The sequence below is a fragment of the bacterium genome (assembly GCA_040755755.1).
GTDB lineage: Bacteria > SZUA-182 > SZUA-182 > DTGQ01 > DTGQ01 > DTGQ01.
The window spans coordinates 115,343-208,990 of the sequence record JBFLZW010000030.1 but is presented as its reverse complement, the minus strand read 5'-3'; the positions used below and the strand labels follow the sequence as shown (position 1 = coordinate 208,990).

Annotated in this window: 80 protein-coding genes and 1 pseudogene (1 of these 81 running past the window's edge); 20 read left to right on the top strand and 61 right to left on the bottom strand. The window is 51.1% G+C overall.

From position 1 onward, the window contains the following. Nucleotides 1-84 precede the first annotated feature (84 nt). The 12 genes from AB1611_10275 (at nucleotide 85) to AB1611_10220 (ending at nucleotide 9,097) form a co-directional block, all read left to right on the top strand. Nucleotides 85-462 carry an AvaI/BsoBI family type II restriction endonuclease gene (locus tag AB1611_10275; protein ID MEW6379978.1) on the top strand — a complete coding sequence of 126 codons (378 nt, stop codon included), beginning with the start codon at nucleotides 85-87 and terminating at the stop codon, nucleotides 460-462. Next, a complete protein-coding gene (locus tag AB1611_10270; GenBank protein ID MEW6379977.1) occupies nucleotides 437-955 on the top strand; it encodes an AvaI/BsoBI family type II restriction endonuclease in 519 nt (172 codons plus the stop codon). The genes AB1611_10275 and AB1611_10270 overlap by 26 nt, the downstream gene beginning before the upstream one ends. Before the next feature lie 278 nt (nucleotides 956-1,233). Further along, entirely contained in the window at nucleotides 1,234-2,532 is a 1,299-nt protein-coding gene (locus AB1611_10265) for a radical SAM protein (protein ID MEW6379976.1), read from the top strand. A gap of 16 nt (nucleotides 2,533-2,548) precedes the next feature. Beyond that, a complete protein-coding gene (locus AB1611_10260) occupies nucleotides 2,549-3,700 on the top strand; it encodes a beta-ketoacyl-ACP synthase III (protein MEW6379975.1) in 1,152 nt (383 codons plus the stop codon). Nucleotides 3,701-3,726: 26 nt separating this feature from the next. After that, complete coding sequence (locus AB1611_10255; protein MEW6379974.1) at nucleotides 3,727-4,134, top strand: hypothetical protein; 408 nt, start codon at nucleotides 3,727-3,729, stop codon at nucleotides 4,132-4,134. Nucleotides 4,135-4,153: 19 nt separating this feature from the next. Further along, a complete protein-coding gene (locus AB1611_10250; protein ID MEW6379973.1) occupies nucleotides 4,154-4,585 on the top strand; it encodes a PIN domain protein in 432 nt (143 codons plus the stop codon). Further along, nucleotides 4,582-4,794 carry a hypothetical protein gene (locus AB1611_10245; protein MEW6379972.1) on the top strand — a complete coding sequence of 71 codons (213 nt, stop codon included), beginning with the start codon at nucleotides 4,582-4,584 and terminating at the stop codon, nucleotides 4,792-4,794. Before AB1611_10250 ends, AB1611_10245 begins: the two co-directional genes overlap by 4 nt. Before the next feature lie 159 nt (nucleotides 4,795-4,953). Next, nucleotides 4,954-5,991: a BtrH N-terminal domain-containing protein gene (locus tag AB1611_10240; GenBank protein ID MEW6379971.1), complete on the top strand. Its 1,038-nt coding sequence runs from the start codon at nucleotides 4,954-4,956 to the stop codon at nucleotides 5,989-5,991. Continuing rightward, nucleotides 5,984-6,742: an ABC transporter ATP-binding protein gene (locus AB1611_10235; GenBank protein MEW6379970.1), complete on the top strand. Its 759-nt coding sequence runs from the start codon at nucleotides 5,984-5,986 to the stop codon at nucleotides 6,740-6,742. The genes AB1611_10240 and AB1611_10235 overlap by 8 nt, the downstream gene beginning before the upstream one ends. A 6-nt stretch (nucleotides 6,743-6,748) precedes the next feature. Then, complete coding sequence (locus AB1611_10230; protein ID MEW6379969.1) at nucleotides 6,749-8,077, top strand: ABC transporter permease; 1,329 nt, start codon at nucleotides 6,749-6,751, stop codon at nucleotides 8,075-8,077. Nucleotides 8,078-8,189: 112 nt separating this feature from the next. Next, the gene (locus AB1611_10225) at nucleotides 8,190-8,450 is read left to right on the top strand and encodes a phosphopantetheine-binding protein (GenBank protein MEW6379968.1); all 261 of its coding nucleotides are present in this window, start codon (nucleotides 8,190-8,192) and stop codon (nucleotides 8,448-8,450) included. 179 nt (nucleotides 8,451-8,629) lie between these two features. Beyond that, entirely contained in the window at nucleotides 8,630-9,097 is a 468-nt protein-coding gene (locus AB1611_10220; protein MEW6379967.1) for a hypothetical protein, read from the top strand. Here the strand turns inward: AB1611_10220 and AB1611_10215 are convergent. From AB1611_10215 to fabG, 20 genes are all read right to left on the bottom strand, one after another. Further along, nucleotides 9,081-10,031 (bottom strand): lysophospholipid acyltransferase family protein, encoded by a 951-nt coding sequence (locus AB1611_10215; protein ID MEW6379966.1) that lies wholly within the window; start codon nucleotides 10,029-10,031, stop codon nucleotides 9,081-9,083. The two genes, AB1611_10220 and AB1611_10215, sit on opposite strands and share 17 nt — an antisense overlap. Continuing rightward, nucleotides 10,000-11,238: a DUF2062 domain-containing protein gene (locus AB1611_10210; protein ID MEW6379965.1), complete on the bottom strand. Its 1,239-nt coding sequence runs from the start codon at nucleotides 11,236-11,238 to the stop codon at nucleotides 10,000-10,002. The genes AB1611_10215 and AB1611_10210 overlap by 32 nt, the downstream gene beginning before the upstream one ends. Continuing rightward, nucleotides 11,228-12,595, bottom strand: a complete 1,368-nt coding sequence (locus tag AB1611_10205; GenBank protein MEW6379964.1) for a lipid biosynthesis B12-binding/radical SAM protein — start codon at nucleotides 12,593-12,595, stop codon at nucleotides 11,228-11,230. The genes AB1611_10210 and AB1611_10205 overlap by 11 nt, the downstream gene beginning before the upstream one ends. Next, a complete protein-coding gene (locus AB1611_10200; protein ID MEW6379963.1) occupies nucleotides 12,592-13,869 on the bottom strand; it encodes a radical SAM protein in 1,278 nt (425 codons plus the stop codon). The genes AB1611_10205 and AB1611_10200 overlap by 4 nt, the downstream gene beginning before the upstream one ends. A gap of 31 nt (nucleotides 13,870-13,900) precedes the next feature. Further along, complete coding sequence (locus AB1611_10195; protein MEW6379962.1) at nucleotides 13,901-14,638, bottom strand: hypothetical protein; 738 nt, start codon at nucleotides 14,636-14,638, stop codon at nucleotides 13,901-13,903. Nucleotides 14,639-14,879: 241 nt separating this feature from the next. Next, the gene (locus tag AB1611_10190; GenBank protein MEW6379961.1) at nucleotides 14,880-15,392 is read right to left on the bottom strand and encodes a hypothetical protein; all 513 of its coding nucleotides are present in this window, start codon (nucleotides 15,390-15,392) and stop codon (nucleotides 14,880-14,882) included. Further along, on the bottom strand, nucleotides 15,393-16,658 hold the full coding sequence (locus AB1611_10185) for an AAA family ATPase (GenBank protein ID MEW6379960.1): 1,266 nt from the start codon (nucleotides 16,656-16,658) through the stop codon (nucleotides 15,393-15,395). Nucleotides 16,659-16,709: 51 nt separating this feature from the next. Next, on the bottom strand, nucleotides 16,710-17,843 hold the full coding sequence (locus AB1611_10180) for a beta-ketoacyl-[acyl-carrier-protein] synthase family protein (protein MEW6379959.1): 1,134 nt from the start codon (nucleotides 17,841-17,843) through the stop codon (nucleotides 16,710-16,712). Continuing rightward, the gene (locus AB1611_10175) at nucleotides 17,831-18,313 is read right to left on the bottom strand and encodes an acyl-CoA thioesterase (GenBank protein ID MEW6379958.1); all 483 of its coding nucleotides are present in this window, start codon (nucleotides 18,311-18,313) and stop codon (nucleotides 17,831-17,833) included. Before AB1611_10175 ends, AB1611_10180 begins: the two co-directional genes overlap by 13 nt. After that, nucleotides 18,298-18,705, bottom strand: coding sequence for a hypothetical protein (locus tag AB1611_10170; GenBank protein ID MEW6379957.1), 408 nt, complete (start codon nucleotides 18,703-18,705; stop codon nucleotides 18,298-18,300). Before AB1611_10170 ends, AB1611_10175 begins: the two co-directional genes overlap by 16 nt. Then, nucleotides 18,702-19,340 (bottom strand): DUF3261 domain-containing protein, encoded by a 639-nt coding sequence (locus tag AB1611_10165; protein MEW6379956.1) that lies wholly within the window; start codon nucleotides 19,338-19,340, stop codon nucleotides 18,702-18,704. The genes AB1611_10170 and AB1611_10165 overlap by 4 nt, the downstream gene beginning before the upstream one ends. Nucleotides 19,341-19,360: 20 nt before the next feature. Further along, nucleotides 19,361-21,772: a hypothetical protein gene (locus AB1611_10160; GenBank protein ID MEW6379955.1), complete on the bottom strand. Its 2,412-nt coding sequence runs from the start codon at nucleotides 21,770-21,772 to the stop codon at nucleotides 19,361-19,363. Between the two features lies 1 nt (nucleotide 21,773). Continuing rightward, a complete protein-coding gene (locus tag AB1611_10155; GenBank protein ID MEW6379954.1) occupies nucleotides 21,774-22,436 on the bottom strand; it encodes an outer membrane lipoprotein carrier protein LolA in 663 nt (220 codons plus the stop codon). Then, nucleotides 22,433-23,923, bottom strand: coding sequence for a radical SAM protein (locus AB1611_10150; protein MEW6379953.1), 1,491 nt, complete (start codon nucleotides 23,921-23,923; stop codon nucleotides 22,433-22,435). Before AB1611_10150 ends, AB1611_10155 begins: the two co-directional genes overlap by 4 nt. 2 nt (nucleotides 23,924-23,925) lie before the next feature. Next, nucleotides 23,926-25,233, bottom strand: a complete 1,308-nt coding sequence (locus AB1611_10145) for an AMP-binding protein (GenBank protein MEW6379952.1) — start codon at nucleotides 25,231-25,233, stop codon at nucleotides 23,926-23,928. Continuing rightward, nucleotides 25,233-25,931 carry a lysophospholipid acyltransferase family protein gene (locus tag AB1611_10140; GenBank protein ID MEW6379951.1) on the bottom strand — a complete coding sequence of 233 codons (699 nt, stop codon included), beginning with the start codon at nucleotides 25,929-25,931 and terminating at the stop codon, nucleotides 25,233-25,235. The genes AB1611_10145 and AB1611_10140 overlap by 1 nt, the downstream gene beginning before the upstream one ends. A gap of 89 nt (nucleotides 25,932-26,020) precedes the next feature. Continuing rightward, on the bottom strand, nucleotides 26,021-26,272 hold the full coding sequence (locus AB1611_10135; GenBank protein ID MEW6379950.1) for a phosphopantetheine-binding protein: 252 nt from the start codon (nucleotides 26,270-26,272) through the stop codon (nucleotides 26,021-26,023). A 21-nt stretch (nucleotides 26,273-26,293) separates the two neighbouring features. After that, on the bottom strand, nucleotides 26,294-27,529 hold the full coding sequence (locus tag AB1611_10130; protein MEW6379949.1) for a beta-ketoacyl synthase N-terminal-like domain-containing protein: 1,236 nt from the start codon (nucleotides 27,527-27,529) through the stop codon (nucleotides 26,294-26,296). Next, the gene (locus AB1611_10125; protein MEW6379948.1) at nucleotides 27,520-29,034 is read right to left on the bottom strand and encodes an NAD(P)-binding protein; all 1,515 of its coding nucleotides are present in this window, start codon (nucleotides 29,032-29,034) and stop codon (nucleotides 27,520-27,522) included. Before AB1611_10125 ends, AB1611_10130 begins: the two co-directional genes overlap by 10 nt. Then, nucleotides 29,035-29,772 carry a 3-oxoacyl-ACP reductase FabG gene (fabG, locus tag AB1611_10120; GenBank protein ID MEW6379947.1) on the bottom strand — a complete coding sequence of 246 codons (738 nt, stop codon included), beginning with the start codon at nucleotides 29,770-29,772 and terminating at the stop codon, nucleotides 29,035-29,037. A 105-nt stretch (nucleotides 29,773-29,877) separates the two neighbouring features. On the opposite strand from fabG, the gene AB1611_10115 reads away from it, so the two are divergent. Further along, nucleotides 29,878-30,072, top strand: a complete 195-nt coding sequence (locus AB1611_10115; protein ID MEW6379946.1) for a hypothetical protein — start codon at nucleotides 29,878-29,880, stop codon at nucleotides 30,070-30,072. A 57-nt stretch (nucleotides 30,073-30,129) separates the two neighbouring features. Here the strand turns inward: AB1611_10115 and AB1611_10110 are convergent. Continuing rightward, a pseudogene (locus AB1611_10110) lies at nucleotides 30,130-30,216 on the bottom strand (alpha/beta hydrolase). 224 nt (nucleotides 30,217-30,440) lie between these two features. Between AB1611_10110 and AB1611_10105 the strand changes: the two are divergent. Beyond that, complete coding sequence (locus AB1611_10105; protein MEW6379945.1) at nucleotides 30,441-30,986, top strand: TMEM165/GDT1 family protein; 546 nt, start codon at nucleotides 30,441-30,443, stop codon at nucleotides 30,984-30,986. Between the two features lie 249 nt (nucleotides 30,987-31,235). Here the strand turns inward: AB1611_10105 and AB1611_10100 are convergent, their stop codons facing one another. The 14 genes from AB1611_10100 to AB1611_10035 form a co-directional block, all read right to left on the bottom strand. After that, a complete protein-coding gene (locus AB1611_10100; GenBank protein ID MEW6379944.1) occupies nucleotides 31,236-31,529 on the bottom strand; it encodes a type II toxin-antitoxin system RelE/ParE family toxin in 294 nt (97 codons plus the stop codon). Next, nucleotides 31,526-31,735, bottom strand: coding sequence for an addiction module protein (locus tag AB1611_10095; GenBank protein ID MEW6379943.1), 210 nt, complete (start codon nucleotides 31,733-31,735; stop codon nucleotides 31,526-31,528). The genes AB1611_10100 and AB1611_10095 overlap by 4 nt, the downstream gene beginning before the upstream one ends. Nucleotides 31,736-32,464: 729 nt before the next feature. After that, nucleotides 32,465-33,337 carry a phosphate ABC transporter ATP-binding protein PstB gene (gene pstB / locus AB1611_10090; protein MEW6379942.1) on the bottom strand — a complete coding sequence of 291 codons (873 nt, stop codon included), beginning with the start codon at nucleotides 33,335-33,337 and terminating at the stop codon, nucleotides 32,465-32,467. Beyond that, the gene (pstA, locus tag AB1611_10085) at nucleotides 33,334-34,179 is read right to left on the bottom strand and encodes a phosphate ABC transporter permease PstA (protein MEW6379941.1); all 846 of its coding nucleotides are present in this window, start codon (nucleotides 34,177-34,179) and stop codon (nucleotides 33,334-33,336) included. The genes pstB and pstA overlap by 4 nt, the downstream gene beginning before the upstream one ends. Next, the gene (pstC, locus tag AB1611_10080; GenBank protein ID MEW6379940.1) at nucleotides 34,176-35,162 is read right to left on the bottom strand and encodes a phosphate ABC transporter permease subunit PstC; all 987 of its coding nucleotides are present in this window, start codon (nucleotides 35,160-35,162) and stop codon (nucleotides 34,176-34,178) included. The genes pstA and pstC overlap by 4 nt, the downstream gene beginning before the upstream one ends. A 46-nt stretch (nucleotides 35,163-35,208) precedes the next feature. Then, nucleotides 35,209-36,258 carry a phosphate ABC transporter substrate-binding protein PstS gene (gene pstS / locus AB1611_10075; GenBank protein MEW6379939.1) on the bottom strand — a complete coding sequence of 350 codons (1,050 nt, stop codon included), beginning with the start codon at nucleotides 36,256-36,258 and terminating at the stop codon, nucleotides 35,209-35,211. A gap of 205 nt (nucleotides 36,259-36,463) precedes the next feature. Then, entirely contained in the window at nucleotides 36,464-38,035 is a 1,572-nt protein-coding gene (locus AB1611_10070; protein MEW6379938.1) for a HAMP domain-containing sensor histidine kinase, read from the bottom strand. 4 nt (nucleotides 38,036-38,039) lie between these two features. Further along, nucleotides 38,040-38,444: a response regulator gene (locus tag AB1611_10065; GenBank protein ID MEW6379937.1), complete on the bottom strand. Its 405-nt coding sequence runs from the start codon at nucleotides 38,442-38,444 to the stop codon at nucleotides 38,040-38,042. A gap of 251 nt (nucleotides 38,445-38,695) precedes the next feature. Then, entirely contained in the window at nucleotides 38,696-39,502 is an 807-nt protein-coding gene (locus AB1611_10060; GenBank protein MEW6379936.1) for an FAD/NAD(P)-binding protein, read from the bottom strand. A gap of 41 nt (nucleotides 39,503-39,543) precedes the next feature. Continuing rightward, nucleotides 39,544-40,593, bottom strand: a complete 1,050-nt coding sequence (locus AB1611_10055; GenBank protein MEW6379935.1) for a 4Fe-4S dicluster domain-containing protein — start codon at nucleotides 40,591-40,593, stop codon at nucleotides 39,544-39,546. Between the two features lie 13 nt (nucleotides 40,594-40,606). Then, nucleotides 40,607-41,431 (bottom strand): 4Fe-4S binding protein, encoded by an 825-nt coding sequence (locus AB1611_10050; protein ID MEW6379934.1) that lies wholly within the window; start codon nucleotides 41,429-41,431, stop codon nucleotides 40,607-40,609. Continuing rightward, nucleotides 41,428-41,916, bottom strand: a complete 489-nt coding sequence (locus AB1611_10045; GenBank protein ID MEW6379933.1) for a hydrogenase iron-sulfur subunit — start codon at nucleotides 41,914-41,916, stop codon at nucleotides 41,428-41,430. The genes AB1611_10050 and AB1611_10045 overlap by 4 nt, the downstream gene beginning before the upstream one ends. Nucleotides 41,917-41,960: 44 nt before the next feature. Further along, nucleotides 41,961-43,937, bottom strand: coding sequence for a CoB--CoM heterodisulfide reductase iron-sulfur subunit A family protein (locus tag AB1611_10040; protein ID MEW6379932.1), 1,977 nt, complete (start codon nucleotides 43,935-43,937; stop codon nucleotides 41,961-41,963). 194 nt (nucleotides 43,938-44,131) lie between these two features. Next, nucleotides 44,132-44,557: a hypothetical protein gene (locus AB1611_10035; GenBank protein ID MEW6379931.1), complete on the bottom strand. Its 426-nt coding sequence runs from the start codon at nucleotides 44,555-44,557 to the stop codon at nucleotides 44,132-44,134. A gap of 805 nt (nucleotides 44,558-45,362) precedes the next feature. Here AB1611_10035 and AB1611_10030 point away from each other — a divergent pair. The 3 genes from AB1611_10030 to AB1611_10020 all read left to right on the top strand — a co-directional run bounded on the left by AB1611_10030 (nucleotide 45,363) and on the right by AB1611_10020 (nucleotide 47,782). Continuing rightward, entirely contained in the window at nucleotides 45,363-45,953 is a 591-nt protein-coding gene (locus AB1611_10030; GenBank protein MEW6379930.1) for a hypothetical protein, read from the top strand. A gap of 201 nt (nucleotides 45,954-46,154) precedes the next feature. Continuing rightward, a complete protein-coding gene (locus AB1611_10025; protein ID MEW6379929.1) occupies nucleotides 46,155-47,102 on the top strand; it encodes a pentapeptide repeat-containing protein in 948 nt (315 codons plus the stop codon). 8 nt (nucleotides 47,103-47,110) lie between these two features. Next, nucleotides 47,111-47,782, top strand: coding sequence for a DUF1614 domain-containing protein (locus AB1611_10020; protein ID MEW6379928.1), 672 nt, complete (start codon nucleotides 47,111-47,113; stop codon nucleotides 47,780-47,782). 4 nt (nucleotides 47,783-47,786) lie between these two features. On the opposite strand, the gene AB1611_10015 is transcribed toward AB1611_10020, so the two are convergent. The 20 genes from AB1611_10015 to purE all read right to left on the bottom strand — a co-directional run bounded on the left by AB1611_10015 (nucleotide 47,787) and on the right by purE (nucleotide 76,549). Continuing rightward, nucleotides 47,787-51,077, bottom strand: coding sequence for a sigma 54-interacting transcriptional regulator (locus AB1611_10015; protein MEW6379927.1), 3,291 nt, complete (start codon nucleotides 51,075-51,077; stop codon nucleotides 47,787-47,789). Between the two features lie 220 nt (nucleotides 51,078-51,297). After that, a complete protein-coding gene (locus AB1611_10010; GenBank protein ID MEW6379926.1) occupies nucleotides 51,298-52,065 on the bottom strand; it encodes an ABC transporter permease in 768 nt (255 codons plus the stop codon). Between the two features lie 74 nt (nucleotides 52,066-52,139). Then, nucleotides 52,140-53,057 carry an ABC transporter ATP-binding protein gene (locus AB1611_10005; protein ID MEW6379925.1) on the bottom strand — a complete coding sequence of 306 codons (918 nt, stop codon included), beginning with the start codon at nucleotides 53,055-53,057 and terminating at the stop codon, nucleotides 52,140-52,142. Between the two features lie 144 nt (nucleotides 53,058-53,201). Next, nucleotides 53,202-53,435, bottom strand: a complete 234-nt coding sequence (locus AB1611_10000; GenBank protein ID MEW6379924.1) for a hypothetical protein — start codon at nucleotides 53,433-53,435, stop codon at nucleotides 53,202-53,204. Nucleotides 53,436-53,618: 183 nt separating this feature from the next. Then, nucleotides 53,619-58,823 carry an Ig-like domain-containing protein gene (locus AB1611_09995; GenBank protein MEW6379923.1) on the bottom strand — a complete coding sequence of 1,735 codons (5,205 nt, stop codon included), beginning with the start codon at nucleotides 58,821-58,823 and terminating at the stop codon, nucleotides 53,619-53,621. A gap of 57 nt (nucleotides 58,824-58,880) precedes the next feature. Then, nucleotides 58,881-59,519 carry a hypothetical protein gene (locus AB1611_09990; GenBank protein ID MEW6379922.1) on the bottom strand — a complete coding sequence of 213 codons (639 nt, stop codon included), beginning with the start codon at nucleotides 59,517-59,519 and terminating at the stop codon, nucleotides 58,881-58,883. A 113-nt stretch (nucleotides 59,520-59,632) separates the two neighbouring features. Then, the gene (locus AB1611_09985) at nucleotides 59,633-60,490 is read right to left on the bottom strand and encodes a FlgO family outer membrane protein (protein MEW6379921.1); all 858 of its coding nucleotides are present in this window, start codon (nucleotides 60,488-60,490) and stop codon (nucleotides 59,633-59,635) included. A 113-nt stretch (nucleotides 60,491-60,603) separates the two neighbouring features. After that, entirely contained in the window at nucleotides 60,604-61,194 is a 591-nt protein-coding gene (locus AB1611_09980; protein MEW6379920.1) for a hypothetical protein, read from the bottom strand. Between the two features lie 88 nt (nucleotides 61,195-61,282). Next, complete coding sequence (ettA, locus tag AB1611_09975) at nucleotides 61,283-62,971, bottom strand: energy-dependent translational throttle protein EttA (protein MEW6379919.1); 1,689 nt, start codon at nucleotides 62,969-62,971, stop codon at nucleotides 61,283-61,285. A gap of 920 nt (nucleotides 62,972-63,891) precedes the next feature. Further along, entirely contained in the window at nucleotides 63,892-65,913 is a 2,022-nt protein-coding gene (locus AB1611_09970; protein ID MEW6379918.1) for a BsuPI-related putative proteinase inhibitor, read from the bottom strand. A 430-nt stretch (nucleotides 65,914-66,343) separates the two neighbouring features. Next, entirely contained in the window at nucleotides 66,344-66,613 is a 270-nt protein-coding gene (locus AB1611_09965; protein MEW6379917.1) for a PIN domain-containing protein, read from the bottom strand. A gap of 111 nt (nucleotides 66,614-66,724) precedes the next feature. Continuing rightward, nucleotides 66,725-66,964, bottom strand: a complete 240-nt coding sequence (locus AB1611_09960; protein MEW6379916.1) for a hypothetical protein — start codon at nucleotides 66,962-66,964, stop codon at nucleotides 66,725-66,727. A gap of 154 nt (nucleotides 66,965-67,118) precedes the next feature. Further along, complete coding sequence (locus AB1611_09955; protein MEW6379915.1) at nucleotides 67,119-68,708, bottom strand: nucleoside hydrolase; 1,590 nt, start codon at nucleotides 68,706-68,708, stop codon at nucleotides 67,119-67,121. A 30-nt stretch (nucleotides 68,709-68,738) separates the two neighbouring features. Further along, nucleotides 68,739-70,712, bottom strand: coding sequence for a TonB-dependent receptor plug domain-containing protein (locus AB1611_09950; GenBank protein ID MEW6379914.1), 1,974 nt, complete (start codon nucleotides 70,710-70,712; stop codon nucleotides 68,739-68,741). A gap of 491 nt (nucleotides 70,713-71,203) precedes the next feature. Next, nucleotides 71,204-71,782: a hypothetical protein gene (locus tag AB1611_09945; protein MEW6379913.1), complete on the bottom strand. Its 579-nt coding sequence runs from the start codon at nucleotides 71,780-71,782 to the stop codon at nucleotides 71,204-71,206. Between the two features lie 481 nt (nucleotides 71,783-72,263). Then, the gene (locus AB1611_09940) at nucleotides 72,264-73,529 is read right to left on the bottom strand and encodes an HD domain-containing phosphohydrolase (protein MEW6379912.1); all 1,266 of its coding nucleotides are present in this window, start codon (nucleotides 73,527-73,529) and stop codon (nucleotides 72,264-72,266) included. Nucleotides 73,530-73,674: 145 nt separating this feature from the next. After that, on the bottom strand, nucleotides 73,675-73,851 hold the full coding sequence (locus tag AB1611_09935) for a hypothetical protein (GenBank protein ID MEW6379911.1): 177 nt from the start codon (nucleotides 73,849-73,851) through the stop codon (nucleotides 73,675-73,677). 65 nt (nucleotides 73,852-73,916) lie between these two features. Further along, nucleotides 73,917-75,356, bottom strand: coding sequence for a hypothetical protein (locus AB1611_09930; GenBank protein MEW6379910.1), 1,440 nt, complete (start codon nucleotides 75,354-75,356; stop codon nucleotides 73,917-73,919). After that, nucleotides 75,292-76,071, bottom strand: a complete 780-nt coding sequence (locus tag AB1611_09925; protein ID MEW6379909.1) for an L-threonylcarbamoyladenylate synthase — start codon at nucleotides 76,069-76,071, stop codon at nucleotides 75,292-75,294. Before AB1611_09925 ends, AB1611_09930 begins: the two co-directional genes overlap by 65 nt. Then, the gene (purE, locus tag AB1611_09920; protein MEW6379908.1) at nucleotides 76,025-76,549 is read right to left on the bottom strand and encodes a 5-(carboxyamino)imidazole ribonucleotide mutase; all 525 of its coding nucleotides are present in this window, start codon (nucleotides 76,547-76,549) and stop codon (nucleotides 76,025-76,027) included. Before purE ends, AB1611_09925 begins: the two co-directional genes overlap by 47 nt. A 538-nt stretch (nucleotides 76,550-77,087) precedes the next feature. Here purE and AB1611_09915 point away from each other — a divergent pair. From AB1611_09915 to AB1611_09905, 3 genes are read left to right on the top strand one after another with little or no spacing between them, the layout of a single operon-like run. Further along, on the top strand, nucleotides 77,088-79,514 hold the full coding sequence (locus AB1611_09915; GenBank protein ID MEW6379907.1) for a CheR family methyltransferase: 2,427 nt from the start codon (nucleotides 77,088-77,090) through the stop codon (nucleotides 79,512-79,514). 45 nt (nucleotides 79,515-79,559) lie between these two features. Then, nucleotides 79,560-80,015 carry a response regulator gene (locus AB1611_09910; protein ID MEW6379906.1) on the top strand — a complete coding sequence of 152 codons (456 nt, stop codon included), beginning with the start codon at nucleotides 79,560-79,562 and terminating at the stop codon, nucleotides 80,013-80,015. Then, entirely contained in the window at nucleotides 80,015-82,681 is a 2,667-nt protein-coding gene (locus AB1611_09905) for a response regulator (protein ID MEW6379905.1), read from the top strand. The genes AB1611_09910 and AB1611_09905 overlap by 1 nt, the downstream gene beginning before the upstream one ends. Here the strand turns inward: AB1611_09905 and AB1611_09900 are convergent. The 6 genes from AB1611_09900 to AB1611_09875 form a co-directional block, all read right to left on the bottom strand. Continuing rightward, on the bottom strand, nucleotides 82,661-84,046 hold the full coding sequence (locus tag AB1611_09900; GenBank protein MEW6379904.1) for a hypothetical protein: 1,386 nt from the start codon (nucleotides 84,044-84,046) through the stop codon (nucleotides 82,661-82,663). The genes AB1611_09905 and AB1611_09900 overlap by 21 nt on opposite strands. 351 nt (nucleotides 84,047-84,397) lie before the next feature. Continuing rightward, entirely contained in the window at nucleotides 84,398-84,742 is a 345-nt protein-coding gene (locus AB1611_09895; GenBank protein MEW6379903.1) for a helix-turn-helix transcriptional regulator, read from the bottom strand. After that, on the bottom strand, nucleotides 84,699-84,893 hold the full coding sequence (locus AB1611_09890; GenBank protein MEW6379902.1) for a hypothetical protein: 195 nt from the start codon (nucleotides 84,891-84,893) through the stop codon (nucleotides 84,699-84,701). The genes AB1611_09895 and AB1611_09890 overlap by 44 nt, the downstream gene beginning before the upstream one ends. 144 nt (nucleotides 84,894-85,037) lie before the next feature. Further along, nucleotides 85,038-86,255, bottom strand: a complete 1,218-nt coding sequence (locus AB1611_09885; protein MEW6379901.1) for a choice-of-anchor U domain-containing protein — start codon at nucleotides 86,253-86,255, stop codon at nucleotides 85,038-85,040. Then, the gene (locus AB1611_09880; GenBank protein ID MEW6379900.1) at nucleotides 86,198-92,842 is read right to left on the bottom strand and encodes a hypothetical protein; all 6,645 of its coding nucleotides are present in this window, start codon (nucleotides 92,840-92,842) and stop codon (nucleotides 86,198-86,200) included. The genes AB1611_09885 and AB1611_09880 overlap by 58 nt, the downstream gene beginning before the upstream one ends. Before the next feature lie 35 nt (nucleotides 92,843-92,877). Further along, nucleotides 92,878-93,648: the final stretch of a hypothetical protein gene (locus AB1611_09875; protein ID MEW6379899.1), read on the bottom strand. 852 nt of this gene lie beyond the right edge of the window; the window shows 771 of its 1,623 coding nt (coding positions 853-1,623); the start codon falls outside the window, past its right edge; it ends in the stop codon at nucleotides 92,878-92,880.

Sequence of the window (93,648 nt, the reverse complement as noted above, 5' to 3'; positions counted from 1 at the left end):
TATATGTTCTCATATTGTCGCTCATGATATACTCCTTTTTAATTATTTTTTCAATTACTTAGAGTATATCATGAGCGACAGCTAATGTGTTCTCAATCTATTTCTAAAAATGTGTCCGGTAGTGAGAAGGTTATTGCTTCAAAAGTAAGAAAAGCTAAAGATCTATTGGAATTAAATGAGATACAAAATTCATTACTTACCGCTGCTGGGATGTCAGAAAAAGCAAAGAATCATCTACAAGAAGAAGATAAAAAAGAGGCGATAATTGGATTAATCGAGAATTTTCTTGAACCATCTGGAAAATCTTTCGTAGATGAGTTGGTTTATCGATTTCTGCTCACAAGAGGCGATGCACTCGGCGGTATCATGAGGAATCTTGCCGGTGCGGTGGGTGAATGGAAATTCACAAGAATACTTATATCAACGCTCTCTGTAGCTGGGAGGGGAATTTACCTATTTTGATTCAAAAAGCAAAACTTGGCTAGCGCCTGATAATAATGAGCCAGATATAGAAAAACAGCTTAAGGGATTACATTGGATATCAAATGGGCGGGATCGTATCTTAATATATAACTTGACCGTGCCAATAGTTGAGAAAAATGTTGACCTGTGTCTTTTTGATTGTCTCCCAGATGAAATGACTTTCGGAAGAGATGCTAATTCGGCACACTGTAACCCAGAAAAATATCTTGCTCTCGGGGAATTAAAAGGTGGCATAGACCCGGCAGGCGCTGATGAACATTGGAAAACTGCAAATTCTGCTTTGCAAAGAATTAGAACTGCTTTTTCTAAAAGGAATTGTAAGCCGTATACTTTTTTTATTGGTGCAGCAATCGAAAGTGCGATGGCTAAAGAAATATTTGACCAATTAGAAAGTCATACTCTAACAAACGGTGCAAATTTAACCAATGAAGTCCAAGTCGTATCATTGTGTAATTGGTTAATTAATATTTGAGAATTAATGTGTCCCAGTTAGACTGACTCAACTGAAAACCGCTATGACCAGGAAGTTGAGCAGCAAATAGGGAAAGGCAATCCTGCCCCCGTGCTCATTTACACCCTCATATACTGCCACTTACCTCCTTTCTTATGTTTGAGGGAGGCGATCAAATCACCTGTTTTCCATCATTGACACAAGAGCTTAGTTCTTATATTATTACCTCAACCTGCTCACCCGATGAGCAGCGGCAGGCATCAGTTCTCCATAACAGATTTCAAGGCAGGTTTCTTTTGATGAAAATTCTCCTCGTTAATCCGCCGAATTGCGGGCGGAGTGCTCCCCAGGAAAAATTTGGATTTCCGGCAACTCAGCGGATATTTCGCGGTGAGCCATTGGCTCTGGAAGCGCTGGCGGGAAATCTCGATGAACATGAGACTCAAATCCTCGACCTGAAAGTCCAGGGAGAGAGCCTGGCTGATACTATGCTTGATTTTAATCCCGATCTGGTCGGTTTTACCAGCCTGACCTGTGAGGCCAGGACCGTTCTGCGCCTTTGCCGGGAAATCAGGGAACTGAAAAAGGATACAACCCTTGTCGTCGGCGGTGTTCACGCCAGTAATGATCCCGGTTTCTTTAACCATCCGGCTGTTGATTATATTGTCATGGGGCTGGGAAAGGCCAGTTTTCGAGAGCTTGTTGCAGCCGTTGAAAAGGGGGATTACCCGGCCGACATAGCCGGGGTTGCCAAAACCAATCCATCAGGCAGGCTTTCCTGGATTCCCCGCGACTTTCGGAAAGAGGATATCGTGGAATCCCGTGCACCCCGCTATGACCTGGTTGACAGGTACCGTGACCAGTATCTGGTTCCTTTTCCCCGGCTGCAGATGGGCTTTGTGGCCACGGCTTTTGGCTGCCCGAATTCCTGCTCCTTCTGCTCCATTGCCAATCTGACAGGAAAACGGTATCTTACCTGTTCTCCCGATTGTGTAATCAGAGATATTAAGCTTCTCGGCACCACTCCGGTCATTCGCCTGGTCGATGCCAACACGTTTGGCGATGTGAAAAGGGCACACGAGCTTGGCCATGCTCTTCTTGAGGCCGACCTCCAGAAGCATTTCATGATCGATGCCTGTGCCGATACCGTGGTGAATCATCGGGAGCTTTTTCACCTCTGGAAAAATGCCGGTCTGCGCGCAGTTATCGTTGGTTTTGAGGAGATTAACAACACCCTTCTGGCAAAATGGGGCAAGAAAAATACCGCTGACATCGTCCGGGAAGCAATCAGCATACTCCATGACCTGGAAATATCCATAATCGGGGATTTTATTATCTCTCCGGACTATAATGAAAAAGACTTTCAGACCCTGGCCCGCTTTATCGAGGAAAATACCATTCAGCTCCCGGTATTTACCGTACTCACCCCGCTGCCGGGCACACCTTTATATCAATCCATGAAGGATAAAATCGTTATTCACGATTTAGACTACTATACTTTGACCAATGCAGTGACACCAACCAGACTTCCTGAGAAGGAATTTTATCAATCTTTGACTGAACTGGCCATGCGATTTCACTCCAGGGCAACGGTATGAAGGGAATTCTGTAAATATGGAAGTTTACATAACTGATCTTGCTGCTTTTCTGCCGAACGAGCCTGTTACCAATGATGAGATAGAGTCGATTATGGGAAGGGCTTCAGGTATCTCGTCTCGCATACGGCGTACCGTTCTTCGCAACAACGGTATAAAAACCCGCTACTATGCCATTGACCGCCGATCGGGAGAGATCACGCATACCAATGCACAAATGACAGCCGAAGCAGTGCGAAGGCTCAGGCCCTCCGCTCACTTTTCCCTGCATGACATCGAGTGCTTATGCTGCGGCACCTCCACTCCTGACCAACTCATGCCGGGACATGCCTCCATGGTTCATGGAGAATTAGGGAATCCCCCCTGTGAAGTGGTCAGCACTTCGGGTATCTGCATTTCCGGTATGACAGCCATGAAATTCGGCTTTGCCAGCATAGCTGCCGGGATGAGCAGAAATGCCGTGACCACAGGCTCGGAAGCAGCCTCCACCCTTTTTCGCATGCAGCGGCACCCAAACCCCGGCACCACCAGCCCGGAAACCACCCCGGAAGACAGCCCTATCCTCGGCTTCAACGCAGAGTTTTTAAAATGGATGCTCTCCGATGGGGCCGGGGCAGCGTTCCTGGAGTCCAGACCGGCAGATAACCGGCTATCGCTGCGCATTGACTGGATCGAGCAGGTATCATTTGCCAATGAGCTGGAGACCTGTATGTATGCCGGTGCCGTAAAACATGAAAATGGTATACTCCAAGGCTGGCGAGGATTCGATTCCCTGCAGGAAGCGATGGATAATAACTGTTTTGCCATTCATCAGGATGTAAAGCTTTTAAACCGGGAAATCGTCAAGACAGCAGTGGATCGTACCGTGCCCATCATCATCCGGAAACATAATCTTTCCGCATCGGATGTAGACTGGTTCCTGCCTCACTATTCATCTGAGTTCTTCAAGAACGACTTTTACCTTCGGCTGAAGAGTATCGGCTTTGAAATCCCCCTGGAGAAATGGTTCACCAACCTTCACACCAAGGGGAATACCGGGGCTGCCTCCATCTACATTATTCTCGATGAGCTTTTCCATTCACAAAAAATACAAAAAGGTCAGAAGCTCCTGTGCTTCATACCCGAAAGCGGACGATTTTCTATTTGTTATATGCTCTTAACCGCTGTATGATGAAAGTAACTGCAGGGGGGTAATTCATGCGAAAAGAAGATGTTCCCCAGGATAAGAGCCTGCTTGGTCCCTGGCATGAAGTCAGCTATGCTGTTGACAAGGATGGAAAATACGTTCAAGTACCCAGTGCAGGGTGGGAGCCTGCCAATATCGCCAATAAACTGGCCTGGCAGAAAATCCGGCAGGAAGCGGAAGAGGTCAGGAAGCAGGTAGAGAGAGGTGATGTGAGTCCCCTGGCCATGCATATGGTTCGACACCAAATGGACATTGACCTTCTCTCTCAATACACCCATATCCCCAAACGGAAAATAAAGCAGCATCTCAGCCCGGAAGGATTCAGGAAGCTGAGCAGCCGGGAAATGAAACTTTACGCGGATGTTTTTGATATTCCGATAGAAGATCTCGGCAAAGTTCAGCGAGTTACCTGGAGGTAGCCAGGCTGGAGGAAGGCAAATGAGAATCTATCTTGATAATTGCTGCAATCGGCCATTTGACGATCAGTCTCAAATCAGAATACGGCTTGAGTCAGAGGCAAAATTGAAGATTCAGGAAGAAATCCGTTCAGGGCATTTCCAGTTGGCTTGGTCATACATTCTGGATTACGAGAATGGGAAGAATCCATATCAGGAGCGGAAAGATCGGATTAATGGCTGGAGGAAATACGCCCTTGTGGATATTCAAGAAAGCCCGGAATTGATTGGAACCGCTAATTTCCTGAAAAAGAAAGGGCTTCAAAAGATTGATTGTTTACATGTCTCTTGTGCCATTATCGCCAAATGCGATTATTTCCTGACCACTGATGATAAGATCTTGCGCTGTGCAATGCATATAGATGATATTAGAGTCAATGATCCGATCGGCTTCATAAAGGAGGCTTTATCATGATGACCGATACAGAAATCAGAATGAAAGGGCTAAAAGTTCTGGCAGAACATCTTGGTGATGTTGAAGCAGAGAGATTCATAGCCCTTATTCAGAGGGAACCTTTTGATTATACAAAGTGGCGTCAAGGTCTCGATGAAGACTTATCCATAGAAGAAATCAGCAAGAAAGCCATGTCTCTGAGAATGAAAGACACCGAACAGGGCTCTTAGTACACGACGCGGGAATTACCCGGCCGGTTTGGTTCAACGACGCCCCTTCACCCCAGCTCTCTCCCCCCACAGGGGGGATAGGGAGTGAATGGGCGGCTTTAACCGGCCGCGTATTTAATGTGCCGTGTACTTAGGTGGAAAGAAAAGGGGCAAACATTATTGACCATAAATTTTCATCACTTACAGAGCGCTCATTGTGAAACGGGAGTTACGGCCAACCTGTTGCAGCATAGCGGCCTTGATATTGACGAGCCGCTGGCTTTTGGAATCGGCGCGGGACTGTTTTTTGCCTACCTGCCTTTTATCAGGCTTGACGGCATTCCTCTGACTACCTTCCGGGTGATGCCCGGATCGATCTTTAACCGGGTTGCCAGCATGCTCAAGGTCAGGGTCCGGGTGCGCCGCTTTCGCAATCAGGAAAAAGCCATGACAGCGCTCGATCAGGCCCTGGAAGAGAACATTCCGGTTGGTTTACAGGTAGGAGTATATTGGCTGCCTTTTTTCCCGGATGCGCTCCGGTTCCACTTTAATGGGCATAACATTATTGTCTATGGCAAAGAGAAGGGGGAATATCTGATCAGTGATCCGACGCTCGACCATCCAGTTACCATTTCTCCCCGCTCTCTGCAAAAAGCCCGGTTTGCCAGGGGTGCCTTCGCTCCCCAGGGGAAGATGTACTACATAACCGGCTGCTCAACCCAGCCTCATCATATCGCCAGGGCAGTTGTCAAAGGGATCCGCAGGACCTGCTTTATGATGCTGATGTCCCCTCCCCCTTTGGGCGGTGTGTACGGCATACGGTATCTGGCCAGACAAATACCCTCCTGGCCTGAGAAACTCGGAGACAGAAAGGCCATTCTGTATCTGGCCCAGGTCATTCGGATGCAGGAGGAAATCGGTACGGGTGGGGCCGGGTTTCGTTTTATCTTCGGAGCCTTTCTCCAGAAAGCCGCTGATGTTCTCCCGGCACAAGCCGAATTCCTGCTGAAAATGTCAGGAGAAATGACAGAAACAGGGGACAGGTGGAGGGAATTTGCGCTCCTGGCCTCAAGGATTTGCAAGGAGCGGGCCGGAAAAAACGATACTCTGACTGTTGCTTCGGACATTCTGCTCGATTGCGCTGACCGTGAAAAGGCGATCTTCCAGGAGCTGAGAAAGAACATTACCACCCGGTTACTGAAAAACCATCATGGATGACGCCAACAAACCGATCATAACTGTCGATAGCCTGAGCAAAAGGTACCCCTCTCAAAGCTCTCCGGTTTTGGACAGTATCTGCCTGTCGATTCACCAAGGTGAATCTCTTGGGTTACTGGGGCCGAATGGTGCAGGAAAAACAACGCTTATTTCCATTTTATGTGGAATATTGAAGCCTGACCAGGGAAGGGTGGATATTTTCGGCAGAAATATCCTGCGTCATGCCAAACAGATAAAAAAGCGGCTCGGTCTGGTGACCCAGGATATCGCCCTGTATGAGGAACTCACGGCCAGGGAAAATCTGAAACTGTTCGGGTACCTGTATGGTTTGCAGGGAAAAGAGCTGAAGAAGAGAATTGATACCTGCCTGGACATTACGGGGCTGGGGAAAAAGGCTGATTGCCGGGTTTGTACCTTTTCCGGAGGGATGAAGCGGCTTACCAACTTAACCATCGGCATGATTCATGAGCCGGATATTATTATCCTGGACGAGCCGACCCTCGGCATCGATACCCAGTCGAGGTATCGCATCCTCGAAATCCTGTCCTCCGTTAACCGGAGTGGAGTAACCATGATTTATACTACGCATTACATCGAAGAAGTCAGACAATTATGCTCGCGAATAGCCATTATCGATCAGGGCCGGATCCTGGATCAGGGTACCCCTTATGAATTACTTCACCGGGACGCGGGATATGAGAACCTCGAACAGTTGTTTCTGCATTTAACCGGCAGGAAATTGAGAGACTAAAGAATCATGCTGAAACTTTTGTCCATCGCCAGGAAGGATATCCTCCTTTTACTGAGAGACAAAGCCGGCCTGGCAGTGCTCTTTCTCATGCCTACCGCTCTGGTGCTGGTTATTTCGCTCGTACATGACACCGCCCTGAAAGCGACCCAAAACCCGACTCTCAAACTCCTCCTGGTGAATCAGGACACAGGGTCCCTCAGCGAAACAATCGAGGAAAGACTCCGCCAGTCAGGAAGTTTTCAGGTCCATACTCATGGTGGAAGTCGGATACCCACGCTGGAGGAGGCAAAACGAGCCCTCGCCCGCGGCGATTTCAAAGTGTGTATCTTTATCCCGCAGGGTACTTCCCGCAGCTTCGATACCCTGGCCGGAAAACTCATGAGCAGCCTTGTCCCGGCTGGCACCTATCCGCCGGGCCTTTCTCCACCGCAGCCGCAGATCTCATTGGACAAATTGCGGGAACAGGCCCTGGCCAGAGTACAGGTCATGCTGGACCCCGCCCTCCCTGAGCTGTTCAGAGAGACGATCATGAATGCCCTGAGCCGCAGCATAATCATGACCGAGATGGAAACTATTCTGAACAGCCTGTCCAGCACCAGCGGATCGGGCGCAGGCACGTTAGTCAACCGGCTTTCTGCATCCAGTTTCTCGAAATATGACGGGATTCTGGTTGAAATCAAGGAGGAGTTTATATTTGATCCGAAAAAAGGCATGCTGCCGACCTCAACCCAGCAGAATGTACCGGCCTGGACCATGTTTGCCATGTTTTTTATCGTTGTCCCCTTGTCCGGCTATCTTATCAACGAGCGGCAGCAGGGTATCCTGAAGAGGATAATGGTCGCTCCGGTCAGCTACTTTACGGTCTTACTGGCCAAGGTGATTGTATACCTGCTGGTATGCCTGTCCCAGTTTTTGCTGATGCTGTTTGTGGGATTCAAGATACTTCCCCTTTTCGGCTCCCCGAAACTGGAAATCGGCAGCAACTATCCGGCCCTGATGCTGGTGGCTACGGCTGCCGCTCTTGCAGCCATAGGTTTCGGGCTGGCAATCGGGACGATCATGCGAAGCCAGCAGCAGGCATCAACCTTCGGCGCGGTTATCATCATTATTGCCGCTGCCCTGGGCGGAGTCATGGTGCCGGTATACGCAATGCCGGAGTTCATGCAAAAACTGAGCACCATCTCACCCCTGGCCTGGGGCCTGAATGCTTTCCTTGATGTCTTCCTCCGGCACGGCAGCCTGACCTCCGTGCTGCCCAACGTCGGGCGGCTTCTCGGCTTTTTTGTCGTTACTATAGTAATATCCTTCGGCTATTACATATGGCAGCGGGAGTGACGTGGTCAGTAGTCAGTGGCGCAAGGCATTATCCTGTGCAGTGGCTAAAACATAGCAGGCGAATGCAGGGTGGGCTTGGGCTCCACCGAATACCATAATTATTGGAACCATTATGAGACTAGAAGACAAACTGAAAGAATTGATAGTGTCAGAACTTCAGATTAAAAATATCCAACCGGAAGAATTGGATGACAACACGCCTATTTTTGGCGAGGGCCTGGGGCTCGATTCTCTTGATGCCGTCGAATTAGCTGCAATCCTGAAAAAAAATTATCACCTGGAAATCAAGAACAGGAACGTAGCCAGGGAAGTCTTTGTTTCAGTAAAAACAATAGCTGACTATATCAGAGAGCATCAGGAAAAGAGCAATTAGTCGGAACACCAGATAGAGAAAATTGCAGGCAGATTCGGCATGGCGAAATTTTTGCTTGACAGGGAAATAAATAGGCTATAATTTTTATAAGAAGCGTTAAATACATACATAACTATCAAAATTTACCGGGAAGATTTAAATAAATACCTGGAAGAAATGACTATAAAGGCGGCCACAAGATGAGCATAGAGGTGATGGAATTATTCAATATCTTCTCAAAGGCCTTCAGCAAAGAAGAGGCTCAGACTATAGTAAAAGATATTGAAACCTTAATAAGTGACCATAGACGGGAGCTGTCAACAAAAGAGGATCTGAAAGAGATTGAGCTTAAATTGACTGCACATATACTGTCGACAAAAGAGGATCTGAAAGAGACTGAGCTTAAATTGACTGCACATATAAAAGAAGTAGAACTTAAGTTGAACAAGGAAATAGAATCACTCAGGCTGGAGTTAAGCAAGGAAATAGAATCACTCAGGCTGGAGTTAAGCAAGGAAATAGAATCGGTCAGACTGGAAATAGAATCGGTCAGGTTGGAAGTGGAAAGAGCAAAATCCAGCACAATTAAATGGATTGTCGGTTGGGTTGCCGGTCTTTTGATTGCCTATACAGGAGCAATTTTCACTATACTTACACTTTTAAGGTAGTCAGCCCCGGATCGATGCTGTCATATCTCTTCCGCCAGATATCGTGGAATAAAAAGCATTGGTAGGGGTAGCGGTTTACATAGGTCTCAAGGATGGTGGCATAGTGCTGTACCCAGGTCTGCAATTGCCGGGACTTGTTCTGGCCGCTCTCATACCGGGGATAGAGCACGTTCGATACATCGATGACATACGTATTATCATCTGTTTTCACGGATAATAAAACCACGATGGGGCATTCAACGGCAGCCGCGATACTGAAGGCACCGTAGGGGAACCCTGCACTCTCCTCCAGAAAGGAAACATCGATCGTCCTGGATCCATAGCTTCGATCGCCCATGATCGATACGATATGGCCCTGCTTCAGGACATCGATGACCTTGACAACGCCCCCAAGGTCCTGCTCAGGAGAAATGATTTTCAGGTGCCCGGCTTCCCTGCCGATATGGAGAAAATTTTTCACTGCCTGATTATCTTCCGGACGCATGAGAAGGTAAACTTCTTTCTTCAGCTCTCCCAGAGCGGTCATAGCCAGTTGCCAGTTACCAACATGGGCTGTCAGCAAAATTATTCCCTGCCGGGATCCGCGAACCAAAGATACAAAATCATCGTATCCCTGCAACCGGATATCAAACTCCTTCTCTTTGGCTAGAATAGCATAAAGATCAATGAGTTGCTTGCCCTGGCTTACAAACAGCCGATAGGTATGGAGGTACTTTTTGAAAAAGCCGCAGTCAGGGAATTTTCTTTTTACATAGGCCCGGGAAGCGGAGACGGCTGATGTATCAAAAATCAGGTAATACAGGCAGACCACATATAAGAGGCCATAGGCCCCGTGGAGCCCGAAAAGGTGCAGGAGGGCCTTGAAGAACCAGAAGCCGAGTGTGTTTCCCCTTTTTCTGGCTTCAATTTTCCGGGACGGTTTTTCCTGGTCCATACGAGGAGGCTTTCCTTTGGAGCGCGGTGGCAATGATGAATACCACCAAGCCCACGATGACTGCTGCAACCGGAGCGATAATGAGAGACCCCAATACCCATTCCCAGAGCCGCGCGGCCAACTGGCCGAAGATTACCTGCGGGGAAATATCGGTCAGCCAATGACCATAGCGCAGGTAATATCCCAGTTCGATACAGGCCGCGGGTATAAAGGGAGGCATGGCCAGGTGCTGGATATTTATGGCCATTATCTTATTCAAATGGAGCCGGACAGATACATAGATAATCAGGGGGGTGTGAAGTGAAACAAGCGGCAGGACAGCTAAAAACATCCCGACTGCGGCGGACACTGCCAGTCCGGCAGGAGTCGCGTTTTCCTTGAGCAGCATTTTGAGCATTTTTATTGGATGAAGGAGCATCCCGATCTCGAAGCGTTTTTCCCCGGCAGTAACGAGTTTCCGGTCAGGGACCGGCAGGAGCCTTCTGGCAACCAGCCGGGCATGCATCCAGGAGATACGGAGATTGTCCACCAGTGGTCGAAAGCTTGAAACCCGCATATGGGGCTCAGGGTACCAGACATCGATATCAACCGGAACAAGGCGTAACCCGGCCCAGACTGCCTTGGCCAGGATCTCGGTTTCAAAATCGTAATGGGCCCCTTTCAGGGCCAGTCTGGTGAGGGGCCGCACCGGGTAGGCACGAAATCCGCTCTGGCAGTCGTCACACGAAATACCGGTCTCAAGACGCAGCCAGAAATTGGCCACCTTTCTCCCAAAGCGGCTCGTGCGGGGGATGTGCTCTCCATCCGTCAGCGAGCCCGACGTCCGGGGGAGAAATTTTCTGCATCCTATCACCACCACCCCTTCATCATCCTGGAGCAGGGGGATAAACCTTTCGATATCCCGGGGGTAATGCTGACCATCCGCATCAATGGTAATCATGAATCGCCCCCCCTGAGAATCGATATACTTCAAGGCAGTCAGGATCGCTTCCCCCTTGCCCCGGTTTTTTTCGTGTCTGAGCACGGTAATGTCACTGCCGCTCAATAAGGAGGAAACATCGACGTCCGTACTGCCATCATCGACCACCACGATCCGCGATAGATAGGAGCGACAGTCCAGGGCTATGCGTTTGACCGTATCTTTATTATTGAATACGGGGATAACACACCAGATATGTTCTGTTGAAAGAGCGGCTTTATTTTCCATGTCTCCTTCGGTATGTCCGGTCCTTACCCGGAATCAGCATATCCCAGAGCGATCCGACATGACCCATTTGATGAAGGAAATGTACCGTGGCGTCAAGGGAGTCAGGAGGAAAGATGCAGTGCCGGAGGCCGGAAAAAGCACGGGTCAGGGTCTCTTCCAGCCACTTTCTCTCGATCCCCGGAGCAAGGTAATAGAGCGGTTCGAGCAGGTTCTGCCCGGCAGCGAGCAAACCCTCCCTGCGGGCTCTATCGGCAAGCGCCGTATCAGGAAGGATGCGGATGCCCATGAAAATAAAGGAAACCGTCCCTTGCAGGCTCTTGATGTTCTCGATCCCTTCCCTGACTGTCTCTTTGGTTTCACCGGGACAGCCGAACATGAAGTAGTGGGCGGTAGCTACCCCGTGCCGGGCAAACAGATCGTTGCAGGCTACAATGTCGTTAAATAAGAAGGACTTGCCAAGCATTCGCAGGGTAGTGTCCGAAGCCGCGTCAGCTCCGATTTCCGCTGCCCTGAGCCCGGTCTGTTTCATCAGGGCTACATCCTCCTCATCCATCCCCTTCGGGGTAAAAAAGGCGGTCCAGGGAATAGAAACCCTTCTTTTCTCCATCTCCCGGATCACCGAAAGGTAATGTTTCTGGGGATCATTAAAGGCCGAATCAGTGAAGAAGATGTACCGGATCTTATGCTCATTTATCAAGGTCTGGATATCGTCTACCACTGCCTTCGGATCACGGCAGCGGATCACCGATCCCTCCAGGAAAGGATACGAGCAGTACACACATTTGTGTGAGCATCCCCGTTTCGTCTGGACACCAGCCATGGAGCCGCTCTGAGAGTAAAATCCCATAAGACCGGAATCGTAATCGGCGGAAGGGATATCTTCTCCCCGCAGGCTGGACGGGGACCGTAAAAGCCGATCCTTGGGGTATATCCCCTGAGCGATTTTATTCACGAAATCAACTGCCAGGGATTCCCCTTCGCCGATAATCCCATAATCTGCGCCTGCTTCAGAGAGAATCTCCTGCGGCAGAAGGGAAAAACCTGCGCCTCCAAGCAGGATGGGGGCATCGGTCTGCTGGCGGATGCTGTGGACAATGCCCTTGACAATGCTGATGTACCTTTGTTCATGCAGAAGATTTACATTATCGATATTGCGGATCGATATGCCGATGAGATCAGGAGAATAATCACCTATGGCATTGGCCAGGGCATCCAGTGACTGGCCATTCTGGAGAAAGTCGAACTGGCGCACCCCATGCCCGGCCTTCCTGAGAGCTGCCGCGATCATGCTCAATCCGAGAGGATAGACAGGATAGGGTGTTTCGGCAACATTCGATGAAACAAGCAGTATCTTCATGATCTTGCGTTTTCCCTCCCGGATGAAGACCACGAGCGATTGGAGCTCAACGGGACCCGCTTATAGGTTCCATCGAGTTTTTCTTTTTCGATGACCTTCAGGAATAATTTCGCCATCTGCATTTCCTGGCTTACGTTGCTGTAAAAAGTCTCCCAGGCATATTCATACATGCGCTGGAGTGAGCTGATGCTCATTCTGGCCGGTTGAAAGACGACCTCCCCGGTAGTGTACCGGCTCCAGTCATTGTGGAGTATCCTGTTTTCCCTTGCTAACTGATCCCTGATCGGAGTATGGGGAAAGGGAGTAAGAATAGTGAATTCGGCCAGGTCCAGATTGATCTCGAGGAGAAAATCCACCAGACGCTTAATGGAATCTTCGTCATGGGAATCCAGCCCCAGGATAATCGTTCCCTCGACTCCGATCCCGCGCTCTTTCAATCGCTGGACTCTCCGGCGAATGTGGTCCGAGGTATCCACAATGGCCTGATACACATACCAGCAGCCAGCCTGTACGGCCAGATCCAGGATTTCATCGTCGTCCTTGATCGGGTGAGATATCCATTTCTTCCGCAAGGGTGCAATGGCCTTGAACAGGGCCTTTTCCCATTCGTCATCCTGGGCCAGCGAATTATCAACAAAGAACAAACGGTTGTTATCGATACTTTCTAATTCCCTGACCACGGCCTCAAGAGGGCGCGGCCTGAATTTCCGGCCACCCAGATACGGCGTGCAGCAGGGAAAGCAATTAAACCGGCATCCCCGCGAGGCATGTACCAGGTCAACCATCTGGATGCCCCGGAAATTATACCGCTCCCGTTTCAGAATATCGCGCCGGGCAGTTCCTATCAATGCCGTATCAGGGTGATCCGAGAGAAAATCATACACCTTTTTCAACTCGCCGCGACGGAAATCTTCAATCACCTGGTTAAAATGACCCTCTGCCTCACCTAAGAAGACAGCATCGGCATGGGAGATTGCTTCCTCGGAATGAAGCATGGCAGCAATGCCGCCAAAGATAACCGGCCTGCCCTGCGCACGGTACCAGTCAGCTATCTCGAAAGCGCGGGGGATCTGACAGGTCAGCATGACAGACAGGGCTATCAGGTCTGCATCGTTATCGGTGTAATCCAGGGGTTCCACATGTTCGTCACAAAAGGAAATCTCTATGTCATCACTCACTGCCGCCGCCAGACACACCGGCCCATGAGGCGGTAAATTAAACTCCGTCTGGTTGCTTAATTTTGGCCATTTCGGATAAATCAGCTTTATTTTCACTCTGTTCCTACCTGCCGTTATAGTATAGATTTCATGAGCGGGAAAGCCACCGTGCTCTATCTATTACTTGATTTATATTGGTTGTTTTTTCTACTATATCCTTGATGTTCTCAAATCCGAACCCCCTTCTCATCGGATCCGCTTCTTTTGGCTGCATACAAAAACAGACAGCCTCTTCTTCATCCGCCGCTACTGCCAGCATCCCTGAAACTCCTTCACTGCAGAGCATGTGCCCTGCACACGACAGCAGCGAAGAGATATCCTGGCGCTGAAAGCCCAGGTACAATACCGGCCCCTGACAGCCAAAATAGATTGCTGCTTCAGCTAACGGGCTTGAGGAGAGGGTATAGAGAAAGAGATTTCCCCGTGCCAATGTCCTGCCTGATTCTACGTAATCCTGGAAATAGCTGATGTTCGATTCCAGGGAGCCCCGCTCATTGGTCCCGACAATGCCCATGTCCTGCTTCCGATCTTCGGAATAGACCAATCCGGCATCATGCAGAGCCAGGGCTATGGCACAGCACGTCATTTTGGAAACCGCGTCGAATCTGCCAAAATATTTTACCGGATACAAAAATATGCCCTCATTCGACAACTGGCCGTGTATCGATTTCATTGGAGGGAGCGTCCGGCTTATATTTTGGGCCACGCAGCCGTATTCTTTCGCTGTAATCCAGCCGATACCGGGAATGTCAATCATGACTGCTCGTTCGCCGATTCTTCTTCGTCTTGTATAGGAGCATCCATTATCCCCCTTGAGGAAAGACATCCACTCTTCTCCCTCCCCCTTGAGGGGGGATGCTGGGTGGGGGTGATGGTTGTTACCGTCCTCCTCTCGATCGAGAGAAATGGGGGATATTTTACCTGTTTATGTTAACTCTATTTTCAACCTCTTGCCTAAAGCCAATGCAACCTTTTCGAGAGTTTGAATTAATTGTTTTTTCCCTTATATAAAAACCCCTGGTATCCATGATTAATACGCACCCACCCACACTGCATCCCTCTCTCCCTCACCGTTTTTGCCTTCGTCGAGGAACCATAGCTTTTGCTATCGGCTGATATGCCTTAAGCCCCTTGTCCCCAGTCAGGATTTCTACTTCATACCCACTTTGGGCATAGTATTCCGCCACATCTTTTATTGTAACGTCCCCAAGAGAAAGTTTTTGGGCAGCCAGATCAGGCCAAGTATTCGCCAGCTCTTTAAGCTTATCAGAAGTCCAAAGTGCGGCTTGATCGGAAAACGCCGCCCAGGGAGATTTCTGGTCTGCACTTTTGCTCATGAGATCGGCCAGCACTACCCCGCACTCTCTGCGGTTATGCTTTGCCCGACTGATATGGTTGCCGGTTTCGATAATAGTTGCCAGCGGCAAAACAAAAATCGAATGGTTCTGGTTTTCATCGTCGATTTTTTTCTCAACACGATCCCAATCCCATTGGTCTTCATCAGGTCCACAAGATTCCATACCCGGCACCCGCAGCCAGACGCAAAGAACGCTGGTATCGATAATCAGCACTTTTTTCATTCACCTGCCCCTTCTTCCTGCGCTTTTCAGGGCAGCCTCGATCTTACCTTCCGTGGTGAGTCTACCGATAGTACCTGAAGCCATTAATTTTGGAAGTTGCTCGATTTCTTCCAGCAGGGTGAATGTGCTGGCACCGGTAGACATATCGCGGTGAGCTACCGTAATAAACGGCACCATACGGTTGCCCAACGCATCCAGCAGTGCCGGGTTATGCGTGGTTACAATAACATCGATGTTTCGCTGATTCCCCAGCTCTTGAAGCATTTTCACCAGGATATGGGCACGCGACGGATGCAGTCCGTTATCTACTTCCTCTACGACCAGCAAGCTATTTTCTTCACGAGTCAGCAAAGCAGTGATGATAGCCAGATAGCGCAATGTCCCGTCGGACATGCCCCTGGCGTCAACAGTATCTTGTTCTCTGGAACCCGGCCATCCTTCCTCACAATAAAGCATGGCGTCGGTCTCAAATTTGCCGACAGGTTCTGTCCAGACCCGTTTGATATCCCGCTCAGGCATTTGTTTCAGGTAGCTGGTCAGGATGACTTCCACTTCTTCCTTCCGCTCTTTCGGGAGGGCCGCAAGTACACCGGCAATGTTTGCGCCATCAGACTTGAGCTTGTCGGAAAAGGGCGAGTAGTTGCGCATGTGACTCGGAATGGGATCTAAAATGAAGATGCGCTGAAAATTTTCCTGAACCAGTCGTGCTCCTTCAGACACCTCTTTGCGAAAGCTCTGTGTTTCCATCTGGCTGAGAATGCTATAAGCCCGGTTCAGATCGATCCGCTTTCCTCTCCCCTGTTTTCCAGAAGAAAAGTAGGTTGGAATGGCCGCAGCGGAAGTGTCTTCCAGGTTTGTGTAATAGAGTTTCTGTTCAATTGGTGTTGAGCTGTAAGGTCTATATTTCATTCGCACGAGCGACTCGCTTGCCAACTCTGCACGCACGCTATTGGCGGCAATCTTGATCGTGTACCGGTATTCGATTGTTTCTTGCCTTGGGTCTTGAACCAGAACTTCCAGACCAAAACTTGTTTCCGGTTTTCTAACCACCCACTCAATGCCACCTCGAATATTGGACAATTCGGTATCTCCAGCGATTGTCGCCGTAATGGAGCGGCCAAAGGCTATCCGCTGAAGAAACAGAAGAGCGTCAAGGGCATTGGATTTTCCGCTTGCGTTAGCCCCGATAATGACAGTGAGCGGATCGATGTGAAGTGTTGCGTCTTCGAAGCTTTTCCAGTTTATTAACCTCAGTTCCTTAATCATGGTTACTCCATGTTACTCCATTCTTACTCCGTTAATTTATATCACTTCACATTATACTTTAAGCACCAGGGCGGCATTCAAGCCTCCGAATCCGGAGTTGGTGGAAACCGTTACCTGCCCGTTGAACGGCTGCGGCTGCGGGGAAACCCAGCCTTTGGCTTCTTCATCGACGCAGCGCATATTTACCGTAGGGGGGATAACCTTTTCCTGCAAGGACCGAAATGCGACAATCGCTTCCACCAGACCTGCGGCTCCCAGGGTATGTCCTGTTCCGCCTTTGATGGAGTAAGTCGGAATGGCCTGATTTGTAAAAATCCTTTTGAAGGCTTTCATCTCCATAGCGTCATTATACACCGTTCCCGTACCATGTGCAGCTATGGATCCCACACTATCGTCAGGGAGCCCGGCTGACCGGAGGGCTTTTTCAACAGCCAGGGCCAGCCCGCGGCCATCCCGCGAAGGTCCGGTCATATGGTTGGCATCACTGGTCAATCCCCAACCGGCGATTTCTCCGATAACCGGCCGGTTTTCCCGCATGGCCCGCTCTTCGCTCATCAGTAAGATAAATCCGGCTGCCTCACCGAGGCTCAAGCCTCCTCTGTTTTGGTCAAAGGGCCGGGCCATGTCTTTGTCCAGGGCCATCAGGGTGGAGAACCCGGCCATGACAAACTCACTCACACTGTCACAGGCCACAACGAGCAGGCAATCATCCACACCATCCCGGATCTGGGAGGCTGCCCGGGCAATGGCGGTACTCGACGAAACACAGGCTGCCGAAATGATTATTCCCGGTCTGGCTGATCCGGCCAATTGCACCACTTTACCGAGCAGGCAATCCAAACGGCTCTCCCCGGCCGATGCCCTTCCCTCGATAACCGACCGTTCCAGAAAGTCTATCTCTCCGGTGGTGGTTGCCAGTATCACCAGAGCGTCCGCAGGAATAAGGCCGGATGCCTTTCTCAGAAGAGGAGTCAGCATCTGCATTACCAGTGATTCATCCGGGCTTATTACCTTCAGGCCCGGTATGGTGGCTGCTTTGCCGGTCAATAAGTGCCCGGTGGAAAAGCGTTCCAGGGGCCGGATGGCGGTCTTGCCGGACAAAAGCCCCTGCCAGCAGGCTTCAATGCCCCATCCGTAGGGAGTGACCAGATCACTGGCCACGGCCAGTGCTTTCAGGTGAGGCATGCAAATTCTCCTGCCTGCCATCGTCTGCGGAACCGCTCAAGAAGGTCCGGGGAAATGAGATACGGCTCCTGGCTGACGCTGTCGATAAACATCTGGACGGTATAGCCGCTTGCAGCGACGCTCCCCTCCTGTTTGATCAGCGAGTATTCAGTATTCAGCCGGGCACCTTCGCTCCACAGGTACGAGGCCACGATGGTAAATTCCTCATCGAGGTACAGGGGGCGGTGATAATCGATATGCAATTGCACAATCGGGGCCCGGATGTTTGCCTCATAGAAATCCTGATAGGAAAGGCCGCAGCGCCTGCCAAGCTCAGCCGATCCTTCCTCGAAGTACACCGGGTATCTCCCGTGCCAGCTTATCCCCATAACGTCAACCTCGCTGAACCTCACCCGTCTTTTCAGGCGAAACACCAGAGGGTCAGGTGCTCCGGCAACACGCTCGAAATAGCATTTCATTCTGCGATGCATGAGCCCCCCTCCTCAGGAGAAATAACTACTTTCAGATGCAGCTCGGCAACTTTTTTCCCTTCACTCTCTACCAGGGCCTTTATCAGGGTTTCCCGGCTGCCACCGCTCTTACATTCCCGGCAGGTAAAGACCACTTCCTGGCCGCAGGTAACGGGAGAAAAAAACTTTGCCAGAACGATTTCCTTCAGAGCAACCTTTTTCCTTTTCCAGGTCTTGAGAATCAGCAGGGTTGCCTGAATTTTGCATACACCCGGAAGAATGGGCTTTCCGGGAAAGTGGCCCTGAAAACCGATGAACTCCGGCGGAAACGAAAAATGCGCTTCAATAACGCCTTCGGAGCCCTCCCGCAGGCCAAACATGCTGTGTTCAATTTCATCGCTCAGTCTATTCACGACCGGATTTCCTTTAATCGGAGAGTTAACCGATAATGATAGTGATGATTGTTAAGAATAATGCCGGTTGGATGGAATTTCCCGTCTTTTTGCTGGTATTCATAATAGGAAATACTCCACAGGCGATTATTCTCCTGATAACAATTCTTTTCAACCAGCAGGTTATCGGCCCCGGCAAAAACATACTCCAGAGTGCCTTCTGTACCCGGCTGCCGGAAGATGATCCGGTATTTCTTTTTTCGCACCCTGGCTTCGGGAGAGGGAAGGCGGTCAAAATATATCCTCCTGATATCGTCGGCTACGGCCTGAGCAAAGTTCCCGTGACGGGCAAACTCTTCGAGAGCAAACCTGCACTCGACCCCCTGACTGTCACCGGCAAGCTCAAAGAGTTTTACGCCCAGAGGATTGATACCGGCCACGGTGAAGGCGTTCTTTTGACTATCGATATCCGTATACCCGATTGCAGAAAAGGTGTATTGACCATAGGTGAAAACGATGGTGTTGACAAGCTGAAACTTTTCCGGAATCAGCCGGGAAAACTGTTCCCGGACTGCCCGGGGATCGAGCCCTTTAACCGGCAGGCACAACGCCGGTTGAAAAGGAGTCCGGGCGCAGCCGCCCACGAGCAATCCCATAAAGAATACCATGATAATTATCAGAGGCCGCATACTGGCAAAGGTTCCCTTTCCACTTTAATCCATTGGGCATACAGGGCAGGGACAATCATCATCGAGGAGATGAATCCTGGGAACACCCCTGCCGTCAGGGTCAATCCGATTGAAAACAGGACCGGATGCCGGGCAAATAGCAATACTGCGGTACCAACCAGCGTGGTGATCGCCGACAATGATATCGCTGTCCGGGTTCCGGTATTTAATCGATACTTGCACGCATAGACCATGAATATGCCATAATCGCTGGTCAGGCCAGCCACGATCATGGCAGCCATGATATTGGCCGCATTCAAGGGTAAACGCATAAGCGGCATGATGCCGAGAGCCACCGCAATACCCGTGACCGAGGGAAGAAGGGCCAGGATGGACAGCCGGATGCTTTTCAGCAGAAGAAGGGTTATGGCCGCAACCAATACGGCAGCAATGCCCGATAAATAAACGGTTTCGGAAAAGACCGACCGGGAAAGCGCCTGGGAAAGATTTTTCCGGGACACGACAAAGGTTCCCGGATAACGGCTGCATATGGCCTTGAGCGATGAGAGATAGTGATCTTTATCCGGGAAAAAGGACAATACCCTGAAGCCATCCTTGCCTTCCTTTCCTTCCATGATAAAACGATCTCTTAATCGCTGCAAGGGGGTAAAATCCCCCACAATCGCTCCTGTATACAGGCTCTCGAAGAAGGGAGAAAAGGCATCCTTCGAGAAATGATACTTCTGGCCGTATTCGGAAAGAAGATTTCTCAATTTTTCTTCCCTTCCCTGTTTCCAGAAACGGACCCATCGGTTTGCATTCTCCTGCCGGGTTTTTCTCGATGGCCAGAGCAAAGCCAGGCTTGAAATATTATCTTCGCCTATCCGGCCCGCTGCCTGGTGATAGACCTGCTCGTTCCGCTCCAGGGCTTCTTCCAGATTTTCCCCCGGCACGACCAGAACCGCCGGGGCATCCTTTCCTCCCCAGATATGATGAAATTTCTCCTCAGTCTGGGAAATCTTCCGATCACTTCCATCGAACTGTCTGATGTCGGCATCGAAGGTCAATCGCGAGCAGAGAAGGAGAGCGGCAATGATCATTACTCCCCCGAAAAGAATTTTCCGGGTATCCGATATGGCCACCTGCCGGATAGGAGAGCTCCTTCTGACTGCGGCTAACAGCCTGCTGTCATGGTGAGCGCAAAGGAGATGCGGCAAGATAAAGAAAGACCCCAGGATGCACAGGGTGATGCTGATAATCGAGAAAGCGGCCAACTGATAATACCCCTGAACATGGGAGAAGAAGAAGGCGATAAAAATGGCCACCGTGGTCAGTGCCCCGGTGAGTACCGGCCCGGCTATCTTTTTAACAATAGCCGCAGAGTTGTCGCCGGTGCGAATAACCGCTGTATACACATAAATGCCATAATCTATGACAAACCCGACAACAACTCCTCCCATGCCGATGACTAAATAGGAGAGCTTATCGAATATCATCGACGACAGGCTGGTAGCGACAAGAACAGCGGCCATGGGCAGTACAAAGACAGCAATCGCTCTGATATCCTGGAACAGGAGCAGGAATAAGAGCACAAAAGCGACCGAGGCTATAATGGTCATGATGCGAACATCTCTTTTCAGGACATCTTCATTACTTATGGAGTGAAGGTGCCCGGCCACGATGTCTGCGAAGACAAAGTCGGGCAAAGACTTCAGGCGGTCAAGCAGGAAGGCGTGCAATTTCCGGGAACCGAATCCGTCGGTAAGGACTACCGGAGTTTTCAGGATGAGCAGGGCATGCCTTCCATCCTTGCTGATAAAGTGCCCGTCTTCGAGATTGACTTCATATCCCAGGCTGGTATAAAGGGTGCGGAGATTGCCCAGTACCCTGGCCTTTATCCCCAAAGGATCCGAGCGGATGAAGGGCACCATGAAGCTGCTGGCAGGGGTTAAAAGGTGCTGAAAATCCCTGGCCAGGCTGTCTTTGACTCCCTGGGGGGTTAGCAACCGATCGATGCGGCAGAGGTCTTTTTGACTGGCCAACTGGGGAAAACCTGTCAGCAGGGTATCGATCTCACTAAGCATCTCGGTTTCCGACACTCCGGTCATCACCTCGGTCACCAGGGGGGACCTGAGAGAAGCGGCTAATTGATCGACGGCCTGAATGAGCTCCTTCGTCGAATGGCCGGAAGACTTTATGCCTAATGAGATGAAAACCTTGTCTGAAAGATCGGATTCTCTGAAAAACCGGATGGAGCGAACAACTTCCTCATCTGCCGGAAGCATGGATTCCACATTGTTGTCAAAGGAAATGGATCTCAGGCCAAGGGCCGAGGCAAGGATGATTACCCCTATCAATCCAGGAAACAGATATTTCCTTCTCTGTATCCGGGGAGAAGGTGAGAGAGAGCCGTCAGACACCCTATTTCACCTCCCAGGCCCTGGCATCGATGGGAATATTGAGCTGAGTATCGGTAAAGGTAAGGAGGGTGCCATCTCCATTCTTTTCCTGGATGGAGATTGTTTGAATGTAGCGCTCATCCTTATCGAAGGTAACGGTGACACTGGTAATGGCTTTACTGGCCAGGGCATCTTTGCGGGGATCGAACTTCAGGCAAACCGGATCATGATTCAGGACCCTCACCTCGTAGTGCTCAAGCAGTGAAGTATAGGTACCGGAAAACCATTCCTGCAACTGCCGGGTGACAATTTGATATCCGGGATTCTTCGCCAGGGATATGTGCTGGACCTTCCCGCTCTCTTCATCCCATTGAGTTACTGCGCCGCCTTTTATGAGCAGGGAATAGCGGACCGGATCTTTGACATGCCAGGCGAAAAGATCAGGCTTTTGCAGAAAAATAGTTCCTTTCAGGATGAGCTTGCGATCGAAAACCGCGAGATTTTTCTCCTGAGTGAAACTGGTCCTGAGTGTTTTTATGCCGGACATTTTCCCTTCCAGCCTTTTCAGGATCGTAACGATTTGCGGCGTATCCGGACGACCGGCTTCCTGCATTGCCGGTTCACTGAGGCGGCATATTCCGAACAGTAAAAACCATACCATGAACACTATTGCCTGTTGTTTCAAGCAACTGCCTCCTGACTGGTATTTTGCCAGACCTTTATCTCCCCTCGTGCCAGCACCTGACCGCCCCGCACCACGGTGCCCTGTACCAGCCCAAAATCACCATACTGGACAGACTGGGTTACCATCACGGTCAGGGTATCGCCGACACAGGCACTCCCCAGAATCTCCAGATTTCTGGCTCCCAGCAGAAATCCATCGGGCGGCGATTGAGATGTGCCAAGGTATTTGAATCCCTTTTGAGCTGCAACGGCCTGGGCCATCATTTCAAGATAGAGGGTCTGGTCGATCATGCCGTTTTCATCGACCCCGGGCATATCTTCCCGGATAGTTACCGAAACTTCCGCTGTCCGCTCGCCCAATTTGAGCAGGGAATCGATGACCCGCATCGGTTCTTTCTGCGGGATAATCTCATGGGCCGATATCGGCAGGGTAACGATTTCATCCTGACGGTCGGCGTTCTTCCAGCATAAGGGGTCCGAGGCCAGATAATCTCCGGTCAATTGATAGGCCGCCCCCCGGCAGCCGTAGCAGCTCTCGAGTTTTTCGCACCTGCGGCAGGGGCCTTTGATGGTGTGACGGAAGTTTTTGAGGTCCCGGACAACCTCACTCCCCTGCAAGATATCGGAAAGCCTGTGCTCCCGGATATTGCCGATAGGAATACCCACCCCGACACAGGGCATTACATCCCCCTGCGAATTGACCAGGCAGGAAAACCGGTGCCGCAGGCACTTGTTGCCGACCAGAGGAGGCTGAGGGTCCCAGCACTGGCCATATTGACGGCGGTCGATGTCGGCGATCTGCTGAAATACGTCAAACACTTTTTTTGAATCGACCGCTAACCATGCATTCTGTCTGGCATTGCCCTGGGGAGTAATCATTTCAAAATAGGGAATAATGTTTTGATTTCGCAGCCACTGCCACATACCTGCCAGATCATCGATATTCTGCCGGCAGATAATGGTGCTGACTGCCAGAGGAGCTTTTTCGGAGGGGTAGCCTGCCTGTTTCAAATGCAAAAACGCAGTCTGGATGATTTTGTAGGCTCCCTTTTTCCCGGCCAGCATATCCTGGGTCTTTTCATCATGAGTATTCATCTTGAGGACCACCATGACCTGATGGTTGAACAAATACCCGGCCACGGCAGCCGTGATCTGAAAGCCGTTGGTAAACATCTCGATATCGAGACCCTGCTGCCGGATAAAGGCAATTACTTCGAGAATGTGGGGATAGACCATCGGCTCGCCGCCGAGGATAACGATTTTTCTGGCTCCAAGGTCTTTGGCCTGGAGAATAACATCCCGGATTTCTTCTTCCGTCAGTTCATGTTCGAACACAGAGCTTTCCGGCTGGTAGCAATACGAGCAGCGAAAATTGCAGCGCAGGCTGAATTCGATCTCCAGAGAAAGGAGCCGGTCAGCTCTTACTGCCTCTTCGATTTCTTCCCGGCTGAATTCAAAGTTACGAATCTTGCTTGGGCAGGTTTGCATGGTTACTTCATCCCCTGTCGTTTATCCCGGAACCGGATCGGTTTCCTCGATTTCGGGTTGAACACCTGTTGCCGTACCGCTTCCGGAGAATCGATCACCACCGACGGTTTCACCCGCAGCCGTGCCTGAAGCCGGTCCTGAATAACCTCAGCCGTACATGAGGCGTCGTTGACCGCCGCATAAATGGTTATGGTGTCAGACAGATTGCTCTCGCGGCTGACGACAAGATAATATTCACCGACCGCCTCGATTTCGTCCAGGGCTGAATATACTGCCTGGGGATAAAGGGTGGTCCCGCGGATCTTCATCATCTGTTTCTTTCTCCCCAGGATCGGACCCAGGCGGGGAGAGTTTTTTCCGCAGGAGCAGGGTTTATCGATCAGGAAGCTTACATCTCCGGTTTTAAACCGTACCAGCGGCATTCCTTCAACCGCCAGCGGAGTTATCACTACCTCCCCGATAGTTCCGGCAGGGACTGCCCTGCCCGCTTCATCGACGATTTCAAGAACCGCCAGGTCCGGATGAAGATGCCCTCCCTGCCGGGCACTGCATTCGCAGAATGTGGTCACCACTTCCGAAGAAGCGTAGGTGGAAAAGCATTGAGCCTGCCAGATTTTTTCCAAATCTTCCCCGATCTTCAATAACTTGAGATATTTATCCCGTAACGGCTCACCGATGCATATCAGTTTGGATACCCTGAGTTGACCAGGATCGACTCCCCTTTCCTGCACATAGAGGCCCAGTTTCTTGAGAAAGGTCGGGACTCCAACGATAATTGTAGGATTCATTCTCCTGATGATTTCCCAGTGACTTTCCACACTATTCTGGCCACTCCTGATTGCTGCCGCCCCGACACTGCGCACCCCCAGGAAATACGCCAGACCAGCCACAAAACACCGGTCTATGGTACAGGTCAGCAGCACCACATCATCCCTGGTCATTCCACATCCCTGGAAGGAGATTTCCTCATTGTAAGCAAGCCGCCTGAGATCATGCTCCGTGTACATTACCAGAGTCGGGCTGCCGGTTGTTCCGGAGGACAGGACAATATCGACGATTTTATCCGGGGCAACTGCGCACAGGTCATGGTTATATTTTTCGATCTCGGATTTATCCGTGAAGGGAAGCCGGGATATCAGGTCGAGGGTTATCTTTTCAAAATCAAGGTCAATATCTTGTAACACCCTTCGATAATACGGGGAATGCTCACGGCAATAAACAAGATGTTTTCGCAACCGGCCCTCCTGCACCTCTCGTATCGCTTCCGGGCTGGAAAACGAAATTTCCCGATACCGGGACAGCTCTGTCATTATCTATTTCCCTCCATACCAGCCAGTTCCCGGGCAATAATGTCCCGCACCATGTTTTTTAACTTAAACGAGGTTAAATCTTTGTATTTTTCCCAGGGCAGGGCTGGTAATTTATGCATCCTGATTATTCCCGGATGAAGTATGAGAGAGCCCCGATGGGGCTTGTCTTCGTTTCCGGAAATACATATTGGCACAATCGGGCACCGGGCTTCGAGAGCGACCCGGAACACTGAGCTGTGAAACGGCCTCATGACGCTGCTCCCGGAACGGGTTCCTTCAGGAAAGGCAATGATGGAAACTCCCTGGTTGAGGAGATCGATCGATTTGCGGGAAAATTCCTCAAACGACATCTCTCTGATGCTGAGATAGCCAGCCAGCCGGGCAAATGTCCCCAAAACCGGTATCCGAAACGGCCAGATGTTTACCACCTGGACACATTCGTAGGGCAAACAGGCCATTAAAAAGGCATCCGAAGCGGACCGATGGTTGCAGACGAAAAGATACGGTCCCTCAGGATCGGCTTTTCCATAATCCCGGTACCGGACCCGGGCAAAAGGAAAGGGAAAGACCTTGATGATAATAAAACCATACCAACTGATAGCACGGCGTAACTGTCTCATGATGCCGCGGTGTGACATGAATACCGAAAGAAGAGCAAGATACAGGATGAAAAGCGGTATAACCGTTGCCGAAAACACGAGAAACGCTCCATAAAAAAAGGTGTTTAACAGTATAACGCTGAGGCCATCCATGGACTACCCCTCTCAAGGTCCGGGAACTATGTTCTTCAACGGTCAATAACTATATTTTTGGCAAACTGATGAATATCTTCCAGGGTCCGGATTTCTCTCATCCGCTCATCATTGTGTATTTTTATCTTGAACTTGTTTTGCAGAGCCACAACCAAATCTACAATATCAAGGCTATCCAGCCCCAGATCCTGAAAAATATTCACCTGGGGCTGGAGCTTTTCCGGCGCTATTTCAAACGACTCGATAAATACCTCGTTTACCTTGGTGATTATTTCTTGCTCAGTCATAGATATCCTTTTTGCTGCTGGTTATTCAGAGGGCACTTTTTTACAGATCAAGGCAGCATTGATCCCCCCAAAGGCAAAGCAATTCTTGAGCAGGACGCGGATCTCCCGGTTCAGGCATTCCTGTACATGAAAAATCCCCTCGCATTCCGGACTGACCGTTTCCAGATTGTGCGTAGGATAAATCCTGCCTTTCTTCATCATGATCAGGGAGGCGATCAGTTCGATCGATCCTGACGCCCCCAGGGTATGTCCAAAGTAGCCCTTCAGACTGCTTACCGGTACGGAATTTCCGAAAACCTCCCTGATCGCCTCGGCCTCTTCTTTATCTCCCTGGATGGTTGCCGTGGCATGGGCATTGATATAGTCAACATCCTGTGGGGTGAGAGAGGCGTCTTGTAAGGCCTCACTCATACACGAGACGATTGCTTCCTTATAGGACTGGCTGACATTGATTCCATTTCCACTGGTGTTATAGCCGATGATTTCAGCGTATATCCTGGCACCTCTTTGCCGTGCGCGTTCATATTCCTCCAGAAGGAGCATGCCGCTTCCTTCACCGCAGACAAGGCCGTCACGTTTGCTGTCAAAGGGCCGGGGAGTTTGATGAGGAGCATGGTTATACCGGGCCGAAGTTGCAACCAGGACATCGAAAGAGCCGGTTACCGTAGGATGGAGCTCCTCCGCACCGCCGCACACCATGGCTTCCTGTCTTCCCAGCCTGATCAGGTCGTAACCCGCTCCCAGGGCCTGCAGGGCGGATGCGCAGGCTGCCGAAGTGGCGGTAACATACCCATGAATTCCCAGATATCGGGATACATTCATGGTCGCTGTGTGGGAAACACATTGAAAAAACTGGGTCGACTTTAACTGAGTCAGATCTTTGTTCGGCAATATTATTTCAAATGCCTCGTTCAGGCTCTCGGCGCTTCCCATAGTCGAGCCGATGATGCAGCCGATCCGTCCCGATGATAAGCTCTCCTGTGGTATCCCGGCATCAGCGATTGCCTGCTGGCTGGCCTGTACGGCAAAAATGCTCATCCTGCCCATCAGCCGCCGGTACTGCCGCGGGATTTCCTTCTCATTTTTCAACTCACAAGGTGCCCCCACCAGACAGCGCAGGCCGTTATACCGGTCCCATCCCTCCATGGAGCGAACAGCGCTTTTCCCCTGTTCGATTCCCTCGATAAGAGAGGGAACGTCCTGGCCTAACCCGCAGACTGCACCAACTCCTGTTATGACTACTCGCTTCAATTGCATAATCTCTGTTCGATAAACCGGGTGAATGTTTCTTTGCCAACTATGCCCCGGCCCATGATAAACGATGACATCATTGCCCCTACCAATCCGGGTAACAGGGCGCTCTGACCGGCAACGTAGATGTTGCGAAGGTGAAGCCTTCCAAAAAGGTTATACTGTCCGACTTTTTGCTTTATGCCATAAGCTGACCCCTCGGGTGAATGCAGATAATCCCGGTAGGTCAAAATCGAAGCCGCATCCATCACCTGAAGGGAGTTTTTGAATTCCGGATAGAATTTATGGATGCGCTCGGTTATACTCTCAATTCGCTGCTGTTTGTATTTTTGGTAATCCGCAGGCCTTTTGCCGGTTTGTGAATCTTTCCAGGCAACTGCATGTTCGAAAAAAGATGGTTCGAAGGCACTTACCAGCCGGTAGGTTTTCCCGTTGACTGCCTCCAGATACTTCATGATAATCAACGAAGGCGTGCCGGAATATTCCGGATCGAGCATCTGATTCAAATCCCCGGATGGGAGAAGAGTAACAATCGAGGGCTGGAAATTATCTTTGTTTTCACCTTCAGGACCCTCAGCCTGGAGGACCCCGAAGAGCGAAAAAAATCCGGCTGACGATTCAAAGGCCGATATCCGGTCAATAAAGGCTTTGCTCAAATATTTCCGGGGCAGTATCTTGAGTATCTCCGTGGGGTGGATAGTCAGAATACACCGGCTGCAGGTTATTTCTTCTCCCGTGTTCAGAACGAACCGCTGAACGGAATTATTTTTGATATCGACCATTTCGCTCAGGTATCTGTTATTCATAATGTCAACATCATAGCGGGCAAACTGTTTCTCAAAGGCTTGAATAAAGGCATCTCCGCCCCCCTCAACCCGGGCCATCGATTCATATTGATTCAGACATATCCTGCTGTGATTGGCAAAAGAGACCTCCTGCGGTTTCACGCCGTAGCACAGACAATACGCCGATAACACGCCTTTTAAGGATTGATTGTCAGTTAACTGGTTCAGGACCTGATCAAGGCTGATGAAATCTTCGTCGAGCATATCCGGGGACAGGGAAATCCTGCTTAAATCAGTAGTAACAGTTTGCCTGCAAACCTTCTGTACCAGAGCGAAATACCGGTCAATTGCCGGGCATTCGTCAGGGAAGTATCCTTTTAACTTACTTTGCAGATTCTGTATTCCAGCCGGCATCTCGTATGAATTTTGTTCCGCTTCAAAAACGAGCTGATTGGCTTTCTCATGGAGGAGGAATACAGGGTGGATATCTTCCTCGATTTCGAGGACCGAAAGCATCTGGCGAAGGATCCCATTGTCGGAAAGCCCTCCGGTAAAATGAAATCCTATGTCAAACGGGATACCCTGTTTGTAAAACCTGGCCATCGCTCCGCCAAGGTGAGGATTTTTTTCCAGGAGCAGGACCTTGTGTCCATTCATGGCCAGAAGGAGAGCAATGGTCATACCGCTTACCCCACTGCCAACGACGAGGTCATCATAGCGCTCCATCTAAATAGCCAGCCCCCCGTTGATGCCGATAACCTGACCATGAATGTACATATGCTCTTCGGTGCATAAAAAGTTAACGACCGAGGCCACATCTTCCGGAGTCCCGAACCGCTGTAATGGAATGAGGGGGATTACTTTGTCTTTGGGGATTTCCCTGGTCATATCCGTTTCAATCATTCCCGGAGAAACGACATTGACCAGGATATTTTTCTTTCCGACTTCTCTGGCCAGGGCCTTGACTGCACCGATCAGTCCGGCTTTGGAAGCGGAATAATTCACCTGACCTGCCTGCCCGATCTGCCCGGAGACCGAAGATATAACCACAATGCGTCCCTGCTTCTCACGCAGCATGGGAAAGAGCACCAGGTGCATGATATTATAGAACCCGTCAAGATTAGTGGAAAGAACCGTGTCCCACTCCTCTTTTGTCATCCACATAAAAAGATTATCCCGGGCAACACCGACATTATATACCACCACCGAGGGAGCATGCGCTTCCACTTTTTCTCCCAGAGCGGCTTTTGTCTCATCGTAATTAGCGACATCGAAGGAAAACAGATCACAGAGCCTGCCTGCCTGTTCCACTTCTGCCCTGACTGTCTGCGCAGCTTCATGATTCTCCCGGTAAGCGAGCCAGATATCAAAGCTCGACCGGGCCAGCCGTAATGCTATCGCCCGCCCTATTCCACGGCTCCCGCCAATCACTAAAGCGACCTTGCTGCGATAATCTTCCGTCATTCTTTGTTTTTCCTAAATTTGGGGAATGCAATAACTTTCAGAGTTTCATCGAGGAATCGCAAAAATAATAATCCAGATTTGCGTAAATAACAAGTGTTATTTTGCTTGAAAATTCACCACCGGGATTTTAACCAATTAGACCGTACCATGCAGTTCTTCTTCGAGAACCTGGTAAAAATCATCCTTTGCCTGCCGTTCGATCCAGGGCTCATGCCCGCAGACCCGTCTATGACCGGATCACAGACATCGGCCTTTGATGCCAATGAGCCGAGCCTGGCAAGTAAGGTATTTTTATCGTGAGCTGCCGGGTCATCCAGAATGCGGATGATGGATGTATATTCCGCTCTGTCCTCCTCCCGGAGCCATCTCTCCTCGTGCACCCGGACCGCCGTGAATGACGGCAACAGAATAGGGAGGATTACCATATTTTCTAAGGTTTGTCATTTCTGATCCGGGATTTTTCAATTTGCCACCTCGAATTCTCTTGATAACTGCATATGAATCCTTTATCCTTCCTAAAAGGAATGGCACTTACATAAGCCAAGCTTATAATAGAGAGAGGACACAAAGCGCACAGGGAAAAACGATCTCCCGCACCGCAAGAAAGGCTTTAGCCTAACAGCCTACAGTCTCAACAACCTGATTACTATCATACTCTCGAGGGAATTATGATCAAGGATTTTTTAGTTCCTTTCCTGACGATTGGAATAGCAGAGCTGGGTGATAAAACCCAACTGGCTATCTTTTGTCTGGCATCGAACACCAGGAAGTATTTTCAACTGCTGTCTGGTGTATTACTGGCCTTTTGTATAGCTGACGGTATGGCCATTATCTTCGGCAACTTCCTGCTTCGCCTTGTTCCCATTGATTATATCAAAATCATCTCCGGGGCCGTATTTATCCTGTTTGGCATCCTGACTCTTGCAGGCAGGAAAGAAGAGGAATCGGAGTGCAGGCTCAAAAATCCTTTTTTATCGGGATTCGGTATCGTGCTGCTCTCCGAAATGGGAGACAAGACCCAGATCGCTTCCGGCCTGTTTGCCACAAAGTTCAATCCCTTCATGGTGTTTCTTGGCGTCATAACCGCTCTGGCTGTTTTATCCCTTATGGCCATATACCTGGGTAAATATCTCCTGAGCAAACTGGACAAGAGAATAATCTCTACGGCTGCCGGTGTATTGTTCATCCTGATAGGAGTATATTGCTTTTTCTGAGTAACTACTTAGGCTTAGAGGGGCAAGATGCCAGGCACAAAGTTACCTTTGTCCTGTTTGTTCTCTTTTTTGTGAGGATTTTTCTCCCTTCCTATCGGGACGCCAATTTAGGAATTGCTCTGTATCTTACTCATGAACTCCCGATATATCCCTTCAAAACAAATGCAGGGTAGGGCTTATGCCCTAATAAAATATCACACGTGTCTGTTGACCGATTTTATTTGGTCCTGGATTTACCGCGCTGCGACCTTAACCCTTTTGGTCAACCCAGTAATCAGGCTTTCTGTGCTGATGAGCAATAGCAATAATCAGTATATGATCTTCTTCAATAGAATAAAGTATCTTGTATGGAAACTTGTGCATTAAACATTTCCGGACTTCGCCACATTCAACCGACCAAGCTGTTGGAAATTGGTTTATTCTTAATATTGAAGCGTTAACTTCTTCTTTAAACTTTTTCCCCAAGCCTTCATATTCAAGTTCATAATATGCAACAGCATCCAAAAGTTCGGCTTTTGCAAGTTCTGTGAATATAATTTTCATTTCTCTTCACGAAAAATCTCTTCCATTGGAATCCCTTTTAATCTACCATTCCTATAAGCACTTAACCTTTTTTCAGCCTCGATAGCCCATATTTCATCAATATTTTTATTCGGCTCATCTAAGCTCCTTAATAAGCCCTCAATAATGGCAAGCTTCTCATGGGGTTTAAGCTGGATTGCCTTTTCCAATATTTCCTTACTGCTCATGATTAATTCCCTTTTCAGATTTAACGGATACCGTTTAATCCTGGACATGCATTATCCAATTCGAAGAAAAATTTGAATTTTTTATTGTTTTCATGGTTTTCATAACAACGAGTTTAATGGACTGGTTAAGAAAGGTCAAGGATTATTTTTGAAGACGGAGTTTTCTCTTTATTTCTCCCTTTGTCTTCCCGAAAAGTTAGGGTCATATCTGGTCTTGATTTGTAATGTCTTCTGCATGCGCCCACAAGTGTTGATATTTCCCGTCATTCCTGCAAAGGCAGGAATGACGGCATTGATGCCGCTTTAACTGGGTACTTACACTTGTAGACTTATCCGGACTTATGCGATTTGAAGAAAGGGGGAACAAAGCAGTTAGTATCTGTCATCCTGATTTCTTATCTGTTTCAGAATAAAAAAAGAGAGTAATTACCCGGTATGGCTGACCGTCTGATATGATGAAGTTTGGTGAGTAAGAGTAACAAATTATTTCAAGGAGATAAGACCATGAACGCTGTTATACAGACATTATTGCTGGGATCCTTATTTGGATGGTTGATTATTACTGTTCCTCTGCCGATTGTTACCGGGATTATTCTTGACTGTCACAAGGTTCATAATTAAGGTGATAAGTTGCAGGTCAAATTACAGGCTGTCTTTTCTATTTTCTGCAACCCCGGCGTCTATAGAAACTAAAGTAAAAATTGAAAATTTTAACGTTATCGATCACCCTTAACCGAAACGGCCGGTTATATAATCCTCGGTCTGCTTGTTGGAGGGGTTGGTAAAAATGTGGGTAGTAGGCCCGAACTCCACAACCCTCCCTCCATAGAAAAAGGCCGTAAAGTCAGAGACGCGGGCCGCCTGCTGCATATTATGGGTGACAATGACGATGGTATATATCGACTTTATCGTCTCAATCAGTTCTTCGATCTTGGCCGTGGCCACCGGATCGATAGCGGAGGTGGGCTCATCCATGAGCAGCACCTCCGGTTCAATGGCTATGGCCCTGGCAATACACAGCCGCTGCTGCTGTCCTCCTGAGAGGGCGGTCCCCGGACGGTGCAGCTTGTCTTTGACTTCCTCCCATAAGGCCGCACGCCTCAGGGCTGTTTCTACGTGTTCGGCCAGCTCACTCTTGGCCAGCTTATAGTGCAGCTTAAGGCCATAGGCGACATTTTCAAAAATGCTCATCGGAAATGGCGTCGGCTTTTGAAAGATCATTCCCACTTTCCTGCGCAGTTCTATAACATCCACCGAGGGCAGGAGGATATTCTCTCCATCCAGCAGGACCTCGCCGGTGGCCCGCTGGTCCCGGTAGAGCTCGAATATCCGGTTAAATACCCTGATATGCGTAGACTTTCCGCACCCCGACGGGCCAATGATGGCCGTTACCTTATTTGGAGCAATGTCCAGGCTGTTGTCCCTCAGAGCCTGATGGTTGCCATAGTAGAAGTTCAGGTTGCGGGTCGATATCTTGGGCTGAATAATCTGAGAAGCTGCCGCTATATATGAGCTGCTGCCGTCCGGATATTTATCGCCCGGTGATCTGGTGTACTGATATGCTGAAAATTTCCGGGGTTCGCCGTTTACGGCTGCATTCATTTCTTTACCTCTTTGAGAGCAAAACGGGCAACTACGGTTAAAGCCAAAACAGCGATCATAATCAGCAGGGAGGCTCCCCAGGCTATTTCCTGCCAGTCGGGATAGGGGGACATGGCATAATTGAATATGGTCACCGTAAGGTTAGCCGTGGGCTGATTGAGAGAACCGGGCCAGTAGGGGCTGTTGAGGGCCGTAAACAGGAGAGGCGCTGTCTCTCCGCTCACCCGTGCGATGGCCAGAAGGACACCGGTAATAAGACCTGTTTTAGCCGCCCGGAATACTACCCCCAGTGTTGCCTTCCACCGGGGAGACCCAAGGGCCAGGGCTGATTCGCGTAAAGCGTTGGGAACGAGCCTCAGCATGTCCTCGGTGGTTCTGGCGACAATGGGCAGCATGATGATGGCCAATGCGGCTGCTCCGGCAAATCCTGAGAAATGGTGCCAGGGGAGAACCAGCAGGGTGTAGGCGAAAAGCCCCACGATAATGGATGGAATGCCCATCATGACATTGCTGGTAAATCGTACTGCTGCACCGAGGCGGGTGCTCTGGCCGAATTCGGCCAGGTAAACTCCGGCTAACAGGCCGGTCGGGACTCCGGCCAGGGTAGCCAGGAGGGTAATCATCGAGGTCCCCAGGATGGCATTGGCCACGCCTCCGCCTCGTAAGCCAGGCGGAGTGGGCAGCCGGGTAAAAAAGGACCAGTTCAGCGAAGCCGAGCCCCGTTTAATGACCTCGTAGAGTATCCAGGCCAGGATAGCTATGCCCAGCAATGCGGCCAGGCTCGACATGATTTTGACGCCAAGGTCAGCCAGTTTCCGGGGTGTCGCCGATCGGATGATCACAGGCCGCCACCTCCCAGACTTTTGCCAATTCTCTTCAGCCAGAGCTGGGCCACGATCTGGATCAGGATAGTAATGACAAACAGCACCAGGCCCAGCTTCACCAGGGCGCTCAGATAGAGCGGCTCGGACGCTTCGGCAAACTCATTGGCCAGGGTCGAGGCGATGCTGTTACCGGCTGCAAAGAGGGATTTTGAAATGGTGTGGTCATTGCCGATAACGAAGGTGACAGCCATAGTCTCCCCAATGGCCCGGCCAAGTCCCAGAAATGTGGCTCCCAAAAGGCCGCGCAGCCCATAGCTGATCGTTACCTTGTGGGTGACTTCCCAGTTAGTCGATCCCAGACCGTAGGCGGATTCCTTTAATACCGGCGGCACCATCCGAAAAACATCCCTGGCCACAGCGCTGATAAAGGGAAGGATCATCAGCGCCAGGATAATTCCAGCCGTGAGCATCCCTATGCCCATAGGCGGCCCTTGAAAAAAGGGTAAAAATCCCAGGGTTTTATTCAAAGCGGGCTGGACATGGTCAGCCATGAAGGGTGCAAAGACAAACAGCCCCCACATGCCAAAAATTATGCTGGGAATGGCCGCCAGAAGCTCAATGCCGTATCCTGCCACCCGTCCAAGTGCCGGGGGGGCCAGCTCCACGAGGAATATGGCGATCGCCAGGCTGAGGGGAACGGCCAGGATCAGGGCAATGGCGGTGGAAACAAGGGTCCCGTAAATACTGCTTGCTGCCCCAAACTCCTGGGTGACCGGATTCCAGGCTTGAGAAACGAGAAACCTGAATCCGAACCTACGTATAGCCAGTTGAGAATTGCTGAGTAAGGCCCAGAATATGCCGACCATCAGGGCCAGAACCACCAGGGCGCACAAGGCGGTCAGGTAGCGGAAAAGCCCATCCGCCTTCTTCTGGATGTTCTGGTGACTGATCGGCTTCATTGCTTTGTTGACCTGTTGAACCATAAAATAGATTCCGGACACAAGTCAGTTATCAGTTTGTACTGACCACTGACCACTGACCACTCCCTTACGGCCAGACAGGCTGACCTGCGGCCTTCATTTCTTTGCTCCATGCTGATTTCACAAGTTTAACCACATTCTGGGGCATCGGCACATATTGGAGGTCTTTTGCTTCTTTCGTTCCATTCTGGAAGCACCAGTCAAAAAACTTGAGCATGGCCCTGGCCTTTTCTGCCTGTGACTGATTGCGGTGAACGAGGATAAAGGATGCTCCGGTAATCGGCCAACTGTTTTCACCGGCCTGGTCGGTCAGGACCAGATAGAAGCCGGGAGCATGCTCCCAGTCGGCGTTGGCTGCGGCAGCCTGGAAAGTCTCGATCGTTGGCTCAACGAATTTGCCTGCCTTGTTCTTCAATAGTACGTGATTCATCCTGCTCTCCAGAGCATAGGCAAATTCGACGTAGCCAATCGATCCGTCGATGCGCTGCACATAAGCGGCCACACCTTCATTCCCCTTGCCACCCACGCCGACAGGCCAGGCAACAGCCTTGTCGGTTCCGACTTTTTCATGCCATTGCGCCGAAACTTTATCCAGGTAATTGGTAAAAATCCAGGTTGTCCCCGATCCATCCGCCCTGTGTACCACGGTAATGGCTTTATCGGGAAGTTTCAGGCCGGGATTGACCTGCTTGACAGCCTCGTCATTCCACCTGGTTATCGTGCCCAGGAAGATGCCACTTAAAAGCTGGGGGGTGAGCTTCAACTCTCCTGCCTTGATCCCTTTGATATTGACAACCGGCACTACCCCTCCCATGATCATGGGGAATTGGATCAGGCCGCCTGCATCCAGCTCTTCTTTCTTCAGTGGGGCATCCGAAGCGCCAAAGTCCACGGTTTTGGCCTTGATCTGTGCTATGCCGCCCCCGGAACCGATGGATTGATAGTTGAGTTTCTGGCCGCTCATTTGCTCATACTTGTGTGCCAATTGAGAGTAAATAGGATAGGGAAACGATGCTCCCGCCCCGTTGATGGTCAACGATTCAACCCGGGGTGCAAAGCCGCTGATCAAGAGAAGCACCGATACCAGAAAACTCCCTAAGCAGGCCCTGATTTTCATGGTATTCATTCTTTTCCATCTCCTTGGGTTATGACTTTTCTCTTTTTCTGAATTTACGCTCCGATTGTTAGCGTTTTGTTAGAGAATAGTTAGAATTCTGTTACGATCACGGATACAGAGAGATATCTCACCAAACCTTTCGGTTAACTAAAATAATGATAATCATTGATCATTAATTGACTGTTAAATTTGTGTAAGAATTTTGCTAGGACCGACATCTCGGCAAAGTGATAAAGAAGCTCGTTCCCTCTCCTTTTTCGCTCTCAACCCGGATCTCTCCCTTGTGGAGATCGATAATCTGTTTGACAATGGATAACCCCAAACCTGATCCTTGCTTTTTCTGCCTTTTGGCGCTTCTGCCTCGAAAGAGAAAATCAAAGATCAGGGGAAGCTCCTCCGCCGGGATCCCGGGACCATAGTCTCTGACAACCAATTGAATGTGATGATTGAGACTCTGACTGCTGATCCAGATCGTGCTTCTCAGCGGACTGTACTTTATGGCATTGTCGAGCAGATTGGTCAGCGCGCGCACCAGCGATTCCTCATCTCCCGGAACAGACAACGGAGTAGTGGTATCTTCCTGGACCTGGATGGAAATCTTCCTGGCACTCGCCAGATGTGATACCAAATCCGTTGCTTTCCGGATCACGTCGGAAATGTTCACTTCTTTCATTTCCCTGCAACTTTCCGTTATCAGGGAGAAATCCAGAAGGTTTTTGACCAGAGTTATCTGATCCTTTATCCTGGCCTCTATCCGCTGAAGCATCTCTCTTTCCTTATCCGGATCGTTTTTCAGATACCCATCCAGAACAACCCGCAGGCAGCTTTCGATGGCAGCCAGGGGTGTATGGAGATCGTGAGCTACCGCCATCATCATCTCCGATTTTCTCCGATCGCTTTCCTCCAGTCTTTGATTGGCTGTTTCCAATTCCTGGTTGGCTTGTGCCAATCGGGAGGCAGCCAATTTGACCTGGTCTTCAACCTCCCGGGTGGCTGCCTGTAATTGTGAAGTCATAAGGTTAAAAGCCCGAGCCAGATCCTCAATCTCGTCTCCGGTATCAAGGCAAACCTGATGATCCAGGTTCCCGTACGTAATCATGGCTGTCTCCCTGGCCAGTTTACGGATGGGAATAATCACCAGATGCCGGATCAGAAGGCCTGCGGTTATGGAGATCAGGATAAGGGTACATATCAGGAACAGCACCATTCTGATATGGCTGCCTCTCATGAAGGCATGAATCCTGGACAGAGAAATAGTGATGCCCAACACTCCGATAATCTTTTTTTGACTTCCATGACATCGATAGCAGGGCTTTTCGTTGTAAATGGGATTCATGATGCCGATAGCCTCGCTCCCGTACGCGGGTTGGAATATCCGGTAATCTTTCATGGACCGGGAGGATGGGAGTTGACTATTTCCCCGGTGGCATTCAATGCAACCTTCAGACTTTTTATCGATAAGCATGCCGATTTCATAGGTATTAGAGGCAACTTTTACCCTCCCGTCCTTGATGATCCTTATCCTGATTATCTTATCGTGATTGACGATATCACCTATCCTCTGCTGAAGGTCAGCCCTCCTGTTCAGCAGCATATCGTGCCTGATGCCCCTTATGACAATGTCGCTCAACTGGTATGCCTCATCTCTGATTAACAGAACCAGATGACGGTAATCTTCCTTGCTGTGAAGGTAAAAGAAACCCATCAGGGCCAGTATGATTACCATGCCGATCCCGGGGATCATTTTACCTTCCAGACATTTGCTGATCTGTTTCATTTTTTTACCTGTCTTTCAGCCACTTATGCACCAATTCAAGTAGCCGTGAAGGATCCGCCGGTTTATCTATCAATTCATCTGCCGGCAGATAATTACCATCCGTATCAGGGGAAAACCGGAACTTGCTGGATTGATGTATAGCCGTGATCATGATGATTGGAACATTGCCGACATTCGGGTAACTTCTGATTTTATGGCCTACGTAAAACCCCTCATCCCTTCTTTCCATAGAGATGTCGAGAATAACCAGATCAGGGAGAACCTTCAGAAATTTGAAAATACCCTGCTGCCCGCTGTAAGCGGTGAACACCTTATAAGAATTTGCTTCCAGCGCAATTCTATTGGCTTCCACCCAATCCGCATCGTCATCGATAATCAATACGCTTTTGGAATCTTCCATCGTATTCATTTTCACTCCTCCCAGAGTGTTAGTATCTGTCATAAGCCGGTGCTGGCAGCAAGCTATCCCCCTCACCCCACCCTCTTCCCCAGAGGGGTTGGAGGGGGAGAGGGATGGAGTGCGAGGGACTTTGCAGCCATTTGCGTGCTATTTGGTATTTCTCCCGCAGAGACGCGGAGTCGCAGAGAATGACTAAAAATGACATACTCTGCGCCTTTGCGTCTCTGCGGGAAATCATTCTTCCATGTCTCGTTGTACTACTAAAATTCATTGGGAAATTCACCAATCTGAGCGTAAGTAAAAACAGGCCCATCCTGGCAGACATAATGTTTCCCGATATTGCATCGTCCGCATTTTCCCAGACCGCACCGTATCTTCATTTCAAGCGTGGTTATAATCCGCTCAGGAGAAAATCCCAGGCTGATCAGACCTTCAATGACAAATTTAATCATGACCGGAGGACCACAGGTGATAACCCAGGATTTTTCCGGCAATAAGTCGATCTCCCTCATGATCATGGGCACAAAGCCGACCCGTCCATCCCACCCAGGCTCTTCCCCTCCAGGGTCTACTGTCCTGATAAGATTGATATCCCTTCTTGATTCCCATTCCCTGAGCTCCCGTTTATAGACCAGATCAGCTACCCGCTCGGCTCCGTATAAGATGGTGATCTTGCCGAAAGACTCCCGGAAATCCAGGCAGTTCCAGATTAAAGACCTGAGCGGGACAATGCCGATCCCGCTACCGATCAGAATGAGATTTTTCCCCGTCAATTCGGGAAGCGGGAACCCGTTTCCATACGGGCCACGGAAACCGATCCGGTCTCCGACTCCGAGTTTATGGAAAGCTTCGGCAACCTTGCTTGCCCTTCTGACACTGCACTCGAGATAGCCCTCCCAGGTGGGAGAGGATGCAAGATAAAAGGTGGATTCCCCTTCCCCGAAAACGGAATACTTGCCAAATTGTCCTGCCTTGAATGAAAAGTGGCGGCGTATCTTCCGCTCCTGGAAGATAAGCCGGAAAGTTTTCACATCCGGGGTTTCAACAATAATATCTTCAATAGCCATAATATGTGGCTGGTAAATACTTTCCATGATTCCATAACCTTTCAAAACTGATGAGACTGCCGGGAGATTGACACTAAAACCTCGACCAGGTCGATTCCCACTGGACAGAGGCTGCGGCAGCGGCCGCAGCCCACACAAGCCAATTGTTGATACCGGTCAAAAGAATATTTGAACTTGTGCATAATTCTTTGCCGAAATCTTCGGTCCTGCGTAGGCCGGGGCTGATGCGTGGGCGTTTGAGTAAAATGGCTGAAGGAACAGGAGTCCCAGACTCTCTTTCTCAAGCCCTGGAAACTGTTATCCTGATAGGTAGACTCATCAGTGAAGTCAAAACAATGACACGTGGGACAAAGAAACGAGCAGGCACCGCAGCCGATGCACCTGGCTGCTGTCTTTGTCCAGAGAGGGTTCTCGAAATTATTATCCAGCCATTTCTTGATGACCCGCAGGTCGAACATCTTATCCTCTCCGAGATAAAACACCATCTCCCTCGTTTGAGCTGATAGGGCCCTGGGCAGGTCTTCCGGTTCCTGAAAAAAATGTGAAAAATACGAAAAGAAATCTTCACCCTTCGGGCTGACGATGTCCACGAGAAACCGCTCGTCCCGAAGATCGGTCAGCATGATATCCATGTTCAGGCTTGCCGTGGGATTGATGCCGACAGAGGTACAAAAGCAGTCCTTGCCCGGTTTCCAACAGGGCTGGCCGATCACCAGCGTATTATCCCGAAGAGCAGTGTAGTGAACATCTATGCCCTTTTCACTAAAGACCCGGTCCATGATTGCCAGAGCTGCGGCGTCACAGGGCCGGACTCCCAGGATGATTCTTGGACCATGATGGTTTGCAGGCTCGGACAGGAGCGTTTCCCTTCCTGTCTGCTGGAATCGAAAAAGACCATCGGCAGGAGGCAGAAAGAATTCCTTGGGAGACCTGGCCGTATTGGAATCCGGCCATCCGATCTCCTCATAGGCAGATATCCGCTGAAAGGCCGAGACAGCTTCACCCTGAACAGGGGCCACAATTTCAAACACGGTTAAAAGGTCGCGCATGAGCTTTTTTAAACTATTGCGGGTAATGAGTTTCGTGGTCATCGATCGAGTGTCCTTATTTTGTCTGAAAGAGGTCTTTTGCTATCCGGGCCATCTTGTGGTATAAAAGGTTTAAGGGCAGTCCCATAGGGCAGACCCTTTCGCATTCCCCGCAGTCGGTGCATCTGTCTGACAGGTGAAGGGCTCTGATGATATGAAAAGCGAGGTTTCCCGATAAAGAGCCTTTTTCAATCCATTGCGGGCTGCTGCTATCTCCAATGCATCTTTCACAGTAGCACAAGGGGCAGATGTTCCGGCAGGCATAGCATCGAACGCACCGACCGAACTGATCTTTCCAGAAATGCCATCTCTCAGGAGTGCTCATCCTGTCCAGTCGATCGATTTTCTCCTGCAGGGAGCCGGAACCTTCCAACGGCTCCTGCTCCGGTTCCCTGGACCGCTCTTGAGGCGAAGAAATTAAAATGTCGCAGATGTGAGGGGTATGTAACTGACAGGAATAACATTTCTCCGCATTTCGGTACGGGCTGTTTCCGACTACTCCCTGGCAGGTCAAGCCGATGATGAGCACGTTATTTCTTTTGATCTGGTTCTCCTGAACGAGAACACAGATCGATTTGACATCGCATCCCTTGGCCACAAGAGCGACCCTGCGATGCACCTTCACCTCTTTCCTGAGCAGATAGGCAGAAAGGTTATGGACACAGTGATCATTCCAGACGAGGGATTTTGCCTCATCCGGTTTCGAAATGAAGAGCGGTGTAACTATACGCTGAAGCGATTCATCATTAGTCCTTCGGAAATATTCGCCATATCCGATAACGAGGGAAACCTCATTCTGATCGAGCAGCTCCTGCGCTTTTTCCTGCAATAACCTGTTCATGACCGGTTTCCTCCTCTGGAGCGGATATCCGGAAGAGGCCCTGCTTCCCGCACTTGGCTCACTACCCGGTCGATCAGTCCGGGCAATTGTACTCCTGCATCTGACAAGTCCCAGGGAAAATGGATTCTCCGGCCATCAAGGCCGCAAAATTCCAGCAATTTTTGAAAGACCGCGAATCTTTTTCGGGCATGATAATTTCCCAGGGCATGGTGACAGGCTCCCGGGGAACAAGCGGAGACAAGAACACCATCCGCTCCTTTCTCAAAGCATTTCAGCAGGAAGATCGGGTCCACCCGCCCGGAACAGGGGACCCGAATAACCTCGATACGGTTGTCTGAAAGCAGGCGGCTCATGCCTGCCGGATTATCACCGATAGATGCACACCGGTTGCAGAGAAAGGCAACCACTCTCGGCTGCCAGTTTTTCTTCTCGAGCGTTTCGCTCCTGCTGGTAACATGGCTGGTAACATGGCTGGGGATAGACATGTTATTTCTCCTTTTTTAAGATTATCCGTATTCTTTCTCTCTAATCACCTCAAACCCAGGGCATTGATCTGGGCATATATCTGCTGGTCGTTAAATCCCTCAAACTCGATACTATGTGACCGGCACTCGGCAGCACAGGTGCCGCATCCCCGGCACTTGTTCGTGTTTACTGATGAAACTATCTTTACGACATCCCCTCTCCGGTTTTTCAATCCCTTGATTTCGATAGCGTTGTAGGTGCAGACCTTTTGACAGAGGAGGCAGCCGGTGCAGGTATTTTCATTAACTCTGGCTACGCTGGGGTCCTGAAAAAGGTCTTTGCTTCCGAACAACCCCAGCACCTTGGCTGCCGCCGCTCCTGCCTGGGCCACGGTCTCGGGGATATCTTTGGGTGCCTGGCAGGCTCCGGCCAGATAGATACCCATACTATTGGTTTCAATGGGTCGAAGCCCTGGATGGGCCTCTGAAAGAAAGTGGTGGAGGTCGTAGGCGATCCCTAATTTCCGCGCCAGATTTTCCACTCCCGAAGATGCAGTGACAGCCGCAGCCAAAACCACCAAATCTGCCTCGATCTCCACCTGCTCTCCGATCATGGCATCCACTCCGCTGACCACAAGACAGCCATCACGAAGAAATACCCTGGACACCCGGCCCCGGATATAGACCGTCTTATACTCCTCAATGGCCTTTCGCACATATTCATGGTAATTGTTGCCCGCAGCACGAATATCCACATGAAATACATAAGCCCGGCCATCGGGACACTGATGCCGGAAGAGCATGGCCTGTTTGGCTGTATAGGTACAGCATATCCTCGAACAGTAAGGTATTCCGTGGGAAGCATCCATCGAGCCGACACACTGGATAAAGACCACACTGCCGGGGATCCTGCCATCCGAGGGTCTGCGCAATAGACCGCGGGTCGGGCCGGAGGCACTCATCAGCCGTTCGAATTGAAGAGAAGTGATAACGTCGGGGTATTGCCCGCCTCCATATTCTGCATATACCTCCCTGGCCATCAGGTCATAGCCTGTAGCCACCACTATCGCTCCCGCCTCTTCAGAGATAATTTCATCCTTCTGCCGGTAGTCAATGGCACCGGTCGGGCAAACTTCCTGGCAAAGGCTGCATGTGCCTTCCTGAAACCGAAGGCAATTTTCCCGGTCAATGATCGCTGTGTTCGGTACAGCATAAGGAAAAGGGAGATAAACAGCCGGTCGGAAGGAGAGCCCTTCGTTAAATTCACTCTTCACGGAAACGGGGCATTTCTGCTGGCATATTCCGCAGCCAGTGCATTTACTGGCATCTACAAAGCGGGCTTTTTTTCTGATTCTGGCAGTAAAATTCCCGGCATACCCTTCCAGCGACTCCAGTTCCGCATAGGGATAGAGTGTTATATTCGGATTCTGTACCACTTCAGCCGCATACGGGGTCATGATGCAGGGAGAGGAGCCCAGAGGAGGAAATATTTCAGCCAGTTGGGCCACATGCCCGCCGATCGAAGGCTTCTTTTCCACCAGGACCACTTCATAACCGCAAGCCGCAATATCGAGGGATGCCTGGATACCGGCGATGCCAGCGCCAATGACCAGAGCCCTCCTGGTAACAGGGAGTTTAACCTGATCAAGGGGACGATTCCATTTCACCCGCTCCACCATCATCCTGACCAGGTTTTTAGCCCTGGCTGTAGCTTCTGACCGGTCTTTATATACCCGGGAGCAATGCTCCTGTACATTGGCTATTTCCAGGAGATAGGGGTTTAGTCCTCCGCCGGTCACAGCCCTGCGGAACGTCACCTGATGCATCCCGGGCGAGCATGCGGCCACCACCACTCCGTCGAGACGCTGCTCACGGATGGTCTTCACAATCAATTTTTGCCCCGATTCGGAACACAGGTATTGATGATCAATAACCTTGACCACCCCAGGCAGCATGGCCCCGTATCGGGATACCTCACGAATATCCACCTGTTCGGCGATACTCGATCCACACCAGCAAACAAATACTCCAATCCGCGACATTAATCCAACTCCTTATCTCTCTCCCACTCGTAACTGCAAAGACAAAGGCAAATGCAAAGGACACCACAGAGACACTAAAGACACAGAGGGAAGCCCAGAGGAAAAACCTCTATGGTGCTTCGACCACGGCGCGGGATAGCGCCTTGCGCCACTGACCATTGGCCACTGGCCACTGATGACTGGTTATGGGAATTCTAAATTCTGAGGATTGAAAGGCTAGAAGTACGGAGGATAGCGCAAATTTGCCTGGATTTGTTAATAAATGTAATGAATCGGTTTTTCCCCTGGAGGTAGAGGATAGCATCTCCTTTCTGAGTGGTATCCTCATATCGAGGGCCGCTCTCTTCACCAAGGTAGTGTTTTTTAATTTCGGCAGCGTAGCCGCTGACTATCATGATCCGGGGGTGGGCCGCTTCCTTTTTCGTAGGGAGGTAGGGCACCGATTCCAGCATCTTGATTATTGCTCTCAATCTTTCAGCATTGATACCACTGTCTGACAGGTTCCTTGTGGGCAACATACGGGGAACATCCAGAATTTCATCAGGAATAGTACACGTACAAATGATAAATTCCGGGATGTCAAGGATCAGCAAGAGCAGAAAAATTAGTGCGGTTATCATTATTTTCAACCTAACGGAAATCACCTCAAAGACTCCTCTCTCGCTAACCATCAGTTCAAAACACCTCATTTCCTCTGGATAATAAAAGATAGCATTCCAGATGCCAGCATAAAAAAAAATGAAAGATGACATGGTCAGGATTGGAAATTATGAATTCTGAAGGAATGTAAGATATGGAGAAGTGTTATATTACACCTGCGGCAAGGTGTATAAATCTTATGACATGTCCATAATTATTTGGAAAACGTTCCTGGCATATCCTTATCCAATCACCAGGATTTGGTCTAATCAACGGTAAGCATATACCGCAACAGATTATCGGAAAGCCCCGGTTCAGGCACAATTACCGAAGAGATAAGATTTGTGCATCTCCTGGCATATAAATTGATCTAATAAGTACTGGATTGCAAAAATTTTTATGATTATCCCAAAAAGGTAAATGAGAGGGTGAAAGATGTAGTTAATATCAGGTGCATATAATTGTGAATATTGTGAATACGGAATCGGAAATTCATACTCGCGTTACCATACAGCCCTGCCGCTGAAGCTCCCGGATGCCGCTCCAAGAGAATTGCACTCCTTGCTTGTCCAAACAACGAGGATAGAAGAGATAACCAGAATGCTTATCCTATATTATACTGAAGATTTATTCATAATAGATTCAAATCGCGGTCCTCCTCTGGAGAGATATCAGTACTTTTCGTTCCTCCATACATTATTTATAAGGCAAAATATTGATAGAGAGATATCCCAAGAGAAAATTTACAGCCTCATGAAAAGATGAGCTTACAAAGGATTAATAGTCATGACACAAAAACCCGGCAAGAAAATATTCTTTATCAGCCTTCTTGGATTAATCTGTCTTCTGTTTTCCCCGGTTATTCATGCACAATATTGGACTCCGCTTCCTCCGTACAATACCTTATGGCCACTCTGGTCCCCGGTGCTGTCTCCCCCAGATCCTGTCACCGGGCTTCCCGTACCGACCGTAAGCGCCCTGTATCCGAGTACCGTATTGCCGGTACAACCTGGTTTGACCTGGGATCCGTCCCTCAGCTACCCCTGGCTTCTCTACAATACTCCTCTTGGAATGGCCTATTATGATCCGATCGCGGGCATAGACCTGTGGCCGCCAAGCTACCTGGTTGGCCCTTCAGGTCCGCTGCCTATTGTTTTGCCTGCTGACTATTCCTCTTTGGCTCCCATCGATTCCTCCTGGCTCACTACAAATGTGCCAATAGCCAATACAGCCTTCATCGCGTACCTGAAGCCAGTTGTTTTACCTCCAACGACACTGCCTCCTCTGATTACGCCGCCTACTACGATTCCTCCTGTTTCTCCGGCTCCCTGGACGCCGCCAACACTTTTAACGGCAAGTGCAATCCTGGGGTTGTAAAGCAGACATGAAAGGGGGTGGGGGGCCCCCTTTCCCATCCGGGTTATGCCCTTTGATTCCTTCTGACATCACACGGCTCAGGCCACACGGTATTGGGGCGGGGATAACGTGCACATTCAATTTGACAAAAAAGGGGTAAGTATAATATCATATTGAAATATTTTCACCGTTCATGCTCATTCATCTTGAGGGAGCGAAATCATGGGAAAAAACCTGGAAGGGGCTCATTGGCCGGGGCACAACCTGGCCTTTGCGGATTTTGGCGAGGCCCTGCTCTCCAGAGCTAATCTGGAGCGGGCGAACCTGGAAAAGGCGAATCTCTGGAGAGCCAACCTTGATTATGCCTATGCGCGGGAGGCATGTTTTAGGGACGCCACCATGAGGGAATTCCACAGCCAGAATATCAATCTCGAGCGGGCCTTTATGGAGGGGGCAGACCTTTGCGGCGCTCAGATGCCGGGATCTTTCCTGTACGGAGCCCATTTGGCTTACACCAACATGGAAGGGATTAACCTGCGCTCGGCGAACCTGACGCTCGCAAATCTTGCTCATGCAAAACTGATCAATGCTGATCTTTGGGGTGCCAATTTAAGTCAAGCCAACCTGGAGGGGGCCGTATTGATTAATGCCAATCTGGAGAGGGCCAATTTACAAAGATGCAATCTGGCCTATGCCCAACTGATCAATGTCTGTCTGAGAGGTTCCAATCTCAGCCAGACTGACTTTCAGGGAGCCATCGTTGATCAGGTCAGCCTGGAAGAGGCCAGCAACATCCAGCAGGCCAACTTCCACCAGGCCACTTTCAATGGGAAAATATTCCGCTTTATGAATTTTTCCAATGCATCCTTTCAAAACAAAGACCTTCGCCAGGCGGACTTTCAAGGTTCTGATTTAAGCGGTGCCCACTTTGAAGGTGCCCGACTGGATGGTGCCAATCTGAAGGATACGAATCTGATGTCCTGTAACCTGCAGGGGGCATCGATTCAGGATGCCCTGTTTGATTATTCCATTATGACCGGTGCCAACATCTCGCAAATCGAGCAATTTCACGGGGCCAGTTTTCGGGGAGCCAACTGGTGGTCTGCTTTCTGCGTGTCTCCTGCGCAGTTTAAAGAATATCTGCAAAAAAACTTCCCCGATCGCTTCTAGGGGATATCGTGGGGCACGGGCCGGTTTCAATACCTCACTTTCCATTCTCACTGCTATCCGCTCTTTTGCTGGTTATTCTCTTCCTGCTGATCAAAATTCAGGTCATTAAATATGCCTTTGAAAGAATCGGCATTCACCACCGCTCTCTTTTTCTTCTCCTCCTCCTGTCCCTCATGGGAAGTTATGTGAATATCCCGCTCTGGCAGATCCCTGCGGTCATTCCTCCCTGCCTTATCGGGCCTTCACGTTTTTGGACCTGGTTTGGGCCATCTGCTCTCACTGCCAGGACCACCGTAGCCATTAATCTGGGAGGGGCCGTTATCCCGGTTCTTATTTCTTTCAGGCTGATGACCAAAGCCCCTTCACCGGGAAAGACAACCCTGGCCACCCTGATCGTTGCGTTTATTGTTTATGCCTCTTCCCGGCCAGTGCCGGGCGTCGGGATTACCGTTCCCTCTCTGCTTCCCCCCCTGTGTGCTGCGCTCATTTCTCTTCTCATCGAGGGGCATGCAACTCCCCAGACCGCTTATATCGCCGGCAGCATCGGCACCCTGATTGGGGCCGACCTCGCCAATCTCCCGATATTCGCCTGGCTGGGTATTTCCACTGCATCCATCGGGGGGGCAGGAACATTCGATGGGATTTTTCTGAGCGGCCTGATTGCCGCACTTTTAGCCTGAATCATCAACCCTGCTTTTTATTCAGAAATCTCTCTTCGAGAGAGACGACTTTATCTTCCCGGTCAGCCCCTTTGACAGCTCCTTTACTAATCCCGTGCTTCTTCATCAGCCGCCACAGGGTAGACCGTGCAATCCCCAAAACCTGTGCCGTATTTCCCAGGTGCCCGCCCGTTTCCTGAAGAGCATGGGCAATCATCCGGGCTTCCATTTCGTCGAGGGTCCGGACCTTTTCTCCCTCCTCCTGCTCCAGATCCGTTCCGGTTGGTGATTCGCTCTTCTTTTTCTTTTTGGCCTTCTGGATTTCAATCGGGAAGTCCTCCGGCATGAGGATCTTCCCCTTGGCGCAGATGAACGCATGTTCGATGGTGTTTTCCAGTTGGCGGATATTGCCCGGCCAGTCGAAGCTGATGAGACAATCCATGGCACTGGAGGAGACCGAAGAGATGTTCCGGTTGAGTTTCTTATTGAAGTGCTCGATAAAATGGTTGACCAGAAGGGGGATATCATCCACCCGCTCTTTCAGGGAGGGGATAAAAATACTGACCACATTCAGACGGTAGTATAAATCCTCACGGAATTCTCCTCTGGCTACCGCAGCCTTAAGGTCCTTATTGGTGGCCGCGATCACCCGTACATTGACGCTGATGGTCTTCAAGGATCCCACCCGCTCGAATTGCCGCTCCTGGAGCACCCGGAGTAACTTCACCTGAATCATCGGAGAGATATCTCCAATTTCGTCCAGAAACAGGGTTCCCCCATCCGCCAATTCGAATCGTCCCATTTTATCCCTGACAGCACCGGTAAATGACCCCCGCACATGGCCAAATAACTCACTCTCCAGGAGCCCGTCGGACAGGGCCGAGCAGCTTACACCGATGAAGGGTTTATCCTGCTGGGGGCTGTTATAGTGAATTGCCCGGGCAATCAGTTCCTTTCCCGTGCCGCTTGCTCCCTGAATCAGGACTGTGGTGAATCCCTGAGAAACGATGGAGATAAGCTCATAAATTTCCTGCATTTTGTGATTTTTCCCGATAATGTTGCCGAACCGGTACCTCTCCCTGAGATCCCGCAGCCGGTTCTGCTCAAATTCAAGGAGCTGGCTCTCCAGACGCTTGCGTTCAGTAACATCGCGAAATACCTTGAGCAAAGAGATGGTTCCATCTTCCATCACCACAGGGCTTATGGAAATGTCCAGTGCCTGTCCCTTGAGAGAATCTTTGGTCAGGAATAAACTCTGCCGCCTCTCGATAACCTCCTCCAGCACGCAGGCATCACAGGGCCCGGTCCGGTTCCAGAGAGCCTGATAGCACACCCCTTGTATCTGGTCCCCAAAAATTTTCCGGCCGCTCTCGTTCATGTATTGAATGGTATAATTTTTATCGATAATCACTACTCCGTCACTCAGACTCTTCAGAATAGCCCGCAGTTTATCCCTGTTGACCTGAATTTCCCGCTCCAGCTTTCTCCTCTCGGTAATCTCGGTAAAGACCACGGATGCACCACGGTAATCCCCGCGGTCGTCGAAAAGAGATGACAGGCTGCAAATCAAGGTTAAATGCTCACCCTGCTGATTAGCCAATTCCATCTCGAATGAAAGGGCCTGATTTTTTTTGCTTTCTTCAATCGCCTCTTTCATTCTGACCTGGTTCTCGGCATCGAGAAAAATTCCATAATCCTGCCCGGCAATCTCTTTATGCTTATAACCAAGTACTTCGCAAAACTTCTGGTTCACGAAGGTGATTTTACCTTCATGGTTAATGACCATAAGGCCTTCGTTCATCTGCTCGACCAGATTCCGGTACCGGTTCTCGGATTCCCTGATCAGGATATCCATCTTTCTGGCTTTGGTAATGTCCCGTGTCATCTCGACTACACTGGCGACCTTGCCCTCATGATCCAAAATTGGGGAAGAACATATTTCGTAAAAGAATTTCTGATCCTTTTCCACTCCGATCACTTCCGACAGGTGAGAATTGCCATCGGCAAAGCTGGCCTTTACCACACATTTCGAGCATGGCTGATGCAGACCGCGGTAGATCTCATAACACTTTTTCCCGATCAGCCCCTCCCCGCTTCCCTTTGAATTGCTCCAGATCACCTGCAAATCCGGGTCGAGAATAACAATCCGGTCATTGATCGACTGCAATATTGCCCGCAGCTTGGCCTCCGACTTTTTAATCTTCTCCTCGAGCTGGATTTCCCTTGTCAGGTGCGCAACCCTGGCCTCTGTCTTTACCCGTTTATTATTGACGGTAATCAGCAAAACGCTTCCGACGGTCATGAGGATGATGAGCGCGAGCATAATAAGAGTAAATCTTTTCTGCAATCTGCCGATGGGATTGGATATTTCGCTGTAAGGCGTAAACATCGTCATGATCCAGGATCTTACCGGCAAATAGATAGGCGCGTAAGACAAGAGTTCCAACCGGCCCAGATTGGGACTGATGACCCGCAGGACTCCCTCGCTTTTTCCCAGCAAAAGGGCCAGAAAATCCTCGTTATTCTGAAAAGGAAAGACCTTGTTGTTTTCATCGATTCTCTTGATGTCTATGTCCTTGATACTCTTTCCGGTAAATTGCGGACACGGGTGCTCCAGGATCGTCCCGTCAGCATCCAGAATACTCACATAGCTTCCGCCCAGATTGACATGTCCAAGAAAATGGTCGGCCATCTTTTTGACATCGATGTCCGCAGCCAGGATACCAAGAAATTTTCTCCGCTCATGCCCGCTGGATGTATCAGTATAAAAAACAGGGACACTGACGCGGATCCTCCCCTCTCTTTTTTCATTAAAAAATAACCTTGAAATATGCAGTTTGGTTACATCGTTCACGCCAGCCGGATTCTTTCCCCGCCCGTAACCTGCCATGAGGTTCTCTCCTCTTCCCGGCAGTGCCGGAGCAGCAAGCCGCAGGTTCCCCTGCTGGTCAAAATAAAACAGCGAGACCAGAAAGCCGTTTTCCTTGGCATGAAGAGCATAGAGATTGTCCAGAGCTGCCTGCTTGATCGGCAGCTCTGAATCCTGGCCAGACTTCAGTTCGCTGAGGATGCACAGGTCTTTGATAACTTCTTTGATGAATCCCTCAATGCCCCGGGCCGCACTCTCTACCGAAGTCAGTTGATGCTTCTGGAACTCATTGACAATATTATCTTTGGATTGAGTATAAATGGAAAGGATAACGAAGATTAAAAGAATGACTGCTACAATACCGGTGATGATGATCGGGTGATTACTCTTGAAGATATCATTCAGGAATATCGTGCCCTTTTCTTTCAATTGCCTGCCGCTGATCATGCGAAGTTGTCTCCACGGCCCCCTCCCAAAGCCTTATTTAAATTAACCACTCACTATTAACCGCTCAATCTTGCCTGCCCGTCATGCCCGGCATCCGGAGAATTCCGGATGCCCGATGAAAGGCACAACTCAGATGTAAATTATAACATATTGAAAAAGAAAAAACCATTTTTCATTGCAGACCGGAATAAAGAATTCGGGTAACTACTCAGGCATAGAGCTATTTGAAGTCCCTCTGTTCAAAGATACAGATAGCCAGCGCAAGAAGAATGCTGATATAGAGGATGCCGTATAAAAAGGAAAACAGGATAAAATGAGGGGGCAGAGGGATATTGTGAACTACCAGGCCCTTGATGTTGAAATTTTGCAGATTGGGTATCAGGTAATAGAGAGACCTGGTGAGATGTCTCACCCAGACGAGCTCGGATTTGGCTCCAAATACTTTCAAATCCCGGCTCAAATGGCCGATCACATAGATGGCCAGGGTAAAGATTGCACTCAGGGTAGGAGTGGTGAAGGTCGAAAAGAGCAAGGCCACAGCGGTGATAATCATCAGTTCCAGAAAGATTAAAAAAATCGCCTCGATCAGCCCTCGCTGGATGTTTCCATCCATGAAGTAACTGATTGAAAGAAATACTCCTGTCATTATCAGAACATTAACCAGCAGAGTCAGGATGAGCCCCAGGTACTTGCCGATAAAAAACTGATACCGATGGACCGGTTTTGAAATAATATTGTAAACCGTCTTTCGCTCAATCTCTTTGTAAACCAGGCCAATGCCAACGAAAACGGCAATCAGCGTGCCAAATATCGAGATACTCGCCAGTCCCATGTCCTTGATGATCTTCTGCTGCTCCCCGATGGTCAGGGTCCCCAGCAGAATTGAACCTCCGATGATGAGCAGGGCAAACAGCAGCAGATTGTAGAGTATCCTGTCTCGAATGGCTTCACGAAAGGTGTTGATCATAATGGCCTGAATCTTGAACATGACATAACTCCCGGAAAAGAAAGTTATCAATTATCAGTTTTTCTGACCACTGACCACTGGCCACTGATCACTTTTTAACCCGCCACTTCTTTCAGAAAGATATCTTCGAGTGTTTCCCGAATCGGCGTCAGGGAGATCAGAGAACCCTGCCCTTCAGAAATAATCCGTATCACCTGATCGACCGATTCCCGGCTGGGAAGTGTGGCCAGGGTTTTGTCGGCGTGGTCCAGCATTCGGGTGGCAATCTGGCGGATTTTCTCTTTGGCAGCCTCTGCGAGTCCGGAAAAAGCGATTTCCGCTGATTTGAGCTTTGTCTCCACGAGGCTGTCTATCCTCCCGACAGCCTTCAGTTCCCCATTGACGAGGATCCCGACCCGGTCGCAAACCATTTCCACGTCAGACAGGATATGAGAGCAAAAGAAAATGGTTTTCCCTCTCTCCTTCAACTTCAATACAATATCCCGGATTTCTTTCCGGCCAATGGGATCAAGACCCGAAAAGGGCTCATCGAAAAAGATCACTCTCGGATCATTCATCAGGGCCTGGGCAATGCCGAGACGCTGCAGCATCCCCTTGGAAAATTTCCGCAGCTGCAGATGCGCCTTCCCTTTCAACCCCACCAGAGCAAGCAATTCATCGATTTTACCCTGGTACGATCCCCGGGAAATATCAAACAACCGTCCGTAAAAGCCCAAAAATTCCTGTGCTGTCAGATAGCTGTAAAAATATGGCTGCTCCGGAAGAAAGCCGACGGAATTTTTTACCTTCACATTCCTGCTGTCTTCTCCCAGAATATACGCAGCGCCCGCAGTCGGGTGCATCAATCCCAGAATGAGCTTTAAGGTGGTTGTTTTCCCTGCGCCGTTTGGCCCCAGATAGCCGAAGGTTTCCCCTTCCTCGATTTCCAGATCAAGTCCTTTGAGGGCTTCTATCTTCCTGGCAAAGCCTGTCTTGTAGGTTTTTTTCAAGCCTGTGGTTTTAATAGCAATCATAGTCTGGATTATGCAGCAATCATATGAAAAGAATAACCATAGTTCAGACGAAGATCAGACCGTATCACTGGATTGATTCTGTCCACTTACCTATTTATCTATCTTTTCGGATTGCAGGGTAAAAAGGTTCGGCAACTCCTCAGTTCAAGCTGGTGTTGAACTGCCCTGCCTTTTGGCCTGTATCTGCCTGACAACGAAAAAGATGATGAGTCCTGCCAGCGCAAATACCAATACCCAGGTGATGGCTCCCCAGTATTTCAGCCGTATGACATCCCACCACCCTTTTACCTGCATGATAACGCTGCTGTGACCACCGTGGGCATAGGCGATATCGGGGAAAATAAAAGAAAAAACCAGCAATAATAGGGCCTCTCTCATGTGGATCTCCTCCTTATGGTATTCTGAGTACCTGGTATTATAAGTTCACTGCTGCCCGTTTCCTTTCTTTTCGTCCTCGTCATAGCGGGACTCCGGTCCGGGAAAAATAAATCCCTCCCGACCCTGCCGAATCGGCAGGATCAGGAGGGGGGCAGGTATTTCGATGGAAACGGGAAGGACTACTTATTCCACCTCCATCCCCAGTTCCATAGCCAGGTTGATGATAGCTACCACTTCGTTCAGGTCGAACCGGTCGTTATGATTGGTATCGCCGGGAACGTAGCTTTTGCCTGACGGTTTAGTCGCTGAGGACAGATCGGTCCAGTTCAGGTGATAATTGATGGCTGTCTGGATGTCGGCGATGGTGAACGAGCCGTCGGCATTCACATCCGGCCCGATTGGTGTCACTTCCAGTGTTGTCGAAGTAGCCGCACTGTCATAGCTTGCGGTCACCGTATGGGTGGCGATGCTGTTCAGCAGCTTCAGGTTGGTGGTAATCTGGCCGTTCGAGTCGGTTTCGCCTGAAGTCACGCTGAGAGAACCCTTGTCCGTGGAAAGGGTGACAAGCTCATCCTCCATGGCATTCCCATACCGGTCATAGGCGGTAGCCGTAATCGTTACCGTATCACCTGGTGCCGGGGTCTGGGTATTTGCAGCCAGCGAAATGCTGTCATTGTCATCTCCTGGATCGGTTTCAGCACTGATGGTAAAGGTCTTGGTAATCGGGGAGCCGGTCAATGGTGCGCCATCGGAGGATACTCCACTGATAGTCATGGTATACGTTCCGGCTTTTGTTCCGATATTCAGACCCACCGAGACTGCTCCCGCCGAAGTGGTTTTGACGGTAATGGGGGAGGTAGTCACGCTGGAGCCGGTTTTTAAGGTTCCCGTATTGACCCTGTATACACTGGTTACCCCGTCGGCATCGATGAGCGCATCGGAGCTTACGCTGAAGGTGATTTCCGCATTCTCGACCATCTCGTCCGGGTCCAGAATTTCGGAAACGGTTACCGCAAACGGCCCGACACCAAAGGCTTCCGTTCCTCCCGCTGCCAGGGTTTCGCTGGTGTAGTCACAGGTCAGTTTCGCTGCCTGTTTTACATAGACCATGGTCACACTTCCCGTGGCAGGAACAACGTCCCCATGGGGAATAGACACTTCCTGGCCGGTAGTGTTGTCGAGGGTCAGCAGTTGATCACCCGCGACATCGGTGGGGACGGTAAAAGAAACCGTACCCAGGGTGATCTTGTCGTCGGGCGAGGTGGAAAAGGGCTCCGTCCCGTAGATGGAAATCATCAAACTCAGGTAGTCGTCATTGGGATTAAGATCGATGATACTTGTTGTCGCCGTAAGATCGGTCAGGCTGGTATTCAGGGTAAAAGCCGTGTTCGGATCGATCTGTCCGACAACATTGGCCATACCGCCTGAATTCAATACCTGGAATTTATTCTTATCATACTTGATCAGGGCCTTGGCTGAGATGAGATTCCCGGCGCCATTATTATGCAGCACCAGATCAAGGGTTACATTTCCACCCGGCGAAGTGATGCCGCCCTGGGTGGTGGTATCGGCAAAAAGGCCGAGAATCGCACTCCCTTCGGGTGCGTAGGTGATAGAGCTGGAGGCGGTGTCTTCCTCCAATTCGGAATCATTATCATACACCCTGATATCGTATGTCCCGGCATCCTGCGAGGGAGCGGTAAAGGTGAGCTCGAAGGCATCGGCTATGGTCACGGTACCGACATCGTCGCCGTTTACAGTTACCTTGATAGTCGCGGCATCGTCAAAGAACCCGGAACCGATGAGCTTAACGGTATCACCGCCTTCCTGCGTCTGAACATTGGTAACCACAGTGTTGATCTGCATCTGGTATTTGACCAGGGCACTGAGCATTCCGCCAGGGCCATTGGCGATGAAGAGGTGATTTTTCTTCTTGAGGCTGCCGCCATCCACATTTCCGAAAGCGATTCCCCTGGCCTCACCAAAGGTATTCATACTGTCCCTCAGATCCAGGTGGCTGGTGTCGGCAACATCCAGGGAAAGGACTGCCCCATAGCTCATGGCCACATAGAGGGTACTGTCAGCATATGCAATGTCACAGGCTTTGCCGTCAACCTGGCCGGTGGAGGGATAGATGGCCTTTTTGACCGGCGCACTGGGGTCGCTGATATCGAGGACAATCACTCCCCTGGTGCCATAGGCAACAAATGCATACTCGGGGTCGGTCGGATCATCCAGGGTTATTGAATAGGCCTCATGGTTTGATCCGTAATAAACCGAGCTGTAGGTATAGGTCCCGCCGTCCAGCAGGGCTGCATCGGTGAAACTGTCATCTTCGTCCGGATCAAGCTCGACAATGACCACACCTATCGTACCGGCAGCCACATAGACCAGGTTGTTAGCGGTGTCCACATCCACCCCATAGGCATAACCACCTGTAGGCAGGGAAACCCTGGCCACTACGGTTACGACGCCGGTAGTTGCATTAAAGCTCAGTATGACCAGACCGGCCGATCCATTGGCTACAGCCGCATAATGCGTACTTCCGACCTTGAAGTACTTGATGTCTTCGGCTGCCGCTCCATCGGTGGTTTCATTATTGCCGGTCAGACTGTCCGCTGCTGTGGCGTCGTGCTGAACTATGTAGCCGGTCTTATTGCTTACTGCCGAGTCGCCGGGCAGTAATGCAGTTGCACCGGAGTTCACTAATTTGACGCCTTTCGTGCCATCGGCGACCAGGATAACGGAATGGGCAAAGTCAGTAATATAGGCAAAATCGACGCCTCTGGCATCGTAGATATCCCACTCGTCACTTACATCTCCGTTAGCAGTAAAACCACCGCCTGTACCATCCTTATCCACATCGGTCAGGATGACAGGATCCCAGGCGGTATGGAGAGTAGGGTCAGTGACGGTATAGCGTCTGATACCTTTGCTTCCGTCAGCTACATAGACGTAGTCATTTGACCCGGATGCACCATCCGTATACAGCGCGATATCTTTGGCATATCCGCCGAAATTGTCTTTGCCCCCGCCAGCGGCTGCCTCGTTCAGGGCGATGGTATTGTTTGCTTCGGTCGCCTTGAAGCCGACCTGCTGGATTGTCGTGGTGACGCCATTATCAACACCGTATACATAGCCATCAACGACGATAATCTCTTCGGCAGCTTCCACCAAGGTACCAGAGCTGAAGCCGTCCCAATCAGTGTCGCCCAAACGGTCCATCGCCACTTTGGTGATCTTGCCGGCATCGTTTATGTAAATATCCACTCCATCTCCCGTAATGAGAGAAGCTGCATCGATCGTGACCGTTGAAACTGTGGAGTCATCGCCGGATGCAAATGACGTACTGATCCTGGCCAGTTTCAATGTGTCGATGCCGTAGGCATATCCATCCTGGATAAACAATTGTGTAGAGCCTGCTGTAAAGGCAATGGCTGAGGTGGTAGCATTGCCTGAACTGTCCACCCGGTTCAGTTTTCCATCTGCTGTCAGGCAATATACATAGGTTCCATCGGTAGCAAGTTTGACTATGTCGGCGCCCAAAACTACAAGGTCAGTAGGAGCAGCAGTAATATCTGCCTTAGCCACTTGAAGAAGTGTCGTTGCAGCGCCCTGCTTAACCCCATAAACATAGTTTCCCGCAACAACCAAATCCGTCGTGGCGTAACTCGCGGGAGATAAGGTTTCAGCACCAAACGCTGGAGTTACCGTATCGACAACAACTTTACCAAGTTTATTGTTCGTTCCTTCCAGAAAGTAAATTGCTTCTTCATCCGCACTGTCATAATAAAGTTTGCTGATGACACCTGCCACCGAATTCGTAACATCAACTTTTGATAAATCGCTTTTTTGGATCATGGCAATGATATCATCATTGGGAGCTGCATCATCAGCACTACTATCGATTGCAAAGAGATAATCTCCCACGCAGATCATGTTGGCAGCACCGCCAGTATCCAAGATTGCAGCGGTGAGCGCAGTCTTCGCACTCAGGGTGGCATCGATATTATAAGAAGCCAGTTTGCCGTTGGTTGTTCTCACATAAATTATGTCATCATCGATAACATAATCAGCTATGGCTGTCGTTACGTTCTGATTGACAATATTATCAATATTGATCGTCGCTCTGACCAGACCCGCTTCCCCCCAGGCCACAACGGTATACAACGTATCGGTGTCAACAACAAAATCCAGGTCAAAAGCTGTACCTTTCAGCCGGTTATAGGAGCCGGTCGAATCTATATACGATCCAGCGTCGCTGAGCGTAAGATCAACCGGGTTGGCGGGATCGGATACATCCACCACCTGAACACCGTTCTGGCCGTTGGCAATAAAAGCAGTGGTGCCAAAAAGCTTTACATCGTAGGCATATCCGCTGTATCCGGTCGCATAGGTGAAGGCAGTTACTGCGCCGGTTCGGGCACTATCATCCGTCGGCATGCTGGTAGGATTGGTGACATCGAAAATTTTCAGCCCCTGGGGGCCGTCGGCGACAAAAGCGTAGAGGGTACTTCCGAACCGTACCACGTCAAGGCCGGTGGCCGTACCACTGGTATCCGTCTGATAAATATCGTTAGTAGTCGGGTAGGAGGCAGTCTCCAGTTCCAGACCGGTGAGGTCAACGGCTTTCAGCCCCTCAACACCGTCAGCAATAAACAGGTAGGGATCATAATCCTCCCCGTCACCATCGTAATCGGCAGTGCTGTCATTATCTATATCAGCCACATAGACCAGATCACAGGCTCCGGTATTGTTGGGAGTTTCACTGTCTGTATCCAGTTCGAGGGTTGCTGCCAGGCTGATGCTGGTGGGAGTAGTAACGTCAAAGATATAGAGAAGAGTGTTTGGCGGCAGCGGCTCACCGTCTTCGATATTTACCTGCGGACGATAGGCCAGGGCATAAGCATAGTATTTACTGGTACTACCCGTCGCGGCCACGGTTACCGCCCTGACATTGGCGACTCCATAGGAGCTGGCCAGCGTCGGGGTGCCTACCGTATCCACATTGATGACATACAGATTCACTCCATCGGCATAAAAGGCATATTCCGTAGTGCCTATGGTGATTCCATCCACAGCGGTTTTAAAATTGGTAATTTCCAGACCGGAAGCACCACCCGTATAACTTGCGGTCGAGGAAGGATATTCACTGGTCAATATCGGAGGACCGTCCTGAGAATAAATCTGCAAGCCACTCTCGTTGCCTGCCAGGAAGTATTTAGTCCCTCCGATGTCCACCACCTTTACCGAATAAAACTTACCCCCTGAATGCGCCAGCGGAGTAATGGATTGCAGGGTGGTTGCAGCCCAGAGAGCGGGTGCAGCAGCAGACAGCAGCAGAATAAAGAGCGTCAAGGCTAGCAAAAGGGGTTTTTTTGCTGACATTGTGGGTTCCTTTCTCAATGAATATTGTGCCGTCGGTGATCCATTTTTTATTTTCATCTATTTGTGCCATCCGATGAGCGATCCGATGAAGCAGCTTCCCTTGCTGCCGCCGCCTGATTTCTTGGGGGGTGGGGTGGTATTGGCCACCTCGATCTTGTCGTTAAAAATTGCGCCCGTAACATCCGCCACTTTCAGCAGCCTGGCGCTGCTATCGCTGGCCTGATTCGGGCCCAGCATGATATTATAGTTAAAAGCAACATCGTCCTCTTCCGGCGTGACACCCGGTTTGACTCTGAAGTTGATATAAAACATTTCTCCTTCTGGCAGAGGTGTATCGTTATAGTCTTCAACTCCGACACCGACCTTGATAATACCCTGGTCATTTTTGGAGAGATTCGGCGTTACGGCTTTATTGCTGACATTGGAAGAGGCAACCAGGTCTTCCTCGGAGAAAAGATCGAAAACTTCAGTATCATATTCTATGGAGGTAGTCAGGCAGACAGGGACTACTGCCGAGCCTTTTTGGATTCCGAAGTGCACTCTGTGGATTTGTCCGCCCGGTGAGGTTACATTCTCCTTCTCGAAGGAAAAGACGACCTGATCCGATGCAGGTGCTGCCAGGGTTTGAGCCGGAGAAAAACCAGCCATAAAGAGAAGCAGGAAGGTGAGGATATAAGTTTTTGGAAAGCGGTTCATCAATAGTCCCTCCATTCTGGATTTGTAAAATAGTATGAACATGAGCAGCGATAGACTTTATTACCGGTTTTATCACCCGCTTCGTTATCCGGTTTTTCATTCTCTTACTCACCTTACTCATCTTGTTTATCGTCCATTTTATTTGCCGGGTTCTTGATTTTCCCGTCACCTTGCCTGCCGCCCGGCACATCATCCGGTTCATCGATTGGCAGTTCATCGATGGGATCTCCATTCTTCTGTACTCCCCGAACAGGTATGGATACTTCATCTCCCTGCTGGTCAGAAGATGACGGTGAGGCCAGGGATGCCGGTTGGGCCAGGATTTTCCTTTGGCTGATCAGTTCCAGAATATTTCTGTCTTTCGGCAGCTCACAGGTCCCGATGGAGATAACCTCCAGGTTTTCCAGGGAAACCATCCTGATATTCAGGTAGATGTTATCCTTCCCCACCTGATAGGAGCCATATACAATGGATTTCACGCCGGAATTGACCAGCTTTTTTATCAAAGGGCTATCCTGGGAAAGGGTGAAGGTGCCCGGATTTTTGCCCATCTGTTTCAAAAGCTCTTCCTCCGCGTTGTGCCAGGGGCAGAGGATGCGAAAGTCGTTCAGGTATAATTCCGTCTTGAGCTGCTCAGCAAGATAGCGTCCAAATGAACTGACTATGTTCTGCCTGTCCAGTTCCTGAATCGGCAGGACGATCAGCGGAGCTTTCTGGGCCTGACTGACCTTCAGGACCGCAGTCAGTTGTTCGGCCAGGAATGGCGCCTTAAAGCGCCCGGCTGAATAATTCGGGTAATCGTGAACAGGACAGGGAGAGAATACCGGCACAGCGGAGTAGCGTTTGCTTGTCCGGCCAAGATCCCGCAATGGTGAGCAACCCACAAGGGCAAGGACTTCCAATATCCAGGAGATAATCACCATGGTCATGGACCTGAACCTGAGCCTGGACCTGGGTCTGAACATCGGCATACAGTTTCCTTATGATATCAGCATGATCTCATAACGGTTTCGCAACGATTTCATAGGATGGTCCGGTATGAGGCAAACAGCACGAGAGGAGCCCTTTGGAGGGTGAGAGAACACTAGAGGAGTCTTTGCAGGGTGAGAAACAGGTATCGTGTCTTGAGTTCTTCGTTGCCGAAGTTCAGGATTCCCTCCCTGATACCGGCTCCCGCAAACCACTTTGGTTTGATCGAGATATTTACCGCCAGGTTGATTCCCATGCCTATTCCCGTATAGGATTTCTCGCTGTTATCCTTATCGGCTACTTCCATCTGGATAAATCGGATATCGGGACCGAGTTTGAAATCCATGGAGGGAGAGGAAAAGGCTATGAGATTGACTCCGGCTTTCAGAAAGGGGCCTTTCAGATAAGCTGTCACCGAGGCGGAACTATTGTCAAGATTAAGGTAACCGAGGCCGATTACCCCTGAAAACGGGTTCGAAGAACCCGTCTTTTCATATTCAAATTCCAGACTGCCTCCCCGAAGGTCGTGGAGTGCTTTGCTGACAGTGCTCGAATTCACTCCGCCATACGATAATCGGCAGGCAACTGCCGACGGAGGTCTGAGATAATGCGGGTCCACCAATCGATCTTTCAGAGCGCAGGAGCCGTCGCGGGTAAAAATCACCAAACTGGAAAAAAGCACGAATACCGCACCGAATTTTTTCATCTGAGAATTTCTCCGCCTTCTTGTATGAAGAGGCCGGCAATCCCGGCAGATTGATAGTTTATAGCGGTTCCCCTCGCTCCCTAACCCTCTACTTCCGGGTCAACTGACGGTATCTGATCCGGTGGGGCTGATCTGCTGCCGCGCCAAGCCGCGCTCTTCGGTCCGCTTCGTAATCGGAATAGTTGCCCTGGAACCAGACGACTTTGCTGTCACCTTCAAAGGCAAGGATATGGGTGGCGATCCGGTCGAGAAACCATCGGTCATGGCTGATCACCACCGCGCAACCGGCAAAGTTTTCCAAAGCCTCCTCAAGAGCCCGCAGGGTATTGACATCGAGATCATTGGTCGGCTCATCGAGAAGGATCACATTGGCCCCCTCTTTCAGCATCCTGGCGAGATGGACCCTGTTTCTCTCGCCGCCGGAAAGTGTGCCGACTTTCTTTTGCTGATCCGTGCCCGAAAAGTTGAACCGGGCGACATAAGCCCGTGAATTGACCTGCCTGCTCCCCAGTTGAATCGTGTCGAGGCCGTCCGAGACCACCTCCCAGACCGTCTTATCCGGATCAAGAGCATTTCGGCTCTGATCGACATAGGCCAGTTTGACTGTCTCGCCGATCCGGAAGGTTCCGCTGTCCGGCTGCTCCTGTCCGGTGATCATCTTGAACAGCGTCGTCTTTCCAGCCCCGTTCGGTCCGATCACACCGACGATACCTGCCGGTGGCAGGGAGAATGTCAGGTTCTCCACCAGAAGCCGGTCTCCATAGGCCTTGCTGATGCCATCCGCCTCGATGACCACATTCCCCAGCCGGGGGCCGGGCGGAATATAGATTTCAAGGTCACGCGCCTGTTTCTCACTCTCCTGGGCCAGAAGGGTCTCGTAGGAATTGAGGCGCGCCTTGCTTTTGGCGCTTCGGCCTTTGGGCGTCATCCTGATCCATTCAAGCTCTCGCTGGAGAGTTTTCTGCCGCTCGGTCTCGGCTTTTTCTTCCTGCTGGAGGCGGACCTGCTTTTGTTCCAGCCAGGATGAATAGTTGCCCTGCCAGGGGATACCGGCCCCCCGGTCCAGTTCGAGGATCCATCCGGCCACATTGTCGAGAAAATAGCGGTCGTGGGTCACGGCAATGACCGTGCCGGGGTAGCGCTGCAGGTGCTGCTCCAGCCAGGCTACCGATTCGGCATCGAGGTGGTTGGTCGGCTCATCGAGCAGCAGGATATCCGGCTCCTGAAGAAGCAGGCGGCAGAGGGCCACGCGCCGCCGCTCACCGCCGGAAATAACCTTGACCGGGGTACTCGCGGGCGGACACCGCAGGGCATCCATGGCCATATCGAGCCTGCTGTCAAGGTCCCAGGCGTTGAGGGCATCGAGCCTCTCCTGCACCACCCCCTGGCGATCGAGGAGTGAGGCCATCTCGTCGTCAGACATCGGCTCGGAAAATCTCTCGGTGATCTTTTCATACTCTTTCAGCAGATCGACCGTTTCCTGGACGCCCTGCTCTACAATTTCCCGCACTGTTTTTGATTCGTCAAGCTGCGGCTCCTGTTCGAGAAAGCCGATCGTATGACCGGGAGAGATGGCGGTCTTGCCGAGAAAGTCCTTATCGACTCCGGCCATGATCCGAAGCAGCGAGCTTTTCCCTGAGCCGTTCAGTCCGATAACGCCTATCTTGGCACCGTAGAAGTACGAAAGATAAATATCCTTGAGGACCGCTCTCTTGCCGTAATATTTACTGACTCCGATCATGGAGTAAATGACCTTGTTCGGTATGTTGTTGCTCATTTCCGGTTTTCCAAGCCTCCTGGTAAATAGGTATATAAAGCATGAATCCCTGCCATACATTCAAGCTGGCGGATAACGATTCAAGCTGGTGAATAAAGTGAATTATCATAATGCCTCTCATGCTGTCATGTCAACCGAAAAGATGCCAGCACAGTCAGGGGTCAGGTGGCGCATGCCAGGGGAAAGGTTGCCCTCAATTGTCTCTACACAAGGTGATAGTGGTTATCCATGAGGCAATATGCGTTTTACCGGGCTTCTGGATTCTCGCCTGCGCGGGAATGACGATTGCTTTGCATGATGGCCGATTGCAGAACCTTGTCCCCGCAGGTATTAAGCGGGGACGGGGAATGGTTGCCATACTCGTAACAAATCGGTAATGCACCCGTGGATAAAGGCACTGAAGAAGTATGGCTACTGGCCTGTACAAGCACAGGTAAATTTGAGTTAACCCCACTCTCCGTGGGCTGCAATCCAGCCTGTATAAACCGGCAGGTTGACGGGAAGGGAGGATTTTGCCCTTGGTCCCCCAATATTTTCACGGTAAAATATCAGCAACTGGTATCTGGTTCCCCTCAAATACCGTGAAATCAAGTCCATCAATTATCGTGCACGGTCTCAGTGCCATTCTGCCTAAATATGCCAAGGTACTCCAATTTCGTCGAAACCATCACAACCTCAATGCCTCTGAAAGAGTTACCTTTATTGTGAAGTCAATAATACAAAAGGCTCGGGAACAAACTTCATCGTTGACCGGCATTGGGTGGACAGGTAAGCGTGGTAAACGTTTCATACCGGGATGCATTTCGGGACAGGCTATGACTGGAGCCCCCTCTCCCCTTATCCCTTCCCCTCTGGCCCCTCTGGGGGAGGAGAGTAAGGGGGAGGGGGCTGACTGGCCGCGTAGGTAAGAATGCCTCTCCTCAAGGAATAATTACTTGAGGGATAGTTCCGGACAATTTTCCGCTCGATTTATTGAAAAAGTTCACCTCATAGGTACCGGCAGGCAGATCGACCACTTCGGCAGTAATATCGTAGTTGCACATGCAGCGGCATCCGCTTCCCTTTAACTTCTCTTCTTCATAGACGTTGATAACCTGGCCCTCTATGCTCATGGTTACCGTGATCTCTTCGATGCAGCAGTTGAAGGAAGCATTGGTATGCTTCAGGAAAAGGATACCACTATCCTGTTGATAACTATAGCTGAATTTAAGTTCCTCGGTTAAGGACAGGGAAACATCCCCCCGGGTTGCGGTCTTGCAGCCGCTGTTGGCGAAGCTCTTAATGCGGGGTTCACCAATCGTAATCGTAGTAGCATCTTTTCCTGAATAATCAGAGGAGGTTAAAAAGGCCTCCAGGGTATAGGTTCCAGGCGGCACCAGGGAACCCTGACTATCCTTTTGGTCCCATCGGTCCTGAAAGCTCAGGGTTTCTCCCGGCTCCAGTTCGATGAAAGCCAAGCTGAGAGTGAAGAACTTGTTGTCGGATAATCGAAATATCTCTTTGCCTGCGCTATCTTTCACCACACCATCAAATCTCTGGCCAGAGGTAAAGTTAAGGGTAATCGGCTCAGCTCCACGATAATTTGTTACCGTGAAGGTAATGATAATTTCCTCCCCCTGAGAATACAAGGCCTTATCCGTTCTTACGGTATAGGTCAAGGGTGCTGCCAGCAGGGCGGGAGGAGTGTCGGGAGGCTGGCTGACCGTATCGATTACGGCATACACGATAAACTCCTGTGCCGGATCGACTCCGGTCTCCCAGGGACGATGGCAGGTAAAAGACAGGGCCGTTTCTCCTGCGGCCAGAGCTTTCAGGAGCCATACATCGGTGCCACCCGTGCCGAGCAGCCCAGCGGGTGAGTCAAGATAGGAGTGGTCATGCAATGCCATCAACGATGTGTCCCACTCTCCCTGCCATTGATAGCCGGTCGAGACATTGGCTTTCAGGTTGATCTGGACCAGGCTCCCCTGGCTGATATGAATAGTCTTTTCATGGTATGATTCATCGATAATCAGATCTGCAATCGACAGCCTGGTGGAAGCGCCGATCTGATAATCTTTGCCGGAAGGAGTCAGGAAGGCTTCCACGGTATAGACCCCTCCTGAAACCGGTGCCCCCTGGTCGTCCTTTTGATCCCACTGGCTCCGGTAGGTTCTTACTTCCCCCGGCTGCACTACCAGATTGGCCAGACTAAGGGTATAGAACTGGTGCCGGGATTGCTGCCAGACCTGATTTCCCGCTTCATCCTTAATGATAATATCATACTGTTTTCCGGAAGAAAAATGAAGGTCAGCAGGCTGTCCCCCCGTGTTGGTTACCGTAAAGGTGATGGCAGCCGGTTCTCCGCTCTCATACCCGGTTTTGTCCGTTACTGCCGTGCATTCCAGAGCAGCCGCCTCCTTCGGGGAAGGATTAATGACAGAAGGCTTGAAGCCGAAGAAATCATTGAAATTAAAAATCAGGCCATAGGCTCTCCCATAGGGGTTTCCAAATATCCCATAGGTATCGGAGGAGCCATATCCCCACCGGGGCAGGCCAGGGGTGTAGTCGTATTGCAGGGAGTCCCAATACCCCTGATAGTTGTTCCGATAGCTCTTATACGAGGCAGAATCAGAGAAAGTGGCCTGCTGCCTGAGACCAAAGCTCATAACCGGCTTATAGCCGGTATTATATTCAGGAAAAGACCAGGGCAGATAGGAGAACAGGTAAGGTGCTGAACCTTCCTTTTGATTCACCTCAGTGATCCAGGGCAAATCACCGGCTGATGAGCCTGATGGGGGATCATACAACAGGACCGATATCGATATCGGGTTACTCACACTTTGACTATACAATTGGCTGTACAGGCGACTTTGGGCAAAAGCTGTCGAAACAGCTAAGCCGGAAATAAGTAAAAAAACACCAAAAAAAGGAACTCTTTTATACCTGTCTCTTGATTTCATCTCGCTCCACTCCTTTCGCTGAGAGCCTGGTAATGCTCCACTGATAACCTAATTCTCGACAAAAAGTAAAGTTTTTAACCCGTTTGCAGTATAATGACCTGTCCTTTTTGGCTATAAGGTGAAAAAGGAAGACGACAATCTCTGTTACCCTGCCAATGGCTGTGCAATATATATGGATAAATAGATCAGAATTTTTATTTACTATATCTTATAGCAATATTCATGCCATCGTGGTTTTTCAAATTCCAGAATGTGGGGATAATAAGATGGATTAGCTAAAAGAAAGGTTTATCAGCAGGTTAAAGGAGGTAATCTGACTATCGTGCCTGAGCTTTGGTAATCAGATATTGTCATGGAACCTCAGATTTCTGAGAGCCTTTCTCAGAAATCTGATAGCTGTGGATTAATCAAGAGGTCGATCAGGATTATATTATTCCAGGATCTTAACAAACTTCGATTGCCGGATCACCGGATCATTCGTAATGAGGGGAACATCGAAGTATCTGGCTGTGGCAGCAATAAGCCGGTCGTGTAATTCGGGGATGTCGGTTATTTCGGAAGCTGTTTTAAGGATATCCAGACTGAGTGGCTCGAATTGATAGTTCCTGCTTTTCATAAGATCTTCTGTTTGAAGCAGATTGATCCTGATCCTGTTCTTTTCAAATAGGTACAGAACTTCCATCAAGACTACAGCAGGAATAATGAAATATTTTCACCCCGATCAGCAGACCAAAAAGCCTGATGACAGTTGTGATTGATAACCTTTTGCCCCATCACAAACTTTATCAATGCCTGAGTATCGGTAACATAGCTATTCACCGCTAGATTCCTCATCCACATGTTTCCATGTCTTTTCCTTAAGTTCTTTCAAAAAGGAAAGATCAATGTGATAGCCCTTCAGGATTCCTTCCAGTCTGATGGTTTTTCCCTCTTCAAGCTGCTTCTTGTGCCGCATAAAATCGACATAATCAGCAATAGAACCTAATTCCTGCTCGGTAAGTTCTGTTAACTTATTATAAATTTCATGCTTTTTTAAAGCAGTCTTGTTCATCTCTCTACCCTCTTACTTTTATAGTTGTTCAATTCTTCTCTAGTATTTCAAAAATGGTTTGTCTTGTCAAACTAATCAACATGCAGAGCATCGAAGGGGGCAGCTCTCTTGACATTTACCAGGAAATATCAGGGGCTGTCCCCCGGATGTTTCTTCACTCTCCGAGTGTCTCCTCAAATATCTGGCTGCGGTTCATGTCCGCCCAATACCGGAAGGAAAGTTTTCTGACCTCCTCGAAGTACTGGGGGGTCAATGATCCAAAGCGCTGAACGATGTCTTTGATATCGGCCTGGATACGTTTGAGGATATCATCTTTTATCCGCATATGAAGTTTTTTGGAACCGAAGACGAAGGTGGCTTCAGGGAGGGCCTTTTCCTCGATAACCCGTATGGTCCCCCTGCCCAGGCTGGCCCCGGTGGATACCTGCAGGCCGTCGTTCATGCAGCTTACAGGCGGTTTCAACCCGGCCATGCTCTCGACGGAAAGCTCATCCAGAGAGGCACCGAGAATCTCTCTGGCCCGGATGCCCATTTTTGCCCCGAAGATAGAATAAATCCCCAGGTGACGATGAAGCTCATTGGTCAGAAGCGCGGCTTTCCATTCTTCAACTCCGTGAACAGCAATGATCTTGGGAATCAAAGGGCGCAGGTCTTCCCGAAAATCACCAGGATTGGTAGGGTATTGTTCGAGAATAACCGGAATTCTGGGGCTGAGCTTCTGGCTGTCAATTCCGGATACCAGTTCCAGATAGGCAGGCCGGACTGTTTTCCAATCCCATTGTGAAAAGGCAAAGAGGTTATTCTTAATCTGGACCGGCTCCCTGCCCCCCAGGGAAGAGTCATTGAGGTAGAGGGCCACCAGTTCATCCCAGATCTTGAAGTGCCGATTCTGCATGAGCTTCTGCATCCTGCTGTCGCTGTGGAGGAGGTCTATCAGGCGGGCGGACCTGGTGCTGTATTTCCGGATATCCTGAAGCAGCTCAGAATCAAAGCTGAACGGCTCCGCACTCCCGCCCGGACTCCCGGTGGAGAAGGTATACAGGGGAAGACCGCAACTGAAAACCGCCCTGGCTGCCTGACGGTCCCGGCTGGTATTCCAGTCCGGATCCGGCGCATCAGGCGGTGTGCCTGCATAGAGAATGCCTGCGATCCGGTCCCTGGCTGAAGGATTTTTCTCGAGTACCCCGGCCAGGTTGGTGAGCGGGCCGAGGCAGACATAGGTTATTTTCGTGTCCTCTGCTTTGGAGAGGGTACTGATAATTACCGATACGGCCTCCGGAGCCGATTCCTGTGCGGCGGCGGAAGCAGCGGCAGCAGCAGGCAATTGTGCCCAGCCGAGCGATTCCGAACGCTCCCTCCAGGCAGGCGGCGGCTGATCCAGACTCTTTCCCCTTCCCACCGGAATTTCCGGGGCTTCCAGAAACTTCAGGATGCGAAGCAGGTTCCGGTATCCGGCCTGCGCAGATGATGAGCCATCCGCAGTGACAACGGCCTTGACTTCGACGTGCGGAGAGTTGAACATCATGGCCAGTGCCCGCACATCATCGAGGGCCATGTCAGTATCCACAATGACCGGAATCTTTATCTCATGGGCATATGCCAAAGGTACGACTGCCGCCTGGCCCATCCACAACAGGGCTGCTGTCAGCGCCAGCAGGAACCCTGCCGCGGCCAGCACATCCACCAGCCGCCTGCCGGACAGCGGCAGCCTTCTTCCGGGTGTATTTTTGGGGACCAAATTCATAATTGTATCCTCCACAGGTTCTGGCCTTCCCTAAAATTTCACGGTTAATCCGGCCATTCCGTTGATGCCGGGCATGGGGTAATCCTTTTTGTACTCATACTCTCTGTCCAGGAGATTCTCTCCGGCCAGGTAAATCTGTCCGTCAAACTTCTTCACCGGCTGAATGGTAAAATTATAGCTCAACTTACCGTTCAGGAGAGCGGCTGATCCGACCTTGTCCCGTGCGCCGGGGAAGCGGGGATTGGTGACATAGTGCTCATCGAGGTAGAGAGTATCGAGGCTGAGCTGAAAGTGTTTCAGGAACCGCACGGTGGCTCCGGCGCTGCCGCTCCATTTGAGAACATTGGGCAGGTCATAGGGGTCACCGTCAAGATAGGTCCCACCGGCAAAGAAGGCCAGATCGGGGGACGGGGTCAGGGTAATCGTGGTCTCGACTCCCCTGGTTTTGTAGGTCTCGATGTTTTCAAAATGCGCAGGGGGAGGCGGCGGAGCCACAAACCGGAACCGGTCCCGGCCATTATCCTGAAAGGCGGTAGCATCGGCCCTGATCATCGGGCTGAATGTGTGGGACAGTCCCACTTCAAAATGATCAAGGATCTCAGGATCGAGATTTCTCCAGAGGGTATTGCGGCCCCAGGAAAGATACGACTGGGCAATGACATTGATGCCGGGGTAATTGATCCCTCTGGCGTAGGAGGCATGCAATTGCGTTTCCCTATATCCCAGGATCATGCCTGCCTGCGGACCCCACTGGTCATCGAACTGACTGTGGTCAAGGTAGCGCACACCGGCTGAAGGCGTAAGGTGCCAGCTCTCTTTGGGGCCAAACTGATGGCTGATGGCCAGGTAAGGAGCTGCCAGGCGGAAGGTTTCGCGGTCCATCCGCTTGTTACCCGAAGGCCGGACCTCCGTCACCCTGCCGCCGAAAAAGTCAAGATCGAACCCGGCCATGATTTCGCCAGCTTCCCAGGGAGTGATGATCTGCCGGGTACGAAAGCCGTAGTTGGTGTAGTCGGTCAGGGTATCGAAAAGCTCCCGGTTGGGTTTCTTGGTATCCGGCTGATCTTCCCAGTCCATATCCCCTTTGTCCCAATAGAGCCTGAAATACCCGTCAGCCCGTTCATAGTGGTTGGACAGGGCCAGGACAGTCATGGAATCGTTGATACTGAACTTGCCCTGCGCATCCCGGGGTCTGCCCTCCGGTCCCGGATCGAGAGCCCAGTTGTCGGTGCGGTTCAAGGTCAGGCTGACATCCCAGGCTGGCGATAATTCATACCCCATCCGTCCGAAATAATCCTTGACCTCGCCATCGGCATTATCCCGGTGACCATCGGATTTGCGGTAGCTCTGGATGAGATAATAATCGAAGGCATCGATCTTGCCGCCATGCTCGGTAACCTCTACCCAGGTATTGTACGATCCCCCTGATCCCTGAAGGCTGGTGGAAAAACCGGGTTTTCTTTTTCTTTTGGTTACCAGATTCACGGCCCCGAAGGCCATGTTGCCATAGAGCACCGGCTGTGCCCCCTTGTAGACCTCGATCGACTCGACCGGATCGATGCTGAGGGAATCCATGAGCGGATGAGTCCAGACCCCGGAAAATTTGGGAATTCCATCGATCAGGGTCTGAATCTCGGCACCGGGGCGGGAGCTGCCCTGCGCCCTGATGAATATGGTGCCCCCCGTGCCTCCCCCAAAGCTGCCGATGGGATTATGCCGGGAAATAATCACGCTCGGAGTCCTCCGCAGGGCGGAAGGAAGGTCCTGGGCATTGAGGTCGGATATCTGCTCGGTGCTGATTACCGTCACCTGACTGCCGTACCTGGTTACCTGGTTCTCCTCGATGATCGGTGAGGCCACGACATTGACTTCATCGAGCTGCAGCACCCTCTCCGGCTGAGGTTTTTCCTCAGCCAGGACAATGCACCGGAAACCAACAAGGAAAGACATACTGAAGAGAAAAATGCATATTCCTTTACCAAACCATTTCAACATTTTCAGCATTCCATTTTCCTCCTTTGGACTGAAAAACACGCTAACACGGTAACATGGTAAATTGAACCATACTTTGAATTGAAGAATATGACCAATTAAGGCAATGCCGGACAGATAGACCGGGTTTTTTGCCGGACAGATAGACCGGGTTTTTCGGCCAAGGCGGGAGCTGAAAAACAAAAAAAGCCATGAATACCTTGCGCCGATTTTTCCCGTCGGCTCAAAGCCTTCATGGCTTTTTTCAGACAGCCCTTTTCCAGGGCTTTTGATCTGCCTGTCTTAACCTGTACCCGATCTCCTGAACCTGGCCCAGCAGGGGCGGGTATAGGCTGATATTTTCCATGTCCAGGGTTCATCCCTGATTTTATATAGTCAACTGATATATAAGTATGCCATGTACCAGCTTACCTGTCAATTGGATTGTCAATATTTTTTGGGAATCTGGTCAATGGTGGACAGGCACAGGGTTATCGACATTTCCCGAAAAAGACTCCGAAATGTCACCAGAGCTTTCTCCGGGTTCCCGCCAATCCTACGAGTCCGGCAAGAAAAAGTAACCAGTTGGATGGTAAAGGCGTAGGCACAGGAGCAGTTTCCACCGTGAAGGTTATTCCATCGTTGTAGTAATGGCAATCCGGGTCTAAACCCAAACCCCATATCCCGTTGCCTGCGTAATCCTTGAAAATATCAAGCTGGGCGGCAGTAAAGACATACCTCCAGTCTTCCGGAGGATTATTTCTCTGCTGAGGTCCCGTTTCATTATGATCAGTGTATGTCGTGAGCAGAATCCCCTGATTGAGAAAATTATCTCCCCCTCCCTCGGAGTCACTTCTCACCCTGACACCCGGGGAAGGATTATCGAGCAAGTGGATATATAATCTATCATCAGGCTCTACAGCCCAGTCATTGATATTATCAATGAACAAAGAGGCACTTACAATGGTCTCCTGAGTCGGCATATTCCCACTCATGCCCCAGAGGTAATACTTGCCATGATCTAAATCCCATAAATCTATCGGGATGGAAGAATTGAGCTGATTGGGCCGGAAGGTGAGAACCGTAGCACTGGCTCTATTCATTGAACATAACATAAGTAAAAAACTGAGCAAGATAAATGATAACTTTTTACCCATTGCTTATCTCCTTATGATGACAACAGATATTAGAATATTATAAGAAATCCTATCCATCGGCTTTGCAGCAATGAGAAATACCCAGTTCCGGTCTCAGGGAAAAGGAAGCTGCAATTTGTGTACCACCACAGAATTACCATTTTTTATGGATATAATCAGGCAGGGAAGTGCTGTTATATCAGTGTGATCTCAGTGTGATCATGGCATGAGTTCTTATTCCGGGGAGGGCAGTTGTCTGGTGCCATTCAAGAATAATTTACAGATTCTGCAAGAATTTTAACCGTAGTGTTCAAATTTTGTCTTCAATGATTAAACATTGTATTGCCAATAATTGAACAGTAACTGGATATTGCAGTTGAATTCGAGATGCGAGATTCCTTGAAAATACTTGGACCCTGATATAGTGAAAGTCATCCGCAGATGCTGACTACTGGGCAGGCGACAGTATTTCCTTGTATTCCTGATGAGAAACTTCCTGCGCTCTGAGGCGAAGGCTGTTGACCTCATCATAATGCCGCTCCAGGATTGAAACCATGGCTGGATCAAGACCCTTATCCCTGGCCATTTCCCGAAGGATCGGTAAAACGCTTTCTTTTGTCAATCCCTTGCGATAAGGCCGGTCCTCATTAATGGCCGTAAATACATCGGCTACAGCCATAATCCTGGACCCCAGGGGGAGGTCCCTGGCGAGGTAATGGAATGGGTAGCCCTGACCATCCATCCGCTCGTGATGGAAAGACCCCCAGGCATTGATCGTGCTCAAATCGGAGATATTCTCCAGTATCCGGTAGGTATAAAAGCTGTGACTGCGGATGAGGTTGAATTCACTTTCAGTCAAATGAGCCCGCTTTTCCAGGATCTCGGAGGGAATAACCAGTTTGCCAAGATCGTGGAGAAATCCGGCGATTTTCATCATCCGGCTCTCCCGCTCGGAAAAGCCCGCCAGTTGGCTCAGTGCTTCTGCCGAGGCTGCCACTCCGCTGGAATGGGTAGCGGTGAAGGGGCTGCGAAAATCGATGATCTGGCAGAACAGGTTGGTAAGGCCCATCAGGTCATTCCAGCCCAGCTCTAAAGTTGACATCGGCCCGCGCCGGATCAGGACATCGTCCAGAAAGGGAGATGCCAGATCCAGCCAGAAATATTCCTTGGAGGAAAGCCCTCCGAAGGCTTCCACCAGGCTGGGAATGAACAGAGTACCCGACCGCTCCCAGATTTTCTGGCGGATTCCCCGCACCTGCCCCAGGATCTCCCGCTCCTTATCGACCAGAATGTCGATCCGGTCGGCCAGATGCAGGATGTGGCTTCCTGATGGCACCGGCTCTCCTGCCCATTCGCTTCCCCGTCCATCCTGCCAGGGGAGATGATGATAGCGAATCAGCAGGGCTGATTTTTTGAGAGGGGGGAAGTTTTTCAGCAGTTGATACCCAATCTCAGCATGATCACAGAGCAGCCGGGTATCGAACTGCAAAATGTCGAGTTTTTCCTTGAGCGAGAAGGTTCCGCAATCATGGAGTGCTCCGGCAATGATCAATTCATTCTGCTCCTGAACCGAAAGTCCGAGCTCCACAGCCAGACGCAGGGCTATATAACTGACCCGTTTCTGGTGGTTGACCACCATATCGCTGACCAGGTCCATGGCCTCGGAAAGACACATCAGGAGATCAAACAGAGAAAGCTGCACTTTCTCGATCATCAAGCCGACACCTCTTCCGACTCCGGACCGGTAAAGGGATGTTCATTCCAAGTGTCAATGATACCATAGAGACAAAAAATACCAATGATACCACAGAGACACCGAGGCACAGAGAAACACAGAGAAAAATACCTGAATAAGTCATTCATGGGCGACTCCTCACTGATCCCGCAGATGTTCCCCTTTTATCGATGAGGAGGATGATAATAACCATCACCCCCACCCAGCCTTCCCTGATTTTCTCCCTCGCCCCCTTGAGGGGGCGAGGGAGAAAAGCGTTCCTCATTCCTGTTTCTGCCTTCACGCTTATCTCTATCGTCATGCGGATGGAATTTTGCTGCAAAGGGATATGTAGCGAGGGGTTGAGTGGTGATAAGTGGTCGGTGGTCAGTTAAAAAATTGCCTGGCCAGCTCTATGGCTTCCTCTCTGGTTTGTATCTCTCCTTCGGCTCTGGCTTCCTCCAGAAAATTGAGGATATCGCCGATGACGGGACCCGGCGAAAGGTGAAAATAATCAAGAAGGAAGTTCCCATCCACCAGCGGATGGGATTTCATTTGCTGCCAGGTGCAATAAAAGCTTGCCATTCGGCTCAAGAGGTCATCCATGTCCCTGATTAGGTCAGGGGAGACGTTATCCGCCCTCTGGCGGGCTATACTGAGGATCAGGGCACCGAGGCCGGCTTCACCGAACTGCCGGAAGAAGCGGAGGAAATAGCGGGGAGTGCAGCATTGGCTTGATATCAGCTCAAGGGGTTTTTCCAGTCCCTGGATGCAGCCAAGGACATACTTTCGCTGGGGAGTGCTGAGACATAGCCACCGGAGGAAGGAATCGAGCCGGTCATGGTTCTTTGCCGGCCAACCTTGGAGCATTGCACTGAGGAAGGCGGAAAGTTTCAATAGCGGCCAATAGGTTGCCTGATGCCCGCAAGTCCGGGACAGCAGGCTGTGGATTTCCCGAAGGCAGGCCGGATCGCCGATCGGCAGACAGGAGAGAATCGCCTCCACTGAGGCCAGGTTCCTCAGGGCATCTGCCCAGCCATGCTTACCCTCCGCAAGAGCCTTCCCTTCAGGAGCTTCTTGCCGTTCAGGACATTCCGGCAGAACCGGGGAGAAAAGGATGGGCAAAATACCGCTCTGATGCAGCCTGCTGAAGGTGGGACCGGCATGGTCCATCGAAAGGATCAAAAATAATTCCTCCCGGATTCTTTCCGGGGCTGGTTTTTTAAGCAGATCCCGGTCCCGGCGGATGAGATTTCCGGTTTTCTCCTCGATCCGCCAGCCCAGTTGCCCTGCCTGCCGAAAAGCCCTGAGTATCCGCAGGGGATCATCGCGAAATGCTTCTTCAGAAACTGCCCGGATGGTTCTTTGAGCAAGGTCGTTGATTCCCCCCAGAGGATCGATCAGGTGCAGGGGAGAATCAGGAGCAGCAATATTCTGGAGATCAATGGCCATGGCATTGACGGTAAAGTCTCTCCGGTGAAGGTCCTGGATGATGGTTTCCCCTTTCAGAGGTGTAACATCAAACCAGTGCTGATCTTTGGTCATAAACCGGAAGGTGAGAAATTCCCTGTCCAGACAGACCGAGTGGCCGGGAACTTTTCCGGACAGCCTTTTCAGAAAACGTTCCGGGCTGGCGGTGATGGCCAGATCAATATCCTTGATGGGGCGGTCCAGAACAAGATCACGGATAGTTCCTCCGATCAGGTAGCCGGATATGCCCATGTCACCAAGAAGGGCTGCGATCTGAAAAAGGACCGGCAATTCAGCCAGTCTGCTTTTGATCCGGTTCAGGGTCCGGGCCAAGATAGCGGTGCAGTCTTCGGGCACTGATGGCTCCTTCTCTCAGCAGCCTGGGTGGATGGGTGGTCAGGTCAAGAACGGTTGAGGCCAGATTCCCCTGGACAGCTCCTGCATCCAGGATCAGCTCAACCTTTGGTGCCCATTCAGCTATCATGCTCCTCATTTCCTGATGCACCGGCCTGCCTGATATATTGACACTGGTGGCTGCCAGGGGGACACGGGCGAGGTTGATCAGATCAAGGGTAAGCTGACAGCCCGGCATCCGCACTCCGATAGTTTTGGTTCCTCCGGTTATCCGGGCCAAGACCCTGTCTGCGGCCTGAAAGATCAGGGTCAGGGCTCCCGGCCAGAATTCCTGAATAATGTCGTGAGCCAGGGCCGATACCGGGCCGCGAATCAGTTCGGCCAGTTGGCCGGGCCCACTCACCAGGACTGGCAGGGGCTTTGCCGACGGACGCTCCTTCAGGGAGAAAATCCGATCGAGGCAGGGCTCATGAAAAGCACTGCACCCCAGCCCATAGAGGGTATCCGTGGGAAAGATCACCAGACCGCCTTCCCGTATTACTTGGGCTGCCTTCCGGAGACTCGATGGCTCCGGACGGTGAGGATCAACCCTGATAACCCGGTGAGAGAAATCGCCACTGGCGTCGGGTAACGACAGCCCATCAGGGGCAGCAGGCGCATCAGGGGAGTGTTCAGATGGGTATATTTTTTGACAGGGCCGCATTCTTTTGTTCTGCATTCTTCTGCTCTATCTCCTCTTCCATTTCTCTCTTGAAGTTGATCAGCTTCAGCCGCAGTTCGGGGAACTGGAGCGAGAGAATCTGAACAGCCAGAATAGCCGCGTTTTTGGCTCCCGCTTTTCCGATGCTCAAGGTAGCCACCGGCACGCCTGCGGGCATCTGCACGGTGGACAACAGGGCATCCAGCCCCTGCAGGGAAGAAGAGGCAATGGGCACTCCCAGAACCGGCAGCACGGTCCAGGCAGCCAGGTTGCCTGCCAGGTGTGCCGCTCCTCCAGCACCGGCAATGATTACCCCGATCCCCTGCTGAATGGCGTTCTGGGCATACTCGGCGGTTTTCTGAGGGGTCCTGTGGGCGGAGAGAATATCGATCCGGTACTCCACACCGAATTTATCCAGAACCCCGGCTGCTTCTGACATGATGGGCAGGTCAGAATCACTGCCCATCACGATTCCTACATAGGGTTTTTCAGTCATTGGCGATTCCTCCTGGGTGTTTTTAAGGGAGCGGCTATTTACCTTGATTATTTTATACTATTTCTCCCTGAAAGTATAGCATGCAAAGCAGATCTTGGGTCAGAGTACCAAGCCTTCCTTTAATTCATCTGAATTTGCGGGATAAATAGATATGACATTCGCTACCGGACACTTTTTTTTCAATTCCTGTAATCAACCGCGAATGCACACGAATAGACGCTAATAAATTCTTTTGATTTGCCTTCATTATCGAGTCCTCTTTGTTCAGTTCGCGTTCATTCGCGTTCATTCGCGGTTGTTACCTCAAAAGTGTCCGGTAGAGAGATATGACAAAAAAATTGTTATGATAGGATTAAGTTTTGTTGTATAATGTAAGAAAATAGCCTTTAAGTTTTAACATAATATTAGTATTATAGAATAATACAAGGTTTTATCAACAATAAATTCGACCGATGAACTATTTTGCCATGTATTGGCAAGGTATTATGGGCAATTCCCTAGTCCAGGTATACAAAGTATTATCGGGGAGAAGAGGAAAATGCAGGAAAAAGAATCAGCATCCAGGTTTTTTCAAAAAAAGAGCGGAGACAATGCCGGAGGTTCTCCAGGAGGGCATGAATCTGAGCTTTCCAGGGATGAGGAAAAAGAGAGGGAAGCCCTGACCGGGATTCTTGCTTTGCTGCGGAATGTAACCGGCAGTGACTTTACTCAGTATAAGTACACAACCATCAGCCGACGTATCACCCGGCGCATGGCTCTCCAAAAGATTCCCGAGGCAGGCGATTATCTGAAGTACCTTATTGAACATCCTGCCGAAGTGATGGCCTTATATGAGGATATCCTTATCAAGGTTACCGCCTTTTTCCGTGAGCAGGAAGTGTTCCAGACTTTACAGAGCAGGGTATTGCCTGCCCTGATGAGGGACAGGCAGCCCGATCTGCCCATCAGAGTCTGGGTTCCGGGATGTTCGACGGGTGAGGAAGCATATTCCATAGCTATCTGCCTGCTGGAGTTTTTCGACGGGTGCAATTGCCTGCCCCCGATCCAAATTTTTGGCACCGACATTGACGGGAAAGTCATCGAAACTGCACGGTCCGCCACGTATCCGGAAAATCCCGGCATCTCGCCGGAGCGCCTGCAGCGCTTTTTTATCCGCACGGAGGATGGCTGCCGGATTGCCAGCCATGTCCGGGAGCTGTGTACCTTTGCCAGGCAGGATGTAACCAAAGACCCCCCTCTTTCAAATATGGACCTGATCAGTTGCCGGAACCTTCTGATCTACCTGGGGCAGGATTTACAGCAGCGGGTCATCCGTCTTTTCCACTATGCCCTGAAGTCCGGGGGGTTTCTTATCCTGGGATCGTCTGAAAGCGCCGCTCTATTTTCGGACCTTTTTCCTGTGGTTGACAAGAAGAATAAAATCTATGTGAAAGGAGCGGTCACAAGCTCGCTGCCTGTTGATTTTACCACTCAGAAGCACACCCCGGAAATGATGTCTGTTGGCAAGGGGAAGGAAAACAGGGGGGAGGAGCAGGCCAGTGGCGCATTTAACCTGCACACAACGACCGACTGCGCTCAGGTCAGGGGCCTTAAACCCGGAGAGAGTGAGTCCACTCACCTGAAAGGTGATCAGGGAAATGAAGAGACCGAGGGGCTGGATGAGCACCACGAGACAGTCGTCAGATTACGGCGGGAGCTTGCAGCAACCAGAGCGAATCTGCAATCCACTATCGAGGAGCAGGAAAGTACCAATGAGGAACTGAGAGCTGCCAACGAGGAGATTCAGTCAAGCAACGAGGAGCTGCAAAGCACTAATGAGGAGCTTGAGGCAGCCAAGGAAGAGCTTGAGGCAGCCAATGGAAAACTGGCTGATGCCAATGAGAAGTTGCGGGAGCGCAATAGCGAGCTCGATCAGATATTCAACACCGCAGCCGATGGCATGCGGGTAATCGACAAAAACTTCACCATACTTCGGATTAATAAGACCCTGTTGAACCTGTCGGGCCTGAGCAGGGCTGATGAAGCTGTAGGTAAAAAATGTTATGAGACCTTCCCCGGTCCTCTCTGCCATACGTCTGATTGTCCGCTGATCAAAATTCTTCATGGTGAGGAGAGGGTCGAATGCGACACCGAGAAAAAAAGGCAGGATGGCACTATGATCCCCTGCATTGTCACGGCTACGCCATTTCGGAAGCCGGATGGTGAAGTGCTTGGAATCGTTGAGGATTTCAAGGACATTACCGAACGGAAAAAAGCCGAGAAGGAACTGGCCCGGCGGGCGGAAGAGCTTGCCCGTTCGAATGCCGATCTGCAGCAGTTTGCCTATGTGGCTTCACATGACCTGCAGGAGCCGTTGCGCATGGTAGCCAGCTATATGCAGCTCCTGTCGCGGCGCTACAAGGGCAGGCTCGATTCCAGTGCTGATGATTTTATTGCGTATGCCGTGGATGGCGCTGTCCGCATGCAGGGTCTGATCAATGATCTTCTGTCCTATTCACGGGTGGGCACGCATGGGAAGGAATTTCAGCCAATCGATAGCACGGTGGTTCTGAACCAGGCCATAGCCAATCTCCAGGAGGCGATTGCCGAGAGCGGTACAATCATTACCTTCGACCCGCTGCCGACACTTATGGCTGATGGCCCGCAACTGGTCCATCTCTTTCAGAACCTGATCAGCAATGCAATCAAGTTTCACGGACAGGAACCGCCACTCATTCATATTACGGTCGAGCCAAGAGGAAAGACCTGGCTGTTTTCGATATCCGATAACGGTATCGGTATCGATCCGGAGTATGCCGAGCGAATCTTTGTCATTTTTCAACGTCTCCACAACAAAGCGGAATATCCCGGTACCGGCATTGGACTGGCTATCTGCAAGAGAATTGTGGAGCGGCATGGCGGACGTATCTGGGTGAAGTCTGAACCTGGAAAAGGAGCAACATTTTACTTCACTCTTCCGAGATAAGTTATTAAATAAAGCTTTTTAAATATAAATTAAGGAACAGGAAAAATGAATATGCAATCAGCATCGATCCGACCGATTGAGATTCTCCTGGTTGAGGACAACCCCGGTGATGTACGTTTGACGGAGGAGGTTTTCAAGGAGGCCAAAATACAAAATAATCTGCGTGTAGTTATGGATGGTGTAGAGGCTATTTCTTTTCTGCACCATGAGGGTAAGTATAGCCAGGCACCCTACCCGGACCTTATTCTGCTCGATCTCAACCTTCCGAAGAAGGATGGCCGGGCGGTATTGGCGGAAATAAAAAATGATTCGGATCTGCGGCGTATTCCGGTGATTGCCCTGACGACCTCGAAATCCGAAGAGGATATTCTCAAGACCTATGACCTGCACGTCAATTGCTATATTGTCAAACCGGTTGACTTTGATCAGTTCATCGAGGTCGTGAAAGGCATCGAAGGTTTTTGGCTTACCATTGTAAAATTGCCGGGAGCCTGTGAGTGATGGATAATAAGCCGGTGAAAATATTACTGATCGAAGACAATCCGGGAGATGCCCGGCTGATCCGGGAAATGCTCCGTGAGGTGAAGAATTTTCCCTTTGATCTTGTGTGGGTCGACCGGCTGTCGAGCGGCCTGGACTGCCTGGCCAGGGAAAGGGTCGGCATAGTTTTACTGGATCTTTCCCTGCCTGACAGCCATGGTCTTGCCACCTTCGAGCGGGTAGCCTTTCAGGCACCGGATGTGCCGGTCATTATTCTGACCATCCTGGCCGATGAAATGACAGCCATGAAAGCTGTAGAGAAGGGAGCCCAGGATTATCTGTTCAAGGGGCAGGTGGATGGCCATTTGCTTGTTCACTCCATACGCTATGCCATAGGCCGCAGGCAGGTGGAAGAGGCACTGAGGATTACTCACCGGTTTCTCGAAATCACCAACCGGCACACGAAGATGAACCCCCTGCTCCAGGAGTGCATAGCTGAAATCAGGAAGTTTACCGGATGCGAAGCCGTGGGCATCAGGATTCTGGATGAGGAAGGCAACATCCCCTACCAGGCATGTGACGGCTTCGAAAAAGACTTTTATCAAGCCGAGGACCCTCTGTCGATCAAATCCGGACAGTGCATGTGCATCAGGGTCATGAAAGGAGAGACGAATTCCCGGATCTCCTGGTGCACCGAAGCAGGCTCCTTTTTCACGAACCATATGAGCCGGTTCCTGGCCGCACCTTCGGAAGAGGAAGAGAAGGGTGGTGAGACCTGCAAGGTTCGCCAGCAGACAGGATACGAATCCACAGCCCTGGTTCCGATCCGCCTGGGTGAGAGCACTCTTGGTGTGATCCATGTGGCTGACCAGCGGGAAAACATGCTTCCCTTAAAAACAGTAACCATGCTTGAAAAAGTTGCCCTGCAACTTGGCGAAGCCATTCAGCGGGTGCGTCTGGAAGAAATACGCACCGAGAACGAGCGGGCGCTTCGTGAAAGTGAGGAGCGCTACCGCCAACGGCTGGTGAAACTGGTGAAAGAGCGCACCAGTCAGTTGACCGCGGCCAATGAACAGCTTCGGCAGGAGATTGCCGAGCGCCAGCAGGCAGAGGAGAGGACCATGCTGGCATATGCGGAGCTCAACCAGATTTTCAAGGCAGCGGTTGATGGAATATGCGTGATCAGCAAGGATTTCAAAGTGCTGCGGTTCAACGAGGCATTTTGCAGCCTGTTTGGCCTGAACAGGGATGAAGCCATAGGGAAAACCTGCCACGAGGTACTGCACCACCCGCTTTGCCACACCCCAAACTGTCCCCTGGCTATGATCCATAAGGGTATGGAGTGCTTCGAGTCCGATCTGCAAATTGAGCCCAGGGAGGAGGGTCTGAAAACCTCCTGCATCTTGACAGCCATACCTTTTAAAAGCCCTGGCGGGGAACTGATCGGCATTGTGGAAAACTTTAAGGATATCACTGAGCGCAAAAGGATGGAAGAGGAGGTGCAGAAGGCCCAGCGGCTTGAGTCCCTTGGTCTCCTGACTGGCGGCATTGCCCATGACTTCAACAATATTCTGAGCTCTATCATCGGCAGCTTCTCTCTTCTGAAACTGCATGCCAAACAGGGAGAAAAGTTTTTTGACTGGTTGACCAGGGCGGAAAAAGCTGCCTTTGCAGCCAGGGACTTAACCCAGCAGTTGCTTGCCTTCTCCCGGGGCGTTCAGGAACCGGTCAAAAAGATCATCTCTCTTCCTGAAATCCTGGAAGAAGCCATGAGCTTTTCTTTAGTCGGTTCCAAAGTGCAAAGCGAATTTTTGATGCCGGATAATCTCTGGCCGGTTGAGGCCGATAAAGGCCAGATCAGGCAGGTTATCAATAACCTGACCATCAACGCTATCGAGGCCATGCCGCAGGGAGGAAATCTCAGGGTATGGGCTGAAAATGTGACTATCGAAGCTCATGAGAGCCTGCCCCTGGCGGAGGGAAGATATGTCAAGATATCGGTGCAGGACCAGGGAGTCGGTATTCCCGCAGAGCATCTTCAGAAGATCTTTGACCCGTACTTTACCACCAAAGAGACAGGAACCGGGCTCGGTCTGGCCACCAGCTACTCCATTATCAAGAAGCATGGAGGATATATTACCGCAGAATCCGAGGCAGGAGCGGGTACGACATTCCACCTCTTTCTCCCCGCCTCAGAGAAAGAGCTTTTTGCGGTCAAAAATGTGGTGGAAGAAGATTTCTCCACCGGCCGGGGGAAAATCCTGTTCATGGATGATCAGAAAACCATCAGGGATATGGTCGGCGACATGCTCATGGACCTTGGATACGAGGTCACATTGGCCAAAGAGGGCAGTGAGGCGGTACAGCTCTATGAGCAGGCCAAGGTCTCAGGCCGTGGCTTTGACGCCGTTATCCTGGATCTCACCGTGCCGGGAGGCCTGGGGGCGCAGTTTGCCGTCCAGAAGCTCCGTGAAATGGACCCCGGAGTCAAAGCGATCGTCTCAAGCGGCTATTCCAACGATCCGGTTATCTCGGCATATCAGGATTACGGCTTCTGCGGTGGAATTGCCAAGCCCTATGAAATCAAGGAACTGGCCAGGGTCATATCCAGTGTGCTCAAGGGAAAGCAGGGACCATGCCTGAAGGAACCGCAAAATCAGGATAGTTCAAAAGTAAAATATCGCTGAATAATAAAACAAATGCTGCTTCACGTCAGCGGGTGAATTCTGGCCCTTGATGCTGTCTCCCTCCACATTCCTCCCAACACGGTATTGGTAAGCGACATCAAAAGACACCGGGGCCAGGCGGCCAAGGAGCATACCCAAGCCGAGGCTGAAGCCGGAGAAATCATCCGGATTTTTTGCGGCTGGCTCCGGATCGTAGAACAGTCCAAACCGGGATGAGAAGGTCGTCTTTTTCAGTAGAAAGACATATTCTCCACCGAGCCTGACCTGATGGGTAGGTTTGATCGAGCTTTGCTCCTTGGGCTTGCAGGTGACGGGGTCGATTTTGCGTCCTTCGGCATCGCGCAGTACATAGCCGTTCCATTCGGTTCTGGCAAGGTCCAGGTCGAAGATGAGGCGATCGGATGGTCTGACAGCCAGGCCGAGCCCATACGATAAGGGCATGCTGAGCTTCTGCTCATCGGTGGAAGGGGGGGAATAGACAGGATTATCCTGTAACGGCGTATCCGGGTTTATCGTATGGTTCAGACTTTTCCCCTCATGCCTGAGTCGGGCGGTAAAGGGAGTCTTGACCACAGCCCCAAGGGTAACAGAGGGACGTATGTCCCACAGAAGCCCGATATTGGTGTTAAATCCCGAAAAGGAGTAACGGTCTTTGAATTCTTCAGTGCTTTCACACTTCTCTCCTCTTTTGATTCCCTTGCCTGACTTGCGGTAATCTTCGACCCATCCGTTATCACCGAATTTATCCGACCAGAAGTTGAGGGTAAGACCGAGTGAGACCGTGCGGGTCAAAAAGGCGGCTATGGCCGGTGATGCAGCCTTGAGGCTGCCCTCCTGCCGGTAGGTGACTTCATACGTCATGCTGGAAGCTCCCTGAGGATTTTCATCCTGCCACTGGTAGTTCATCTTCCGGTTCAGGCTGTAGAGGTTCTGATAATTCAACGAGAAGACGAAATTCCGGTCCTGCCAGCGGAAAGGGTAGGCCAGACTCAGGTAATTCAGATACTCGCTCGATATGCCATATTCATTCGAAGCTCCGGGTGAGTCGCTGAAGGAAAAGCTCTCCCGGCGGTTGTCATATTGTCCTACGATGCTCATTTCCGGCCTCAGCAGGTTTTTCAGACCAGCCGGGTTCCAGGATGCGGCTGTGGCATCATCGGCAAAGGCAATGAAAGCACCCCCCATGCCAAGAGCTCTGGCCCCTGATCCGACCGGGTTGAGGGATGAGGTGAATTTGACCTCAGGTTCCACCGCTCCCTGAGCCCTCAGGGGAAGAGTGAAAAGAAGCAGGCAGAGCACCATCCCCGGCAGAAGGATGCGACCGGCTATGATCAAAGTATGGGTATGGCTAGTACGGTTATGCATGACTGTATCTTCTTTTTCTCTCTAATGGCCTAACCCGAATGGCATTTACATAAGAATTAGTAATTCTCCCGCAGAGACGCTGAGACGCAGAGGATGTCATTGAAAAGTAAAAGTAAAATAAGCTCCTCCTTGTGCCTTTTTACTTTTTGCTTGCTTCCAGGCCGTTGACACATCGGGATATCCCGACTTTCATCAGAGCCTTGCCGGATTGGTTGTTCTCTGCGCCTCTGCGTCTCTGCGGGAGATCGTTTTTCCCTGTGCGTTTTGTGTCCTCTCTATATTATAAGCTTGGCTTATGTAAGTGCCATTCGGCCTAACCCACAATTGTCAACAAACCGAGGACGATGATGATTACAGGAAAACCCTGTAATCAACGTGGAGAGCTTTGGCCAGGCGCTTCGCCATTTCCTTGCCAATTGGTCTTTTCCCATGCTCCATTTCAGAGATATGTGTTTGGCTTATTCCTATCAAACGAGCTAATTCCTTTTGGGTGAGTGATTCCCTATGGCGCGCTCCCTGGAGGGCCAGACTGGCATTGAAATCTGGACAGACTTCCCGCCAGGGAGTGGAATCAGCGGCTTCCTCTGCTCCATAATCGGCCATCGCCTTTTTGACTTTATCCAGGTTTTTTACCGGAATACGGAACCTAATTTCAACATAGCCGGTCGTAGTGCGCTTTTTCGTGGGTTCCAACATACGTCACCTCTATAATTTTGTCTTTTTTGCTGATAACTTTCCAGACTGCCACATAGGCAGGATTTCCTTTCTTCAGATGGCAATGATAGCAGTTTTCAAAGAGCTTTCCATAATTGGGCCACTCATGTGCATCAGGTCCTCGAAGCTCCATTTCATTCAACAAGAGTTGAAAGGTAATCCTCATTTTCCTTGGCAGCTTTATAAAATTTTTTCGAGCTTTCGTAGCCAATCTTATATTCCAGGACATAGTAAGAATACCAATAATTGAGATATCGGTCAAATAGAAAGTCAGGGCTTATTTGCACTTCCTTATTACATCGCCATTGTACCATCGCACTCCAGGGAGCAGGCGAAACAGAAGATTCTTCCTGCCATCGATGACCTGGCCAGAAGATGCCTGCCCCTGTTTCAGGCTGGAGATAAAGCAGCCCTGATAGTCATAACCTTCTCCCAGGGATACGGGAACCGCAATCCCTCCGGTATGAGAAATGGAGCCGTCCGGGGTTGTATCGCCATCGCCCGGTCCTCCATCGGAGAGGGTGACAGTAACGATGGACCGTGCCTGATCCATGCTGCTGGCAGCCAGTGATCTCCATCCCTGTGCAGGGCCGCCGTAGCTGTAGTATTTCTGAAGAGGAAAGAATGATTCCGGCGGGCAGTGTATCTCGATTTTCACGCTGCCAGCCGGCTCAAGGCCGGTGATGGTGAATTTCCAATATCCGGCATAAAAGTTTGCTTTCGGCGGCCCGGAGCCGGAGATGGCCGGATCGTTCGCGGCCAGGGCGGTAAAGCCTGTCAGCGCGACCGCAGCATTGGTGTCGGCGGCCAGAAAAAGGCCGATTCTGCTGCCGGGAACCAGCTTGAGGTAATCGAAATAAGTCCCGTAGTTGTCACCGGGATTTTCCAGGGAATTGGGGTCTGTTTCATTGCTCAGGGTGATCCTGTGCCGGCCCGGGGCTATATATCCCAGCCAGAAGATATGCTCCTGAAAGGTTCCCGGTTGAATCTCCTCCCCTCCCGGAGGATGGACCGGATAGCCATCGAAGCAGACACCAAGACGCTGACTTACGGGTGAATCTATCGCACTGGCAGCCAGAACCAGACTCCAGGCACCGCCGTCAGCCCAGCTTGTCTCGAACAGAATATTGACGGTATGCGGCGTGTGCTGTCTGGTGTTGAGCCTGCACGGGAACCTGATCCAGTCATCGCCAACCCGGTAATCGATGACCGCCTCATTGCCATAGGAGAGGTCGCCAAATTCTGCGTGGCTTGCGTCGTCAGAGCCAATCCTGTCCTCATATACCGAATCCCAGACAGGCCGGGCCAGGCATTCATTGGTGAAACCAGACAAGGGGCCTGCGGTAATCGAGACGGTAGCAATAATCGCGGTGATCGTGATGGACAACACGGCACCCTGGCGGTATCGTCCATTTCCCTGCTGAATAACCATATCCTTCACTTCCTCCTTCCCGGCAGCCACTTCAGCCTCTCGCCGGTCATATGGACTATACAACCTACCCCTGGCCTGATCGGGAAGTTGTCTCCGGCTGGCCGGTCATGGTCCCAGTAGGTAATTTTCCACCTGCCGGTCTCAGGATCGAAGCCAAAGATGCTGGATACTTCCCTGGCACTTCCGATATCCTGAAGCATCAGATACGATGAGTAGCCAGAAGGCGGGTCGGAAATACCCACCCAGTTTTGCCCCTGCTTCAGGTCGATCGGCGGATTCGGCATGGGAAGCGGAAAATTCAGGGTTCTTCCCCGCCGCATATACAATGCATAGCCTTCACCCGAAACCATGGGAAAGGGGTTGGAGCAATTAGGGGACCAGGTGCCCGAAGCTCCCTGAGCGGGAGGAACGAAAAAGCACGTCTCCTGCCTGCCGAGAGCTGCATTGTAATGCCCGATGCCTGAAAAGCAGGGACCTTCGGCCTGATCAGCCTGCCCGTAGGTCCCCATGAAATCCTTGACACTATATGGGGGGCTGGGAGCGGCATTCGGATGAGAGAAGAGGTTCAGCCCCTCGGACAGGGGCACATTCACCCTGATTTTCGCTCCTTCGCGGCTCATGATCCCGACCGTTCTCTGGACAGTCACCGGATCTGTTGGAGGCTGCTGGTACGGAGTTTCAGGGTCGCGATGAAGATAAAAGGTCAGGCTGAGGATATCCTCGTCATAGTCGAATATCACCTCGCTGTGCGGCAGATAGCCGATAGCCCTGGCGGTCAGAGTCAATCCTGCACTCGCCCTCGGCAGGGCATCCATGAAGTAGAAGCCGGCGTCCACATGTCTGATGGCCGCTGATGGATCTTGTGACCGCCATTCCTCAAGGCTGGTCGTACATTGTCCGGCAGCAGAACAGATGGTTGCCCCGACAATACCCGCTCCGGTATCGGCATCCCTGACCCAGCCCCAGGCCCCGCCTGTTCCGGCCGCAAGAGAAATCACCGAAAGCCCGTAGGAGGGATAGTCTGCGGGCAGGTCCGCGCAGGTAGAGCTGATCCTGACCAGGTGAAAGCCGCTCTCAAGCGCAGTAAAACCTACGGAAGGGGAAGATTCGCCAACAGGGGACCCATCCGGTGACAGGACCTCGACCCGCACCGGACAGCCAGACCAGTTTGTGCTGACCTTGACCTCGTAGCTGAGTCCGGCATAGGCATAAAAATAGCTCCAGTCCTCATCGGAAGGATCATGGAAGCTGTGCTCCCGGCATGGCTGATTGACCAACAGGGCTGTAGCCCGCTCCCTGCTGTCATCAGCCTCGAATTCATCCGGCCAGAGGACTATATAGCGGGTCTCACCGAAGTCGGTGAGTCCGCTCTGTCCTTCGGCGTATGCCACTACCCGGTAGACTCCCTTATCGGTGAATCCGGCATATTCTGCCCCGAACATGCCGGTATTGGGGTCATACATCAGATCAACCGGGCTGCTCGATCCGTCAGGCGCGGTGATCAATGCAAAAACCCTGCTTCCGGCATCCTGCGCCCTGACCTGGATAGGAGCGATTCTCCCCGTCCGGCCATCGAGGTACACACACGGGGAAAGATCGATTTCCGGGGCTGGCGGTAGCGGCTCAAAAGGTGCGCCAAGATAGATGCCGCTGGCCAGACGGCCGTCATAGTCCGGCCCATATTCCGGGCCCTGGCCGTTTCCGTTGTCGTCAAGGAGCGGCAGCGGTCTTGTGCCTGAGAAGTAACTAACGGCCAGACATGCTGCCTGGTATGCCCGAAACACATCCAGGCCGCGGTAAATGCCGGAGAAGAAGAAGCGGGAGAAGGATAGGTCTGCGCTGGCGGAATCGCCAGTGCCGCCGCTGCTGATGGTGATTCTTCCCGGCCCTTTCAGGATGGGTAAAAACCTGTCCGCATCGTCCGCATCGATCAGGCTGATGATGGTGCAGCCTCTGGCCTGTTGGATTTCATCCAGTTTCCGGCTCAGGGCCGGGCCGTCGAGGTCAGCCAGGTCTCCCCCGGAAATGAGGAAGAGGAGAAGATGATCGAGGGGAGCGGAAGAGGCAGGGGAGGCAGATTCTGCCGGGCCGGTCAGAAGAAAAGCCATCTGAGAGGAAAGATTTTCCCTGCCGCACAGCTTGATAATATTCTCTTTGGGAACCCGCCTCTTTTCCAGTACCCATTGGGCGAGCTCCGCCTGACGGGCGCACTCCGGGCAGTCGTCGTCATAGACCAGGAGGGCATATTCTGCCGGGCTGGAGGCCTGATCGCCGCCCTCTACCTTCGGATAGACGGTCCGTGGATGAGAAAACATTCCGGTTGAGTCTCTGGCCATGAACAGAACGGTATAGGGGCCGCTGGAGGGAAATCCTTCATACACGCCCTCATACCGGCCGCGGTCGGGATTGTAGGCGAGGTCCACCCTGGTCATATCCGCTGCCATCAGGGGAGTTTGCGACGAGCCTGAAAACCGGACAGCGGCCTGGGAATTGCCGATGAGGGCAAAGACGCTTGTCACAGGGGCTCCCTCATGATCTGCCACCCTGGCCCAGAGCTCGACAGGCTTTCGGGGAACCAGCGGATGATTGGGGTCGGAAAGTCCCGATACCTGAAGTATCTGCGGCTGGCCCTGGCTGAGGAAAAACGGGCTGCCAAGATAGAGTTGATCTGCGGTCTGGCTGCCTTCGGTACTTTTCAGGACAGGATGCTGCAAGCCTCCCCAACTGACCGATGCCAGCTCCGTCCGGGCCTGGTCGAAGGCATCCTGGAAGCTGGCCCCGCTTCGCAGATGGGTGAAGAGGAACGAGGTCAGGGAAACCATGCCATCGGCTGCCAGGTAGGTATCGACATCGTCAGTCGAGGCAATGACCGTTCTCTTTTCAGCCCCCCGGATCAACGGATCGAGAAACCCTCCCGAAAAACAGGCCTCGACAATGACCGTTATCCTGGCTGACGGGCATCTCTTCTGGAGGCTGTCCAGCCACTGATCCAGGATAACCGGGGATATGGTCTGGTCACTGTCTGGCCCCAGGAAAAACGTGTTTCGCTGGCCGTGATCGATGAGCAGGATAGTCAGGTCAGTCAGGCCTTCGAGATCAAGATAAGGATTATCCGCTCTGGTGAATATGGCCTCAAGAACTTGAGCGAAAGTCTGATCAGGCGAAAGGTGCACCACCCCCGGCTGAGTCTGGTCATGGTTCAGGTAGCAGACATTCTGCGGGCTGTAGCCCCGCTCGATGAAAGTGTCATAGGCATAACTGGCCGTATGGGAAATGATTTCCCCCAGGTAATCATAGCCTGCCGGATCATTGGCCCTTCCGGCCACGATAATGGCCCTGGGCAAGGTATTCTTTTCCTTTCCGGCAGGCATGGCCACCCTGACCGGGATACGCCCGGTGATCCCGCCCAGGGGCGGGGTATCTTTACGCTTCTCCCCCTTGCGGAGGATTCCTCTTGACTCCTCCCCCTTGAGGGGGGAGACTGGGTGGGGGTGACCGATAGAATCCCCCTCTCCGCTTTGGGCAAAGTCAGGATCGATGATGGTGGCCATGACAAAGGCAAGGCCATTATAGCCGGTATTGGGGTCAGGATAAATCTCCCCCTCCTGAGTTACGGAAAGGATAGATGGGTCTGAAGCCTGATAATAAACGCATCCGCTCAGGTCCCGGCTGCTGCCGTCAAGGTAGTGGCCGGTGGCCCTGAGCACAAGGCGCTGGCCTGGGTCCGTGATCGTGACCGGAGCGGGGCCGACGATGTCGGAGTCGCTCCCGGTGGCTGCGGTCGAGCGGCTGCTGGAGTCTGCCACCGACAGGCTGATGCTCACCAGGGTATTGGCACCGCGGGCGGTTATCATCTGGGGCGGCTGCGTGTTCCAGGGCAGGCCTGACGCCCAAAAAGACTCCCTGGCTTCGGAAAAAAGGGCTTGGAGAAGCGATATTCTCAAGCCTTGAGCCTCCGGCCCGGAGCCTGAGAAAAGCCCAGGCCGCGGTGATGACCAAGATGTGCGAAGCAGCCTGAGAAACTGGCCGGTAAAGGAAAACCTGCCGTCCGGATCGAGGGATGATGGTCCGGAGTCAGTGCAGCTTATGATGGTCCGGGTGCAGGGGGCGGTATTTGAATCCATGAGCCTGGCGGCAAAAGAACCTGAGGAGGCAAATTCCAGAAGGCAGATAACGTCCCGGCCCGTCTCTTTCTGAAAACTGTCAAGCCAGTCTTTCAGGCTGCCGGTATCATCCTGTTCCTGGTCCGGGAGGTTACCAGAATTACCACTCCTGATGGTTTCATCGCCAAGAATCCGGTACGTCTCGCCGGTTCCCTGCCCCGGAAAGTAGAGGTAGAGAGGGCCGCTGTCCAGGCGATTTACAGCCCAGTCAGTGAGTGCATGATCGAGGTCCGCCGCTGAAGGGTCGGAATCCCGCACCAGCAGAGGATCGGGAAAGCCGTTCTGGTCAAGGTCAGGATACGGATCAGGGCTCAGATAGTACAGTGAGTAGCGGGGAAAACCCTGGTCCAGAAAAGTGGAACAGGCAAGATTGGCCAGGGTCTGGCCGGGAAGCCAGAGCGGGTTGGCTGCCGAAGCCGGACCGCTGGGGAGAACGATCAGGTTGCCCGAAGGAGCAGGGGAGTCGATGATCCGGTATATGGCCAGCCCCCCATCCGCATCAGCCACAAAGGCATAATCCTCATAATCCTCATGGATGGCGATACCCGAGGCCAGACCCAGCGTGTCTTCCCGGCCGCACAGGATGGGTCTTGCCGGATCGCTGACATCGAGCACAACCAGTCCGTCTGTCCCGGCAGCCAGATAAGCATGGCCGCCGGACAGGGTCACCCTCTGGACCCCGGATTTATGGTTCTCCAGAGTTGGGGGATTATACCGGGCAGCCAGTTTCGGACTTTCCGGGTCGCTGACATCGATAATGAAAAGGCCGCTGGCTCCGGCAGCCACAAAAGCGTGATTTCCGGAAACAGCCACATCCAGGGCAGCAGTCAGATCAGCGTGATTGTACCTGCCGCTCAGGACCGGATGAACAGGATCATGGATATTGACGATCACCAGACCGTTCCAGACAGCCACATAAGCATAGTCGCCGCTGACGGCAAGACCATAGGCAGTCCCTCCCGTAGCACAGCTTCCGGCAAGGGTGGGGTGGTCAGGATCGGACAGGTCGAGAATCACCAGTCCCTGCCTGTCGGCAGCCACATAGGCATAGCGGGAAGATACTGCAACATCCCAGGCTACCATCCTCTGATCATGATAGCCGCCTGCCTGTCGGGGCCGAACGGGATCACTCAGGTCGATGATGGCAAGACCCCGCGGTCCATCAGCCACACAGGCATAATTGCCAAAGACTGCAAGGTCACTGGCCGATCCAGCGGTGCAGCAGTGCCCGGCCAAAACCGGCCTGGCCGGATCAGTGACCTCGACGATCATCAGGCCGTTTTTCTCGTCAGCCACCAGGGCATGATGCCCAGACACAGCCACTGCCCTGGCATATCCTTCCGTCGTGTATCTGCCCGCCACGGAAGGGGCGGACGGATCCGGGAGAGTCAGAATGGCCAGGCTGCTCCCCCACCGACTGACCAGGGAGGCGAAGCTGCCGGATACGGCTATGTCCCGGGCACCTCCCTCGGAGCCACTCTCCGGGATTCCCTCCTGGCCTGTCATGGCAGAATCCACCCTGGCGGGTTTTACCGGATCATGGAGGTCGATGATGACCAGCCCTTTTGAATCGTCAGCCACATAAGCATAGTGGCCGCTGACGGCGATTTTTCTGGCCTCGCCTTCGGTCGTGAACCAACTGACCAGCGAGGGGTTGGCCGGATCGCTCAGGTCAACGATCGCTACTCCTCCCTTCGATTGAAAGCCAAGGCAGGCGTAGTGGTCATACATGGCCACTGTCGAGGCATTTTTTTTGTGCTCTATCCATGGGCCAAGGTCTTTGATATCGAGCGGATTTTCGCCTGCATAGCGGGGATCAGCCGGATTGGTCAGGTCGATCACGGTCAGGCCGCGAGGGCCATCAGCCACACAGGCATAATGACCAAATATGGCAACATCCCTGGCCTGCCCCGGAGTATGATATCCGCCTGCATAGACCGGACGGGCCGGGTCGCGAAGGTCGAGAATGACCAGACCGCGCGATTCATTCGCCACGCAGGCATAATGGTCAAAGACAGAAATCCGGCGGGGATATTCGGGGAAACTGTAGCGGCCGGCACAGGCAGGGTGGGCGGGGTCGTCGATGGAGAGTGTGACCATTTCCCCTGTATCCCCTGTTTCCTTCAGGAGCAGGGCAAATTCGGAGGCTTCGCCAGACGGATGGTAGAAGCTGATCGCATGGACTTTTCCAAACTCGAAGAAGGACACCATGCGGGGGGATGCAGGATCGGTTATGTCGATGATCACCAGCCCTTCCTGGGTCCCGCAGTAAACATAAGTCTGGCCGCGGCTCCGGTGACGGTAAATTTCCCCGCATATGATCGCTCCATTATAACCGAACCTGCCTGTCAGTCCAAAATTCACCTTCTCCTGATGACAGTGGCCGGGAGGGGAGGGGAGGGCGATGAGGAGAAGGAGAGCTATGATAAGGAAAAAGGCTGTCTCCCAAAGAGTTGTGTATGTTTTCTTACTGCTGTTCCTGCACATCTTTTACTGCTTTCTATCCCTGTACATCTTTTATTTCATCGGGTGCTCACCCGGCAGCCTGCCCTGATCTTCCGGCTCATATCTGCTTCAATAACCCTGGCCCTGGATACATCCCTGGCCACCTCCTGGACAATTGCCCGGCAGAGCAGCTCCTGTCTGTCTGCTGTAAATATATTATAGCATATTCCGCAGAACACCCCTTTTTCTGAACCAAGGTCCACCTCGATGATCGATCCTTCCCTGGCCAGTATGGTTCCGGTCAAAAGGGGGAAGGAATCGCGGAATTTCATGGCTAAACCGGAGATGATAGTATCCAGCTCCCCGAAATCCTGATCGCCCTGCGGCTCCTGAATCGGGGTGAACACCCGGTGAAAGGCCAGGGTGGTGCTCTCCAGATTCACCAGACGGCCTTGAATCTCGAGGCCGTCTCCGCTTTTGTGTACTTCGATGAACAGTATCCCTTCGGCTGGCGTAAGCTGGCCGATCTGTCGGGTAATTTCCTGCCGGAAAATTTCTCTTTGGTGGTCGCTGACGGATTGATGGCCGCCAGAGGATGTCTGGATGGCCTTTTCAATCAGCAGCCAGGGGAGCTTGCTCCGCTCGACCAGATGAAACCGTGCCTGGCGGGTGATAGCCTCACCGAGCCGGTGATGGATGTAATCATCGAGATCGTCATCCTTGCCCGCGCCTGATTTTGGGGATGGTGGAAGAAGCGCCAGGATCATCCGGTGAGGAGTTGGCACAAGAGGAGCAGCGCAGATATCGAACCGTCTGGTGGCCTTATGACCTGCATTGTCCTCCACCAC

Excerpts from the sequence above, each read along its gene's own strand:
- AB1611_10275 (MEW6379978.1), top strand. The coding sequence starts at position 85 with ATGTGTTCTCAATCTATTTCTAAAAATGTGTCCGGTAGTGAGAAGGTT.
- AB1611_10265 (MEW6379976.1), top strand. The coding sequence starts at position 1,234 with ATGAAAATTCTCCTCGTTAATCCGCCGAATTGCGGGCGGAGTGCTCCC.
- AB1611_10260 (MEW6379975.1), top strand. The coding sequence starts at position 2,549 with ATGGAAGTTTACATAACTGATCTTGCTGCTTTTCTGCCGAACGAGCCT.
- AB1611_10255 (MEW6379974.1), top strand. The coding sequence starts at position 3,727 with ATGCGAAAAGAAGATGTTCCCCAGGATAAGAGCCTGCTTGGTCCCTGG.
- AB1611_10250 (MEW6379973.1), top strand. The coding sequence starts at position 4,154 with ATGAGAATCTATCTTGATAATTGCTGCAATCGGCCATTTGACGATCAG.
- AB1611_10245 (MEW6379972.1), top strand. The coding sequence starts at position 4,582 with ATGATGACCGATACAGAAATCAGAATGAAAGGGCTAAAAGTTCTGGCA.
- AB1611_10235 (MEW6379970.1), top strand. The coding sequence starts at position 5,984 with ATGGATGACGCCAACAAACCGATCATAACTGTCGATAGCCTGAGCAAA.
- AB1611_10230 (MEW6379969.1), top strand. The coding sequence starts at position 6,749 with ATGCTGAAACTTTTGTCCATCGCCAGGAAGGATATCCTCCTTTTACTG.
- AB1611_10225 (MEW6379968.1), top strand. The coding sequence starts at position 8,190 with ATGAGACTAGAAGACAAACTGAAAGAATTGATAGTGTCAGAACTTCAG.
- AB1611_10220 (MEW6379967.1), top strand. The coding sequence starts at position 8,630 with ATGAGCATAGAGGTGATGGAATTATTCAATATCTTCTCAAAGGCCTTC.
- AB1611_10215 (MEW6379966.1), bottom strand. The coding sequence starts at position 10,031 with ATGGACCAGGAAAAACCGTCCCGGAAAATTGAAGCCAGAAAAAGGGGA.
- AB1611_10210 (MEW6379965.1), bottom strand. The coding sequence starts at position 11,238 with ATGGAAAATAAAGCCGCTCTTTCAACAGAACATATCTGGTGTGTTATC.
- AB1611_10205 (MEW6379964.1), bottom strand. The coding sequence starts at position 12,595 with ATGAAGATACTGCTTGTTTCATCGAATGTTGCCGAAACACCCTATCCT.
- AB1611_10195 (MEW6379962.1), bottom strand. The coding sequence starts at position 14,638 with ATGTCTTTCCTCAAGGGGGATAATGGATGCTCCTATACAAGACGAAGA.
- AB1611_10190 (MEW6379961.1), bottom strand. The coding sequence starts at position 15,392 with ATGAAAAAAGTGCTGATTATCGATACCAGCGTTCTTTGCGTCTGGCTG.
- AB1611_10185 (MEW6379960.1), bottom strand. The coding sequence starts at position 16,658 with ATGATTAAGGAACTGAGGTTAATAAACTGGAAAAGCTTCGAAGACGCA.
- AB1611_10180 (MEW6379959.1), bottom strand. The coding sequence starts at position 17,843 with ATGCCTCACCTGAAAGCACTGGCCGTGGCCAGTGATCTGGTCACTCCC.
- AB1611_10175 (MEW6379958.1), bottom strand. The coding sequence starts at position 18,313 with ATGCATCGCAGAATGAAATGCTATTTCGAGCGTGTTGCCGGAGCACCT.
- AB1611_10165 (MEW6379956.1), bottom strand. The coding sequence starts at position 19,340 with ATGGGATTGCTCGTGGGCGGCTGCGCCCGGACTCCTTTTCAACCGGCG.
- AB1611_10150 (MEW6379953.1), bottom strand. The coding sequence starts at position 23,923 with ATGCAAACCTGCCCAAGCAAGATTCGTAACTTTGAATTCAGCCGGGAA.
- AB1611_10145 (MEW6379952.1), bottom strand. The coding sequence starts at position 25,233 with ATGACAGAGCTGTCCCGGTATCGGGAAATTTCGTTTTCCAGCCCGGAA.
- AB1611_10135 (MEW6379950.1), bottom strand. The coding sequence starts at position 26,272 with ATGACTGAGCAAGAAATAATCACCAAGGTAAACGAGGTATTTATCGAG.
- AB1611_10130 (MEW6379949.1), bottom strand. The coding sequence starts at position 27,529 with ATGCAATTGAAGCGAGTAGTCATAACAGGAGTTGGTGCAGTCTGCGGG.
- AB1611_10125 (MEW6379948.1), bottom strand. The coding sequence starts at position 29,034 with ATGGAGCGCTATGATGACCTCGTCGTTGGCAGTGGGGTAAGCGGTATG.
- fabG (MEW6379947.1), bottom strand. The coding sequence starts at position 29,772 with ATGACGGAAGATTATCGCAGCAAGGTCGCTTTAGTGATTGGCGGGAGC.
- AB1611_10105 (MEW6379945.1), top strand. The coding sequence starts at position 30,441 with ATGATCAAGGATTTTTTAGTTCCTTTCCTGACGATTGGAATAGCAGAG.
- AB1611_10100 (MEW6379944.1), bottom strand. The coding sequence starts at position 31,529 with ATGAAAATTATATTCACAGAACTTGCAAAAGCCGAACTTTTGGATGCT.
- AB1611_10095 (MEW6379943.1), bottom strand. The coding sequence starts at position 31,735 with ATGAGCAGTAAGGAAATATTGGAAAAGGCAATCCAGCTTAAACCCCAT.
- pstB (MEW6379942.1), bottom strand. The coding sequence starts at position 33,337 with ATGAATGCAGCCGTAAACGGCGAACCCCGGAAATTTTCAGCATATCAG.
- pstS (MEW6379939.1), bottom strand. The coding sequence starts at position 36,258 with ATGAAAATCAGGGCCTGCTTAGGGAGTTTTCTGGTATCGGTGCTTCTC.
- AB1611_10070 (MEW6379938.1), bottom strand. The coding sequence starts at position 38,035 with ATGAAACAGATCAGCAAATGTCTGGAAGGTAAAATGATCCCCGGGATC.
- AB1611_10065 (MEW6379937.1), bottom strand. The coding sequence starts at position 38,444 with ATGAATACGATGGAAGATTCCAAAAGCGTATTGATTATCGATGACGAT.
- AB1611_10060 (MEW6379936.1), bottom strand. The coding sequence starts at position 39,502 with ATGGCTATTGAAGATATTATTGTTGAAACCCCGGATGTGAAAACTTTC.
- AB1611_10055 (MEW6379935.1), bottom strand. The coding sequence starts at position 40,593 with ATGACCACGAAACTCATTACCCGCAATAGTTTAAAAAAGCTCATGCGC.
- AB1611_10050 (MEW6379934.1), bottom strand. The coding sequence starts at position 41,431 with ATGAACAGGTTATTGCAGGAAAAAGCGCAGGAGCTGCTCGATCAGAAT.
- AB1611_10045 (MEW6379933.1), bottom strand. The coding sequence starts at position 41,916 with ATGTCTATCCCCAGCCATGTTACCAGCCATGTTACCAGCAGGAGCGAA.
- AB1611_10040 (MEW6379932.1), bottom strand. The coding sequence starts at position 43,937 with ATGTCGCGGATTGGAGTATTTGTTTGCTGGTGTGGATCGAGTATCGCC.
- AB1611_10035 (MEW6379931.1), bottom strand. The coding sequence starts at position 44,557 with ATGATAACCGCACTAATTTTTCTGCTCTTGCTGATCCTTGACATCCCG.
- AB1611_10030 (MEW6379930.1), top strand. The coding sequence starts at position 45,363 with ATGACACAAAAACCCGGCAAGAAAATATTCTTTATCAGCCTTCTTGGA.
- AB1611_10025 (MEW6379929.1), top strand. The coding sequence starts at position 46,155 with ATGGGAAAAAACCTGGAAGGGGCTCATTGGCCGGGGCACAACCTGGCC.
- AB1611_10015 (MEW6379927.1), bottom strand. The coding sequence starts at position 51,077 with ATGATCAGCGGCAGGCAATTGAAAGAAAAGGGCACGATATTCCTGAAT.
- AB1611_10010 (MEW6379926.1), bottom strand. The coding sequence starts at position 52,065 with ATGTTCAAGATTCAGGCCATTATGATCAACACCTTTCGTGAAGCCATT.
- AB1611_10005 (MEW6379925.1), bottom strand. The coding sequence starts at position 53,057 with ATGATTGCTATTAAAACCACAGGCTTGAAAAAAACCTACAAGACAGGC.
- AB1611_10000 (MEW6379924.1), bottom strand. The coding sequence starts at position 53,435 with ATGAGAGAGGCCCTATTATTGCTGGTTTTTTCTTTTATTTTCCCCGAT.
- AB1611_09995 (MEW6379923.1), bottom strand. The coding sequence starts at position 58,823 with ATGTCAGCAAAAAAACCCCTTTTGCTAGCCTTGACGCTCTTTATTCTG.
- AB1611_09990 (MEW6379922.1), bottom strand. The coding sequence starts at position 59,519 with ATGAACCGCTTTCCAAAAACTTATATCCTCACCTTCCTGCTTCTCTTT.
- AB1611_09985 (MEW6379921.1), bottom strand. The coding sequence starts at position 60,490 with ATGCCGATGTTCAGACCCAGGTCCAGGCTCAGGTTCAGGTCCATGACC.
- AB1611_09980 (MEW6379920.1), bottom strand. The coding sequence starts at position 61,194 with ATGAAAAAATTCGGTGCGGTATTCGTGCTTTTTTCCAGTTTGGTGATT.
- ettA (MEW6379919.1), bottom strand. The coding sequence starts at position 62,971 with ATGAGCAACAACATACCGAACAAGGTCATTTACTCCATGATCGGAGTC.
- AB1611_09970 (MEW6379918.1), bottom strand. The coding sequence starts at position 65,913 with ATGAAATCAAGAGACAGGTATAAAAGAGTTCCTTTTTTTGGTGTTTTT.
- AB1611_09960 (MEW6379916.1), bottom strand. The coding sequence starts at position 66,964 with ATGAACAAGACTGCTTTAAAAAAGCATGAAATTTATAATAAGTTAACA.
- AB1611_09955 (MEW6379915.1), bottom strand. The coding sequence starts at position 68,708 with ATGAATTTGGTCCCCAAAAATACACCCGGAAGAAGGCTGCCGCTGTCC.
- AB1611_09950 (MEW6379914.1), bottom strand. The coding sequence starts at position 70,712 with ATGCTGAAAATGTTGAAATGGTTTGGTAAAGGAATATGCATTTTTCTC.
- AB1611_09945 (MEW6379913.1), bottom strand. The coding sequence starts at position 71,782 with ATGAATAGAGCCAGTGCTACGGTTCTCACCTTCCGGCCCAATCAGCTC.
- AB1611_09940 (MEW6379912.1), bottom strand. The coding sequence starts at position 73,529 with ATGATCGAGAAAGTGCAGCTTTCTCTGTTTGATCTCCTGATGTGTCTT.
- AB1611_09935 (MEW6379911.1), bottom strand. The coding sequence starts at position 73,851 with ATGACGATAGAGATAAGCGTGAAGGCAGAAACAGGAATGAGGAACGCT.
- AB1611_09925 (MEW6379909.1), bottom strand. The coding sequence starts at position 76,071 with ATGCAGAACAAAAGAATGCGGCCCTGTCAAAAAATATACCCATCTGAA.
- purE (MEW6379908.1), bottom strand. The coding sequence starts at position 76,549 with ATGACTGAAAAACCCTATGTAGGAATCGTGATGGGCAGTGATTCTGAC.
- AB1611_09915 (MEW6379907.1), top strand. The coding sequence starts at position 77,088 with ATGCAGGAAAAAGAATCAGCATCCAGGTTTTTTCAAAAAAAGAGCGGA.
- AB1611_09910 (MEW6379906.1), top strand. The coding sequence starts at position 79,560 with ATGAATATGCAATCAGCATCGATCCGACCGATTGAGATTCTCCTGGTT.
- AB1611_09905 (MEW6379905.1), top strand. The coding sequence starts at position 80,015 with ATGGATAATAAGCCGGTGAAAATATTACTGATCGAAGACAATCCGGGA.
- AB1611_09900 (MEW6379904.1), bottom strand. The coding sequence starts at position 84,046 with ATGCATAACCGTACTAGCCATACCCATACTTTGATCATAGCCGGTCGC.
- AB1611_09895 (MEW6379903.1), bottom strand. The coding sequence starts at position 84,742 with ATGTTGGAACCCACGAAAAAGCGCACTACGACCGGCTATGTTGAAATT.
- AB1611_09890 (MEW6379902.1), bottom strand. The coding sequence starts at position 84,893 with ATGGAGCTTCGAGGACCTGATGCACATGAGTGGCCCAATTATGGAAAG.
- AB1611_09880 (MEW6379900.1), bottom strand. The coding sequence starts at position 92,842 with ATGTGCAGGAACAGCAGTAAGAAAACATACACAACTCTTTGGGAGACA.